Here is a 115,343-nt window from a genome sequence, read left to right on the forward strand (position 1 = left end):
AACGCGAACGTCACGCGGTTGGCGCGCGCTCACGGAATCGAATCGATCGACGAACTGCGGCGCCGGTCGACCGACGACGTGTCCTGGTACTGGGATGCGGCGGTAACCGATCTGAGTATCCCCTTCTCGACGCCCTACGAGTCGGTTCTCGACCTGTCCGGCGGGGCCGAGTTCCCGGACTGGTTCGTGGGCGGCACCTTCAACGCGGTCGATGCCTGCATCACGCGCTGGCTGAGCGACGACGGCGACCGGGCCGCGATCGTGCACGAGGCCGAGGACGGGTCGGTTCGCACGATCACCTACCGCGAACTCGCCGAACAGGTCGGCCGGGTGGCGACCGGTCTGACCGAACTCGGGGTGGGCGAGGGCGACGCGGTGGCCCTCTACCTTCCGATGGTTCCCGAGGCGGTTGTCGCCTGCTACGCCGCAGCCGGAATCGGCGCGATCCTGGTGCCGCTGTTCTCGGGCTTCGCGGCTCCCGCCATCGCGTCCCGGCTCAATGATGCCCAGGTCAAGGCGGTCATTGTCGCGGACGGGACTATTCGCCGGGGACGCAAGATCGCCATGGCCGGCGAACTTGCCGAGGCGCTGGCACACACACCGTCGGTGCGCTCGGTCGTCGTGGTCGAAAATATCGGCGAGGCAATCGATTTCGCTGATCGGGATGTCACGGTGACCACCTGGGACGCGCTCGTCGATGCCACCGTCCGGCCGTACGAGTTCCGCCCGTTCCCCGCGATGCAGACGCTGATGCTCGGCTACACGTCCGGCACGACCGGCAAGCCCAAGGGCGCCGTGCACACCCACGCCGGATTCACGATCAAGGTCGCCACCGAGGTCGCCTACTCCTTCGACGTCAACGCGGGGGACACCTTCTGCTGGATAACCGATATGGGCTGGGTCATGGGCCCGCTGGCCGCGTTCGGCGCCCATGCCAACGGCGCCACCCTGATGCTCTACGAGGGTTCTCCCGATGTCCCCGACACCTGCAGACTGTGGGACCTGGTACAGCGGCACGGCATCACGGTGCTCGGTGTCTCGCCGACACTCATCCGCGCGCTGAGGTCGACACCCCTCACCGATATCGCCGACCGGGACCTGAGCTCGGTGCGCGTCCTCGGATCCACCGGTGAGCCGTGGGATCCCGATTCCTACGACTGGCTCGCCGAGACGGTCTTCGACAGCAGGGTGCCGGTGATCAACTTCTCCGGCGGCACCGAAGTGGGCGGATCGTTCCTGGCGCCGTACCCGGTGGAGCCGATTCCCAGCTGTTCGCTCGGCGGCCCGTCGCTGGGCATGGACGTCGACGTACTCGACGACAACGGAAACTCGCTGCGCGGCAGCATCGGTGAACTCGTCTGCCGGCAGCCGTGGCCGGCCATGACCCGCGGAGTGTGGCATGACCGGGAGCGCTACCTGAAGTCCTATTGGTCGACCTTCCCCGGGATCTGGTGCCACGGTGACTACGCACGCGTCGACGACGGACAGTGGTACATCCTCGGCCGGTCCGACGACGTCATGAACGTCGCGGGTAAGCGGCTGGCACCCGCTGAGGTGGAGTCCGTCCTGACCACCCACCCGGCGGTTGCCGAGGCCGCCGCCGTGGGCATCCCGGATCCCAGGAAGGGCGAAAGCGTCTGGGTCTTCTGGGTTCCGCGGCCCGGAGCCGACACCGAAGGCGTCTCCGACGAGTTGCGCCGACTGGTCGCGGCCGGTGTCGGAAAACCGTTCGCCCCGGCGAAGGTGTGGACGGTCGAGGCACTGCCCAAGACTCGATCGGCCAAGATCCTGCGGCGCGCCGTGCGCGCCGCCGCCATCGACGCGGACCCCGGCGATCTGTCGGGCGCGGAGAATCCCGAGGCCGTGGCCGCCATCCGGGACCTCGTCCGTCGCACGAGTACAAGCTGAGGAGTAAGCGATGCATTGGGAGCTGTCCGAGGAGCAGGAGCTGTTCGCCGCATCCCTGCGTGAGTGGATTGCCGCGAAATTCCCGCCGGATGTCATTCGTGAACTGCAGGCATCCGGTGAGCACTCTCGATTCGCCGAGGCGCTGATCGGGGACGACTGGTGGGGCGTCGGTTATCCGGAAGACGCGTCCGGGCAGGGCGGAGGAATTCTCGAGCTGGCGCTTGCCGCGCGCGAATTCGGACGCTCCGCGGCACTCGACTCGCGGTGGTTCGCGGCGGCGTTGTCCGCGCCGCTGCTGACCGATCGGGAACTGGCACAACAGCTTTCGGGCGAACAGTTGTTCGTTGCCGCGATTCGTGCCGACCGGCTACCGGGCTGGGCACCGCTGCCGGCCGGCGACGGTCGGCTGACCGGAGTCGTGCGCCACGTGATCGGCGCGGGCGAAGCGGATGTTTTCGTCGTTCCCGTCACCGGGCCGGAGGGGCCCGGCCTGGCCCGCGTCTCGGCCTCCGATGTCGGTGTCGGGCGCGACGACCTGCTCGACCGCTCACGCAGTGCGGGCAACCTCGAATTCGCCGACGCGCCGATCATCGAGATCGTCGCCGCGGGGGAGACCGCGCTGTCGCGGACGACGACGCTGGCCGCGGTACTGACGGCCGCCGACGCTCTGGGCAGCGCGGAGCGGATGCTCGAGCTCGCTGTCGAATACAGCGGGCAGCGAAAGCAATTCGGGCAGCTCATCGGATCGTTCCAGGCGGTCAAGCACGCGGCCGCGCAGATGCTGGTAGCGGTCGAGGCATCCTATTCGACGGCGCTGTACGCGGCGGCCGCGGCCGATGCCGAGATCGACCGAGCGCCGACGATCGCCGCGGTCGCGAAGGCCCAGGTGACGGGGTTGGCGGCGGACGTCGCGGAGTCCGCGCTCACCGTGCACGGTGCGATCGGATACACGTGGGAACACGACCTGCAGCTGTTCTACAAGCGCGCCAAACTCGATCGCACCCTGTTCGGCCCGCCCGGCGTCTGGAACGAGCGGATCGCGGCGGACCTGCTCGACGAGCCGTCACCGGCAGGCTGAACCACTTGCGTCTTATGGTCAGTCCATTGTTATAGTTGACTTAGTTGATGGATGGAGTACGGACGTGGATTTCGAACTGACAGAGGATCAGGTCACGATTCGTGACGCGGTCGCGGAGCTGGCGGCCAAGTTCGACGATCAGTACTGGCAGGACAAGGACGAGAAGCACGAATTCCCGACGGAGTTCTACAACGCGTTCGCCACGGGTGGCTGGCTCGGTATCACCACGCCCGAGGAGTACGGCGGGCACGGCTACGGGATCACCGAGGCGTCGTTGATTCTCGAACAGGTCGCCGCGTCCGGCGCCGGTATGAACGGCGCCAGCTCGATGCATCTGTCGATCTTCGGCATGCACCCGGTCATCGTGCACGGCAGCGAGGAACTCAAGCAGCGGACACTGCCGCGCATCGTCAGCGGTGATCTGCACGTCTGCTTCGGCGTCACCGAGCCGGGTGCGGGCCTGGACACGACCAAGATCACAACCTTCGCCAAGCGTGAGGGTGACAAGTACATCGTCAACGGTCGCAAGGTCTGGATCTCCAAGGCGATGGAGTCGGAGAAGATCCTGCTGCTGACCCGAACCCAGAAGTTCGAGGACTCGCCCCGCAAAACCGACGGCTTGACCCTGTTCCTCACCGATCTCGATCGCGACAAGGTCGAGATCCGGCCCATCAAGAAGATGGGGCGAAACGCGGTGACATCCAACGAACTTTTCATCGACAATCTCGAGATCCCGGTCGAGGACCGCGTCGGCGAGGAGGGCAAGGGCTTCACCTACATCCTCGATGGCCTCAATCCCGAACGAATGCTCGTGGCCGCCGAAGCGCTCGGCATCGGCCGTGCCGCGTTGCGCGCCGGTGTCCGGTACGGCAACGATCGCGAGGTCTTCGGCCGTCAGATCGGGAAGAATCAGGGAATTCAGTTCCCGCTCGCGGATTCGCTGGCTCGCCTCGACGCCGCCGAGTTGATGCTGCGCAAGGCCACCTGGCTCTACGACCACGGCAAACCCTGTGGGCGCGAGGCGAATACGGCCAAATACCTGTGTGCCGACGCGGGCTTCGAGGCGGCCGACCGCGCACTGCAGACACACGGCGGGATGGGCTACTCGGAGGAATACAACGTCTCCCGATACTTCCGCGAAGCGCGCCTGACCCGCATCGCCCCCATCAGCCAGGAAATGATCCTGAACTATCTCGGTTCCCACGTACTCGGCCTCCCGAGGAGCTACTGATGAACGACCGGACAACGACAGCGGGCACTACTCCGCGGGGCATCCAGGCATTCGGTCTCGGCGGGCGCACCGCGCTGGTCACCGGAGCGGGCGGTGGTGTCGGCGCCGCGGTCGCCGAAGCATTCGCAGCGGCCGGAGCCGCGGTCCTGGTGACCGATATCGACAAGGACGCGGCCACTGCCGTGAGCGAGCGGATCGGCGCGGCCGGTGGTGTCGCCGAGCCGTTCACTCTCGATGTCTGCGATGCCGACAACGCGCGTGATGCGGTTGCTGCCGCCGCGCGGCTCGGAAACGGAACCCTCAACATCCTGGTGAACAACGCGGGTGTGATCGCTCCCGCGATGTTCCCCAAGATGGACGAGGCGAAATTCCGCAAGGTGCTCGATACCCATCTGATGGGCAGTTACCACTGCAGCCACGCGGCGCTCGAGTATCTCCCCGACGACGGCACCGGCCGCATCATCAACGTGACCTCGGCAGCGGGCCTGACTGGAACGATCGGCCAGGCGAATTACGGCGCCGCCAAGGCCGCGGTCATCGGACTGACCAAGTCGCTGGCCCGGGAGCTTGCCAAGCGGTCGGTCACCGTGAACGCGGTGGCCCCGCTGGCGGCCACCGCCATGACCGAGAACATCCGGAGCAACGACAAGCTCGCGGCCAAGACACTGGCGCGAATTCCATTGGGACGCTGGGCATATCCCGATGAGATCGCGCCGACCTTCGTCTTCTTGGCATCGGGCGCCGCTGGCTACATCACCGGCCAGATCTTGCCGGTCGACGGCGGGACGGTGATCTGACATGAGCGCACGAGTAACCGGCCCGTTCGCGAGTGCCGGCCGCGAGGTCGTCATCGCCGAGGCGTTGCGTACTCCGATCGGCAAGTCACATCCCGAGAAGGGATGGTTCCGCGACATCCATCCCAATGCGCTGCTGGCCGCCTGCTACCAGGATCTGGTCACGCGCACGGGAATCGATCCCGCCGTAGTGGAAGACCTGATCATCGGGTGTACGGCACCGTTCGGTGAGCAATCCCGCAATATCGGCCGCAACGCGTGGCTGCAGGCCGGATTTCCGGCGGAAGTCCCGGCGACAACCCTGGACCGCCGCTGCGGATCGGCGCAGACCGCGGTGAATTTCGCTGCGGCGCTCGTGTCTTCGGGTGTGCACGACATCGTCATCGCCGGGGGAGTCGAGCATATGGGGCATGTGCCGATGAACTCACCGGCCAAGATCAGTGAGCTGTACGGCGATCCCTGGCCCGCCGCTCTGCGAGAGCGTTACGACTTCGTCTCCCAGGGCGAGAGCGCGGAGCTCATCGCCGAGCGCTGGGACATCTCGCGAGCGGAGATGGACGAATTCGCGGTCCGGTCACATGCGCTCGCCACCGAAGCCGTCGCCGCCGGTCGGTTCGCCGCCGAGATGGTGAAGATGGAACTCGACGGTGAGATCCGTGCCGGGGACCAGACGGTGCGGCCGGGAACCTCGCTCGAAACACTCGGCAAGCTGAAGACGGTCTTCCGCCCGGAGAACGGCCGGATCACCGCGGGAACCTCGAGCCCCATCTGCGACAGTGCGGCGGCGGTTCTGTTGTGCACCCGAGAGGCGGCCGAGCGGTACGGTCTGCGCGTGCGTGCGCGGATCGCCGATCAGACGACCGTCGGCGTCGATCCGATCATCATGCTCACCGGGCCGATCCCGGCGACACACAAATTGCTCGGCCGAAACGATCTGACGGTCGCCGACATCGACCTCTTCGAGGTGAACGAGGCGTTCTCGTCGGTTGTCCTCGCCTGGCAGCGCGAGTTGAAACCGGATATGGATCGGGTCAACGTGAACGGCGGAGCGATCGCGCTCGGACATGCCGTCGGGGCCACCGGCGCCCGGCTGATTGCCACGATTCTCGCGGAGATGGAACGCCGCGACAGCCGCCTGGGTGTGGTGACCATGTGCTGCGGAGGCGGTCTCGGCACCGGGACGCTCATCGAACGGACCGACTGATGGCCGACTTCGGCGCGCTGCGCCCGGGGATGGGTGTCTGGTGGAGCCAGGCCGCGGCCGAGCCGCGGCCACTGGTCGATCAGCTGCTCGCGCAGGCTCCGGAGCTGGGACCGCTGCGCCTGTTCACCGGCTTGAGCTGGAACGACCAACTGGCGCAATCGATGTCGCCATCGGACACGATGGTGTCCTACGGCGGTCTGGGCGCGTTGCGAGAGCTGGGCGCGACCGACCGGCTCGATGTCGTACCGTGCCATTACTCGGCACTGCCACGCATGTTCGCCGAACGTCGGTTGCCGTGCGATGCCGGACTGTTGCAGGTGTCACCGCCCGATCGAGACGGCATGTGCTCGCTGGGAATCGGTGTCGACTACATGGCCGACGCGATCGAGCACACGCCGTTGCTGTTCGCGGAGATCAACAAGCAGATGCCGGTGGTACCGGGCTCGCCTCGTATTCCATTGGGCCGCTTCGCCGCCACCCTCGAGACCGATCGACCGCTACAGCAGGAAGACCGCCGCCCCGCCGGTGATCTCGATCGGGCGATAGCCACCCATATCGCCGGGCTGGTGGACGACGGCGACACGCTGCAGGTCGGAATCGGTTCGATGGGCGCGGCCGTATTCGACGCGCTGGCAGAGCATCGCGACCTCGGAGTCCACACCGGGATGATCACCGACGGCGTCCTCGGGCTGATCGACAAGGGTGTGATCACCGGCGGGCGCAAGCAACTCGACAGCGGTTTCTCCGTTGCGGGAACCGCGTTGGGGTCGGCCGATCTGTACGCCCGTATCGCTGACCTCCCCGTGCTGTTCCGGCCGACCAGCTACACCCATGCGCCACAGGTGCTTTCGCAGCTCTCCACTCTCGTCGCGGTGAATTTCGCCATCGAGGTGGATCTGACCGGACAGGTCGGTGCCGAGATGAGCCGAGGCACCTACCTCGGTGCGGTGGGCGGCCAGGTCGACTTCGCGCGTGCCGCCGCGCTCACCGGGAAGCGGTCGATCATCGCACTCCGGTCGACGGTGCGGGGTCGATCATCGATCAAGTTCGGCCTCGAAGAAGGGGTCGTCACCACCGCTCGCGCCGACGTGGATTGCGTCGTCACCGAGCACGGAGTCGCGCATCTGCGTGGTCAACCGCTGGCGGAGCGTCGCCGACGGCTGACAGCCGTCGCGGCGCCGCAGTTCCGCGACGAACTCGCGCACGCGGTGCGCCTCGCATCCTGACATATCCGGACAATTTCCATCGAAAGGAATTCACCACCATGAGCAATCGTGTCGCGCTCGTCACGGGCGGCGCCCAGGGGATCGGCGCCGGAATCTCGCGCAAACTCGGCGAGGCAGGCTTCCGGGTCGCGGTCGCCGACCTGAATCATGAAGTGGCGCAACAGACCGCGAAGGAGATCGTGGCCGCCGGCGGACAGGCGATCGCCGTCGCGATCGATGTCACCGATACCGGCTCGGTACAGGCTGCCGTCGCCGAGATCACCGAGAAGCTCGGCCCGGTCGAGATCGCCGTGAACAACGCTGGCTGGGACGACTTCATGAAGTTCCTCGATACCGACGAGGCGTTCTGGGACAAGATTCTCGACATCAACTTCAAAGGCGCGTTGCGCGTGAACCATACGGTCGTGCCGGGCATGATCGAGCGCGGCTTCGGCCGGGTGATCAATATCGGTTCCGACGCGGGCCGGGTCGGATCGTCGCTCGAAGCGGTCTACTCCGGCGCCAAGGGCGGCATCATCGCCTTCACGAAGACACTCGCTCGTGAGGTTGCCACCAAGGGCGTCACCGTCAACACCGTCTGCCCCGGCCCCACCGATACCCCCGCGCTGCGCAAGTTCGCCGACAGCTCCGGCCAGGACGCCGACAAGGTGCTGGGTGGTATGACCCGGTCGGTGCCGATGAAGCGACTGGCTCAGCCCTCCGACATCGCGGCGGCCGTGGCATTCTTCGCCTCCGACGACACCGGCTACATCACCGGTCAGACGCTGTCGGTCAGCGGCGGCCTGACGATGGCGTGAGGTATACGGTGCCCGACAACACGCAGGAGTGGTCGACGGTCCGCCGATACGAGGACGTCGACTACTCCCGTACCGAAGACGGAATCGCCAAGATCACCATCTGCCGGCCGGAAGTACACAACGCCTTTCGGCCGCAGACCCTGGTAGAGATCTCCGACGCGCTTACCCATGCCCGGGAGGACCCCTCGATCGGCGTCATCGTCCTGACCGGCGAAGGCGACCGTGCGTTCTGTTCCGGGGGCGACCAGCGAGTGCGCGGCGATACCGGATATCTCACCGATCCGGACCGCCCCGGTGCGGTGGGCCGCTTCCATGTGACCGATCTGCAGGTCCAGATACGCCGGTTGCCCAAGCCCGTGGTGGCGATGGTCGCCGGCTACGCGATCGGCGGCGGACATGTGTTGCAGATCGTCTGCGATCTCACCATCGCCGCCGACAATGCCAGGCTCGGACAGGTGGGCCCGCGGGTCGGTTCGTTCGACGGCGGGTTCGGCGCCGGGTTGCTGTCCGAGATGGTCGGTGTGCGCAAGGCCAAGGAGATCTGGTTCCTCTGCCGGCAGTACGATGCCGCCGAGGCGCTCGAGATGGGCTTGGTGAACACCGTCGTCCCGCTCGCCGACCTGGAGGCGGAGACCCTCGCGTGGTGCCGTCGGATGCTGGAATTGTCACCGATGGCCCTTCGACTGATGAAGGCCAGTTTTCACGCCGCCCAGGATGGCCTGGCGGGCATTCAGCAACTCGCACACGATACGAATCTGCTGTTCTACGCGACCGAAGAGGCACAAGAAGGACGTGAGGCATTCAAAGCCAAGCGTCAACCCGAGTTCGACCGGTTTCCGCGTCGGGCCTGATTCAGGAGGATCTCCGACCATGACGACATTCGGGGTCAACGCCTTCGGCGTCGGGAGCGGACCGGAGCGGTTCGCGACAATGACGGCGCTGGCTCGTGAGGCCGAGGAGATCGGGTGTGCGGCCGTGTGGACGAGCGAGCTGTACAGCCGCTCGGCCACCGTGCCGATGGCGGCGCTCGCCGCGGGCACCAGCACGATCAAGATCGGGTCCAACATCGCCTACGGGGTGGGCCGCAGCCCCTTGATGTGGGCAGCCGAAGCGCGTGACCTCGACGAGTTGTCCGGTGGGCGAATCATTCTCGGGCTCGGCAACGGCACATCCAAGATGATGGAGGCTTGGCACGGCGTGTCCGGCGAAGCGCCCGCCGCGCGGATGGCCGAACTACTCACGGTGCTCAAATCGCTGTGGCGCTTGCACGAAGGGCCCGTGCATCACGACGGTCGCTTCTACCACGTGCACATCTCGCCCACATCGGATGTGCCGCAACCTATCCGGCCCGAGATTCCGATCTGGATCGCCGGGGTGAACAAGCTGATGGTCCGTACGGCCGGCGAACTCGCCGACGGACTCGTCGGCCATCCGATGTACACCGCCGATTACGTCCGCGGCCCGGTCGCGGACGGAATCGCGGCGGGCGCTGCGATTTCCGGGCGCGATCCGGCCGACGTGACGGTGATGGGGATCCGTATGTGCGCGATCAACGACGACGTCGAACTGGCGCGTCGCCAGGTCGCGTACGCCATCGGTCAGTACGCCGCGTCACGTGTCTACGATCGGCTGTTCGAGCTCCACGGATGGAGCGGCGAGCAGCACAAGATTCGCCAGGCGGCCCGCGATCGCGACGACGAGGCGCTGATCGGCGCGGTGACCGACGATATGATCGATGAGATCGCTATCGCCTGTCGACCGGCCGATTTCCCGGCGGCGCTGGCCCGAATCCCGGAGGGTTTCGACCACCTCGACCTGATCGCTCCGCCCTGGGGACTCAGCGATCAGGAAACTCGTGTGATCAACTCCGAGATCCTGGCCGGGCTGCGGATCCACCTCGCGAACACGGTGTCCGCGTGAGGCCGGGATCCTCACGCCTCGCGTAGCTCGATCTCGGTACGCTCCTCGACCTGGACCACGGCCTCGGCGTAGCCGTGTACGTGCTTGGTCATGCGCCGGACGGCGGCTGCCGAATCGCTGGCGCGGATGGCATCGGTGATCGTCTTGTGCGCGCGATGGGTCGTCTTGCGCACTTCGTCGTCGACGAACGCCGTGTTCTCGGTGGAGCTGTAGATGGCATTCGACAGCGCGGTCATGAAGCCGGTCAGGAGTTCGTTGTGGCTGGCAATCGCCACCGCGAGATGCCAGTCGACGTTGGCCTGCAGGAATTGCTCGAGCGGAATATCGAGATCGCCGAGCAGCGCGTTGGCGGCGTCGAGGGTGGCGATGTCGGCGTCGGTGCGATACTTCGCCGCCAGCGCCGCACACGCCGGCTCGATGGCCTCACGGGTCTCCAGCAGATCCGTCAACCGCAGTTGCTGTCCGCGGATGAGCAGACTCACCGACGAGGCCACCGCGTCGCCGCCGGGCTGTTGGACGAACGCGCCGCCGGAACGGCCGGTCTTGATGACTACGAGCCCCTGCACCTCGAGGATGCGCAGTGCCTCGCGCACGGTTGTCCGGCTCATTTGCGTCTGGGAGACCAGTTCGCGCTCCGGTGGTAACGCGGTACCCGAAGGGAAATCGCCACGAAGAATGCGCTCGCGCAAGTCGTTTGCGAGGACATCGGATGCCTTGGGTACCTGCATCGGCTGCAGCTGAACCGGGTGTCGCGCAACTTTCCTGCTCGACGAGGGCGAGTCAGGCATTGTTACCTGCTTTCTGTGTATTTGGTCGTACCTAATGTATCAGCAAAGAGTCCTGCCATGCGAGTTTGCGATTCGAGCGCGCTGAGTATAATTTGGTCATACCAAAATAATGGTTGATTTGCTGCCGTGGTGTGGATAGCTTCCGAGAGAGGTAGTCGGCCGCGGCGGTGTCGACGAAGTGCTGGAATGCGAGGACGACGTGGCAGAGTTGGCGCGGGACGCGGTCATCTGGGAAACGGTCGAACCGGGGATTACGGCGGTGACCATGCAACGGGCACCCGCCAACGCGTTGGGTATCCCGCTGCTGGACGGCATCCACCGCGCTATCGACGCTGCCGAGAAGGCGGGCGATGTGAAGGTCATGGTGATCGGATCCGCCCTGCCGGGGTTCTTCGCCGCCGGCGCCGACATCAAACACCTGTCGACGATCGACGCCGAGACATTCACCGCGTACGGCGATCGGATGCGTGCGGTCAACGATCGACTCGCGGCGTCGCCGTGGATCTCGATCGCGGCTGTCGACGGGGTGGCATTGGGCGGTGGGCTCGAACTCGCGATGGCGTGCACGCTGCGGGTTGCGGGGGCTGCCGGCCGATTCGGGCTGCCGGAGGTCAAATTGGGATTGATTCCCGGCGCCGGTGGAACTCAGCGGCTACCGCGCCTGGTCGGCAGGGGGCGGGCACTCGACATCATGTTGACGGCGCGCCAGGTGGCGGCCGAGGAGGCCTATCGCATCGGTCTCGTCGATCGGCTCACCGACGGTGACGTCACCGCGGCCGCCCTGGACTTCGCTCGTGAGCTCCTGGGGCCCTCGTTACCGGCCCAGCTTTCGGTGGTCCGTACGGTGGACGCGGCCTTCGACCTGTCTCTCGCGGACGGAGCGCGATACGAGGTCGAGCAGATCCAGGAGCTGTTCGAGGGCGGAGAGGCGGCCGAGGGCATCAGCGCCTTCGTCGAGAAGCGCACACCTCGATTCCGCTAGACACGAGCCGCGAACGCCGCCCAGCCCCCTCTCAGGAAGTTCCCGGATGAAAACACTGGACGAACAATTCGAAACCCTCCAGGTCGAGGAGGTCGAACCCGGCATCGTCGTCATCACGCTGAATCGACCCGAACGCTACAACGCGATGACCAACACGATGTTCGTCGAACTCGAGCGACTCGCGTGGGGGCTCGAGACGGAAGACGGTTGCCGTGTCGTCATTCTGACCGGGGCCGGCAAAGCATTCTGCTCCGGGTACGACCTCGCCGACGCCGATGATCTTCCGAACCTCGGGGCGCTGGGCATGCTGGATCAGCAAGAGCGCGCCGCGAGGTCGTTGACCGCGATTCGGTCGCTGCGCGTTCCGGTGATCGCGGCCGTGAACGGACCCGCCGCAGGGGGAGGGCTGGCGTTGGCGCTCGCCGCCGACATCCGCCTGGCCGGGCCTGCCGCGAAATTCAACGCGGCATTCGTGCGAATCGGGCTGTCCGCCGGAGATCTGGGCACCTCCTGGCTGCTCACACGTCTGATCGGGCCGGCGAAGACCAGTGAGATCTGCTTCACCGGAAGGATCGTCGACGCGACGGAAGCCGCGGAATTGGGGCTAGTCAATGCGGTCGGTGCCGATGTGCTCGCCGACTCGCTCGCTCTCGCGGAACAGATCGTCGCGAACTCCCCGGGTGGTGTGCAACTGTCCAAGCGGGCCTTGCAGGCAAACCTCGAGGTCGGTTCCTACGCCGCTGCCATCGAACTCGAGAACCGTGGTCAGGCACTGCTGACCCGCAGTCCGGATATGGCCGAGGCGCTGAATGCCTTCAGGGACAAGCGCATGCCCGTATTCGAAGGCAAATAACCCACACTCGACGACACGAGGCGAGGCCCGGACATGACCATCGACTTTCCCGCATTGCAGACACTGACCTTCGAAGAAGCCGAACCCGGTGTCGGCATCCTGCGCATGAACCGCCCCGACCGGATGAACTCGCAGACCGTAGCGATGTTCCACGAATACTTGGCCGCCGGTAGGGCGCTGCGTGACAGCGGGTTACGTGCGCTCGTCGTCACCGGGGCGGGCGACCGGTCCTTCTGCGCCGGTTTCGATCTCGACGAGATCCACGTGATCACCGAAATGGGTGTCCGTGAGTTCCTGAAGTTCCAGGAGACGGCTTCCGGCGGAATCCAATCGCTACGTCATCTGCCATTTCCGGTGATCGCGGCCATTCACGGCGCTGCGACCGGAGGGGGTATGGCGCTGGCGCTTGCCGCCGACATCCGTTTGGCCGCACCGACTCTCAAGATGAGTGCGGCCTTCGTGAAGGTCGGGCTGTCGATCGGTGAGCTGGGCACATCCTTCAATCTGGCACGCCTGGTCGGCCCGGCCCGGGCGGCGGAAATCGGTTACACCGCGCGGATCGTCGGGGCCGAGGAAGCCGTGCGTATCGGCTTGGTCAACCACGTCGTGCCCTCGGAGCAACTGCTCGACGAGGCACTCACCATGGCACGTCGAATCGCGCAGAATTCGCCCGGCGGCGTCCGGATGTCGAAACGCGCCATTCAGCGCAATACCGAGATCGGTTCCTACGAGGCAGCTCTCGAACTGGAGAACCGCGGCCAGGCATTGCTCACGAGAACCGAGGACATGCCCGAAGCGCTCGCGGCCTTCAAAGAGAAGCGCATGCCGCAGTTCTCGGGCCGGTGATGTCGCGGTGACGTGGGAATGGAGCTCGGAAACGCGAAATGCGTTGCGGGAGTTTCTGGAAACCCGGGGAATTCTGACCGGGCCGATCACCACCGAGCCCATCGGGGACGGGCACTCCAACCTGACCTTCCTGGTCAGCGACGGCAGCCGCAGCGTGGTCGTGCGCCGTCCGCCGCCGCCGCCGATTCCGCCGGGTGCGCATGACATGCTGCGGGAGGCGAAGCTGCTGACGGGATTGCACCCGACCGGGGTGCCGGTGCCCGAGGTCCTCGCCGTCGCGGCTACCGGCGAGGTGCTCGATGTGCCCTTCTACGTGATGAGCTTCGCTGCGGGGCCGGTCGTCACCACTCGCACTCCCGCGCCGCTCGACTCGGTTCAGCAACGGCGCTCCATCGGCTACCACCTGATCGACACCCTCGCGGACTTGCACGAAGTGGACTGGCGCGCAGCGGGGCTCGACCGGATGGGCCGGCCGGAGGGGTTCAACGCCAGGCATCTGCAGCGGATGCGCCGCCTCGTCGCCGATGCCGACGGTAATCCGCCCGCGGAGTTCGCCGACATCGACTCCTGGCTCGAGGCGAACACACCTCCGGAATCAGGAGCGACGCTCATCCACTGCGATTTCCGCATCGGCAATGTCGTGCTGGCACCGGATGCACCGGGCCGCATCGCGGCGGTCCTCGACTGGGAACTCGCCACGATCGGCGATCCACTTCTCGACGTGGGCTATCTGATGGCGACGATCCCCGAACCCGGCCGGCCGATGAATCCGACCGCGGAGCTGGGCGCGGCGATGCTGGAAGACGGCTATCCGTCCAAGAACGAATTGGCACAGCGATACCGCGCGCGCACCGGTCGCGATCTCGGGAATCTCGCCTGGTACACGACATTGTCGTTGTGGAAGCTGGCCGTTCTGTACGAATACAGCCGCCGCCGGGTCCTGGATGGAATCGGCGACCCCTACTACTCCGACCCCGCGTTGGTTCGGAGTTTTCTGGACGAAGCCCGCCACGTCGCCGGGACGGCAGGCGTCGACTCGACTGCTCGGCGGTAGCCGTGAACGGCTCGCCGGGGCTGGACCCACAAGGAGTTTTGATGGCAATCACATCCGGCGCGACCTTCCACGATCCGCTGGTCGGACCTGAAGCCTCGGATCTGCCGGCCGGTTTCTTCGATCGGCTGATGTTCAATATGCATCCGGTCGACGCCACGACGCCATCGGTGATCATGGGTTTCGGAATCTATCCGCCGAAGGACACGGCCGACGGCTTCGTGGTCGTGAGCGACGAGAAAGAACAGCGAAACCTGCGGTTCTCGACCGCCCTGAGCGCGACGAACCGCGACGGCGCCGGTCCCTTCCGTTTCGAGGTGGTCGAGCCCAACGAGGTGTGGCGACTTCGGCTGGGTCCCAACGAGATCGACACCGAGTTCGATGTGACCTGGCGGGCGCGTACGCCCGCGTGGTTCGGCGAGGTCGCGGTCACCAACGCGTCCTCGGAACGGACCTCCTTCGATCACCTCTTCCAATCCGGACGTTACGAGGGCGTTGTGCGTCTCGACGGCCGCCAGTACGACGTGGACGGCTGGTACGGGCAGCGGGATCGTTCCCGAGGGGTGCGCACGATGTCCGGTGGCCAGGGTTTGCACCTCTGGTACCAGGCGCAGTTCCCGGAGTTCTCGATCGGTTTCCTGCTGGTCGAGACCCGTTCGCACGAGCGTCTTCTGCTCGAGGGCGCCGTGATGCACGAGAACGGACGCCTCGACCCGATCACGGGTGTGCGTCATGCCCTCGTTTTCGACCCCGATCTCGACCTGGTCGAGGGCGATGTCGAGATCGACACCGCGGGCGGAGAGCGCTATCGGGTGCATGCCGACGGCCGGGCCGGTGGGGGCCATATGGCGGGCGCTGGTTACGGCGGCCACCATGGCGCCTCGTCCGGAGCCGATCATGTCGAGTCGGATCGCTATGTCCTCGACGGTTCGGTGTCACCGCGCTCGCTCGACTCCGCGCTGACCGATCGCCTGTGCAGCTTCACCCTCGGCACCGTCCACGGGTCGGGCATCTTCGAATTCGCGTTGACCCGCAGCAGCACATACCGATACCGCCCGACGATCTGATCGGGCTCGAACCGATCCACCCGAGGAAGAACCGGGGCCGGCCGACAGATGTGGGCCGGCCCCGACTCGTCGGTCCGGCAAGGGAAGTGGCCGGTCAACAGAAGAGGGTGCGCATCTCGTGGATGCGCACCCTCTTCCGGGTGGTGAGCGCTGATGGACTCACACGGTTCGCTCGGCCTTACTCGACTCCGACGCGGCCTTGCTGCTGTCCCTGATCTGCGCCCAGTCGGCGTCGGTGAGATTCGACAAGCCGGCGAAGGTGCCGGGCCCGGCCAGCATCTGGCCACCGTCCATGGCGATGGTCTGTCCGGTCAGGTAGTCGCAGGCATCCGAGAGCAGGAACATCGTCAGATTGGCCAGCTCTTCGATCGTCCCGGTGCGGCCGGCCGGGATCTGGTCTGCCTGGGTGGCGCCGACCGACGACTTGTCGGTCGGATTGAGCATCTCCCAGGCGTAGTCGGTCGGAATGGGCCCGGGGGCGAGCGCGTTCACGCGAATGCCGTACTTCGCCCACTCCACGGCCAGCGACATCGTCATCGAATGCACCGCGGCCTTCGCCATCGCGGACGGGACCACATAGGCCGATCCCGTCCACACCCAGGTGGTCAGCGTCGACAGCACGGAACCGGGAAGGCCCTCGGCGATCCACCGCTTACCGACGGCATGGGTGGTGTGGAACGAGCCGTTCATCACGGTGCTCGTGATCGCTTGGAACGCACGAGGACTCAGGTCCTTCGTCTGAGCGATGAAGTTGGCGGCCGCGTTGTTCAGCACGCCGGTCAGCGGGCCGTGTTCGGACCAGATCCGGCCCACGGTCGCATCGACGTTCTCGTAGTCCCGGACATCGACAGTGTGGTGAAACACCGATCCGGGACGGGAGGCCGACGCCTCGGCAGCGGCTTCGGCCAGCACCGCCGCGCGGCGTCCCCACAGGTGAACCTCGGCGCCGTGCTCGACCAGATACCGCGCCACGCCGCGGCCGAGTCCGGTCCCACCTCCGGTGATCAGGATTCTCTTCCCGGACAACAGAGTCGGTGAGAAGGCTGTGTCGGTCATCGTGTCCCTCGTTGTTCGATGTTTGGTGCCGGTGGCCTGCTCACAAGCCGATGTGCTTGGCGATGATCTCGCGCTGGATTTCGTTGGTACCGCCGTAGATCGGCGGCGCCAGGGCCCGGCGTACTTGTCCCTCCATGCCGTATTCCCGGGCATAGCCGTAGCCGCCCATCATCTGCATGGCTTCCAGCGTCGCGTGTTTGGCTACCTCGGTGCACCGCATCTTCGCCATCGCACTCTCGCGAGCCAGATCGTCTTCCGATCCGGCATCGATCTTGGTCGCCACGTCGTAGACGAACGTGCGCGCCAGCTCGATGTCGGTGGCGAGGTCGGCGAGACGATGCCGAAGGGCTTGGAAGCTGGCCAGCGGCCGGCCGAATTGTTCGCGTTCTCTCGCATACGCGACCGCGTCGTCGAGGGCACGTCGGGCACCGCCGATGCTCATCGCAGCGATGATCAGGCGCTCGATCGACAAGCCGCGCATGAGCTGTTTCCACGCATTGCGAGGTTCACCCACCACGGCCGAGTCCGGGACCTCGACGTCGGTGAAGAACACGTCGTTGCAGGTGTGCGCCTCCATGGTCTCGATAGCACGAATGGTGAGCCCCGGTGCGTCGGTCGGCACCATCAGCAGTGTCATGCCCTGGTGTTTGGAGCCGGACGCATCCTCGCGGGTCAGGACCAGGATGTGCTCGGCGACATGTGCCGCGGAGATCCAGGTCTTCTGGCCGTTGATCAGGTACCGTTCGCCGTCGCGCCGGGCACTGACCCGCAGGCCGGCGAGATCGGAGCCCGCGCCGGGCTCACTGAGCGCGATGGCCTCGAGGCGGCCCGCGGTGAGGTTCGCGACGATCGTCTTCTTCTGTTCGTCGCTGCCCCATCGCAGATATGTCTGCGCTGCGGTGAGACCGGTGGAGTACCCGGTGATGGGTGCCAGGCCGCGGGCGGATTCCTCGAGGAAGATGCATTCGTCGACGAATCCGGCACCGCCGCCACCGAATTCGGCCGGTAGCGACACCCCCAGCCACCCGTTCCGGGCCATATCGGCCAACACCTGGGGGCTGTTGGACAAGGTACCGCCGTCGGTGACCGAGTCGCGTTGCGCGACTGTCGCGAGGTGGCGGCGGCAATACTCGGAGATTGCCGCCGCGAACTCTCGTTGTTCGGTCGAGAACTGCAACTCACTTACCCCGGTACGGCGTGAAGTCCGGCTTGCGCTTCTCGTTGAAGGCGTTGATCCCCTCCTGAGCCTCGGGGGTCTCACCGAACATGGCCAGCGTGGAGTAGGCCATGCTGCCGATGCTGACGAAGTGCTCGGTGTCGGTGTTCATCGACTGCTTGAGGACCTTCAGCGCGGTGGGCGAGAAGTCGAGCATCTGATCGGCCCAGGCACGCACCTCGGCCTTCAGATCGGCGGCGGGAACCACCTTGTTGACCAGGCCCCAGTCCAAGGCCTCTTCCGCGGACAGCCGGCGGAGCATGAACCAGATCTCGCGCGCCCGCTTCTCGCCCACGACCCGGGCCAGGTAGCCGGAACCGAGCCCGGCGTCGAAGGAGCCGACGCGGGGGCCGTTCTGCCCGAACTGGGCGGTGTCCGCGGCGATCGTCAGGTCACACAGCACATGCAGCACATGACCACCACCGATCGCGAGCCCGTTGACCGCGGCGATGACAGGCTTGGGGGTGTCGCGGATGACCCGGTGCAGGGCATCGACCTCGAACAGCCCGCTCGCCGACGGCCCGTAGTCGCCGGTCTCCATGCGCTGCTTCTGGTCGCCGCCCGCGCAGAACGCCTTGTCGCCGGCGCCGGTCAGGGCGATGACGCCGACCTCGCTGCTGGCCCATGCGCGCTTGAAGGCCATCACCAGTTCGTCGACTGTCTGCGCGCGGAAGGCGTTGTAGCGCTCGGGACGGTTGATGGTGATCCATGCCAGTCCGTTGTCGATCTCGAAGGTGATGTCGGTGAACTCGGCCATCGGTCTCCCGTGTCCTTTCGTGTGGTGAGCGGATGCTCAACGTTGCGGTCATTAGGACTGACCATTTGCATAACAGTATCTTTAATCGCGCTCGGCATGCAAGGGTGGGGTCGGCCGGCTGCGCCGGGGCCGGGGACGACGGGCCCGGCCCCGGCAGCTACCGGACCGCTGGTGTCGCGGGGATTGCCGCCCGGATTACGGTGAGGCGGGGTCCGCGGCGTGGAAGACGGTGGCCGGATCCGCGTACCGAGTGTCGGTAAGCGTGTAAATCGTGTCGGAATTGCAGCGAACGAGAGGTAAGGACGCGGTTATCCCGGGGAGCTCGTGCTCCGGTACCAGGTGGCCGCTCCGTCGCAGGGTCTCCTCGACGAAACCTACCGCGTCCGACGATGAGTATTGCTGTGGCGCAACGTCGTTCCACTGCCGATTGTTCACTCCCTCGCGCAGTTCCGGTGTCGCGAGATGCCATCGGGTGTGGCGTTGATACGCGTCGGCCGCCCGCAGGACCCCCGCCTCGTCGAAGGGCCGGCCGATCAACTGGGCCGCGAGCGGCAATCCGTCCGCATTGAAACCGATCGGCATCGAGAGAGCAGGGTTACCGAGCGCGTTCCAGTAGGCGGTGTGATATGAAAACCCCTCTCCGGCAAAGAGTGTGGCGGTGTAGTCCCCGCTCTCTTCGACAAGTGGCGCCGGTCGCGAGACCGTGGGTGTCATGATCAGATCGACGGTGTCGAACAGTTGTGCCACCGCCTGCTGCCCCACGCGCCGGACGCGCTGCGCCTGCACATAGTCGGGCCCGCTGGCGAAGGCCCCGAGCGCGAGGCCGAGCCGGGTGAATCCGAAGTATTCGTCCCACCGGGATTTGATATCGGGTGCGTGGTACGCGGCGGCTTCGGCGAGAATGGTGACGACCGCGGCGGCGGTCACTTCCCGGTAGTGCGGCAGCGTGACGTCCACTATCGTTGCGCCTGCCGTTTCGAGGGTGGCAACGGCGTCGGCGAACAACCGTGCCAACGCCGGATCCGTTGGGCCGGAGAATATCTGGAGCATATCCACGCCGATGGTCCGGCCGGTGAGATCGCCGTCGAGAGCATCCGGGTAGTTCGAGATGCCGCGTCGGTCGGTGGTCGGATCCGAGGTGTCCGCGCCCGCCATGACTGCGAGCAGCAGGGCGCAATCATGGGCGCTGCGAGCCATCGGCCCGACACAGTCGAGGCTGTAGCCCAGGGGTACACACCCCGACTTCGGCACCCGCCCGTAGGTCGGCTTGATGCCGGTGGTCCCGCTCAGCGCGGAGGGCATGCGAATGCTCGCGCCGGTGTCGGTGCCCACCGCCCCGAGGAACATTCCCGCGGCGCACCCCGAGGCCGAGCCCGAGCTGGAACCGCCGGGCCACCGGGTCGGGTCCCATGGATTGCGCGGGATGGGAAAGGGCTTGTCCGGGTCCGGGGAGCCGAAGGCATATTCCATCGTTGTGGTTTTTCCCACGATGATCGCCCCCGCATCGCGCAGGCGGGCGACGGCGGCCGCATCGCCGCGGCCCCACGTTCGGTCGAGCACGGCGCTCTGTGCGGTTGTGGGCCCGTCATCGGTGGTGAGTATGTCCTTGACCCCGATCGGAACGCCCAGCAGAGGACGGCGATCGCCGCGCCGGCGTGCGTCGTCGGCGTGCTCGGCGGCCCGCAACGCCGAGTCGGCGAAGCGGGTGACGAAGACGCCGAGTCCGTCGTCGTATCGATCGGCCCGGTCGAGGACCATTCTGGTCAATTCGACGCTGGTCAGTGCGCCGGAGTCCATAGGGGTGACGGCTTCGGAAATGGTGAGAGGTTGTTCCATCCGGAACTCCTGCTGGCTCTGGCCGAATTCGGGTACGGCAGTGGCACCGATCCGATCGACTCGGATCGATGTGGATGTTGTCGAGCCGAGTCGATTGTCGAGAGGGTCGACTCACGGTCCGGTAGTCACCGGCCGCGCCGCCGCCGAATCTCGGCGGGGGGTGAGGGCTCCCGAACCACTATAGGTAAGACCATTTGATGGTAGGTCCTATTTATGAAATTGGAGTCGCGCTGTCCTTCGCCGGGTCAGTCGATGCCGGCGATGCGCCGCCAGTGCGCGTGCGCGGCGTGTGTCGACTCCGCGCGCAGGTCACGGAGCCGTTTGGCGGCTCGCTGTCCGCGCCAGTCGGGGAGTAGAATCTCCGGGAGCCGTGGGTCCATGTAGGTCATGCGCCGCAGCGCGTCCGCGAGTTCCACATGGGCGAAAAGCAATTCGTCGTCCGATCCGTAATGGCGTGAATCGAAGCGTTCGAGCAGCTCGTCGTAGGCGTCCTCGGCGGCACCGAGATCCCAGGATCGCCGAACCAGTTCTTCTTCGGAAATGCCTGCGACAGCGGTCGTTCCGATGAACGACACGGTGTTCGCGGTCAGGCCGAGAGAATCGATCGCCTTCGCGGCCTCGCCCGCACGTCCGGTATGGGGGGTGACCCATACCCCCGGGGTCGGATTCCCGAACCCGGCCCAGCGCAGTGCCGCGTACAGCTTCTTGCGCGTCGAGCGATGCGATTCGGGGATGGGAACGTTGACCACGAGCCACCGGCCGTCCCATTGGGTGATGTCGACGTCGGTGGAGAACACGCGCACATCGCCCTCGCTGAACAGGCGATGTGCCTTGTCGGTCAGAGTCCAGAGGGTCTCGCGCCCGGCGCGTTGCGCGGCGATCAAACCCGCCGATCCCGTGCGTGCCACCGCTTGCCTGCCCGCATGTGCGCCGAAGCCGAGCCCGTTCAGGACATAGAGCAGCGCCGCCGTCCGTACCGGCTGCCCATAGGGTTCGACCAGCTCGCCGAGCACCGTGATGAGCGCGGATCGGGCGCTGGGGCTCGCCGGAGTGTCCTTCGTGGACGTCGGCGTCGGATCGGCGTCAGGCATACCCCCATCGTCGCGCACCGTGCCGAGGTGCTGCCACGGCGGCCCACTCGTTTCGGGCGGCCGCATCTGTGCCGTCGGCACTGTCGCTGCCTTCTCGTCAGGCGTCGGGCACACCCCATTCCCGGAATACGGTCTCGGTATCGCAACCGGGGACTCGTGGGGCGGCGTACGTCGCGCTCGGCACGCCCGCGAAACGTGGAGCGGCCGCGGGCTGTCGCTGTCCGAAAGCCTCGACCACGGTGCCCCGGGCCGCCATCTGTGGGTGATGCGGAACTTCGGCCAGTGCCAGGACCGGTGTCACGCACGCGTCGAGAGCGGCGAATGTCCGATCCCATTCGTCGCGATCGCGAGTACGGAAGATCCGCGCGAAATGCTCTCGGACGGTGGGCCATTCGCTGGTGTCATATTGGTCGGGCAGTTCGGATGAGGTGAGACCGAGGCCCTCCAGCAACCGGGCGTAGAAGACGGGTTCGACGGCGCCGACCGCGATGTAGCGTCCGTCCGCGCATTCGTAGGTGTCGTAGAACGGGGCTCCGCTGTCGATGACGTTCGTGCCGCGCTCGGGCGACCAGAGATCGTTCTCGGCCAAGGTCCAGAACATCGACATCAGCGAACTCACGCCGTCGACCATCGCGATATCGAGTACCTGCCCGGTTCCGGGCCGGGTGCGCGAGTGCAGGGCCGCGAGTATGCCCAGCACCGCCAGCATCGACCCGCCACCCAGGTCGGCAACCAGGTTGAGCGGTGCGAGTGGCCGTTCATCCTTGCGGCCGATGGCGTGGAGCGCGCCGGTGAGCGCCAGGTAATTGATGTCGTGCCCGGCATGCGACGCGAGTGGTCCGTCCTGTCCCCAGCCGGTGATCCGTGCGTAGATCAACCGCGCGTTGCGCTCGGTGCAGACTTCGGGGCCGATCCCGAGGCGCTCGGCCACGCCGGGCCGGTAGCTCTCGATCACCACATCCGCCCTGTCGATGAGCTGCAACACCCGGGCGAGGTCACCGGGTTCTTTGAGGTCGGCACTGACCGACCGCCGGTTCCGCAGTACCGCGTCCTTGTCCACCGGAAGCAATTGCGTTACGCCGCCGGGTCTTTCGACGCGGACCACCTCCGCGCCGAGATCGGCGAGCAGCATCGCGGCATGCGGCGACGGGCCTATTCCGGCCAGCTCGACCACCCGTAGCCCTGTGAGTACACGCTCCACCCGAATCCTCCTGAAGCTTCTTTCAACATTTGACACTTGTGGCTATGTTCTATCAAATAACGTATCATCTGAACCAGGTTGCGGCGGCACACAACGAGCCCGCAGCCGTCTACGAAGCCGAGGGGCTGGATATGAGCGAACTTGATCCGACGGTCATGTCGGCACTGCGAGCGGTCGCCGGCGATCCGGCGGCATATGCCCGGAAGTGGAAGGCCGAACACGGCCGACGTGCGATCGCGTCGTTCCCGATGAACTTCCCTGCCGAGATCGTGCACGCCGCAGGCGCGCTGCCGGTGATCGTCCAAGACGACCCCACTCCGATCACCGAGGGGCGCAGTCTGCTGGCCGAGTTCTACTGCGGCTACACCCGCAGTGTGGCCGACCAGGCGGCACTGGGCCGTCTCGATGTCTTCGACGCGTTCGTCGCCGCGGATCACTGTGTGCAGCTGCTCGGCGCGGTCGATGTGATCCGCTGGGTACGCCCGGACAAGCCGGTGCATTTCGCGCAATTCACCAGCGCGATGGACGACGCGTGGACCAAACCCCGGGTGGAAGGTCGAATCGAGGAACTGAAACAGGAGATCGAAACGGTTCTCGGTGTCACGGTGACATCCGACGAGCTGTCCGCGAGTATCCGGCTGTTCAACGAGAACCGCCGACTGCTTCGGTCGCTCTACGACCTGCGCAGGTCCGGCCGCGCCCGGATCACCGCTGCCGATCTGCAGGTGCTCGTGAAGTCCAGCATGGTGATGGACATCGAAGAGCACACCGCGCTGCTCAGCCGGGTGCTGGCGCAGTTCGATCCGGCCGCCGAACCCCGCGCCGATCTGGTCCGGCTGCATCTGTCGGGGCATTTCTGTCACGCGCCGCGCCCCGAGATCCTGGATCTGATCGAGGAATCGGGGGCGATCGTGGTCGACGACGATCTGTACACCGGATTCCGCTACATCTCGACCGATGTGCCCGAGTCGGGTGATCCGCTGCAAGCCCTGGCGGAGTGGTATCTCGACCGCAATCGAACCGCACCCTGTCCCACCCGGGTGACCACCGATGTGGACTGGGACACCTATCTGATCGACTCGCTCGGCAGGAGCCGCTGCGACGGCGTCGTCGTGCTGATGGCGAAATTCTGCGAGCCGCACATGCTCTATTACCCCGAATTACGCAAAGCGCTCGATGCCCGTGCGATCCCGTCACTACTTCTCGAGACCGAGCACGAGGGCAATCCCGTCGAGACGCTGCGTACGCGAATCGAGACATTCATCGAGCGCATTCGCCGACAGCCGGCAGCCGTCCGATCCTGAACCCCCATCTACGCACGAAGGAGTTCGCCGTGGCGATCCAGCAATCGAGTCCGGAAAAGGCCAATCGGCTGACCAGCACCCGGATGGGCGGCCGCATGGTGGCCGACTACTGGGACAACATCTTCACCGCCAAGGAGCGGGGTAAGCATGTCGTCTGGTACAACGGTGCCGCGATGAACCCGCTGTTCCAGGCGGCGGGATTGGAATGGTGTCACGGTGAGGCGTTCGCCGCCCGCTTGGCCGCTCAACACCTGGAAGGGCCCGCGCAGGCCGCGGGTGCCGAATACGGCTACATCGGTGAACTCTGCTCCTATGCGAGAACGCATCTCGGATGTGCCGTGCTGACACACCAGAACGTCAACGAGCAGTCGACCGGGGTGGTCGGAATGGTCGACCAGCAGGAGCTGGCCGCCAAACTGCCGGCACCCGACTTCTTCGTCAACGGCTACGCCGGTTGCAGCACCGGACAGCAGTGGGATGCGATGACCTACCGGGTCTTCGATCGCAAGCTTCCGTTGTTCAACGTCTCGATGCCGATGCTGTGGGGCAACAAGCCCGACGCCGGCTATATGCGGGGCGAGGAGTGGACCGAGGTGAGCCGGTATGTGGAGGGGCAGTTGCGTGAGCTGATCGAGTTCCTCGAACATCAGACCGGGCGGCCGTTCGACTGGGATGCGCTGAGCGAGAGCATGTTCTACATCAAGCGCGCCTCGGAACTGCGCCTCGAGGGCATGGCACTGTGCACGCAGGCGCCCACCCCCGCGACCTACTGGGACTGGGTCGCCAGTATCGCGCCGATCAACTTCCTGCCGGGCAATCAGGGTCTCGTCGACTACTTCGCCGGGGTGAAGGCCGAGATCGAGCAACGGCTCGCCGACGGCGTGAGTGCGGTGCAGAACGAGCGCTATCGGGTGTATTTCGACGGCATCATGAATTGGAACAAGCTCGGATTCCTCACCCGTAAGTTCGCCGAATACGACGTCGCGGTCGTCGCGGGTCGTTACACCCACGAATCCTTCTGGCAGGAACCGCAACTCATCGATACCGACAATCCGTTGCTCGGTATGGCACAGCATTATCTGCTGTGCCCACTCAATCACGGATTGAAGAATCTGCAGGAGTTGTTGCTGCGGCGCCTGGACGAATACGCGATCGACGGCATCGCATTCCATTCGACACGGACCTGCCGGGCGATGACCAATCCGCAGACGATGCTGGCCCGGACCGCGGAACAGGAACGCGGCGTGAAATCCTTCTTCTTCGAGGGCGATGTCGCCGACGCGTCCTTCTACAACGACGAGCTGTTCGACAGCCGGCTCGAGGCCATGTTGGAGGCCATCGACGTAGCGCGGATGAAATCAGTGGTGTAGGCGATGAATGTGGCGCGGAGAAACGCATCATGAACACCGGAGATTGGTTCGTCATGGGAGTCGACCTCGGCTCGACCACGGCCAAGGCGGCCGTCGTCGACTCCGGTGGCGCGCTGCGCGGGGCCGATGTCGTGCAGATGGGCGCGGTGAGCCCGGCGGCGGTCGCACACGCGATCGAGGGCGCGCTACGCGCCGCGGGGGTCGCCGGCAGTGACATCCGCCGGACGATAAGTACGGGCTACGGACGCAAACTGGTTCCGGGTGCCGACCGCAGCTTCACCGAGATCACCTGCCATGCCCGCGGCGCCGCGGCGTTGCATCCGGGAGTGCGGCTCGTGATCGATATCGGCGGTCAGGACAGCAAGGCCATCATTGTCGACGATGCGGGCCTGGTGGACAGGTTCGCCATGAACGACCGCTGCGCGAGCGGAACCGGGCGGTTCTTCGATGTGCTCGCCCGGGCTCTGGAAGTGGACGTCGAGGCGGTGGGGGAGTTGGCACTGTCCGGCTGCGACGACCTCGAGGTCAGCAGTATGTGCGCGACATTCGCTGAGACCGAGGTGATTTCGCTACTGGCCCAGGGGCGTGCCAAAGCGGATATCGCGGCGTCGGTACACAGGGCGGTCGCGGCTCGCACGCTCGGTTTGGTGGCACAGGTGGGCAAGGCCTCGCCGGCGGTGATGACCGGTGGGGTGGCGAAGAATCCGGCGGCCCTGCACTACGTATCGCGCGCTCTGGGCAGGCAGGTCGAGTTGCTCGAACAACCCCAGATCGCCGGCGCCTACGGTGCGGGCCTGCTCGCTCGCGATGAATACCTCGGCGCGGCCGGATCGACCGGTGGACGGGATGCCGCGGCCGAAAACCAAGTGATGGCAACAGCATCGGCCGTGACGCCGCATTGTGTCGACTGTGACGGCGAACTCGATCACGCACCGCACAAGGCCCCTGCGCCGATCGCGCTCGAATTACGAAGGAGTATTCGATGAATGACAGCACGTCCGAACCTCGCGTGCCGGTTCCGGCCCAGTCGACGGTGTATGTGGTGGGTGGCACGAGCGGAGTCGGACTCGAGGTCGCGCATCGATTCGTAGCGGCCGGGACGCAACGTATCGGTCTGGTGGGCCGTAACACCGAACGGGGGGAGAAGGCGGCAGAACAGATCCGTTCCCTGGCGCCCGGGGTGTGGTGCCTGTTCGTCGCCGCGGACGTGAACGATCCCACCCAGGCACGGCGGGCAGCCGAGGAGCTGAATTCCGGGCTCGGGGCGGCCGACATCCTGGTCAACAGCACGACGAGCGCGTTCACGCCGCGACTGTTCCATGACACGCCGCCGGAGGACGTCCCCGCTATTCTGATGCAGCAGGCGCTCGGGCCGATCAACATGTGCCGGGCAGTGCTGCCGGATATGCGCTCCCAACACGGCGGCGTGATCGTCAATGTCGCCTCCGACGCGGCCAAATGTCCGACACCGGGCGAGGCTGTCATCGGCGCGGCGATGGCGGCCATCGTCATGTTCACCAAGACCTTGGCGATGGAGGCCAAACGCGACGGTGTGCGGGTCAATGCCGTGACGCCGTCGCTGATCCGGGACACCGGTGCCTACGACCGCGTCATGGCCGAACCCTTCAGCGCCAAACTGTTCGACAAGGCCGCGCGTGCGGCATCGCTGGGTGTGGCCGAGCCGATCGATGTCGCCGAACTCATCGTCTTCCTGTGCAGCCCCCAGGCGCGGCGGATCACCGGCCAGGCAGTGAGTCCCAACGGCGGTATCTCCGCAGGATAGCGGGACTTTTCGCGGCCGAAGCCTCGGGCTGGTGAAGCGCTGCCGGTGGACCTCGGCGACATTTGGTCCGACCATAAAAATATTAGACAGTTTTGTTGATTCTGGCTCTGAATATGTACTACATTCAGTGTGACCGGCGCCATACTTCGATCGCGCCGGGTGGCCCCGCACCGGTGGCCCACGGATGCACAGCATCCTTCACACCGCACAGCCGAAGGCGGATCGCACGATGACCCTCACACAATCCTTCTGGCCGGCCTCGACGAGTTCGGGCGTCCGCGACATCACGCTCGGTGATCTGCTCCGGCAGGCCGCGGCCGCGGTGCCCGACCGGGTGGCGCTGGTCGAGGGTGACCCCGATCCGGCCAACCGGACCGAATGGACCTACCGCGAACTTCTCGCCGAGGTCGAGCAGGTGGCTCGGGCCCTGCGAACCCATTTCGCGCCTGGTGACCGGATCGCGATATGGGCTCCCAACAGCGCGCAGTGGGTGATTCTGCAGCAGGCGATCGCGATGGCCGGGATGGTGGTCGTCGGTATCAACCCGGCCTACCGCGCACACGAACTGGAGTACATCCTGCGCCAATCGCGCGCCGCGGGACTCTTCTTCCGTGAGAGCTATCGCGGAGTGGAGCTCGCGACCGTGCTCGGCGACATCGCCGGGGAGCTTCCCGACCTGCGAATGGTGGTGCCGACGAGCGAGTGGGAGGAGTTCCTCGCCACGACAGACCCCACGGTGCAATTGCCCGCGGTCCTGCCCACCGACCCGGTGCAGATCCAGTACACCTCCGGCACGACCGGCTTTCCCAAAGGTGCGATGCTGCACCACAAGGGAATTGTCAACGAGGCGACGTTCGTCTTCGAACGCGCCGGCCAGGCCGGGCCGGTGGTGTGTGTCAATGCGATGCCGATGTATCACATCGGTGGCGGGGGTGTCACCGAACTCGGCACCTTCGCCACCCACGGTACGTTTGTGGTGCTTGCCGGTTTCGACGCCGCGCTCATGCTCGAAATGCTCGAAACCTACCGGGGTACACACTCCTTGATGGTCCCGACCATGCTCATATCGCTGCTCGAGCATCCGGATTTCGCGACCCGCGACCTGTCGAGCGTGTACACGGTGATGTCCGGTGCGTCGGCGGTGCCGCAGGTACTGGTCGAGCGCGTTATCCAGCGGCTCGGCTGCCGATTCACGATCCTGTTCGGGCAGAGCGAGATGCACGGCGTGATCAGTCAGACCCGCATCACCGATGATCCGGTCGACCAGGCCAGCACGGTGGGGCAACCCCTCCCCGAACTCGAGGTCAAGATCGTCGATCCGGTGTCCGGCGCCGTGGTCCCCATCGGCGAGCAAGGCGAAATCTGTTGTCGCGGTTACCAGAACATGCTCGGATATTCGGACATGCCGGCGGAGACGGCCGCGACCGTCGATCGTGCGGGCTGGTTGCACATGGGGGATCTGGGAACCATGGACGACCGGGGCTTTCTGCGAATCACCGGCCGCCTCAAGGACATGATCATTCGCGGCGGCCTCAATATCTACCCGCGCGAAATCGAGGAACTGCTCTTCCGGCATCCCGCGGTGGCCGAGGTGATCGTCGTCGGTGTACCCGACGAGAAGTGGGGCGAACAGATCGGCGCGGTGCTGCGCGCCGAGGACCCCGGCAGCCCACCCGACGTGGCAGCGCTGAAGGCCTGGTGCCGTGAACGAATCGCCGCTCACAAGACACCGTCGCTGTGGTACTTCGCGGCGGAACTGCCGATGACGCCGTCGGGGAAGATTCAGAAATTCCGCGTTCAGGACGATATCGCCTCGGGGCGGCTGATTCCCGCGTACACACTCGAGGAGTCCTCGCGGTAGCGGCGGGGATGGCATGGAATCGAGCCACTGCGTGAGCAGGCGCGTGCTCTCGAATCCGCGGTCGAGCAGTCCGATCGGCCGGTAGGGCGAGCTGATCGATCCACCGGTCCCGGCCGGGTGGTCCGCACGGACCGCCCGGCCGAAAGCATTGCTGTGCAGACGATTACAGCGGATCGGGTCACTTCGCCGGAAGTGGCGAACCGATGGTGGTGAAGTACTGGACGCCGGCCATGATCGCGACGGGCGCGGTGATGAGGAGTTGTCCGGCCAGGGTGCCCAGCGCGCCGATGGCGACGATACCGCCGAGGCAGCCGACGGCGGCGGCCGGAATGAACGGGCCGAACATTCCGACGATGGTGGCGGCGGCGACAGTCGCGCCGGCGATGCCGCCCAGCAGGCAGCCGATCGCGCCACCACCGATACCGCCGATGAGGCTGCCGATCGAGGCTCCGGTGATGATGGTGCTGCTCATGCGGTTCCAGGCGGCCTGCTCCCGGTCGTACGGCGTCTTCCAGGGCGCGGTGTCGTCGAAAGGCAAGGCAACCGGCCGGTAGGACGCGTGCGCGAGGTCGAACTGCGGGGTGAGGGTTGCGGTGCGGCCCCGGATCTCGGCCGCGATCGGAAAGACGAAGTCGTCGACCCGGAACGACAATTCGGTGCCGGCCACGGCGGATCCGTCCGGGGCCGCGATCGTGAACACGCCGTTGTCCGCGGTCATCGAACCGACGTCGGTCGACACGATCATGGAGTCCCCACTGGTGCTGGATTTGAAGTTCACCACGTCGTCACCGGCGCCAGGAGCCGCACCGGCGGATGCGGCCGTCGCGCCCAGTGCGGCGGCCAGCAGTGCGGACGTAGCCGCGACCTTCATACTCTTCATGGTTTCCTCATCTCGTTTTATCCGCTACCCACAGCTTTTCTCGTGCGGGAGGGTCTGGAACAGCGCACGCCGAAGAGACCGACTGTGCGGAAGGTGCGCTGCGCAGGACTGTGTGTCCGCGAGTAATCCGGCGCAGAAATTACCGCTGCCGATCGGATCTCCTGTCCGAAAGAACAGGCTTTCGTTGAAAGTTGTTGAAAGAGTTACGTTTCCCGCACCGATCCTGGGGGGATCACGAATTGTCGCAGAGTTTCGGAATTCTACTTGTGCGCCGGACGGTGTGCCTGGCCCTGTGCGGTGGTCTTCGGGATTTCTCCGTTACGCAAGCGGTCCTGCAGAACGTACTTCTGAATCTTTCCCGTCGGGGTGAGCGGAAACTCGGTGACGAAGCTCCAGTAGGCCGGCGTTTTGTGTGCGGAGAGGTTCGCCCGGCAGAAGGAGCGAAGTTCTTCCGCCATCGGCTGCTCGATACCGGCCGGAATGCGGATCACCGCGGCCAGCTGTTCGCCCCATTTGTCGTCGGGGATTCCGACCACCGCGGCGTCGGCGACCGCGGGATGTGTTGTCAGCAGCTCTTCGATTTCGCGAGGATAGATATTGAGCCCGCCTCGGATGACCATATCCTTCAGCCGACCGGTCACCCTGATGAATCCGCGCTCGTCCATACTTCCGAGGTCGCCCATGTGCAGCCAGCCATCGGCATCGATGCATGCGCCGGTGGCGTCCGGCATATCGAAGTATTCGATCATGTTCTGGTAGCTCCGGCAGCATATTTCGCCGCGCTCGCCGAGCGGCAGCACGTCTCCGCTGCCGGGGTCCGCGATTTTGATCTCGAGGTGTGGTAGCGGCCGTCCGACGGTCTCCGATTGATCCTCAGGGGTGTCGTCGAGGTGTGTCTGGGAAATGTTGCCGTGCATCTCGGTCTGCCCGAAAAGGATACTGGTGTGGCAGCCGAGGGTCGTGATTGTGCGGCGGATCAAGGCGGCCGGCACATTTGCCGCTCCTGTCAAGATCGTCTGCAGACTGGACAGATCGGTGCTCACGCGATGTGGATGCTCGAGCAGGGCGATGATCATCGTGGGAACGAGCAGAGTGTGTGTTCCGCGATAGGTCTCGACGGCCTCGAGCATCAAGGCAGGATCGAAGGCCGGCAGGACGACGAAAGTTCCGTGCTTGGACAGTGCGCCGAACGGGCACACCACTCCACCGCCGATGTGGTACAGGGGCATGGCATTGATATTCACGCCGCCATCGCGCATCCCGGCTCGCTCCGCCACCAGTGCAGCCTGATTGACAAGGCCCTTGTGGTGCAGCAGAGCGCCTTTCGGGAACCCGGTGGTGCCGGAGGTGTATTGGATTTGGAATGGGTCGTCCGGATGTACGGTCGGCAGCTGTTGTCCGGGACTGCCGCTGTCGAGGAGTTGTTCCCAGTCGGAGAAGGAGATCACATGTTCGAGGTGAGGCAGGTCGGAGCGGACCTCATCGATGGTCACGCGTATATCGAGACCGCGGTATGTATCGACATGGACGATGCCCGCGGCCCGGGACTGCCGGAGAATGTACTCGATTTCGCGTGCCCGGTAGGCCGGGTTGAGCGTCACCACGATCATGCCCGCCAGGCTGATGCCGTGTTGCAGCACGATCCAGTCCGCGCTGTTGGGCGCCATGATCGCCACCCGGTCTCCGACCTCGAATCGGGCGAGTAGTGCGCGGGCCGCCCGTTCGGCGTCGGCGAGGAATTCGGCATAGGTCCAGCTGCGTCGCGCCGACCGGTCCGCGACGGCATCCACCACGGCGATCCGGTCGGGAACCGCAGCGGCTGCCTCGCGCAGGAGTCCGCCGAGCGTTATGTCTCTGATCTCGTAAGTCGTATCGGCCGGCCAGTACGACTGTGTCAACCCCGGGCGCTCGTTCTCGGGCGGATGGATGCGGTTGGTGGCGGTCGGCATGGGTCTACCTCGATTGCGAATGCGTCGAATCACTGTGTTGCGGGCGGCTGTTACGCCACCGAAATTCCACCGTTGACACTGAGAACCTGTCCGGTGATGTTGGCGGCCAGCGGCGATGTCAAGAACAAGATCGCGTTGGCGAGATCCTCCGGCTCGGTAAGCCCCAAATGTGCTTGTTTGGTGATTTTTTCGAAGATCTTCTTGGAGAATTCGATGTTCATCGCCCGGTCGTACGAGCCGGTGTTCGCAATCAGTGACGGCGTGATCGTATTCACCCTGACTCCATAACGTTTCGCCTCGACGGCCAGTGTGCGGGAGAAAGTCACGATAGCGGCCATCGCCGCGCCGATGACGCATTCTCCGGGGGTCGGCACCTTCGCGGCGTCGGAGGCGATGTTGACGATCGCGCCGTGCTGCTGCTCGCGCATGAGTGTCACGGCCGCGCGGCTGGTCAACATCGGTCCGAGCGCTTGCTGAGCGATCATCTCCGGTATGGCCGAGATATCCGTGTCGTGGAGGAGGGTCGGTTGGTAGACCGCGACTGTCGAGTTGACGAGAATATCCAGCCCACCCATTCGCCGCGACGCCTCGTGCACGACTTCCTCGGCTGCTGTCGGCTCGTTCACATCTGCGGATACGAACTCCGGTGAAGAATCCGGGCACATCGTCAGAATGTGGTCGACGGCGTTCTTGCCGCGCGTCTCGTTCCTGCCGACGAGTACCAGTTGCCGTCCACCGGCCTGTGCAAAGCTTGTTGCCGTTGCGAGACCGACGCCGGAAGTCCCGCCGATCACCATGATTTTCGACTCGCTGAAATCGAAACCGTCCGCGGGGCTCGGGCGACGATCGGTGTCCGCGCTGGTGTGGGAACTCATGACTTTCTCCGCTTCTCGTAAGGCACGAAATCCGTGCCGTATTTCTCACGCATGATGATTATTTTCTGTATCTGTGCGGTGCCGTCCGCTATTTCGACCGACATGACATCACGCAGCCGTTGCTCGAAGGGCAACTCCTGTGAGTATCCGTAGTTGCCGTGCAGCAGCAGGCATTCTTTGACAGCCGCGCTCGCGACGAGGGGGCCGTACCACTTGGCCATCGCGGCCTCCGCGGTATGGGGAAGGCCCAGGGTTCGTTTTTCGAGGGCGGAGTAGCAGATCAGCCGTGCGGCCTCGAGCTTGGTGAGGTGTTCGGCGATCGGAAACGAGACGCCTTCGAATTTGGCCAGTTCGGTGCCGAACGCGGTGCGGCGGCGAACGTACTGCGCTGTCTCGTCGAGTGCGGCCTGCGCAGTGCCGATCCCGGTCAGTGCGAGCAGCGGGCGGGTGAAGTCGAACCCGTTGAGTACGCGTGAGAATGCGCGGCCCTCGGCTCCGATCATGTCGGCAGCCGGAATTTCGACGTCGTCGAGATGCAGGACTCCGCGGCCGAGAATGCCCCAGCCGGTGTCCGGGACCACCGACTTCGCGATGCCGGGGCTGTCGAGCGGTACGAGAAATGCCGAAACGCCGAGGTCGGCGCCGTCTCGAATGGTCCTTGCGGCCACGATGATCGCTTCGGCGTTGCCGAGCATGGTCACCGACGTCTTCTCGCCGTTGAGGACATATCCGTCGGTTGTGGCGCGCGCGGTGGTCTTGATGTTCGCGGCATCGGATCCGGTGTCGGGTTCGGTCAAGCCGAATGCGACGAAGGTTTCGCCGGAGACCAAGCGCCCGAGCCACTGCTCGATGAGCGCGTCGGAGCCGTGCTGACGAATCAGGGAGCTCATCAGCAGCACCGGAATCGCGATGTTGGCGACATTGAAGTCCGCATACGCCAGTTCCTCGATCGCGATACCCGCGGCGACGAAATCCTCCCGCTCGAGCGGGTTGTACGGGTCTCCCGCCAGCAGGCCGTAGATACCCAGCGCCGCGATCTCCCGATGAAGTTTCCACGGAAACTCTGTCGACTTGGCGCGGTCGAGGTATCCGGGTGCCAGCTGTTTGGTGGCGAAGGCGCGCACGGCCGTTCGGATGCCGTCGTGGTCGTGGTCGGATCGGGGTGTCATCGCAGGCCTTTCATCCGAAGGTCGGTGCGGGCTCGAGACCGGCGCCGGTGGAGCCGGCCGGGCGATACTGCCGCACCAGGGTGTAGGCGCTGATCGCGCCCAGCACGCAGATCAGCAGGCACAGTGCGGGGATCGACATCGGTCCGGCGCTGGAGTCCTCCAGCGCGACGGCGGCCAGTGGGGCGAATCCGCCGAGGACTCCGGCCAGCTGAATGCCGAAAGACCCTGCGGTATAGCGCACTTCGGCGGGAAGGCTTTCGGTCACGAATGCCGGAAAGACGCCGTTGATCATCGCGTGGCCACATCCTGTGGTGGCCAGCATGAGCACGAAGATGAGCGTGATGTTGCCGGTGGGCAAGGCGGCGAAGTAGGCGAACAGCAGCACCCCTTCGAGGAGTAGTCCGCCCGCGACCAGTCCGGTGCGGCCGATCCGATCGGACACGGCTCCCCAGACCGGATTCATCACAACGACCAGCAGGGTGGCGACGGAAACCAGCCACAGCATCGTGGTCCGGGTGATGCCGGTGTGTTCGACCGCGTAGCTGAGGCTGTATACGGTCAGGAGATACCAGCAGGCGAAGACACCGCCCATCACCAGCATGATGCCGACGATCGTCAGCGGCTGCCCGGTCAGTGCCGCGCGAATCGGATTGCGCGCTCGCTTGCCGGACTGCTGTACCTTCTGGAAGTCGGGCGTTTCCTCGAGCCCGTAGCGAACCAGCACGCCGATCGCGACGATGGCGGCGCTGAGCAAGAACGGAATTCGCCAGCCCCAGGCGTTGAACGCATCGTCGGGCAGCAGTGTGACGAGTGCGAAAACCGCTGTGGCGATGACGGTTCCGCCTTGAGCGCCGGCGGTGGAAAAGCTCCCGTAGAACCCGCGTTTGTTCGCCGGTGCGTGCTCGACGGCGATCAGGACGGCTCCGCCCTGTTCTCCGCCGACTGCCAGCCCTTGGAGCAAGCGCAGGAGGACGAGCAGAATCGGCGCCAGTGCGCCGGCGGTCGCATAGGTCGGCAGCGCGCCGATCAGGACCGTGGCCGCGCCCATCATCACGATGGTCAGCATGAGTGCCCGGCGGCGGCCGAACCGGTCACCGATGTACCCGAAGATCAGTCCGCCGACCGGTCGCACCAGATAGCCGCTGGCAAAGGTTGTGAAGGACATGATCAAGGCCACGTGTGGGCTGACATCGTGGAAGAACACCCGGCCGAATACGAGGGCCGCGGCCGTGCCGTAGATGACCAGGTCGTAGAACTCGATCACGGTGCCGAGGAAGGCGGCGGTAGCCGCGCGCCGCGGATTCGTTCGTGACGGGTGCGATGACTCGCGGGGGAGCGGGGCGGCGGTCGGCGCTGTCATACCGTCTCCTTGGCAGGTCCGCGGGCATGGCGAGGTAAATGGCCATATGGAATGACCATAAATTCGGGCCTGGGTCTGGTCAAGATGCTGTCCTCTCGCTGAACGAGGTGTGCGGCGCGTGGGCCTGCTCGAACCGGCCGTCCGATCGAACGGCGTTCTCCCGGTATGAATTTCATCCGAATGCCACGGTCGCGAGCATTCGCGCGGCAGCATGCACGACCGCGCTGCGGCGGTCGGGAGTGTGATCTGCCCAACAACTCTATGATGGCTTGGGCTTATACAGAAATCAATACCAAATGACGAAAAATGTACAAGCCAGGAGATCGGGTCAGCTCGGGGCCGACTCCGCGAGGATCTCGGCCCAGCGCGCACGTGCCGGCTCGGCCCACCTGTGGCGCAGGGCGCGAATTCGCGCCGCGCCGGTTCGTCCGACCCACTCGGGAAGCAGGGCCTCGGGCAGGAAAGGATCGACTCGCATCAGATGTTGCTGCAGGCTGAGCAAATCGAGGTAGGCGAGCAACACCTCGTCACCGCTTCGAGGTTCGGGCCGATCGTCCAGATGAGCCAGCAACGCCTCGTAGTAGCGCGCGGGCTCGGTGAGGTCCCAAGCCCTTCGCACGACTTCGTGGGCGCCCATACCGGTTTCGTGCAGCGAACCGACTACTGCCAGCGCGGAGTGCTCCAGTTCCAGGCTGTGTACCAGATCGGTCAGTTCGTCGCCGCGTTCGACGTGCGGTGTCACCCACAGTCCCGGAGTCGGATTGCCCATGCCGAGCCACGACAGGCCGCCGTGGAGGCGTTTGCGCACTGCGGCGCGCTGGTTCGGCACGGTGACGAACAACATCAGCCAGCGGCCGTCCCAGGAGGGCGGGCCCGACAGGAAGGCATTCGAGCGCCGGATGCCGTCCGCGGCGAGGGTCAGGCCGCGCTGTGCGATTCGCCAGCGGACCGCACGTCCGTCGCGTTCGCGCGTAAGCCAGTCCGCGGCCGCCGCCCGCGCCAGCACCTGTCGCGCGGCGTGTTCCTCGACGCCGAGGCTGCTCAGTACGCGCAGAATCGCGGTCGTCCATGCGGGATCCGCCGGCGGGAACATGAACTCTCCGACGATGGTCAACAGCAGGGACCGGGCGCTCGGTGAGGGAAGGTCGATCGCGGCCACGGTTCGAATTGTGACAGGCCGAATGGCGCCGCCGAGTGTGTGGTCCGACGAAGCCTGGCGGTGTGTCGAGCTGGGGCGTGCTGGTCGCACCCTGTCACCCGATTTAGTTTGACAGTTTAGAACACCAAGGGTTGTTTTTTGTCTAACTCGGATCTATAAATGAGGAGTCGGCCTGTATCGGCCGATCGATCCCAGTTCGGACACGCCCGTGAACGGGCTCGAAGGAGGCTGCGCGGTGTCGGACACGATCACAACCACACTGACCATGCTCGGCGCGATCGCCGAGGATCCGGATTCCTATGTGGCTCAATGGAAGCGGCGAACCGGCGGGAAGGTCGTCGGGGCATTTCCGATGAACTTCCCGGCCGAGATCGCTCACGCTGCCGGAGCCTTGCCGGTGATCATCCAGGAGAACCGCGAACCGGACAGCATCGGCAGGAACCTGCTGGCGGAGTTCTACTGCGGCTACACCAGAAATATCGCGGACCAGGCCGCGAAGGGCCGGTTGGATGGCTACGACGGCTTCTTCCTTGCCGATCACTGCATCCAACTGCTCGGCGCGGTCGATGTCGTGCGATCCGAATCCGAAGACAGGCCACTGTATTTCGGCCAGCTCGAGTCCGCGATGGGCGCTACCTGGACGCCCGAGGTCGTGCGGGAGAAGATGCGCAGCTTCGTCGACGAAATGGCGGTCTTCGCCGGAACTTCCGTCACGGCCGCGGCCCTGTCGCGCAGTATCACCCTCTTCAACGAGAATCGCCGGTTGCTGCGCACGCTGTTCGCCGCGCGCCGGTCCGGCAACGCCCGATTGACCGCGACGCAGCTGCAGTCGCTCGTGAAGTCCGGCATGGTCATGGACAAGGCCGAGCACACCCGCGCGCTCCGCCACATCGTGGCGGGGCTGGACGAGGTCACCCGGGATCACCGTGTCCGGATCCATCTGTCCGGGCACTTCTGCCATGCGCCGAAACCCGAAATTCTGCAGACCATCGAGGAATGCGGAGCCATTGTGGTCGACGACGACCTCTACCACGGCGCGCGTTACATCTCGACCGACGTCGCGGAGGACGTCGATCCGCTGGCGGCGATCAGTGATTGGTACCTGCAACGCGACGCCAACATGCCGTGCCCGACGCGCGTCCGGCATGCCACCGACTGGGAGGACCGGTTGATCGAATCGATCGAATCCAGCGGCGCCGAAGGCGTCATCGTCTTGATGGCGAAATTCTGCGAACCGCACATGCTGTACTACCCACAACTTCGAAAACGACTGTCGGAATACGGCATTGCGCACCTGCTCATCGAAACCGAACACGACGGCGTACCGGTGGAGTCGATCCGGACCCGTGTCGAGGCGCTGCTCGAACGTATCCGCCGTACCGATCGCCCCGCCGCCGACGTTCCCGAATATCAGGATGTGGTCAAGTGAACGCCCCCGTCATGGACAATTCCAACCGACTCGAAGTCACCAAGACCGGCGGAAAGATGGTCGCCGACTATTGGGACAACGTGTTCACCGCGCGGGAGCGCGGTCAGAAAGTGGTGTGGTACAACGGTTCTTCGGTCAATCCCTTCTTTCAGGCCGCAGGGCTGGTGTGGTGTCACGGCGAGGCATTTTCGGCACGACTGGCAGCTCAGCACCTGGAGCGCCCCGCTCAGCTGGCCGCGGAGGAATACGGATACATCGGCGAGCTGTGTTCCTATTCGCGGACGCACCTGGGATGTGCGGTTCTGACTCAGGAAAGCGGGCACGCGAGCGGCACCGGAGTGGTGGGGTTGCCGGAGCAGGCCGAGCTGGCGAGCCGCCTGCCGGCGCCTGATTTCTTCGTCAACGCGTATGCGGGGTGCAGCACCGGACAGCAGTGGGACGACATCTCCTTCCGGGTCTTCGGCAAGGAAGTTCCCATCTTCAATGTCTCGCTGCCCTTTCTGTGGGGTAACAAGCCGGATGCGGGCTATCTCGTGGGTGAAGAATGGGAACAGGCATCGCGCTTCGTGGCCGGCCAGCTCGATGAGTTGGTGGAGTTCATCGAGAGTATGACCGGTCGACCGTTCGACTGGGATGCGCTGCGCCAGAACATGGCCTACCTCAAGCGCGCGTCGGAGCTGCGCCGCGAAGCGATGGCGCTGTGCCGGCAGGCGCCGACTCCCGCCACTTTCTGGGACTGGATCGCGAGTATCGCTCACATCAACTTCCTGCCCGCGAGTCAGCAATTGGTCGACTATTTCGCCGCGGTCAAAGCGGAGATTCAGCAGCGGATCGCCGACGGGGTTCCCGCCGTTCGCAACGAGCGTTACCGGGTGTATTTCGACGGATTCATGAACTGGAACAAGCTGGGGTTCCTGGCGCGCAAGTTCGCTGATCACGGTGTGGCCGTTGTCGCCGGCCGATACACCCATCAAGCGTTCTGGCAGGAGCCGCATCTCATCGATCCGGAGAATCCACTGCTCGGCATGGCTCAGCATTACCTGCTGTGCCCGACGAACCACGGTACGAAGACGATCAAGAACCTGGTCCTGCGCGACAGCGAGTACTACGACGTCGACGGCATCGTGTTTCACTCGACGCGCACCTGCCGGGCATTCACCAACCCACAACGGTTGGTCGCCAAAGCAGCCCAGCGGGAGCTGGGCATACCGTCGATGTTCTTCGAAGGCGACGTCGCCGATGCGTCCTTCTACAAAGACGAGATCCTGGAAAGCCGCCTGGCGGCGATGCTCGAGGGGATCGATGTGCGGCGCAGCCGCGGCGGTGTCGTGCCGGCGTGACGCGAGTAGCGGGAATGGGGTCGCAAGGGTGAAAAGCCATTACATGGGAGTCGATCTCGGCTCGACGACAGCCAAAACAGTCATCGTCGACGAGGCCGGGACGATCGTCTCGTCCGAGGTGGTGCAGATGGGCGCGGTCAGTCGAGCCGGTCTGGCGCAGTCCATGTCCGGGGCTCTGGCGGCCGCGTCCCTGTCCGCGGCCGATATCGCGCGGAGCGTCTCCACCGGCTACGGACGTCGCCTCGTTCCGGGTGCCGGCCGAAGTTTCACCGAGATCACGTGTCATGCCCGTGGTGTCGCCGCGATGTGCTCGGGCACCCGGCTGGTTGTCGACATCGGGGGCCAGGACAGCAAGGCCATCGTCATCGACGACGGCATCGTGGACAACTTCACGATGAATGATCGTTGTGCCAGCGGCACCGGACGGTTCTTCGAGGTCCTGGCCAGGGCGATCGAGTGCGGTATCGACGAACTCGCCGATCTCGCGCTGGCCGGAGACAAGAATCTCGAGGTCAGCAGCATGTGCGCCACCTTCGCCGAAACGGAGATCATCTCCTTGCTCGCGCAGGGGGAGCGTCGCGAAGATATCGCCGCATCGGTCCACCGCGCGGTATCGGCGCGCACGCTCGGGCTGGTTGCCTATGTGGGGAAACACCAGCCGATCGTGATGACCGGCGGTGTGGCCAGAAATGCCGCTGCGGTGCACTTCCTCGAAGAGGCATTGGACGCGCCGGTCATCGTTCCGGCAACGCCGCAGATCAGTGGTGCCTACGGTGCCGCGCTGCTGGCCCGCGATGGTGCAGGTGACCATCTCATACCGGCCGAGCCGACTGATGCCTTGCCGGGTTCGGTGAAAGTTGTCGGGACGTCGGCTTGTTCTTCGTGCGCCGGTAGTGCCGACGTCGCCGATGCGACCAGTCGCGCGACTCTCCCTATTCATCCTGTGTAGGAAGGGATTCGGATATACGTTGGATGTGACAACCGTTTGCGTCTCCGGCCGGGTCGTCACGTACTTGATCCGTAGTACTCACGGTCTCTCGTACGCCGTCCGTAGTATGCGCGATCTCCTGTTCACAGATGATGTCGACTACACCATCGGTCATCGACGATGGCTGCATGGCAAAGTTCCTCCATCGGGTAGGTCGATTCTGTTTCCGGAGGCGGCGCCTGGTCGTGCTGCTCTGGTTGGGTGTGTTGGCTGCCTGCGTGTTCGGGGCCGTCGCAGCGCCCGCGGCCCCACCGGATGCGTTGTCGATTCCCGGGACCGAGTCGCAGCAGACCTTCGATCTGCTCAGCGAACGTTTCCCCGGTGCCAAGTCGGACGGTGCGCAGGCGCGACTGGTGTTCGTGGCGCCCGGCGGGCAGCAGATCACCGCCGAACCCGCCGAGACCGCGGTCGAGAAGGTGCTCGCCGGGGTGGCCGGCGGCGCGCAGGTGAAGAACGTGCTCGATCCTTTCCGGACCGGCGCGGTCAGCAAGGACGGCAGCACCGCGTATGCCACGGTCAACTACGACGCGACCAGTGACGATCTCACCGCCGCCAGCAAGGCTGCGCTGACCGACGCGGCCGGGGCGGGGCGGGCCGCGGGGATCACCGTCGAGGTCGGCGGATCGGCTCTGCACTCGAAACCGGAAATGGGTGGCCTCACCGAGGTCATCGGCCTTGCCGCGGCAGCGGTGGTGCTGATGGTCACCTTCGGCGCCGTGGCGGCGGCCGGGCTTCCGCTGCTCACGGCATTGATCGGGCTGGGAGTCGGTGTCGCTGCCATCATCGCGATCGGCATGTCCACCACGACGACAACCCTGGCGTTGATGCTCGGGCTGGCGGTCGGAATCGACTACGCGTTGTTCATCGTCTCGCGGTACCGGTCCGAACGCATCGAGGGATACAGCGCCGAACAGGCGGCGGGCCGGGCGGTCGGCACGGCCGGATCCGCGGTCGTCTTCGCGGGACTCACCGTGATCATCGCCCTGGCCGGGCTGTCGGTGGTGGGCATCCCGGTCCTCACCGATATGGGCCTCGCTGCGGCGGGCACGGTCGCGGTCGCGGTCGCGATCGCGCTGACCCTGCTGCCCGCGCTGCTCGGGTTCGTTCAGACGAGGGTCATGCCGCGCTCCTTCCGCCGCGACCCGGCCGGGGCCGAGGCGCAGGTCCGAACCGCCGATAATGCCGAGTCGATCACTGCGACATCGGGCGGCAAACCCGGTGTCGGTACCCGCTGGGCCGCCTTCGTGGTCCGCCGCCCGGTCGCTGTTCTGTTGTCGGGTTTGATCGGCCTGGGTGTCCTGGCTTTGCCGGTGACCAGCCTCGAACTCGGTATTCCCGGCGACGAGTCGCAACCTTCCTCGACGACGCAGCGTCGTGCGTACGACGCACTCGCGGACAGTTTCGGTCCCGGCTTCAACGGCCCCCTCACGGTGGTGGTCGACGGGAAGGACGCCGGCGATCCGAAGACCGCGGCGGAGCAGGCCGGCCGGATCCTGACCGCCACCCGGGGCGTCGTCTCGGCGTCCCCACCGGTATTCAACAAGGCCGGTGACACCGCCATGATCACCGTCGTACCCGCCACCGGTCCGGCCACGTCCGAGACGAAGGATCTCGTGCACACCGTGCGCGGCGAGGCGCACGACCTGAAGGCCGCGACCGGCGCGACGATGCTGGTCACCGGCACGACCGCGGTGAACATCGATATGTCGCAGCGGATGACCGACGCCTTGCTGCCGTATCTCGCGGTGGTCGTCGGGCTGGCGATCCTCTTGCTGATGGTCGTGTTCCGCTCGATAGTGGTGCCGATCAAGGCAGCCCTCGGGTTCCTGCTCTCGGTCGGGGCGGCGTTCGGTGTGATCGTCGCGGTCTTCCAGTGGGGCTGGCTGGCGGGCCTGCTCGGTGTCCACCAGAGCGGGCCGGTGGTGAGCATGATGCCGATCTTCCTGATCGGCGTGGTGTTCGGCCTGGCGATGGACTACGAAGTCTTCCTCGTCACCCGCATGCGCGAGGCGTTCACCCACGGGCACAGTGCCGACGACGCCATCGCCGCCGGATTCCGGCACAGCGGCCGGGTCGTGGTGGCCGCGGCGGCCATCATGATGGCCGTGTTCGCCGGCTTCATCGGCGGTGGCGAACCGATGATCAAGATGGTGGGCCTCGGGCTCGCGTCCGCGGTGTTCTTCGACGCCTTCATCGTCCGGATGACCCTCGTCCCAGCGGTTCTGGCACTGTTCGGCGCCAAGGCATGGTGGTTGCCGACATGGCTGCAGAAGGTCCTGCCGGACGTCGGTATCGAGGGTGAGAGTCTGGATCGTCCCGAGCCTGGCAGGGAGCTCGAATCGGTACGTGTCTGACTCGGCGGGGGAACGGTGGGCTGTCCCTGTAGGGGCGGCCCACGCGGCTGCTGTGCTCCGGCCGAATCGTACGGATTAGGGTCACCACGATGCGGAGGAGCAACGCACATGATTGTCGATTGGTCGCGATGGCCTCGACGCCACACCGTGGTCGTCGACGTGGCGGTGGCCGTCCTGCTGTGCGGCTTGGCCACCTATAGCAGCACGTGGGCGGATTCCAGGGCCGGACCGGTGGTGGTCTCGTCGCCTTCGCCCGCCGTCTTCGTCGTGTCCGCGGTGGCGTCGGTCGCGCTGTTGCTGCGGCGGCAGCATCCGCGAACCGCGGTGACGGTGACGACCATCTGTGGTGTCGCCATCGGCGTCATGGGATTCCAGATTTCGTTGGCCAGCGTCGCTGCGGCGTTGGTCTCGGCCTATGCGTTGAGGTCACGTCCGGATCTGCGTGCCGCCGAGGTGATCCCGATGGCGGCGTCCGGCGCGCTGCTGGCCGCCTCGTTTCTGCACGGTTTCACCCCGGTGCTGACCGCGCCGCGGATCAGTCTCGTGGCCGGGATCATCGTGGCAGCGGCACTGGCGGAAGCGACGCGCAGCCGGCACGACTATCTGGCAGCGTTGCAGGCGCGCGTCGAATCGGCCGAACGAACCCGCGAGGAGGAAGCCCGCCGCCGGGTGTTCGAGGAGCGGCTGCGTATCGCCCGCGAACTCCACGACGTCGTCGCCCACCACATGGCGCTGGCGCATGCCCAAGCCTCCACCGCCGCATACCTGTTGCGCAGCAAACCCACTACGGCACAGGACATGCTGGATCAATTGGCCGACTCCACGTCCTCGGCATTGCGTGAGCTCAAGGCGACCGTGGGCCTGTTGCGCGAGGACGACTCCGATGCCCCGCTCGAACCGTCGCCCGGCCTCGCCCAACTGCCCGACCTGCTTTCGTCTTTCGAGCACACCGGCCTGGCTGTATCGCTGTCGGTGTGTGGAGTGCCGCGACCGCTGTCGCCGGGCACCGATCTCACCGCCTATCGGATCGTGCAGGAGGCGCTGACCAATGTCACCAAGCACGTGGGCGCCGCGGCAACAGCTGCCGTACGGCTCGTCTACTCCCGGATGATGCTGACCGTCAGCGTGACCGACGACGGTGGTCCGGCACCGCGACCGACCCCTGACAGCGAAGTCCCGGCAGGCCAGGGATATGGCTTGATCGGAATGAACGAGCGCGCCGTATCCGTCGGTGGGCATCTGCGCGCCGGGCACCGAGCCGGCGGCGGATTCGAAGTCACCATCGAACTTCCGGTGGAACCGCGCGATACCCCGCGGCCGGAAGACGAGGACATACCGCAATGACCATTCGCGTACTGCTCGCCGACGACCAGGCCCTGTTGACGGGAACCTTCCGGTTGCTGGTCGACTCGGCCGAGGACATGACGGTCGTCGGAATCGCTGCAGACGGCCGCCGTGCGGTCGAACTCGCCAAGGCGGCCCAGCCCGACGTCGTCGTGATGGACATTCGAATGCCCGAGATGGACGGCCTGGCTGCCACCCAGGAGATCTGTGGCGACGAAACCCTGCGTGGCACCCGCATCCTGATCCTCACCACGTTCGAATTCGATGAGTACGTCGCGAAAGCGCTCCGAGCCGGCGCGAGCGGATTCCTCGGCAAGGACATCGGACCCGAAGAACTCCTGCGCGGCATCCGGACCGTGGCCGCAGGCGACAATCTTCTCTCTCCCACCGCCACCAGAACGCTGATCGCCCATTACCTTGCGCGACCCGAAACCCCTATCGCCACACCCGAATCGCTCGAGGCCCTCACCGCCCGCGAACGCGAAGTCGTCGCCATGGTCGCCGAAGGCATGTCCAACGAAGACATCGCGCGCAAGATGTATGTCAGTCCGTTGACCGTACGCACTCACGTCCAGCGCGCCACCGCGAAATTGGGTGTGCAGAACCGCGCCCAGGTCGTGGTGGTCGCCTACCAATCCGGTTTGGTGCGGGTAGACCCGCCCCAGCCGGAACACGGCGGGACTGTAAGAACAACGGCTCTGGTGCACTTTCGGTGGTCGATGACTCTCGGTGACGGCACGATGGCTTGGTGTGTGTGTCGAATGGTGCTGTTGGACTTGCGTTCTCGGGTTTGTCGGCGCTGCTGATCGATGATGTTGTCGATGAGGGTCAGCGGGTCGTGGTGCGGGCCAAGACGGCGCCGGGCCCGGCGGTGTGCTTGCGCTGCGGCGCGGAGTCGGCGAGGGTTCACAGCTACCATCACCGGACGGTGGCCGATCTGCCGGTCGACGGCCGCCTGGTGGTCGTGCGGGTGCGGCGGTTGGTCTGTCCGACGCCGCAGTGCTGCAGAACTTTCCGCGAGCAGGTTCCCGGTCTGCTCGAACGCTACCAACGGCGAACAACCCGGCTGACCGGCCAGGTGCGGTCGATCGTGAGAGAACTGGCCGGTCGCGCCGGGGTCCTGTGCTTGCCGCGTTGCCGGTCCGGTTGTCCCGTCACACCGCAGTACGGGTACTGCTGGCGATCCCGCTTCCGAATCAGCCGATTCCCCGTGTGGTCAGTGTGGACGACTTTGCCCTGCGACGCCGAAACCGTTACGGCACAGCGGTGATCGACGCTGTCACCCACGCACGGATCGACGTTCTGGCCGACCGCAAATCCGAAACCCTTGAAACATGGTTGCGGAACAATCCTGGTGTCGAGGTCGTCGTCCGTGACGGATCGGCCACCTACGCCGAAGCGATCCGCCGGTCTCTGCCCGGGGCATTGCAGGTCAGCGACCGCTGGCACCTGTGGCACGGCCTGGCCCGATCGGTGAGAGAGGTCGTTGCCGCGCACGGGCGCTGCTGGGCCGCGGCCGGCCCGAAACGGCAAACCCTCACCCGCGAGACCACCACGCTGGAACGTTGGCATGCGGTGCACGGCCTGCTCGATCAGGGCGTCCGGCTGCTGGACTGCACCCGCCGCCTCGGCCTGGCGTTGAACACCGTGAAACGTTACGCCCGCGCGTCTGAGCCAGACCAGCTGCGCCACCCACCGTATTACCGGGCCTGCTTGGTCGACCCCTACCGCGACCACCTGCGCCGTCGCCGCGCCGAAGAGCCCGGCGTCCCGGTCCTGCACCTGTTCCACGAGATCACAGCGCTCGGCTACACCGGCAGTCTGAACCTGCTACACAAATACCTCAACCAAGGCCGCGCTGAAAGCGAGCGCATCAGCCCCTCACCCAGGCGGCTGACCTCCTGGATCATGAGCCGACCCGCAGATCTTCCCGCCGGGCGCCGAACGCATTTGGACGAACTTGTCGCGGCCTGCCCCGAGATGACAGACCTGGCCCGACTCGTCGGTGAGTTCGCCACGATCCTGGTCGAACGCCGCGGCAGCGACCTCGACGGATGGATGACGCAGGTCCGCGAAGCGAGACTAACCGAGCTCGATCCGTTCCTGCGCGGCCTCGATCAGGACCACGACGCCGCGGTCGCCGGTCTGACCGTGTCTTTCAGCAACGGCCCGATCGAAGGCGTCAACACGAAAACCAAGCTGATCAAGCGACAAATGTATGGCCGGGCCAGCTTCGAGCTACTCCGACACCGCATCCTACTGGGATAGCCTCGCCGCCACCGAAATTGAGCCAGAGCCGTTATCTTGACAGACCCCCATCGGGTAGTCACGACATCACAGACTTGAGTCTCGGAGATATTGTCAGGGACTGTAAGTATCTTGACAGACCCTATTGTCAAAACCTGTGGATGGGGTTGTTTCAAGCGACCTCGGCGGTGCCTGATGGGCCTTCTTTCGTCGAGGTGAGGTTGACCGGTCGTTCGAGGAGTTTGCCCTTGTGGAACAGGGTGCCGTTGCGGACGAGCGCAACGAGGTGGGATGTGTTGACTGCGCGCCAGCGGGTTTGGGCGGGCCTCGATCAGCTTTTGAGCCATGGCCAGTGCCCGCCCGGCTCGGGTGCCGACGCAGCCTATGTCGCCAGCAGCTTTTCCAATAAACTGTCGTCGCGCTCTCGGGCGTCGCTGCCGTACTGACAGTCGGGTCTGATTCTGTCGACGAGGTCGCGCCGCCGGAGACCGGTGGCGCGAGTCCGCCGGGGTTCGAGTACGGGTGTTTGTGCCCGCCGAACTCAGGCGGTCACCAGGTCGGCTGCTGCTGGCTGCCACCCCTCGGCAAGGTCGTCGAATTCGCCGTCGATGACACCGAGGGAGAAGGCTTCCCATTCGGCGGGGGTGTAGTCGAGCGCAATACCGTTGGCACCTGTCAGAGTCGCGGACCCATCTAGGTGCACGGTGACGCGCGGCTCTACGGTATCCGAGGATCGGCCAGCGACCACATCAAGGAACGTGTGCCACTGCGTTGTGGTGATGGCGATGATCGGCTGAAGTTCGGGGTTGTTGTTCGAGTCACGCAGGTACTTACTGTCCCGGATCAGGATTGCAGTCCCATCCGCTTTGACCTCGACACAGTTGCCGTTCTGTCCGCTGCGAGCCGCTTTCTTCCATACTGCGACCTCGACGCAGGCTCCGCCTTGACCGCTGCGGCGGGCCTTCCGCCAGGTGACGGTTCCGTAGGTGGTCATCGTGCGAATCCTTCCAGTGCTGAAATGATGAGTTCTTTGGATTTCGCGGCGCTGAGGGCCTTCTTGTCGACGTCGCGCCACACCAGTTCGTAGGCCGCGAACTCCGAGGGCTTATCGAGGTACATAGCGCCGGTGAGCGTATCCACATAGGCGAGTGAGGGCTCGATGGGTTCGCCGCTCGGATCCTCGGGAAAATCCAGCAGCATAAAAGAGTTCCCAGCTGCCATTCCTCCATGCATCCCGGCGGCGAAGGGCAAGATTCGGATAGAGACGTTCGAGTGCTTCCCGACTTCAAGCAAGCGCTCGAGCTGCCTGGTCATTAGGCCGTCGTCACCGATGGGGCGCCGGACTACTGCCTCGTTGAGCACGACAACGAACCGAGGCGCAGTTGGGCGGTCGAGCACGCTCTGTCGTTCCATACGTGCCTGGACGCGCTGCTTGGCCTGCTCCGGGGTGGTCGATCCCGAAGGCGTGCGGTACAGCAACTCCGCGTACTCCTGTGTTTGGAGTAGACCGGGTATGAGTTCGGATTCGTACTCGCGGATGCTGGTCGCAGAATCTTCCAGGACGACATATAGGCCGAACCATTCGGGCAGTTCGGTGTAGTCGTGCCACCAGCCCTTCTTCTTGCCGTTGCGAGTCTCGGCAGCGAGTGCGAGCACAACCGTCGCTTCCTCGGTGCTTGCCCCGTAAACCTCCAGCATCGCCTTGAGGTCGATATCGCGGAAGCGCACGTTGTCGGCACCGTCCTCCATGCGAATGATGGTGGATCGACCCTTTTCGAGCCGCTGAGCTGCCTGTTCTTGAGTCAGCCCCGACTTCTCGCGCAGCTTGGTGAGACGTCTGCCGACATGTCGGCGGATAAGCGCTGTACCGACTGTGTCCAGGGACATGCCTGCTCCTCGTTGTCTCGATGTGTCAACCAAATTAAACATCCGGAGAGTGCCTGGTGCAAGGACTGTGTGACGTGATCGGGGACGATCGAACACAAGGCTAGCGCAACCAAGTTTTTCTGACACGTTTCATAAAAACTATTGCCATGAAAACCAGGCTTGCGTAACACTGTCTATTCAGCCGGGGTCGTCCGAAGCCCCGCAGACAGGCAGGTGGAGCGATGGTCGTGGAAGTCGGTCCCAGCGGGAATGTCACTGATGAGGCGCCCTGCGAAGTGTGGGTATCCCGGCCTCTCGACAGAGCGATGCAACGATGTCTGCGCTACCGCTCGGTCCTGGGGCCGCCCGCGGTGGAGCCCCCGGACCTTGGCCGGATCGTTTTTTGCACCGGGGTTATCCGATGAGTGCGCCGGGTCATGTGGACAAGGCGATCGAGCTGTGTGGTTATTACAGGCACGTATGTGGGTTTGATGCGTTTGTGCGTGATGGCGTCGGCCCGATTTTCATGCGGGTCGGCGGGGCCGGTGCGGTGAGGATGCCCGCGCCGTTGGGTCAGCGTGTGCGTGATCGGCTGGTTGTGCAGGGCCCGGTCGTGGTCGAGATCGATGGCGCGTCGCGATCTTGGTGGACGATGCTCACTGGTGCTGTCGGGCATCACCTGTGGGATGTGGCTACCTTCGGGATGCTGGTGGCCGTCGAAGCGCAGTTGGTGCAGTACGGGTACGAGATTCGGTTGCCGACGCCACGCGACGGCAGGTTCCGGTGGCTGGTGATGCCCAAGGATTCGTATAGGCCACCGCCGGATCACGTGATCGATGCGGTCCGGCTATGCAGGAGCGCGCGGTGAACCCCCACGCCGACCCCGTTGCCTGCCGAACACTGCGAGCAGGGGGCAGGACCGAGCCGCCAATTCCGAGGCGAAGCCGCACGTCAAGCAGGTCGGTCGCGCTCGATGTCGCGCACCGCCTGGTGCGGCCCGCGATGTCGTCCACGGATATCGAGACGGCGGATCAATGCGGTTGGTATCGGCGGGTTCTGGAGCTTCCGGTGGAAGTTGTGCCGCGGACGAGGCGGATCGTCGTTCACAGGATTGATGGCCTCGTCGATGCGGTGGTGATGCCATCGCCACTGGGGGAGAGGGTCGCGACGTGGCTGGCGATGGACCGGCAGCTCGGTCCGGTGATTGAGCACCGGGACACGGCGCGCATGACGTTTGTGACCGGTCCGCCTGACGGTTACGAACACACGATCTTCGCGACTCTGCTGCGGCTGAACGTCAGTCTCGGTGGTACGCATATCGTGCTGCCCTCACCCAGCGATGGAGGTTCGGGTGTCTGGCGGTGGCTGTTTTTGCCGTGCAACGGATTTCGACCGGTGATGCGGATCGTGCTGGACGCGGTGGTGGCGGTGAGTGCGCGATGACGGCACAGGCGTTCGGATATCTGTGGGATTACGGCGGGCCTGATGAGTGGGTTCGATCCGATCTGCCAGGCGAGGGTCCGCTCGTTCATGTCCCGGCGTTGCGTGGGCGGGGTTGGGCGGATTCGAGTGTTGGGCGTCGGTCGTGACCGGGCGGGTGCGGGCCTACGGGATCTGGGATCGATCGGGGGAACAGGTCCCCACCGTAGTGGCGACGATCCGTGAGGTTGCTCGCTGTACCCGGCTGGATTTACGTGCTGTCTCGGTCATGCGTTCAGGCGCGGACCTGAGTGTGCTGTTGGCCAGCTTCGCGACGTCGGGAATCGGTGTGGTGGTCGTGTTGCGTGTGAGTGGATGGCTTGATGCGGTGCGCCGTGACTGCGATGTGTGGACAGTGTCTCCGTCCGGCTACTGGCCCCGCATCGACATCTGCGGCATGGTAGGCGATTTCATCGCCAGCTCGGGGCTGTGCCGATGAAATCCTCACGCCGTGTCCGGCATATCCACATCGAATCCGGGCCGCTCGCACTGGATTTCCAGGGCAGCGCCGAGCAGATCGGCAGCGTCGCCGCGCACCTGGCTACTGCCGCTGATGCCACCGAACTCACTTTCACCGTGGACAACGAAGTCGGCCCCGACCTTCCCGAACTCCCCTGCGGCGAACTCTGGAAATAGCTGGCCCCAGGTCGCGAAGCGACCAGTCCGCTTCTCCTCGCCGCCACGTCGTTCTACCCGCGGTACGCGCGGACCCGTGAATATCCATCAATATGAGAGGCAGATCCACATGGCCACAGCAACGGTTTCCACTGCCGACAGCACCGGCACCGAAGCCAGCGACACCGATCCAGGACTCGCGATCGATCAACGCTGCCGGGTGTATCGAGATGAGTTCGGGTTCAACACCTTCCGCGACCCGCGCACCGGCGCGATCACGATGGTCGCCGGACGCGTGTCGGCGGTGATCACAACAAATACGGTCGGCCCACACGTCAGAACCCTTCTCGGTGCCGGGTCGGTGCCGGTGTTCTCGGTCGGTCACCGCGTGTGGGTGTTCCTCACCGATCCACCGACACCGACCGACGATATCGCCCAGCTGAACGTCGAGTTGTTCACACACAGTGCGGTACCGCTGTTCTCGGGCGCGCTGATCGCTCTGCCGACCCCGGGCAACGCCAAACGGTGCTGGCTGCACCTGCCCGACGGGCACTCACGGCCTTCATTCGCTGCCGTGGTCGATGCGGTCGAAACCGCTGCGGCGCAGGCGGACTCGCAATGAACACCGCCGATCTGACGGCACCGCGCCGAGCAGAATCCGTTCCCGCCGCCGGGACCCCCATGCCACCTGTGGATCGCTGTTGTCGCGCTCGACCCCGCCAACGTGGACCGGTTCACCGCACCACCACCGTCTACGCCGCAAACACCCGCTTCGTCGAGTCCCGTCGGGGAGTGAATCGCTGATGTTGCGATCCCGACGTAAACCCGCCCCCGAGTCAGCGCCGGTCGTGCTCGGCTATATCGATACCGCCCGCATCCCGGCCGGGCAGACAGTGATCGAGGTCGGTGCGCCGATGCGTGCCCGCGCCGCCGAGTGCGGATACAGCTGGGGCGGAACCTATCTCGACCACCACACCCACGGCGAAACCGTCGCCGCGCTCACCCGCGCCGCCGTGGCCAACCCGGCAGTGGTCGCCGTGGTCGTCCCCGACCACACCCACCTCCCGCACGGCCTACACACGATCACCGCCAACACGCGCCACATCCGCGTCCTCACCACCGACACCATCGAGGACACCCTCGACGGTCGGGCCCACCCCGCCGAGGTCGGGCGCGATGGCTGAGGACACCGCTGGTCGAACACCTCCTCGCCACCGCCCACCCCGAGGACCGAAAGGATCACCAAACCTCATGTTCATCACCGACCACCCGGGATGGCTGAGCACCGACGACGGCATCGACTACCGGGCCGTCACCTCCGGCAACAACGGTGCGTTGATCACGGTCGGGCGCCGGTCGAGTGTTGTGGGGGATCGCTGGTGACCGGGCTGCCCGACAAGGCCGTGCTGCTGGCCGCGTGCCGCGGATTCCCGATCATCACCGATCACCCGATGCTCGACGCCGCCGGGGAACTCGCTGGTCTGCACGAGACCCGAGAAAACACCCCGTGGTCAGCTCTGGAAGAAACCGACGCGCACCGAATCAGGCTGATGCGCGAGATCGACCAATGGGTCCAACTCGCCACACCAGTGCCGTTCCCGGCCGCCAAACTGCACACCCACACGATGGGCCAAGTCGTCGACCAAATCGCGCAATTGACCGTCCAAAACTACATCGCGCTCACCGCCGCCCCCGACGAGTTGTTCGACGACGCCCGCACCCAACTCGACGACCTCGGCAACGCCTACGACGACCTCGCCGAAGACCTCGCCCGCGGCACCCGCCGCCTACCCCAACTCACCACCCAATGGTGACAACCACCCTGCGGGCACTGCACCCCAACGTCTTTCCCCGACCGAAACACGACAGGTCTTTCCCCGACCGAAACACGACAGGCGATGACATGAACGCTCTCATTCCACTCGAACCCGACCACCAAAACCAGGCAGACCCCGACCAGGCAACGACCTTCGCTGACTACCTCACCGACCCCGGGCCGCTCGACACCGACACCGCGATCCCGGCTATGAGCCGCCACCACGCTGTCCACCACAATGCCTGCCCCTGCACCGGGCGATGAAGATATCCGCTGTGGCGCCTGCAATCGCAAGATGCAAGCCGAACTTGTCGGGCTGAATGTCTACTACCGTTGCCGTGCAAGAACTCTCGCACCCGGCAACTCCGAGCTGGCCGATCATCCCCGCAGCTGCAAGGCCAGCCCGCTGTCGCTGATCGGTTTGCCTGGATGCCTGCCCGGAAACAACCACGTTCCCGGTGCGGCGAGCAGCGTGTTTCCTCGGCGTGTGTCGATCCACTCGACCATCAGCGAATCCAGTGGTGGCGGAAGGACAATGGGCACAGCGCCGAACCGGATGGATACCTGTTCCTCGGTGCGATCGACGTTGTCGACCTGTAGGCGGGCGATCGTGCTCACGTGCTGGGCGTAGAGCACCAGCAGCCCCTACAGCGCGCCGCCCACGCAGACCCGAACAGGCTTCTGCACATGCTTCTTTCGATCCCGCTTGGCGGATCTTCCCCATCCGGCAGAACTGACACGACCCGGCTTCGTCAGCGCTGCTCCCGCCCGCCCCGACGCCTACAGATCAGCCTGCCCCAGCTCCCAATCGTGCCGCTGCGAAGCCCATGTCAGCGGCAGCCATGAGATCCGCCCCGGCGGGAACAACCGGACGCCCGCAGGGCGGGATCAGACACGTCATTGACACGCCCGACAGGTTGGCCAATAAGGACTGTCGCTTCGCAGCCTCACATTCGCTCTGGTGCCGCGATGCCAAGAAGGCTGAGTCCGTGCTCGAGGGTGCGTGCGGTGAGCTGGCAGAGAGCGAGCCGGTTTCCGCGGATGGGTTCGTCGGCCGCAAGGACAGGGCAGTTGTCGTAGAAGGATGTGAAGTCGCGAGCGAGGTCGTAGAGGTACCCGCAAAGGCGATGTGGTTCGAGAGTTGCGCCGACCTCCGCAACCGTCGTGGCGTAGTCATCGAGTTCCATCGCCAACGCCCGCTCGGCAGGTTCAAGGGGGATGTTGGCGTCGACAATGGTGGTGTGGCCGCCTGCTTTGCGGAGGATGGATTTGATTCTGGCGTGGGCGTACTGGAGGTAGACGCCGGTGTTTCCATTGAATGCGACCATGCGGTCGAGGTCGAAGGTGTAGTCCTTCACCCGGGATGTTGAGAGGTCGGCGTACTTAACCGCTCCGATTCCGGATTGCTCGGCGATCTTGTCCAGGTCGGCTGGTGGCAGGTCCGGGTTCTTCTCTGCGACGATGGCTCGCGCGGTAGAGACAGCGTCGTTGAGCAAGTCCATCAGTCGAACAGTGCCGCCCGCGCGGGTTTTGAAGGGCCGTCCATCGGGTCCCAGGACGGTGCCGTAGGCGATGTGTTCGGCATCGATGGCATCGGTCAGCCATCCAGCGCGGCGCGCTGCTTCGAAGATCAGGCGGAAGTGCAGGGCTTGACGAGAGTCGGTGACATACAGCAGCCGGTCGGCGTCGAGGCTTGTGATGCGGTAGCGGATGGTGGCGAGGTCGGTGGTGTCGTAGCCATAGCCGCCGTCGCGTTTGCGAACCATCAGAGGGACCGGCTTGTCGTCGGGGCCGGTGACCTCTTCGGAGAAGATGACCAGAGCGCCGTCGCTGTCGACGGCGATGCCCTTGTCGACGAGTTCTTTGATGGTGTCGGCGAGCATCGGGTTGTAGAACGACTCACCCACGTAGTCGTCGCTGGTGAGCAGGACACCGAGGCGGTTGTAGATCTCCCCGAACGCCTTCTCGGATTCGGTGACGATCTCGCTCCATCGGGCCAGAGTGGCGGGGTCACCGGACTGCAGCGCGACCACCCGGGTGCGGGAGCGGTCAGCGAACTCGGCGTCGGCGTCGAACGCGGCGCGGGCGGCTTTGTAAAGTGTGTCCAATGCTGACACGGCCGAGGTGTCCACGGTGAGGTCGTCGTGGCGCCATCGTGCGTCAGGATGTTCGTCAATGTATTGGATGAGCATCCCGAACTGGGTTCCCCAGTCGCCCAAGTGATTCTGGCGGGTCACGTCCGCGCCGAGGAACCCGAGCACGCGGGCCAGGCTGTCGCCGATGATGGTCGTGCGCAGATGCCCGACATGCATTTCTTTGGCGATATTGGGTGCGGAGTAGTCGATCACCGTGCGCCGACCATCTTCCGAGGCCGGGACGCCGAGGCGGTCGTCAGCCAAACGCGCCGAGACCTGTTGCCAGACGGAGTGGTCGGGGACTGTGATGTTGAGAAACCCCGGCCCGGCCAGTTCCACCGATTCGAGCAGCCGGTCCGCATCTGAATCGAGCGCCTCAATCAACTCAGCGCCCAGTACGCGGGAGCTCATATTGAGGCGTTTGGCCAGCGCCAGAGCAGCGTTGGATTGGAAGTCGGCGTGCGTGGATCGTCGGACAACCGGGTCTACTCCCGCCATTTCTGGACGGGTTCGGTTGATCGCCTCGGCCACGGCAGCTGAGACTTGACCGAGCAGCGGCAGTACCCCGGAATCGGACACGCGCGTTTTCCTCCTAGTTGAAAGGGACGGGCGCCATTGTCCCAGGCGCGCTTGTCCAGGTTGCTGTCGACTGCTTGATGGCTGAGAGAGTGCGATCTGGGTCCTGCTGGAAGTGTGTGCTGTCGATCTCGCTGATGATTCCCTCGGTGACCAGCCCTGCGAGACCGTGACGCAAGGTCGAGTGCAACTGGGCGCTGGGGTGGTAGCCGAGGAAATCCTCGCCCACCGATCCGCTAGGCCCGACGGTAACGGCGGTGAGGGCATCGCCGATGCTGATCGGTGAACCGGCGTGGAGCCCTAAGGCGAGCAGTGCAAGCGCCCTTACAGCCCGGTGACGATGATCTTCGTACGAGAGCACATCACCGCCGAGAAACACATGCGGGCTGGTCAGTGCGTTGAGCAATAGGCGCAGCCGGAATTTATCAGAGTTGAGGAACCACGGCTCGGCAACAACCTCTGCAACGCGAAGCGGGGGCGACTCAATGTCGAAGCAGCGTAGGGATCCAGCTTCGCCGGCATCGTCGAAGGTCGCGAATAGCTTCACCTCGTAGTCGACTTCTGTGTCGAGCTCCAGGTCAAACTCGTTGTGCAGAGCGCGAACGGCGGATACCAGTGGAGCGATGGCTTCGCTGGTGAGGGGTGTCGGCCCGACCAGTACAAGATCCAGATCCGAGGTTGGTGTGGCATCCCCGCATGCATGCGAGCCGTAGGCGAGGCCATAGCCGCTCGAACCGACGTAGTCGTGACGGATTCGGCTCGCGAAGTCAAAGATGTGCAACGGGGGCGTCATCGTTGCGCCTGCATCGGTAGGTGACAGCTCGGATGAACAACGGTATGGAAGTCGATTACATGGACACCGCTGGGTATCGCGATCTGGCCGTCGGGCTGCTCATGGTGGGCGATGAACTCCGCTACCTCGGCACGCACTTGCCGATCGCGGACGAGTAGCGGGTGGTTCTTGAGATGCACTGCTTCGAACCATTTCTGCGCTGCATCACGGTCGCGGGCCAATGCTGTTCCGCCGTAGCGAATGTGGGTCAGTGTGCCGTGTCCGAGGTCCTCAGCTTCGCGCAAAGCGTCGAGCAGAAGGTCGCGCGTATAGCGTCGCCCGCCCTCTGGGAAGGGCGCGATGCGTTCCCACTGTCGTGTGACGAGGCGTTGCTCGGGCGTGTCCGCGTCGAAGAACAAGGCCAGCATGTGGCCGTCCGAGGCCAATAAGCCGAGCAGGTCGTGCACGAACTCGACCGCTGCGCTGCGAGATCCGTGCTGATCGGCCGTCGGCCGGATCCCAGTGGGAGTCATAGTCTCGAAGAACTCACCGAGCGGGTAGCTCAACGACCAGAACGCTCCCACCACATTGAAATGTCCAGCACGACCGTCAGCGTGCAGACGGGTGACGGCGTCTCTGGTGTCCGCGCAGATCGTTTCAGCCCGTGGGAATCGGGCGGTAGCCGCTTCGATCATGGTGTCGCTGTAGTCGGCGACGACGAGCTTTCGAGCGTGTGGGTCCAGTGATGAGGTGACTCTGCCTGTGCCGCAGCCGAACTCGACGATCTCAAGGTCTGCGGCTGGCTCGCCATGATGTTGCTGCATCAGATCGGAAATTAGGTCGATGTCTTCGCGACCGTGATAATAGTGCGGCAATAACAGCCGGTCATACACGCCGGACACTTCGTAAACTGATCGGAAGTCGTCAAGTTCGGTCATCACAGAGACCCTTCGGCTTCGAGCGCGAGCTGGTCGAGATAGACGAGGACATCGACCATGTGCGCTTCGCTGAGATTGGGATTGTTGGCCATGAATCGCAACGACTGCAGCAACGCTCCGCGCCTGATTCGTCCGAGATCGTCTGGCAGGCTGAACCGATGGAGATACCATCGGCCGTCTTCGAGCATGCGCTCATGCAGTCGCCGATTGAGGTTGTTTACCCGCCCGATGTCCTCGTTGCTGGCAGGCAGGGTGACCCCTGTGGGCAGGTAGACAAATGCCACCGCCGCCAGGTCTGGGTCGTGCAGGCGGATGAACCTGGGGTGCTTGTCCAACAGTCGCGAGAATCGTTGCACGTGCTCAATACGATGTTCCGCCAGTTCAGCGAGCCCGGTGCGCCCTGCGGTGAGCATCATCATCCATAGCTTCAGAGACAGCCAACCCTTCGTACCGATGAACGGTGTGACCTGACCGAACGCGAAGTCCTCCTGCATGATCAAGTCCGAGTAGCTCGAGATCGTGCGCAGAACCTCGGGGCACCGGACGAGTAGAGCACTTAGCCCGTAGGGGACAGCCATCACTTTGTGCGGGTCGACGGTGACGCTGTCGAACAGCTCGATACCATCGACGCGGTCGCGCAATCGAGGGCTGAACGTCGCGACCAGTCCCCAACACGCATCGGCGTGCAGCCAAATGCTCGGGTCCGCAGATCTCACCAGATCGTGCACTGCTCGCAGGTGCTCCACTGTCTGCGTTCTGCTGTCGCCTGCGTAAGCGACCACAGCCATAATCTGGCCAGCGTTGTCGTGCAGCGCCTGAGCGAGAGCGTCAGTGTCATAGCGGAATTCGTGGGTGTCAACCTCGATTACCCGAGCGCCGAGTCCGATCCAAGTCAATGCGCTCTTTATGCTGTAGTGCCCTATTCCGCGCGGCACAATCACTCCGAACTGCCCTGCGTCGACGACGCCGTTCTGCATCGTGCCCGGTGCCATGGCCTCGCGCGCGAGCATCATCGCGATCGTGTTGCTTGTGGTGCCGCCGTGGGTCACCATACCGCCCACATCCCACACGGTGGCGACGTCGGCTACTGGCGGATTGCTGTATCCGAGCAGGCTGCGCAACCACCTCAGAACAGCAATCTCAATGAACGTGGCACTGGGTGAGTCGAAACTCTGGTTGATCATGTTCTGTTGGGTGAGAATCGCCAGAATCGCCCCAGACAGAGCGCCGAGGTCGTCGCCGGTATCGCCGAAGCCAAGGAACTGAGGACTCGCTTCGTTCTTACACAGCGGCAACACCTCATTCTCGAACAGCTGCACCACCTCTGCTGCGGGGGTCGACGCAACCGGCAGGTCGGTAACGAGACGATCGCGGATCTGGCTCGGTGACAACCGCTTCGCGAAGATATCGGTTTGCTGCTTGAACGACAGGCCGATGTCGAGCACACGATGCAGCAAGGTTGTCGGAGCGTTCGGGGAGGTCTGTCGGGGTACGACGAGCTCAACGTGGCTCGTCACCTCGGCGGGGGATTGCTGTTCGTACCCCATAGAGCAAGCAACGTGGGTGTGGTGCTGTGGTGTGGTCAACGACCAGACCTCCCTCGCGGTTGGAGGCAGGTACCGATAGCACGGGAAGCACGGTCAGCTCTCCGCCGGGCTCATCGGCTTCATTGGAGACTTTCCGCTCGCGTCGTACCATCGGCCCTGCCTTTGCGTTGTCGGCATCTAAGACCTTGCCGAGGAGTGACGTCGCATCTCGATACCACCGACTTACCTTCTGCGACTTCTGATTCCAGTGCTGTCTCCTCTCGGTCTCGTCTGTGTTACCTTCGGTAGGTCGAAGCGCTAACGAAGGGTCGGGGAGTGGCGGCTGCGCTGATGCGCCTCAAAGTTGTGTTGCGTCAGCGGCACCTGCAGACGCATCGCGCGTTTTGCCGCGAGTACGACAAGGTTGCCCGAAGGATCGACGGTGATCTTGTGGGCACCTACCCCAGCCGCGCGCAGTTCCACCGCTGGTTGTCGGGTGAATTGAAGGGGCTGCCCTACCCTGATCATTGCCGGGTCTTGGAGGAGATGCTCCCCGGTTACACAGCGGCTGAGCTATTCGAGCCATATGCCGACGAGGAGCAAACCGCAGTCGGCGCTGAGGAGCCCCTCGATGAGAGGGAATTTCTCGGGGTCATCGAAAACCGTATCAACCGAACAAATTTCGGTGTGGTCGAGTGGGGTCCGGAGCCTTGTGGGGAGGGAGGGCGCGCAGACCGGTCGGTCAGCAGCGCCTTGGGTGTCGGCGAGGAGACCCAGCATGAGCATCGACTGCGAGAGCTCAGGAAAGACCAACGCTTCAGCGACCATGAAATCAGCCAGTTCGCTTCCTTGGTCGGGAACATCATCGATGTCGACGCCCGCGTCGACATCGAAATAGGCGGCGACGGATCCGCTCACCTGACCTATCGCTACGAAATATTGAATATGACCGACCGGCCCTTGACTCGCGTGTCGCGCGAACTTTGGTTCGAATACACCGACGGCAAGCTCGATATCAGGCCCTGGCGCGAGAGCACACGTCGTGTCGCCATCCAACGGGTCCACGACACCCCAAACCTGTCGAAATTCTCATGTCAATTTTCACCAGCAATTCAACCGAACGAGTCCGCCATAGTTGGATATACATGCGACGGCGGAAAATTCCTCGACGCGCTCTACTGGCGGCAAACGATCTACAACCACACTCGCGGCTTCGCAATCAACTTGCGGCACAACGACGCTGGAGATTTGATCAGTTGCTCCGCGATTGAAGAGCAGCAGAATGGTGCAGAGAACTCCGCAACCGAAGACCTTGTCTGGGACTGCGAAAATAGCGATGTCATTATCACGCTGACCCGGAAATACCTCCGCCCGAGCCAATCAGTCACACTCCGCTGGAAGGTTACCCGTGAGCATTCGTGACGCTGTCGAGCACGCCATCCGCGCCTGGAACCAGCACGAGATCGACCGGGGCGCACCCGCCGTGGTCGACTTCGATTTCTTCCCTCCTACAGGCGAGGCGCCGAAACCCGTCGACAGGCTCGGGACACTGCGGCGATTGAGCGGGCTGATCCAGGAGATCGAAGAGCCCTCGGTCTCACAGCGGATCAAAGCGGATCTCGCCTATTTGCGGGCGCTCATGGGGGAGCGCCCTGCCCTCGATGACTACGTCCGTGCGACCCAAGGCTGTCCCGCGGCCGGGTGGCCAGCCGACTACGTCATCGCCAAGGGTGAGATCGCTCGCCAATGTGTCGAAGGCCGTGGTGTCAGATGGGGCGAGTCCACTGCCGTTGATCTCGCCGAGGCCGAAGGCCCGATCGATGCCGCCGCCGCGCCGGATGCGATCCGCGAGGCCGCGACCGACTACGAGTCAGCTGTCCGCCGCGCGACAGGGACTGACGCCGCATACGAACTGACGATTGAGAAAGTCGACGTCGACGCGTATTGGGGGTACTGGCTCGACGGTGCCGGGCAGCGGGTCCGACTGCGGCTGAACATGCGCAATGCGAGTTATACAAAGACCCAGGCGCGGCAGTTCGCATTGCACGAGGTCTTGAGCCATGGCTTGCAAAGCGCCAGTATCGCCGCGCACTGCGTGAGCGAAGGTGTCCCCTGGGTACGCCTGTCGTCTGTTCATGGCCCGCAGCAGGTTCTGTTGGAGGGCTTGGCCCAGACGATGCCGCTGTTCGTCGCGCGCGATGACGAGGCTTTGGTTACACGGGTGCGGATCGATCACTACCTCCACCTCGTCCGCGCCGAACTGCACATCGCCCTGAACGCTGGCACATCGGTCGAGGAATGCGCGCGACATGCGCGCTCTCGTGTGCCGTGGTGGAAAGACAGCCAGATCGCCGGGCTTCTGGCTGACCGCAGCACAGATCCGCAGCTCAGAACCTACATGTGGGCGTACGCAGCTGGCATCGACTGGTTTACCAACCTCGCAGATAGCGAGGCCTCGCCGATTCGACAGGTGCTTCAAGCCGGGTACCGTGCGCCACTCACTCCAACCGACCTTGAAGAGCTATGGCCGGAGGGGCCGGCCGTCGGGGGCCCGGGAGGCTCTCCTACCCTCTCGGCCGCTGCTCCCTAATGATATTTCCACGGTGAAACCACCAACGATGGCCAGCCGTCCGGCCATGGGCCGCGTTCCGTGACGTCGTGCGGATCAGCCTCGAGTGCGATCTACATGCCGACGTGGACTCGATCATCAACAACGGAACCGAACCATCCTCAGCAACCGTGTCAGCACTTATCGTCGCACTGTCACCCGAGTCATCCGCGACATCGCGAACACGAGGAGGCGAGGAGGCGAGGAGGCGAGGAGGCGAGGACGGTCATCGAGCACGCCGACTGGCTCGCCAAACGCCGTAACTCGTTCGCCCACCGATTGATCGATGGATGTTGAAACAGCAGTTCTATTGTGGTGCCGTGCGCCTGTGGCTTGGCGGCCCAACGAACCTCGTCGGAGCCGAACAACTGGCCGCTGAGGCTGTCCAACTTTACGAAGAGGCGCCACCGTGGATCGCGGCGTCGAGGTCGGTGGCATACCATTGTGTGTCAGGAGGCCTTTCGAAGGCGTTGTGGAGGCGAATGTAGTTGCGGGTGAATGCCTCTCGTCTCTGAACAGCGTCCTCGACAGGGAGGTCGTTCGGGAGGACAACCGGGAGGACAACCAAGAGGTCAATGTCGCTGTCGGATGTGTCGGTACCGGCGCGCTGATCGCCGCCCGGGTGCAACGCCTCGTCATCGGCTCTTGGGACCCCTACCACGGGGCCGTCTGCTCACAATGGGACCTGGTCCGCGACCAGCGCCTCAACCACAGGCTCGAAGTCGTCTATGAAGTACTCACCACCAAAACCGATGACCTCATCGGCGACTACCTGAAAATCGAACAACACTTGGCCGAACAGCGTCGCATCGACATAAGACTGGGCCTTTGAACCGTAAAGATTCGACGTGAATCGTGGAACGGCCCGCGCGGGAAGAGTGACGGATCGATGCATCAGGCTCGCATCGCAAATGCGAGGACCAAAAGCCGGCAGTAGCAAGCCGGATCGGGTCCGCCGCCAGTCTGAACCCGGTGACCAGTCGTCAAAGGGCGCTGATCTCAAGCCAGTGACGCGAGCGTTTTGCTGGCCCCGGCACGCAGAACGCAGGATCTGAGATGCCTGCCAGATCTGGTGCACGCTCTTCCCTGGTAATCAGGTGTATCCCGCAAACCGTGCACGCGTTCAACTAATCGGATGCAGGGTCGCCGTGGTTTTCTCCTGCCTCGGCTGATTCCAGGTAGCGGTGACGGGTTTCTGGGTTGCTCAAGGCGAGTGCGCCGGAGAGCCAGGCGCGGTCGCCGCGGGTCGGGTTGTCTGGGTCCAGGGGCCGTGCCAGGGGGCGGACTGCGGTTCCGGCGGGGTCGCTGTCGTAGGGGTATCTGCCCCAGGCGTTGGCTTCTGGCGTTGTCGGGTGACGCCAGAAGGTGTTCATGAGTTGGTGGATCAGTGGCCGTAGGTTGTCGGTCGGGATCTCGGTCAACTCGTCGGCGACGGCGTAGATGGTGGATCGGTAGGTGCGCAATCCCCAGGCTTCGGCTGCGGGATTGTTGGCTGATTGCAGGATGGATTCGACGCCGCCGGAGGGGTTTCGCTGGTAGCCGGTGACGATGCCGTGTTCGCCCATACAGAAGGTTTCGACCACGAACGGTGCGTCGGGCACTCGCACGTCCAAACCTTGTTGAGTGGCGGTGTTGTACATGTAGGCGGTGACACGGTCGGGGTCGGTCCAGCCGCTCGAGCGGGGCTCATGTCCCCAGAGCAGCACGTGCGGTCGGCGCGATTCGGTGGTTTCGCAGGCGGTGAGCAGTGAGCCGATCATGCGGCCGGTCCATCCGGCGTCGACGAGCCCGGTGCGGGGGTCGGTCAGGTTGTGTTCGGCGGCGTAGTCGATGAGCAGGTCGCGAGTGTTTGCGATGCGTGCGGTGGCGGCCTCGGTGACCTCGGGCAGGGTGAGGAAGCGGCGCATCGCGTCGGCTTGGTCGGCTTGGTCGGCGCGTGCGTCGGCGGCGAGGGAGACGCCAACCGACTGCAGCAGTGGGGCGTAGGTTTCGGTGGGCAGACCCAGGCGTGCGCACAGGTCGGCAGCGTTGGACTTCATGAAGCTGTTGAACAGCCATGCTGTCCGGTCGAGGCTCTGAGGGTCGGTGGCGGCCAGGCTCCAGGTCATGCGACTGCTGTAGACGTATTCCATACCGAGGTCGACGTCGGCGAGCGGGGCGAGTCGGCGGGCCAGCTCGTAGAAGATCTGGCCGTCGCGGGACAGGAATCGCAGTCGTTCGAGCCCGCGACGGCGGGCTTCACACAACATCCAGCAGGTGGCGCCGATGAGGGCGGGCGCGGCGACTCCGGCTGCGACGTCGCGGATCACCTGGTCGTGTTCGGTGTCGGCCGGTATCGCGATCCGGGCGGTGCGGGCGGCGGTGTGCAGCAGCGCTGCGGCGTCGTCGGGGCGGTGGGAGTGGTCGTGGATGATTTTCTCGTAGCGGGTGTGAGTCGGCTCGGGCATCGCTCACCATTCTTTCAACACGAGCGTAAGCCTGTGTCCGGTGATTCCGATCCGCTGGCAGGTGGTACGCGTCGCGACCAGATCTGGGGTTGGATCGGAGCCGCGTGTCTCGGCAAGGGGCGCGCGACCGGCCTGCACGCGGGCGATCCACACATCGTCGTGAAGACCGGCGAAGACCTCGTCGGCAGCGGACAGAGCGGCGGTGGCGGCATCGAGGTCTCCGGTGTCGCGGTGGATTAGGCCGAGTTGACGCAGTGTGCGGCCTTCGCCGGGGCGGTCGCCGATCGCTGTGAACGTGTCGAGGGCGGTCTTGACCCGGTGGATGGCGTCGTCCCACCGCTGGTTTCGGCGGTCGAGGTCGGCGAGGCTGAGATGAGTCCGGGCGACCCATCGCTGGTCTCCCAGAGATCGGAAGATGTCGTGTGCTGCTGCGAGGTCGGTGGCGGCTTCGGCGTGCTTCTCAGCGAGACGGTGTGCGTCTCCGCGGTTACGCAGTGTCACGGCGACACCGCGCCGGTCGGATAGCTGGTCGAATCGGGTGAGGCATTCGGCGAACAGCGTCAGGGCATGCGGGATATCGCCCTCGTTGCGGTGAACAACGGCGATATGGCGCAGGGTGCGTGCCTGCCAACGCTGGTCGTCGAACTCGCGGAAAACGGGCAGGGCATACTCGAATTCCCGTAGCGCTCGGTCGTTGTCCCAGCGGTCGCGATGGATGAGTCCGTAGCGGACGCGAGTGCGGGTTCCTTCGAGTCGGTCATCGAGACTGCGGTACATCGTCAGGCTCGTATCGAAATGCCGCCGTGCATCGCCCCAGCGGGACAGTCCGCGGCTGGCGTCGGCGATTCCGTTGTGGATCCCGGCGGCGATTCTTATGTCACTACCGGACTCGGCGACATCGAGTGCGGTGGAAAAATTGGCGATGGCCTCGCGCAGCCGACCCTGGTACCGGAAAGTATCGCCGAGAAGACGCAGGGTGACGGCCCACTCCGACGGTGCCTCAAGGCGCTGGAATATCTCGGCGGCTCGACCGAGCATGCCGCAGGCGTCGTCGTAGCGGCCGAGTTCTCGACACAAGGCGCCGAGACTACGGCGGGTAACGGCCTCAGCGCGGTCGTTACCCGCTTCCTGCGCGGCGTGCAACGCCAGCCCATGGGTGCGGTCCCATGCCTGCCAGTCGGCACGCCAGTCGAACATTGGTGGCAGCGTCTCTGTCAGTTGCCAGGTGGAATCCCACAGCTCGAGCGCATGGGCCAGCTCGACGGCGGCCAGGAGATTTGCGCGCTCAGCAGTGAACCAGCCTCGTGGATCCATCTGGGCGAGATGAGCGGGCGTATCCGCCGAAACGTCATCACCCCCTGACTCGTACGCGCCGGGATGCAGCGCGGCCGATGCGATGCGCATGCACTGCAGGTAGCGATCAACCAGGCGCTCTGCGGCTGCGCGACGTTCACCTGGCGTGTCTTGTGCGTTGGCCCGCTCCCGGGCGAAGTCGCGCATCAGATCGTGCAACCGATACCGAACGGTGCCGTTCACATCGGTGCCGGCGAGTTCGACGAGTTGCGCATCGACAAGCTCGTCCAAGCGCGCTTCGGCCTCCGCGATACCGATATCGAGCAAGGTGGCGACATTCCAGGCCGGAAATGTGGCGGCAGTCAAAGACAACAGCCCGAACGTCCGTTGCTCGTCCGTGCTGCGGCCGTGGTAGCTGAGATCGAATGAAGCACGAACCTCGAGATCGCCGGCCTTGAGCACATCCAGGCGCCGACTCTCATCGGCCAGGCGGTCAGCGAACCAGGCCACCATCCACCCGGGCCGTGACACCAGCCGCGCGCCCGCGATACGAAGTGCCAGCGGAAGACAGCCACACAGCCGGGCGATATCGGCGACCGCACCCGGCTCGGCCTCGGCGCGCTCCGGTCCGATCAGGCGAGCAAGGAGGGCGATCGCCTGACTGTTGGGGAGCACACCCAGATTCAACGTCTGCGAGCCGGACAGGGCCGCCAGCGGGGAGCGGCTCGTCACAAGGACCGCGCAGGTGGACGAACCCGGAAGCAAAAGGCGCAGCTGGCTCTCAGCGGCGGCATTGTCCAACACGACAAGCACCCGGCGGTCAGCGAGCAACGCACGAAACAAGCGCGCCCGTTCGTCCAGATCCTCCGGTACCTGTGCCCCGTCGATCCCGAGAGCACGCAGGAATCCCGACAGAACCTCGCCCGGGGCGAGCGGATTCGACTCGACACCATGGAGATTCACATAGAGCTGACCATCGGGAAACACGTCGGCCAGCGTGTGCGCGACATGCGTGGCCAGAGCAGTCTTGCCGACTCCCGCCGACCCAACAACGGTAGCGATCGGAACAGCTAGGCCCGGACCTCCGGCCAGCTGCGACACCAATAGCGAGATCTGCTCATCACGACCTGTGAAGTCGTGAGTGTCAGGAGGCAGCTGCATCAACCGCGGAAGATGACCGGCGCCGGATGCCGGAGGCGCGGGACTGCCGGAACGCAGCGAGGGAGCCGTCTCCGAAGCCGTGGCGTGCTTCGTGGGTGTGCTCGACTGACCTGGACCCACGACCGATGCCGCGGTGACCGGATGTTTGGCAGGCGCGTCGCACTGCTGGTCGGTGGTGTCGGGTGCGAAGAGCTCGGTGGCGGTGTGGCCTGGCAGCATCTTTTCCAGGACCCGGCAGTGATGCGGGTAGGGCAGTCCTTTTACCTCGCCGGACAGCCAGCGGTGGAACTGGGCTCGTTTGGGGGCTGAGCCGACGAGGTCGGGGTCGATCGTCGCGGCAACTCTGTCGTATTCGCGGCCGAACGCGCTGTGTGTCTGTAAATGCCGTTCGCGCAGCACGGTTTTGAGGCGAGACACCATCGCCGCCACCCCCTTTTACCCCTTCAGACCTTCCGGTTCCCTGCGTCTGCCGGTCGCCCACATCGTAGAGGAGATGTAGAGGAGACAGTACGGGGACAAGAAGTTTCAGAAGAGAACTTCGTGGGTGTCGAGATGCGACAGGGTGTCGCGGCAAGGTCAGGGCAGCCGACAAACGGTCGGCAGCGGCGACGGTGAGCTGATCCGGGCGATCCGGCGAAGGCGTTGTAGCGGGATAGCGCCGAGCTGCTGGTTCATGGCGTGTGCCGACGCTGTCACGCGTATCCGATCGACAACTCTTGGAGTGCTGTGACCATGTCATTTGTCCGTCCATCGGAGACTCCGGCGCAGGACCCGGTGGTTGTCCAGGGGTCACCGGTCGCGCCGGACAGCCACGCGTTGCCGCTCTATGACGGTGAGTACCTGGCAGATCCCCACGGCTTCTACCAGCGGGCGCGTCAGGAGTTCGGGTCGCTGGTGCCGGTGGACTTGGCCCCCGGTGCTCCAGGCACGCTGGTGACCGCTCACGCCGAAGCATTGAAGATCCTGCACGACCGAGAGAATTTCCCCGCCGACCCTCGAGCTTGGCAGCAACAGGTGCCGGCGCAGTGCCCGGTGCGGTCAGCGACGGAATGGCGGCCCGTCCCGCAGCGAAGCGCGCGAGCCGACCATGAGCGGTATCGCGGCGCCGTAAGCGCGGCCCTCGCGCAGGTGTCTCAGCATGCTCTGCAGGCGACGGTCGTGCGGACCGCGGTGTCGCTGATCAATACGTTCTGCGGTCGCGGGCGGGCCGATCTGCGCGCCGAATACGCGGTCCCGCTGACGTTCGCGGCGTTCAACCAGCTCGTCGGGACGTCCGGCGAGGCGGGCCGACAGGTTTATCAGGGCCTGGCGGCGTCCGTGGCCGCGACGGATCCCGCGGCGGCGCAACAGGGATATGGCCTAGTCACAGCGGCGCTGGCCGAGGTAGTGAAGCACAAGCAGTCCGCACCGGCCCAGGACGTGGCGACGTGGTTGATTCAGCAGCCGACCGGTCTGACCGAGGACGAGGTGGTGCACCAGCTCGCCGCGCTCTATACCGCTGGGGCGGAGCCCACCGCGTCGTTGATCCTGAACACGCTGGGGATGCTGCTCACCGATCAGCGTTTCACCGGCGATGTGCTCGGCGGCGGGATGGGGGTCCGCGAGCAGGTCGAGGAGGCATTGTTCCTCGATCCGCCGGTGGCCAATGGGTGTATGCGGTATCCGACCGCGCCGAGGCTCGTGGGCAAGCGGTGGGTAGGGGCGCATCAGCCGGTGGTGATCAGCATCGCGGCGTGCAACCGCGACCCTGCGGTCCATCAGGCCGCTGACCGGCTCGGTAACCGCTGCCATCTCGCGTGGGGCGCTGGCGTGCACTCGTGCCCGGCCAGCGATATCGCACTGCTCATCGCTACCGCGGCACTCGAACAGCTGCTCGATGCCCTGCCGGTGATGCAGCTGGCGATATCCGCCGATCAGCTGTCCTGGTTTCCGGGACCGTTCCACCGCGCCCTGAGGGCACTACCGGTGTCTTTCGCACCGGCACCACCGCTCAACCAGTAGTGAATCCTGCGCCGTCACCGGCACACCCGACATACCTGTTGTGAGGTTGCACCTTATGTATTCCCTGCCGCGGTCCGAAAGCGGCACCGCCGCTTCGTATCCCTCGATCGAAGACCTTGGTCCCCGAATCAAGCTCTACACCCCGGCATTTGCTATCGCCCCCTACGCCGCGTATGGGCGGATGCGTCAGGACGGGAGGACTCTGGCTCCGGTGGAGCTCGCTCCTGGTATCCCCGCGACGTTGGTGCTCAGCTACCACACCGCGGTGCGGATCCTCAACGATCCCGAACGTTTCCCGGCCGATCCACGGATCTGGCAGAAGACCATCCCGGCGGGTCATCCGCTGCTGCCGATGCTGGGATGGCGGCCCAATCCGTTGCGCTGCGCCGGTAGGGAGCACGCCGTTTACCGCGATGCTCTGAAGAAGGCGTTGATGGTGGTCGATCTGCTTGCCGTGCGGGAGCGAACCATCGGGGTCGCGGCTCCGTTGATCAACAGCTTCTGCCAGACCGGTAGCGCCGAGCTTATCGAGCACTACATCACCCCGCTCGTTTTCACGGTGCTCAACGAGACCGTGGGCTGCCCACCGAATATCGGTGAACGGCTCCAGCGGGCGATCGCGGCGATGTTCGAGGGCATCGACACCGAGACCGTGAACATCGAGGTGGCGTCGGCGTTGTTCGAGCTGATCGACCTGAAACGCATCTCGCCGGGCGCCGATATCGCCTCGCGCCTGGTTCACCACTGCCCGGGACTGAGCGACGAGGAGCGGATGCACCAGCTGGTCACGATCTACTCGGCCGGGATCGAGCCGGTGCGCAACCTCGTCGCCAACACACTGCGGCGGATGCTGACCGATCCCCGCTACCGCCACGACAACGACCACTTCACACCACCGGTACGTGACGCAGTCGAAGAAACCCTGGCCCACGACCCGCCGCTGGCCAACCTCTGCAACAGCTACCCCCGCACCCGCACCCTCGTCGACAAGGTGTGGCTGCCCGCGAACCAGCCCGTCTTGGTCAGCATGGCAGCCTGCACCACCGACCCCGCCATCGTCGGTGACAAGGGCTGGACCGACAACCGCTCACACCTCGCCTACGGCAGCGGCCCGCACACCTGCCCGGACATGGCCCGCGAGATGTCCAAACAGATCGCTGTCGAGGCCATCGCGCAATTCTTCGACGCCTTCCCTGAAGCCGAGCTGGCGGTACCGGCCCGCGAGGTGGGGTGGCGGCCGGGCCCATTCCACCGCGCACCAGCGGCTGTGCCCGTCACCTTCCCGCACACGCCGCCTCTGATCATCCCCTCAGCAATCACCCACCGGTGAAACACAGGCGCGTACTACCTCCCGCCGACGCGTCCTACCTATTCAGCCTATTCAGCACTACGGAAATGAGTTGCGCACCATGACAACAACGACCGCCCTCATTACCCCTATCGGATATCAGGGTGACGATGCGACCGTTACGGCCTTGCGTGAGTCGATCTACGGCCCGCACCTGGCCACACACCGCAAGGCCCGCGAGATCATTCTCCGCCTCGGGGACGTTCCGCAGGACGATCTGACCGACGCGCAAGAGGCGGGTATCGGCCCGAGTCTGCTGCGCGCGGTCATCGGCGAGGTCGGTATCCCAGCACGCGAGATCGCCGCCGACACCCATCTTCGCGGCGCGTTGGGGGACTGGGCCGCGGTCGCCGCACCCCACCTGTTGACCGTGTGGACCGGGCATCACGACCTGGCAATCGGGGCGCTGCTCGCCCACGGCACCGGCGCACCGTATCAGCGGCAGTGCCTGGCCGAGCTGGACAGCGGCGCGGCTGTCGGTGTCCTCGCGCTGACCGAGCTCGGCGGCACCAACGGAGCCGATCAACAGTGCCTGGCGGTCTGGGACCCCGCCGCGGACGGGTACTGGCTGTCCAACCCGACACTCGGGTCGGTGAAGTTCCCGCCGAACATCGCCGACTCCACAGTGCCGAAGATCGTCGTATTCTCCGCGCGTCTGATCTTCGAGGGCCGCGACCAGGGTGTGTTCTTGTTCCTGACCCGCCTGCGCACCACCGAGGGGTTGGCCGACGGCGTCGCGGTGGGAAAGGTGTCCAGCAAGCTCGGCGCCGCGATGGACCACGGCTGGGCGGTCACCGACCCGTTGTTCGTTCCCCGTGATGGCCTGCTGGCGGGGGAGTGGGCCACGGTCACCGACGATGGCGAGTTCGTATGTGAGGTGCTGCCGCAGCGGCAGCGGTTCCACCGCTCCATCACGCCACTGAACGGTGGCCGCCTGGACCTGGCCACCGCGAATATCGCCGCCGCCCGTGGGGGAGCGGCCGGTCTGGAAAACTACTGTCGGCAGCGGCCCCACGGTGACAGCGACGCCTTGCAGCGTGACCTCGTCACCGCCGCCGCGCACATCTACGCGGGCAGCGTGTTGGGCCGCATGGTCCGTGAATTGAGCACCGATCCTGAACAGCAATCCCGTCTGCCACTGTGGTTGATGGTGGTCAAACCCCTGCTCACCACCATCGCAGAGGACGCACTGCGTACTTGCAGCGCGCGTACCGGCGCGCAAGGGCATCTGCGCTGCAACTATTACCCCGACTGGATCGCCAACGCCGCCAACTCCAAAACCGCCGAGGGCGATACCCAGGTGCTCGAGAAGGCCGCAGGCCGGACACACAAAGCCCTCGCCACACTGATACTGCCCGGCACCCCGGACACGCTGCCCTGGTGGCTCGATATGATCATCACCCGGTGTGACACCCTCGCCACCGACCTCTACCCCGCCACCGGCATCGAGCCCTCCGACGCGGAGTACGAACCCGAAGGCACCGCATTGGGTATCGACTCCACCCGGGTCGACCTGGCCCGCGCCACCGGCGCCCGCCTGACCGCCACCGCCGCACTCATCGCCGCGGAATCTTGCACCGACCCCGACGCCGCTATCCTCGCCCGGGCCGCAGCCGCCGTCGTAGCGCTGACCTACCTCGATACCCACGGCAACTGGTACACCGCCCACAACCTCCAGTCCGCCCGACGTGCCGGGGAGATACACACCGAACTGCGGTGCCACCGCCTCATCCTGGCCGAGAACCTGACCACTTTCACTGCGGCCTTCGACATTCCGCAGCTGCCGGGGGCACCGATTTTCGCCCCGGACTATCTGCAGGCGTGGAGCGAGCGGTCCGGATGGGACGCAGACCGCTTCGCCGGCCAACGATGAACCTCTCCTCACCGCCCCGCCGAGTTGATCGCGATCGGGATCTGTGGAGTTCATGGCACGCCGACTGCGCGACCGAACCTTCCTTCGGCTCCTTCGACGAGGCTGATTTCATCCGCAGACAGCACGGCGGACACGGATCGGGTTGCGTGCGCTTCGTCGCCGCGGTCGCCTACCTCGATGCCCACGACGACGACTACCAATAACCCGGAGATGATTGTGAGATCGCTTGCCATACACCAACTCCTGACCCTCTACACGACCTCGACCCACCGGGTCGGGTACGAAGCCGACACCACCGGACTCGGCCCAGCGGTCGAGGACCAGTCGGAACCAGGACCCTCCGGTGACCGTGCCGTCGAACCGGGGGCCGACTCCCGCGACAACCCCTACCGACCGACCCGCCCACTCTCGGGGGAAGGGACACGAATGCCGTGACGAGCCGACTTGCGCTGCACCACGGTCTCGAGGAAACAGGCCTGGATCCCGGCGGCTCCGATGACACCGCGCATCGGTTCACCCGCAAGGGGCTCGAGCTGCGGGTTCGTGTCATGGAAGTCGCCGGCGGCGCCGAATACGGACACGTCCTGATCTTCGGTGAACTCACCGACGACGCTCTGGTCCGAATCCATTCACGATGCCTCTACGGCGACGCCCTCGGCTCCCAGGACTGCGACTGCGGACCCGAACTCGACAAAGCCATGGACATGATCCAAACCGCCGGATCCGGAGTCCTGGTGTACCTCGAACAAGAAAGCCGCGGCGCCGGACTCGTCGCCAAAGCACGCGGCTACCGCGAAAGCGAACAATCCGGCACCGACACCTTCACCAGCTACCAAACACTCGGCTACCCCATAGACGCACGCACCTACACCCACGCCGCCCAAAGCCTCCTCCAACTCGGACTCCGATCGGTACAACTACTCACCAACAACCCCGCCAAAGCCGACGACATCCGCACCGCCGGCCTCACCGTCACCGTCCTCCCACTGAGCACCCGCCCACTGAGCACCCGCGCCGCCGCCTACCTCGAAGCCAAACGCCACCACAGACACCACTGGATCCCCACCGACACCGCACCATGGGCCCCCACAGACTGGGCATCAGACACACCAGACACCCCCACGACCGCGAAACGACCACGCGACAGTCTGCGCGGGTGGATCACCCGCCACACCCCACGCCTCCCCCACAGCTGGCGACAGCGTTCGCGGCACTGAAACCGCTACTCGACCACCGTCCATTGCGTTCGATTCGGGAGTTTTCTTTGCCCACAGCACAACACCCACCCGGCGCCGCCGCCATCGACGCCATCCTCACCACCATGATGGCCAAGCGCAGCACCGACCCGACCCCTGGCATCATCCACTTCTGGGGATTCGTCGCCCCCGGCCATCCCGAGACACCGGACATGACCTGGGCCGCGATCCCCCTCGACCCCGCCACCAAACAGTTCCCCATCCTCGATGCGGCCGACGTGCTCCTGCGCAGATTTCCCCGCCACCACCTCTGGGGGTACGGGCTGGCGTACCTCGGCGACATCTACGCCGCAACCAGCGGCGTCCCCCACGAGGTCGTCCGCGCCGCGCGAACCGCCCGTCTCTACGAACGCCTCGACACCGAAACTCTATGCACAGCAACCATTTTCGATGCCCGCGCGCACACCTACACTGCGGTCACCCACCCCCACCTGTCCGAATACGAACTCCCCACCTTGGTCACCAACACCCGGGAAACCACAGACACCACGGACGCCTGGATCGAACTGTTCGACCAAAACACCGCAGCCCAGGCTTGGGCAGCAGCGCTAGCGCTCGACCCCGACGGCAACCACGCTGACATCGCCCGACTGACCTCTATTTCTCGACAGGAAGCGGACGCCGGGCCCTGATCAATGAATGGTCTTGCGCCATTCGCTCGGGTGCATTTCGTTCTGGTGCCGGAAATTGTCGCGAAAGGTTCCGACCGCGCCGAATCCGGAGTCGAAGGCGATTTTACTGACGGTGTCGGTGCTGATCCGGAGTCGGTGCTTCGCTCGGTCCAGCCGGGTGTCGAGCAGCATCCTCGCGGGAGTGGTCCGGGCGGTTCTCAGGGCCTTGTGCAGCTGACTCAACGAGCAGCAGAAGTGTGCCGCAATCGAATCAGGAGTCACCGTCGGATCATCAGAGTGAAGTTGGATGTAGGTCAACACCTCCTGTGCCAGCCGCTCTAGCGTTGATAGGGCAGATGCCTGTCGGTCATCGAGAGATCCCGCCAGGATTTGGCGCAGGTGCGCATTGATCTGCGTGAAGTCTCGCGCCGTCATCGTCTCGCGGTGGTCGATGAGCGATTTGACCATCCCGACGGCCGTTCCGAGCATAGGTTGCTGCGGATCCAGCCTGAGTGGGGGTGTTCGATCGGTGAGCATTGAGGCGATGGGCGTGCTTTCAGGAATGCTGAGAAGCAGTGCACGGGCGGCGTTTTCGTGGGCAATGCCCAGTTCACGACCCATCGAGAACAGACCTACCTCGCCGGGGTTCAGCACGGCGGTGTCGTCGTTTTGTGTCAGAGTCATGCGGCCCTCGCGGACGATCAGGAGCCGACCGCTGCAGTCGTCGTCGGAGCGGATGTGCTGTCTGGTCCGTCGGTAGCTGATCATGGTGGACGCGAACTCGATGAGCACGTCGTGGCCGGACTGTTGAACCCGCGTCTCCCCATTGAAGTCGCAGGGATCTCCGAAGTCGAAGCCCAAGCCGACGGAGCCTTGGTTTTCCTGGACGCGCGCGGCCCAATAGTCGGTCCGGTCGCCTCTTGGGATCTCAAGGGTTGACTCCTGCCGCAGTTCGTAGCGGTCGCCGGTCACCGTGTAGCGGTCGCCGGTCACTGTGCCCCCTGTTTCTGTAGCGGCCCCACGCGATTCAAAGTAGGTCGATTCGGCCTCCGATATTTGAACCGACCCTCCAGTTTGCATGCCCCGCGACGGTGCGTCCACCGGGCGATCGTCGCGTACAAGAATCGGCACGAACTGTGCAAGAATCCGTCGCTCCCCCAGCGTGCCACCTCGATGATGCAGGTCCACGGCCCTCCGCAGCCGTGCGAATATCCGGCACTTCTGTGCAAAATTCCGGTCGATCCGGTCTTCGATATCTGAATAGTCTTGTGCGGCAAGCCAATACCGCAAGCCTGTTTGAGGAGACCTGATGGACGCACATTTCAGCTCGATCGTGCTCGACCCCAACGGGACCGATATCCAGGGCGAAGCCGCCCGTATCCGGGACCGCGGACCCGCCACCCTGATCGAGTTACCCGGCAGGATCCGGGCATGGGCGATAACCGACCCCGAACTACTCAAGGAGCTACTGGTCGACCCACGAGTATCCAAGGATCCTCGCCAGCACTGGCCCGCGTTCATCAACGGCGCGATCGACCCGACGTGGCCGCTGTACATGTGGGTGGCGCCGAACAACATGTTCACCGCCTACGGATCCGCTCACCGGCGACTACGCAAATTCATCTCCCCCGCGTTCTCCGCCCGGCGTACCAACGCCATGCGCGAGTGGATCGCGGCCATTACCGACGAGTTGCTCACAAACCTCAGCAACACGTCGCCTGGCGAAACAGTCGATCTGCGTGAGGGTTTCGCCTATCCGCTGCCGATCCGGGTGATCTCGGAGTTGATGGGAGTACCCCACCATCTCCACACCCCGCTGCGCAGGTGCGTCGACGAACTATTCGACACCTCACCACAGACCCCAGAACAATCCGCAGCCAAAGGCACGCGGATACATAGCGTTTTCGCCGATCTGGTCGCCTACCGTCGCGCCCACCCCGGTGACGATATGACCAGCCTGCTGATCAACCAGTGCGACGGGGAGAACTCACAGCGCAGCCAGGAAGAACTCATTGAGGACATGAAGGCCGAGCAGCTCACCGAGCAGGAACTCATCGACACCCTGCTACTGGTGCTCAGCGCCGGGCACGAAACCACCGTCAACCTGTTCGACCACGCCATCTTCGCACTACTGACCCACCTCGACCAGTACACGGCCCTGCGAACCGGCCATGCCGACTGGGCCGATGTGGTCGAGGAAACACTGCGTTTCGAGGCACCCATCGCGCACCTGCCCCTGCGCTATGCCGTCGACGACATCGATCTCAACGGAATCATCATCGCCAGAGGTGACCCGATCCTGGCTTCCTACGCCGCCGCCAACCGAGACCCGAAAACCCACGGCCCGGACGCCGACCTCTTCGATATCACCCGAACCGACAAGACTCACTTGTCTTTCGGGCACGGCGCACACCATTGCCTCGGTGCATCCCTGGCTCGACTGGAAGCCACCATCGCACTGCCCGCACTGTTCGACCGCTTCCCGAATTTGCGCCTGGCCACCGACAATCCGACACACCGGGGCACCGTCAAAAGTTTCATCTCCAACGGACACGCCGGCCTACCGGTCCACCTCACATGAACCTCGCCGCTGCGAATCGCCGCGCGGGTCCGGCGGCCAGGACCTCTGTATACCGTTCACGAACCAACGTGCCACCGCCTCCGCGCATCCCGATGTTGGGCACCACCTTGCGATTGATCCGTGAGGACCTAGGGCTGACGCGCCTAGCCGCTCGCGACCGTCACGGCGTCAGCAGCTCGTACCTATACGACATCGAAGCCGACAAGTGCCTGCCGAAGCTCGAAACGTTGGAAGCGCTCATCGCTGGATACAAAGTCGACCCGTCTCTAGCACGTCACCTACGCGAACTACGTTCTCCACCAGTTGATCTCGTGCCGACAGAAAGGCTCCGCGAAGGCGTGACCTCGGACCTCGATTGGATGAGTCATATCGATGATCTCGCGCACCGAGGCGTGCTCGCCGCATACATCGACCCGAGTTGGCAGGTCTTGGCCTGTAACGACCTCTTTCTATCGATCATGCCCGGCCTCGAAAAGACCTACTCGATCGCGACATGGATATTCAGCCCCATCGCGAAAGAAGTCTGGGTGGACTGGGAGAAGGAGGCCGCATGGAATGTCGCCTACGACAAAGCAATCCTCGGGCTCTACCGAAACTCTCAACAAGCCCGCGACCTTGTAGGGCATCTCGGACCGAATAGGGAATTTCGTCGCCTCTGGGCCTCGAGTCTCGACGTGAACTACGGCCGCGACAGCGATGCCCTGCTCCACGTCCGCGACCCCACGAACGGCGAACTAGTCTCCTACCGGCTCAGCATCGCCCCGATGGTCGAGGACATGACGGTCCTGCTCGTTACCGCCATTCCCAAGCCTTACTCCGGCCCCCGAAACCTCACCGCAGAAGCATAGACCACACGGTGCGCCAGCCTTTTCGACGCGGTCAACGATGAGGTAGGGGAGGGCGTTGCACGTGCTACACGGCACCGCCCCTCGGTGGTGGTGGAGTTTCCACTAGCTAGTGCGTCTTGGTGAACGCAAGCGCGGGCGAAATCGGACGAACCACTGGTCATCAACCGGAGAGCTGATACCGGAAGTCATGGTTGGGATATGCCTAACCATGACCGCACCTCCGCGAACGGCCGTCCACGTCTCGCCGGCGTTTACAACGATCACAAGATTCGCACCCGGCTTCGGAGCACATGCGCGCTAAGGCTCCCTCTGCCTGGCTGGCGATTCTCAACCAAGCGGCGCGGCGGTCTTTGAACTGGACGACGACTTCGACGGAAGTACGCAGCCCCATAGACAGTCCGCTGCTTAAGTGAGGATGGGCGCTTGGAGAATGCGTTCAGCCTCATGCCAGAGCAACGAGCCGAGCTCAGGATCTTGGCTCGTGGAAACGGGTGTGGCGATCGAGGCCGGGCCGGAAGCAACCCGTTGCGGACCTATGTATGCCTCGCTGGGTAGGTCGCTCGCGGCGATCGCCGCTACTGCTGGTTCAGCGGCCGAGTCTTTGCCTTGGGCCAACGAGGAAACGACGGGGGTGAGCATCCGTGCCGCTAGGCGGAGTACACCTGGCCGAGTGTGAATTCCTGACCGATCTGGGGTAAGTGCATCGATCGCTCCGCCCGGATGGGCGACGATGGACTCAACTGACGAACCCTTGGCCCGTAGTTGCCGGGAAAGTTCGAACCCCAGAATCTCCGTCGCGTGTTTCGACATAGCGTACGCAACTCGTGGGCGGTAGTACTGCTGAGCCAACCAGTTCGACTGGTCGAACGGGATGCGGCGCGTCAGCATGCTCCCTATACTCACCACTCTGGCGTGTGGGGCTCGCTCTAGCGATGGAAGCGCGAGACGCAGTAGTTCGACATGTGAGAGGACGTTTGTACCCACGGTGACCTCGACGCCGAAGGGGCCTTGCGTGTATGACTTCGGTGCGGCGATCAAGCCTGCATTCATTACGAGACCGTCTAGGTGGCGCGTATCCCGTAGTTCTCCGCCCGCACGACGGACGGAGTCGACGTCGGTCAGATCCATCGCCAGGAAGCGATGTCGTTCAGGGTGGGGCAAATGATCAATGGCAATACGACCCCGCTCTTCGGAGCGCCCCACAACAATCACCTCTGCACCCAGGCCTGCAAGCCCTTCGGCAACGAAGTATCCGATCCCCGATGTCGCCCCTGTGACAGCGACGATTCGCCCTTCAAGGCGCTCTAGTTCTATCATCCGAATCTCCTTCAAGTGTTGAAGCAAAATATACTTCAACACTTGAAGGAATGCTACTCTTGAGTTGTGGACATCCTCGACGCGACGCTGCGAATCCAAGAACTCGCACTACAGATCAGCGAAGAATTCGAACCGTTCGTTGCAGAAGAGGGTCTGACGCTCGTTACAGCACACACCCTCTGGAACATTCAGCCACGCCGCACCGACCTAACGATGTCCGAGCTTGCAGCCGCACTGCGGTGCAACGCCTCCAACGCCACGTTCCTCGTGACTCAACTCGAACACCGTGGCTACGCCGAACGGAAAGCAGACCCGGCAGACGGCAGGCGGAAAGTCGTCGTGTTGACCGATGCAGGAGCTCGCGTACGCAACCGACTCGGCGACGCTCTCACGTCCGTCAGCCCACTGAAGAACCTGACCGAGCACGAACGCGCAACACTCGCCCACATAATCGCTGCTATAAGCGCGTGAAGGTCGGTCTGCCCCGGCTTTGGTTGACTCCTGACCGGTGAGGATTGATCCTCACCTGGAAGGATCATCGAGCATGCCCAAGCCCTACCCCGCGGAATTCCGCCGTGACGTCGTGGCGGTCGCCCGCAAGGGCGATGCACCGTTGTCCCGGATCGCCAAGGGCTTCGGAATCTGAAGAGGCCACACTGCACAACTGGCTGGGGAAGGCCGACATCGAGGACGGTGTCCGTCCCGGCGTGACTGATCAGGAGTCCGCCGAGCTGCGGGAACTGCGCAAGCGCAACCGCCTGCTCGAGCAGGAGAACGAGATCCTGCGGCGGGCCGCGGCGTTCTTCGCCCGCGAGTTGCCCCCAAACGGGGTAGCTCACCGACGAGCCATCCATGGTCGTGCCCCGCCACGAATCAGTGTGCCGTGCAGGAGATCCAGCAAAAAATTTCATTGACGTTCCCAGCGGCAATTCCTCAGCAAAAGCGCTGGACATGCCGGGAATAGCGGTTTAACGATCTGAGCATTACCGGAAAATAGGTGAGCGTAAACCCTGGTATTCCATGAGGTTTCACGGTTTGGATGGAGCAGTAATCCTGAACCGATTGAAAGGAAACAATGTGGATCCCCTCCAAATCCTGAACGATGGCCTGATCGTGGCATCCAACGCCTTGAACGTGGTGTGGCAGGCGCTGTCGATAGTCTTCATATTCGTGTGACGTGAACACCTGAGAAGTGGCCTCCCAGAGGCGCTTTCGCCTCTGGGAGGGTCGGGAGGGCACGCACCCGCTCCCGCGTATTCACCATTCTTTCTCATTTATCGCCCTGACCGATGAAGGGTTTATTCGGCATGTCCAAATCACGGAAATCTCCCCGTTCACGTCTGGTCCAGTGCCGTGGAATCGGCGATGTGCGCCGAAACCGTGTGCACACCACTCTGTCTCACGGCGCCACGACGGTTGTCGCCGGTGTGGTGCCTATCGTGATGTTGTTGTCGGTGGCCACCGCGAGCGCGACCGGTGCGCCAGCGGCGATCACTGATCAGCCCGGTGTCACCAGCCCCGCGCAGCCAGGCACCTCCACCCCACCTCCGCCGCCGGAACCCGAACCCGCACCGCCCCCGGTGTACTACGAGCAGGCCCCCGAGATCCGCAACGGATCCGGGCCACGCCCGGCACCATTGGTGGAGGAACCTGTGGAGCCGATCGCGATCGAGGATCTGCATCTGCCCGAACCGGTGGAACCGGTAGCGCCGATCGAGCCGCCGGAGAACACAATTCGGGTCGGGCAGTGGGAAGCACCGCGCCCGGACTGGCTACCCCCAGAGTGCGCCGACGCCATCAACGACACCGCGGCAGGCGCTGAGGCGCAAGTCGCGACCGCACTCGATTCGGTCGGCATCCCCGCCGGACGGTCCGATCGGGTCAGCGGCGCCACCTTGGGCGGGGCCGCCCTCGGTGGTGCCGGTGGCGCGGTCGTTGCCGGAGCACCGGTCGCGGCCCTCGGCGCGGTCGTCGGGGGTCTGGTCGGCGGCACCGTCGGCGGTATCGCCGGTGCTCTGGTCGGCACGGTGATACCGGTACCGGTCCTCGGGACGGTGACTTCCGGGGTGGCGGGGACCGCTGTCGGTGCGGCGGCGGGCGCTGCCGCCGGAGCGGCTCTGCTGGGCGGTGCCGCTGCGGTGGTCGGTGCGGTCGCTGGTGGCACGGTGGGTGCGGGGTTCGGTGCGGGTGTGGGGGTTGGGCAGCCATGATCCGCACAACGAACAGCAACCATGCGCGTGTCCTCGCGGCAGTTGTGATGGCGGCGGCGCTTGGCACTGGTGGCGTGATGAGTGCGTCGGCACCGAGCGCGGCCGAAGTGCCGATGAACGGGTGCCCGGCTTTGCATCTACTCGGAGTGCAAGGCACAGGAGAGTCCTCCCTGGGCGCCTCGCCGACCGCCGACACCGGGATGCTCGGATATCTGCTCGGCCCGGTGGTCGCTGCTGTGCCGGACCTGGTGGCGCGCACCTACATTCCGTATCCGGCCGGGTTCGGAGGTGCGGTAGGCACAGGTGGCGGCGGCGACTCCTACGCGGACTCGATGGGGCAGGGGGTGGCCGCGCTCACCGCCACCGCTGACCGGATCGCCACTGACTGCCCGGCCACCGCCTTGGCGGTGGCCGGGTATTCCCAAGGCGCGCAAGTGGTCTCGGAATTCGCCCGCGCCGTCGGCGCGGGCGAAGGACCCGTCCCGCCCGAGCGGGTGGCGGGGATCGCCCTGTACTCCGATCCCGACCGGGCCCCGGACTCGCCCGTGATTCCCGGCCGCCCCGGCCAACTCACTCCCGACCCCGCCCCGGGAACCTCTGGGGCAGCCGTCTCAGGCGTGGCGATCACCACCGCGCCCGTGTCCGGGAGCGGCATCGCCCGCGGTGAGGGCGGTGACTACGGTGCGCTGACCGGTCGCGTGTCCTCGATTTGTGTCGAGGGCGACTTGAGTTGCGCGGCACCCGAACGCGTCGCCCTGTTGCGGATGGCCGCCGAGATCGCCGCCCAAGCGGATCTGCGTGACCCGCTGGCCGCCCTGAGTTCGATCCAGGCGCTGCTCTCAGGCGTGCTGGGTGATGCCTGGACCACGGTGGTGAACAGTGACTTCCGCCTCGCTCCCGGGCTCGTCGATTACGTGCCCGCGGCGAGTCTGGCTGATCGGCTCACCGATGCCGCCGATCCCCGTACTCCGCCTGTCAGCCCGCAGGAGAGCGCTGCTGCGTCGGCCCGGTGGGGGCAGATCACCGGGGTCGTGGCCGCTGATCCGTTCGGGCAGTTGCCGAAACTGGCGGGGCAGCTCTCGGCTGCGTGGGGACAGTTCGTCTGTGACAACGCCGACCTGACGAATCCGGGCGTGTGGCTTCGCTACGCCGACATCCATGGTCGCCACACCGGCTACGCCGTCGCAGGCGAACTTGCCAGCGGGGTCGCGTGGATGACCGCGTTGGCCCACGACCTCGCCGGGAATCAATCATGACCATCAGCGACTTCTACTCCGCACCCATCCCGCTCGAAGACGTGCGCGCCGGAGACGTCGTACGCACGCGGCCGGTGTTCGCCCCGCAGTTGACGGGCGCGGCCGGAGCGTGGCAGATCGTCTACGTGTCTACCGATTCGCGTTCGCAGCCGATCGCGGCCTCGGCGATCGTGCTGATCCCCGACGAGGTTCCCGATCCCGGAACCGGGGCAATCCTGCTGTACTGCCCGCCTTTTCACGGGCTCGGTGGACAGTGCGCGCCCTCGCAGCTGCTCGCTACCGGAGCCGAGTACGACATCGTCGGCATCGAGGCCGCTCTCGCGCGGGGCTGGGTCGTTGCCATTCCCGACGGGCAGGGCCTCGGCGCGGGTACCGGTCCGCACACCTTCCTGGCCGCTCGCGCGGCCGGTGCCAAGCCGATGCTCGATCTCGCTCGTGCGCTCTACCGAGGCTCGCACCTCGATGTGCCGATCGCGCCCGTGGTGGCCTGGGGATACGCCGACGGCGGCCGGATCGCGGCAGTAGCGGGCGAGCTGCAACCCTGGTATGCCGCCGAGGTCGACCTGCGCGGTGTCGCTGCTGGAGCGGTTGCCTCCGACCTGGCGGTGCTGGCTGCCCTGCTCGGCCGGGGCAACGGTGCTGGCCTGGCGTTCGCCGGGCTGGTCGGGCTCGCCCGTGCCTACGACCATCTCCCGTTGCGTCAGGTGCTGAACGAGGACGGGCTCGTCGCTGCCGCCGAGGCCGGACACCTCACGGTTGCCGAGTTGCTGCAACGGTTCCCTGAACCGTTGGCGCACTGGTGCCGTGAGCCCGACCCGTGGAACAACCAGTGGTGGCGTCGGGTGCTCGCGCTCGAGACCCTCGCGCACGTGAAAACGGTTGTGCCGCTGCACCTGTACCACGGTGCGCTCGATCCGATCGTGCCGGTGCGCGCGGGTCGACGTGCCCTGATCGCCTACCGGCAGCGCGGCACCCGTGTCGATTGGCGTGAGTACGACGGTGATCACCACAGCACCGCGCACTGGGCCATCCCCGATGTGCTGGCCCGGCTCACCCACGACATCGCCAGCGATCCGGCGTCGTCCGGACCCGAGGACGCCGACCGCACGAGCCACCCCTGACCCCTCCGGGGGAACCCTTGCCCGCACCCCGCGATCCCACTTCCCCACCTCGGGGTGCGGGCAGGTCCGGAGACACTCCGATCCGAGGCGAGGCGAGATGAATGGCGAGGTATCCCCGCAGTCCATCCGATGACGACGACGCCGAAGCGTGGGTCGATCTGCCCCCGTCCCCTGCGGACCCGGGCGTCGTTGCCGACGCCAGCTTCGGCGTCGACGAGCCCGACGAGCCACCCGCGCGCGAGGAGTTCTGGCTCGTTCCGCTACGCGACACTCCCGACACGGCCGACATCGGCTGGTTTTCCGGATGGTGGGTCGGCATCGGGGACCGCCTGCCACGGGGAGCCTGGGCCGCCCTGGCGGCCATCATCGCCCTGCTGGCCGGTATCGCCGCAGGAGCAGTTACCGACACCGCCACGACGGGCGAGCAGGTGCACGCCACGGCAGTACCGCCGAGTCCGAGCACCACGCCGCAGGGCCCGTGCGCGGCGCTCACCGGCACGGTGGTCACCGACCGTGCGGGTGACCCCGCCACCCTGGCCGGGCTGATCGCCTCGTTCGAGGCCGCCTACTACCTCGACCGCGACGCCGGGAAGGCGACGGGGCTACTCGCGCCCGAGACCGGGATCACCGCCGACGCCCTCGCCGCGGGCATCGCGACCATCCCGCCGGGCACCCGGCACTGCGTGGCGATCACCCCGATCACCCCGAGTACAGCGAACGTCCACATCGCCGAAATGCACCCGGACCGCACACGCATCGACTACCTCCAACTGATCAACACCCGCCCCGCCGACACCGGCACCGCGCTGCTGATCTCCAACTTCCAGAACCAGGGATAGGGCATGAGTACAGGTCAAAGGCCGTTACTGATCGCCGTCGCCGGACTGAGCCCTCGCGCCGGAACCACCACGACCACCGTCGCCCTCGCCCACGCCTGGCGCGGCCCGGAAACCGCTCTGATCGTGGAAGCCGACCCCGCAGGCGGTCAGCTCGCCGAAATGGTCGGCGCGGACCCGCATCTCGGGCTGGCGAGCCTCGCCCGCAGGACCACCCCCGGCGAGCCAGTCACCCCGGATCTGCTGGCACAGCATGTACAGTTCCTGCCCGGCGGGGAAGCTCTGCTGGCCGCGCCACCGGACCACGACCCCGCTCGAGCCGTCCTGGCCGCCGAACTGCTCACCGAGCCACACGCCAGCTGGCGGACGCTCGGTGCGACCGTGTTCGCCGATTGCGGTGTGCCCGAGCCTGATTCGCCCCCGCATCCGGTCATCGCCGCCGCCGATGCGTGCCTGGTCGTGGTGCGCGCCGAGCACAGTGACCCCGAGCTGGCCGCGCGGCGAATCCTTGCGCTCACCCGCCGCAGACGCCCTCGCGGCATCGTGCTGATCGGTGCCAGCCGCGATTACGCCGCCGCGATCGGGCTCCCGGTACTGGGCACCCTGCCCGCCACCCCCGCCGGTGCCCAGGCGCTACTGGCGGGCCGCCGCGCACGGCGGCACCTGATCCCGCCCGCCCGGCTCATCACCACCGCCGTCGAACTCCAGCTCCGTGCCGAGGGCCGCCGCGAATGCCTCGCCCAGCTGCACACATCCCACGCTGCCCGCCAGCAACGCCCGAGTCGCCGCGACGACAGTGGGCCGAGGATCTACCGCGTCGACTCCGCGCCTGTGCCCGCACCACGCCCTCGCGTGCCGGAGCCAGTGGTCGTGGAACCCGCCGAAATTGGCACGCCTGCACCGGTTCCCGAGTCTGTGCTCGTCGTCGAGGCCGAGGACGCCGGCCAACCGGGAACGGTCGACCTCGCCGCGGCGCCCGAGCCCGGCCCTCACCCCGAGACCGAGATCGCGGACTCCGCACCGGTCCCGACGCCGGACCAGGCCGGGCCTGCGCTGACGTTACGAGTGTTCGGACCGACCCGGATCTTCTGGCGTGCACCCGGAACCGCGGACAGCGTGGAGATCACCTCGCAGTTGCAGCCGCGTATCCGCGAGCTGCTGACCGTGCTCGCCCTGCATCCCGAGGGGTTGTCGCGAGAGCAATTGATCGAGCTGTTGTGGAGCCAGCGGCCCAGGGATCGGGGCGGTAGTGCTCTCGCCAACACGTTGAGCCGTTTACGCGCCGCGATCACTACCGCCACCGGTGGTCAGATCACCAGCGTGCTGTCCGACGACCGGCTCCAGTTCCGCCTGGCGGGCCCGCTGCTCGGAGTCGACTATTGGGACTTCACCAGCGCCGTCGCCGCGCATCGCCGCGCGAGCAGCGACGCCGAGCAGGCCGCTGCCGCCCGCCGTATCGCGGATCTGGCCACCAGCGAACTGGCCAGCGACCTCACCGACACCTGGGTCGAAGCGCTCCGCGAATCAGCCCGCCGCACCTCCCTCAATGCCTTGAGCTGGCTGGCCACCCGCAACACCGAAAACGACCCCCGCGCCACCCTGGGACTGCTCGAGACAACCGTCGAGAACGACCCCTACAACGAATCGGTCTGGCAAGACATTCTCCGTCTCCACGCACGCCTCGGCGAAAACGCCGCACTCATCCGCACCTACACACTCCTGACCCGCACACTCGCCGAAATCGGTCAAACTCCGAGTCGCGAAACCCGGCAGCTCCTCGAACGTCTCGGCCACACCACGAAATAGATAAAACGTAGCCCGGATGTTTCCGATTCGCGGTTTATCGATTAACGTGTCGACCATATTTCCCGTTATTACGAAATGGTGGCAAGCGGGGACCATGGAGATTTTGCAATTCCTTCAGAATTGCTGAAATGGTCGGATTTTTCACTGCGGAGAGTTCTCCCGCAAGTCGAATCGCGTTGAAATCTCCGGAAATTTGCTCCCGAAATCTCTCTGCGAGTTCATGCGGACGATACGTGGGGAAATACATGGGGAAATACGTGCGGAACTACGTGGGGCGGTCAAATATCCCCACCGGTAGCCGGTATATTCGCAGGTAGACGGGCATGTATCCGCGCGGATGTCATCCAGGATTGTCTATATACAAAGCTATATAGACATGCGTAGCCGGTCCGCCCGTGCTCGTCTCCGGTGTCCAGCCCGTGTCCGCCTCCTGCTGTTCTCTTTCGTCTTGTTCCCCTTCCTTCCTCGTTCTTCTTTAATTTCTTGATTGCTTTTCCATTCATTTGGCCGGTCGTCCGTCGTCGTGTGTGAGTATTGCCGTGCGCGTTTCATTTTCGTATTGCACTGCGCGACTCGCCGTTGTCCGGAACAATTCCGGGAAATTCGCGCACTTTTGGGGTTGTGAGCTCGTTCGAGGTCGAGCTAGCGTCGAACCGTTCCCGGAATTCGCCGGGAAATTCGCAGAAATCCGAATGGCGGCCCCGCCGCACCTGTGCCGGAAACGGCGCATGAATTCGGAACTGAATTTTCAGGAGTTGCAATGCCCACCACACCCGCCACCGCCACCCCGGCCGCCGGTCGCTTGCCGAACGGGGAATTGCGGCGCATGGTCGCCGAGACGCTGGCCGCCGACCCGGCCCGCGAACAGTCCCCCCGCGAAATCGCCAACGGGCTCAACCGGTCCTCCGGCGCGGTCGGCAACGCCCTCGGGGCGTTGGTCGCCGCCGGGCACGCCGAATGCACCTCGGCCACCCCCCGCCGCTACCGCGCCACCGCCACCACCGCCACCGCCGCCGCCCCGGCCGCCGCCGCGCCTGCCACCCCGGCCGCCAGCAAGCCGAAACCGGCCCGCCGCCCCCGGACCAAAAAGAACGCCACCCCGGCCACGCCTGCCGCCCCGGCGCGTACGGGCAACACGGTGGCCCGGCCGAACGGGCAGGACTACCACCTGCGCCAGCTCGCCGGGCGCGCCGATGTTGACGTGTTGCAAACAATGCGCACCGCCGAGGTTCCGGTGCTGCTGTACGGGCCGCCCGGAACCGGCAAGACCTCGCTCATCGAGGCCGCCTACGGGGACCTGTTGACCGTGCAGGGCGACGGGGACACCACGGTCGCCGATTTCGTGGGCGAGTACACCCAAAACCCGGACGGCACTTTCGTTTTCGTGCACGGGCCATTGGTCCGGGCGATGCGCGAGGGCCGGGTGCTGTTCATCGACGACGCGACTCTCATCCCGCCGACCGTGCTGTCGGTGGTGTACCCGGCGATGGACGGCCGCCGCGAGATCGTCATCAAAGCCCACGGCGGCGAGGTCGTGAAAGCTGAGCCGGGGTTCTTCGTGGTGGCCGGGCACAACCCCGGGGTGCACGGTGCCATCCTGTCGGACGCGTTGTCGTCCCGGTTCGCGTTCCAGGTGCAGGTGGGCAGCGACTACGACCTCGCCAAACAGCTCGGGGTCGACCCGAAAGCGGTGCAGGTGGCGCGCAATCTGGCCACCCGACGGGAAAGGGCGAGGTTGCGTGGGCTCCCCAGCTGCGCGAGTTGCTGGCGTTTTCCAAGATCGCCGCCGCTACCGACACCCCCACCGCCGCCGCCAATCTGATCGGGGCCGCGCCCGAGGACGACCGACCTGTGGTGGCCGATGTCGTGCGGGCCGTGTTCGGCAGCAAGTACGCCCCGCTGGCCCTGGGCCCCCGTATCTGAGCCCCGCGACCGGCTCAATCCGCTACCGCAGCTACCGATTTCGAGAAGGGACTCCGACATGACCGAACGCACACTCACCGAGGCCATCGCGATCCACGACTACATCGCCGCCGTCCGCGATCTGCGCGACGAGCTCGCCGTGCTGGCCCGGCGGACAGAACAGACACGGCACAACCTCGCCGCCGGACTCCAGCTGCTGGACCCGCCCCACGGTGAACGGGTCGCGATAGCCATCGCCCGGGTCACCGCCCTCGCGCCGCTCGCCCGGCGCGCGATCGGTGACGAGGCCGAATTCTCTGCCCTGCACGCGAACCCCGACACGTACTGACCGGCCGCCCCTCGGCCCCGGCATCTGACCACCGCCCGCCACGAAAGGCACCCGCGCCATGACCGGACACCTGATCACCGACCCCGCCACCGCCACCGCCACCGCCACCGCCACCGCCACCGCTGATGGCTGGGACACCCTTTCCGCCGCGCTGACTGCGCAGGCCCCGCCGATCGCAGACCGTGACGACCTGGTCGTCACGATCGCGCCCGGCGCGGCTCACGGCCACCCGGCCGTATTCATGCCCCACCGTGCCGCCATCGAGATAGACGGTGCCCGCCTGCCGATCCACCCGGGGGCCGCGCGGCCGGACCGCAACCGCGACCGCTCCCGCTACGCGGCAGTGTGGGGGGCGTTCGTGCACGAGTGCGCCCACGCCAAGCACTCGGCATGGGAACCACCGCCGGTGGCAAACCCCGACGTTGTCGAGGCCGCCATATTGCTCGAGGAGTCCCGGATCGAGGCCGCCCAGGTCCGCCGCCGCCCCGACGACCGGCATTGGTTGCGCGCCAGCGCGACCGAGATCATGATCGGCGACAACGGAGGCGCAACGGCCGCCGGGCAGATCCCGCCCACTCCGTTCGCCGCCGCCCACAACGCCGCCCTCATCCTGGGGCGAGTCGACGGCGGTGTCCTCGAGGCAACCGAATGCGCGCCCGCCGCAAAAGAGATCGAGTCCATCCTCGGCACCGGCACCCTCGCCAAGCTGCGCGCGATCTGGCAAGAGGCACACACGGTCTCCGATGACAACGCCGCCGCCATGCTCGAGCTCGGGCAGCGTTGGCTCGACATCGTCGGCAGAGACCCTCACGCCGAGCCCGTGCCGAACTCGTCGCTGTCGGGCGCGATCGCTGACACAATCGCCAACATCACCCGCTCGGTACTGGCAGCCCCGGTCGACCCCGACCCGGCCGAGGACGCCACCCGAGCCCGCATCGCCGCCGATCGTTCCGACAAGCGAGCCGCCGATCAGGCGCGCAAGGTGTTCGGCGACGGCACCAGCTCCGGCTCGGGGCCGGGCACGACGAGAAGCATCCGCACACCTCGCGCGCCACGCCAGGACGAACAGTCCGCCGCCCGCGTGCTGGCCCGGGCCCTCAACACCGCCGCCGCCCGCGAACGGGCCGCCGTGCGAACGACGTCGGCGCTGCCGCCGGGCCGGGTGCGGATGCGCGGCGTGCTGGCCCGCCACGCTCAGCTGGCCGCCGGGGCCATCCCCACGGCCGAACCGTTCACCCGCACCACCCGCAAAATCACCCCACAACCGCCGCTGCGAGTCGGTATCGCGTGTGACGTGTCCGGCTCGATGGGCAAGTTCGCCGCCCCGGTGGCCTCGGCTGCGTGGATCATCGCCCGCGCCGCCGAGCTGGCCACGATGCCCGCCACCACCGCGACCGTGACATTCGGCAACTCGGTCGCCCCGATCACCTACCCCGACATCGCCCCGGGCCGGGTGACCGACTTCGACTGCCCGGACGGTGATCACGCCATCGACACCGCCATCGAGGCCCTCGACGGTGCCCTCGGCCTCGCCCGCCCCGGCGCGACCCGGCTGCTGGTGATCATCTCCGACGGCCGATACAGCGGCGGCAACCGCAACCGCGCCCAGAAACGCCTCGACGCGCTCCGCGCCACCGGGTGCGCGGTGCTGTGGCTTGCCCCGGCGGACGGCCGATCACGCCCGATGGAGAACTCGAACCCGCACCTGCTCACCGACCCGGCCGCCACTGTCTCCGATATCGCCCGCGCCGTGACCGCCGCCGTACGCGCCGCCTAGCCCGGTGCCCCGGGCGCGCATACCGCGCCCGGGGCACCGAACCGGGGCCACACCGGCTACGGCCCGGCCCCACCGTTTCGCCCCAACAACCCCGCACCGCGCGGGCAACAACGAAAGAGGATCTGATGACACTGCGACGACCTGACACCACCGGGCCCGCCAGCAAGGCCGCCCCGATCCCCACCACGGTCGCCCTCGACTCGATCTACGTCATCGCCAACGCCATCACCGGCGACCAGTTCGCCATCTACGCGCCCGGCCCCCACGACGAACGCGGCATGTACACCGTGGCGCACGTGACCGGCGGCACGGGCGGCTACGCCGCCCCACGAATTCACCTCGTGCACCCCGACGACATCGCCGCCTACGCCACCGGTGCCGCCGACCGGATGCGCCAGGGCGGGCACGGGCACGCGGTGAGCGTGTGGCTCGACCGCACCACCGGCCCCCTGCACGAGCACCTGTCCCAATGAACCCGCCAGCGACACAACCGAACCCGATCTCGAACCGCGAACAGGAGACATTCATGCCCCAGATGAAGAACACCAAGAGCCACGACGAGGACGGCATGATCAAACCCGAGGCCAAACTCAGCGGCAACGCCTACGTGGTGGTGAGGCTGCGCCGCGCCGACGACCCTCCCGGCCGGATCCTGTTGGTGGGCAACCCTCACCGCTGTAACCACGGCTGCACCATCTGCGTCGAGTGCGCCGAGAGCTGGGAACTCGACTATGTCGTGCACTACGAGCTGACCGGCGGCGGACGACGGTTGCGCGAGGCCCTCGACGCACAGTCGGCCGCCGCCGCCGACACCCAGCCCGCCGAGGCCGACTCGTAGTGGGCACGACCCCCGACCGGCCTCGTGCTCGGTCCGCCTACCGGCCCGCGGTGAGGCCGCCGGCGCGAGTCGACCTCGCACTGGCGCAAGAATTTTCCCCGAGTCGAATTCCTCTCGTGTCGTTGGCATTCCGGAATGGAAGAGAGGAATTCGGGGCCGGAATTTGTTTTCACGTTCCGCTTGACATCGCACACCGTATCGAGCGTCCATGGAACCGGTAACGGCACCGACCACCCGGGGAATTCGCCCCGATCGGTGTGGTTTCCGTCCCGACCGGGACGTCACCCGAATTCATCCGAACCTATTCATGGAGGGACCTGTCATGTCCAAAAAGAAGAACACCACCAGCGCGCCCCCGGTACCGGCCGCGCCCACCGCAGAAACCGCCACGCCTGCCCCCGAAACCGGTTCGCCGACGGCAGTGGTGCCCGTGCTGGGCGGGGGCGGTGCGCGGGCGTTGTGGGCCGCGCTGGGCAACCACCCCGGCAGCACCACCGCCGCGCTGGCCGACGCTGCGGGCATCGGGGTATCCACCGCCCGGCGGTTGCTGACGAACTGGGAAACCGCCGGGGCCGCACGGTCGGCCACCGACCCCGCATCACCGCGCGCCCCGAAAACCTGGACCGCCGGAACGGCCGCGCCCGCACCCACCGCCGGGGAACCGACCACACCCGCCGAACCGGAATCGGCTGCCCCGGAACCGGCCACCCCGGAACCCGCTCCGGCCGAACCGGAATCCGCTCCGGCCGAACCCGCCGCACCGGAACCTGTTTCGCCGGAACTTGTTTCGCCCGCATCCGCCGCCCCGGAACCGGCGGGCTCCGCCGATGACGCGGCACCGGCTGACCCCGCACCCGACAGCGCGCCGGAGACGGCGGCAGCTGTCCCCACGGGCGACGAACCCGCCGAACCGGCCCCGGCCGACAACGCGGCAGCGGCCAACGCGGAGTCGACAGTGGATCGGTTGCCCGCCGGTGCGCTGCGCGGGCAGGTCGAGGACTACCTGCACGACAACCCGGGAAAGGAGTTCACCCCACACCAGATCGGCAAGGCCCTCGACCGGTCTAGCGGCGCGGTCCACAACGCCCTGGTCAAGCTGACCAAGGATGGGACCGCTGTCCAAACCGGCACGGCCCCTAAGAAATTCGCCCTCGCGTCCTGACAAACGGGGCGATGCCGGAATCCCCGGAGCGACTATCTCCGGGGAGTCCGACACCGCGCCTCTCAATGTATCCCTTGAGAAAGGTGCTCGACCATGTACAGCACTCCCACCCCGGCCATCCTGGCCTCTGCCCTGCACAAGGTGTTCGCCACCTCCACACAAGCCCCCGACAGCCTTGCACTGTGGCTCGACATCGCGGCCGAGGCCGTGCGTGAGCTCAGCATGCCGGTGAAGCCTGCTCTGGTGCCGTGGGTGCCGGTGGTTCTGCGCTACCGGCTCCACCGGACCGAGGGCGAGTTCTTCCCGTTCACCGGTTCGATGCGGATCATGACGGGGCCGCTTCTCGGCAACACCTTCGCCGATGCCGACACCGCCGCACGGGCGGTTGTCGATAAGACCCCGGCCCCGGTGGCCGACGCGATGCGGAACGTGTTGCCGTTGTGGCGGTTCCGTTCGACCGGGGCCCCGGGCGCGTTCACACCGCCCGCAGTGCCGCCCCTGATCTCCTGACTCGCCTACCGACTGAAACGGCCGGTGGTGCCGAGCAATTCGCTCGGCACCACCGGCCGTTTCGCTGCGCGCTGTGTGGCGGTGGCTATTTCGTGCGGTCGATAGCCGCGACGATCCAGTCGGTCAGCACCGGCGCGGCGGTGTTGTAGCCGGTGGCGTCGAACACGGCCGTGTCGCCGTTCTGGGGGCCGGTACCGCCGGTGCCGGTTGCGGTGCCCGCCCCGCTGGTGGTGGCGGTGTTGTAGGTCTGGGTGAGTGCGGGGAACTGGGTGCCGGTGAACGCGCTGGCGGTGGCCGAGAGAAGATCGGCCGCGATCGGCGCTAGCCCGGTCAGTGCCAGGAAGGCGGCGACCGGGTCGCCTTTGACGAGGTTTTCGGCGGCGGTCCAGGCGATCTCTTGGGCTTGGCCGATGTCGGTGGCGATGCGGGAGATGTCGAGTCCTGCCAGGACACCGACGATCTCGGCGGCGATCGTGGCGACCCCGGTGGTGTCCAGCGGCGCTGCCAACGTCAACGCACGAGCCACCAGACGCAGATCGAGTCCGTCGGCCAACGCGACCAGTGGGTTGAACTGGTTGTTCAGATCGCCCGAGACACGGTGCAGGCCACGCACGTCCCCGGCGGCGAGCAGGCCCGGCAGCTGAGCGAGGTCGGCGACGATCGCGGGCACGTTCGCGGTGAAGCTCGCGAGCCCGTTGAGGACGGTGACCACCTGGGCGAGAACCTGTGACGCGCTGAGCTGCCCGGTCGAGGCCGTGCCGGTAGTCGTGGTCGGCGCACTCGTGGTGGTGGTGAGCTTCGCTGTGGTCGTGGGGGATTCGGCGGCGGTTGGGGCCGGGGTGGAGGTGGTCGAGGTGGCGGTGGCGAGTGCGCGGCTCAGCGCGGCGAGGACCGGCGAGGACTCGGCGGTGGTCGAGCAGTAGCTGTCGCCTTCGAGGCAGAGCGTGCGGACCCGCTCGGTCAGCTCGCCGAAGCCCTGTGTACGCGGGCCGGTGACGCCTTGTCCGGAGACCTGGGTGCCGAGCTGGGTGGTCGCGGGGTCGCGGCGCGGGTCGGAGACGAGTGCGACAGCCACGACTCGGGCGGCCGGGATCGGGCCCATGCTGTTGCCGATGCTGGTGGCGAGGTCGCCGGTGACCTCGGCGCCCTGGCCGTAGCCGGCCACAACGACTCGCGTGTCCGAGCACAGCCCCGAGACCGCCGCGGTGAGTTCTGCTCCGCTCACGGAACCGGCACCGCTCGTGGCCGTGGCGAGCGTGTGGACCTCGATATCGCTGCCGTAGCGGGCAGTCAGTGAATGCCCGAGCTGGGTGAGGATCTCGGGCATGGGCTGCCCGGTGGCGGTGGGGGTTGTCTCGTAGCTGCCCGGAACCAGCAGCGCGGTCCAGCGCGGGCACTGCGCCCCGGTGCGGCCCGGTGTGGGTTCTGCGGCGGCGACACCGGCCGCCACGGTGGTCGCGGCGACGGCCGCGCACAGTGCCAGGTGTGCGGCGCGGCGGGGGTGGTTGAGGTTGTGGTGCATGGGTTTCTCCGTCCGTGCAGGGTGATCAGGAGGTTGCGCGGGAGTCGTCGTGGTGGGTGGGTGCGGGTCGGGTGGCGGTGTAGTAGTCGTCGCCGGACCAGCGGTAGGGCGAGACCTGGACCGGCTCGTTGAAGGTGGGTGCGTGCACCATCTGGCCGCCGCCGAGATAGATGCCGACGTGATGGACGTCCCCCGAGGTGCTGTAGAACAGCAGGTCTCCGGGGGAGAGCTTGTCCTCGGACACTGGTGTGCCGGTGTGGACCTGGTCGTAGGTGGCGCGCGGGATCGAGATCCCGGCGGCGCGGTAGGCGGCCTGGGTGAGCCCGGAACAGTCCCAACCGCCATTCACGTCGGGCCCGTTGCCGCCCCACACATATGGCAGGCCGAGCTGGGCGCAGGCGAAGGAGATCACCTGCGCGGCAGTCGGGTTCGGTGGAGAGGTGGTCTGGCAGTCCCCGCCGGAGGTGTCGGTGGCGCGGTAGCGGGCGGCCTGGTCGAGGACCTGGTCGACGTACCAGGCGGCGTGGTTGTAGGCGAAGATCGCGCTGTACAGGTTGTCGGGCGCGCCGGAGTCGCACAGGTAGAACGCGGCAGCGTGGATCGCGTCGGAGGGGTTGTAGCGCGAGGGCGGGCTCGCACCCCCAGCGGGCAACGGATGCCGGGCGATCACGGAGTCGAAGGTCGAGGCGAGGAACTGCATCGGACCGCCCGCCCCGGAGGTGTTCGCGCCCGAGGACACTCCCGGCAGCGTGGAGCGGCCGTGGTCGGTCTCGATCTTGCCGATCGCGGCGAGCACGCTCCAGTCCAGGCCAGGGCAGTCCCCGGCAGCGGCCTGATAGAGGACGAGCATCTCGGTCGGGATGTCTTGTTGCGCCTCGGTACTCGGCGACGAGCCGGTGCCGGTCGAGGTCCCTGGGGTGGGCGCAGTGAACGCATGGTCGAAGACGACGACGGCGCTGACCACGGTCGCGATGACGACCGTGAGGAACACGAACGCCCCGAATCCCGCTCCGAGTGCCTTGACCAGCATCGCTACCTCACCAGAACTCGGAGGCCGGGGGGCTCGGTGGCGGTGGGGCCAGAGCGACGGTTCCGCTCAGCGGTGCCCAGGTCGCCTCCGGGTCGATGCCGTCTTCTGGTGCGGTTCGTCGTGGCCAGACCGTGCCGAGTTCGTGCAGGTGCCTACGGCCGGAGTCGGTGTGCAGCGGCAGCCACACCTGATCGGCCGGACTGGTCCCGGGGATCGAGCCGAGGAACTCGGCGGCGGCGGTGGCGACCGGCACTGCCTCGGGGTCGGGCAACCGCTCCCAGGTCCGCCGCAGAGCTATACGGGCGTTGGCCTCTCGCATGGTGGTCGGCACCCAGAACAGGACCGGGACGATGGCTCCGGTGGTTCGGGCAAGCTCGGCGAATCCGTGCAGCTTGGCTGCGACTCGGGGCAGGGAGGTGGTGCCGAGGTCGTATTCGAGGAAGAAGTCGAACGGGTCCTCGCCGCGGGTATAGCGGCCGTGGGCGTCGGGGCGGGCGAGGTCGCCCCAGAGCCGTTGGCAGCGGGTCTGGGACCACCACCGCGAGACCTGTCCGCCGTGGGGGCCGGTGACCAGGGCGGTGAACCATTCGGCGACGCCGAGGGTGTGGGTCAGGTGCAGGCTGTGGGCGACCGAGAGCGTGGTTTGGTGGTTGTAGCCGAGTTCGCGCACGCTCACGCCTGCTTCGGCTGCGAGGATCGCTGCTCCGGCCGGGGCGAGGGTCCAGTGGTAGGGGGCGGTGCCACGAGTTCGCATGGGCCGGAACCGGTCCAGGACCCGGTAGGTGTGCAGGATCGCCAGGCGACGGCGGGCGATCTTGGCGGTCGGGAACGCCAGCTCGGCGAGCTGGTCGGTGGTCAGGACCCGGTGCTCGTAGACCATGCGCAGAATCCAGCGGTCGCGCCCGGTCAACGCACGCACCACCGAACTGTTCTCCGGGCTGGTGGTAGGTGACCAGGCCGGTCGCGGGGCACGGGTCTCGGCTTGCCTGTCTGGACGGGAAATCATCGGTACGGGAGCCTTTCTCGGGCGTAGCGGGGGTTAGGGCCGTGGGGAGTTGGGGGGTTGCGCGGTGAGGCGGGCCTGGGCGGCGGAGGCGATCTCGCGGGCACGGCCGGGGATCGGCGGGTCCAGGGGCCGGGTGGTGAGGGTGAAGGGGCGTGCGTTGCGGCCGTCGACCAGCAGCCGGGCGGCGGCGTGGAAGGCGTCGAGGTGGGACAGGTCGTGCTCGGACAACCACGGGTCGGTGTGGCGGGCCAGGTCGCGGGCGTCATCGGGGCTGACGGCGAAGACGATCTTGTTGCGGGCATTCGCGGAGATGCCGTCACGCAACTCGCGTGAGAGCTGGCCGAGGTTCTGGTGCGCCAGCAGCAGCGACAGTCGTAGTCCTCGGGCTTCGGCGAGCATGTCCTCGATCGGGGTGGACAGGTTGAGGAAGTTCTGGGCTTCGTCGAGCACCAGAGCCGCGTCGGGCCGGTCGGCGGCAGGCACCCGGGCCCGCGCGGTCACCGCCTGCCACGTGCGCGCTACCAGCAGTGACCCGACCAGCCGTGAGGTTTCCTCTCCGAGAGAGCCTTTCGGCAGCCGGGCCAGGCAGATGCCGCCGTTGTCGAGGATGTCGGCGAACTCGACCGTGGAAGGTCCGCCCGCGATCGCCGCTCGCACGAACGGCCTCAACAGGAAGGCGCGCAGCTTGTTCAGCAAAGGGCCGGTGAGTTGGGCTCGGCCGGTGTCGGACAGCGTCTCGTAGCTGTCCCAGAATCCGCGCAGGACCGGGTCTTTGGTGGTGCGGGTGACGCGGGCGCGGAAGGCGGGCTCGGTGAGTAGGCGGGGTAGGTCGGCCAAAGTGGCGGTGCCGGGTTGTGCGCAGAGGGTGAGCAGGCTGGCGCGCATGATGTCGTCGGTGCGTGGGCCCCACCACTGGTGAAAGATCCGGTGGAACACCGTCACGAGGTTGTCGACGGCCAGATCCATTCCCGCGCGACCGATCCGACCGATATCCAAGGGATTCACACACGGCGGCGGCGCGCCCGAGTCGGCATCGAAGAGGACGACCCGATCGCCCATGCGCGAGGGCAGCCGGGCCAGGACGTCGGTGACGAGGTCGCCTTTGGGGTCGATGACGATCACCCCGCGCTCGGCCTCGGCGTCATCGAGGATCGTGCGGGCCAGCAGGGTGGACTTCCCGACACCGGTGGGGCCGAGGATGTGCAGGTGATGGCGGGCGTCGGAGATCTTGACCGCGACAGGGCGACGAGTCCCGGTGTCGGCCATCCCCAACGGCTTCGTGTGTTCTCCGCCGACAGGGATCTCCGGGGCGGGAGACAGTGCGCGGGCCCCGGCGCGTTGCAGGCCGGGTAGTCCGTCCTCGGTGGGTAGATGCGCGATCGTGGCCAGCTCGGGCACCGACAACACATCCCCCCGTCCGAGGTGGCGCTGTCGGATCAACCGCTCGAGGCGGAAGAGGCGGCGACGTCGCCGGTAGTAGTTGTGATCGGTGCACGCCCCGAACACCGTGGCGAGTGCGTCGGCGCGACCGCGTGCCACCGCTTGCGCTTGCGCTTTCGGGTCGGTGTCGTCGGGATCGGTGGAGACCGGGATCGAGGCGGCGCAGCGCACCACCGTCTCCCAATGCGCCCCTCGGGCTTTCGCCGCTGCCGCGCGGGCGGCGGCACTGTATTCGAGAGAGGTCTGGCGGTCGGTGCTCTTGCCGCCTCCCACACCACCGGCGGGGCGGGAGGCGGCAGGGCTGGCTGTGCCGGGGGTGAGCAGAGTCAGCGCCTCGCGCAGGAGCCCGGTCACCACGCCCGCCGGGGTACCGGTGCTCGCCGCGGCGCGGGTGGCTCGCGCGACGCGGCGGCCGGTGACCGGGCGGGCGAGGATCTGCACGCAGGTGGCCTGTCCGGGGGCGAGGTCGTCGGCGGCGGTGATCAGGTTGCGCACAAGATCACCGGAGTGGTCGGTGCTCAACGGCAACCCCTCGCGGCGGCCCAGGCGCAACTCGCCCCCGGCCACGACCCTGCCCACGCCCTTCACCGGGGCGGGGAGTGGGGGCCGGGCGGGTTCGACGGTGTTGGTGTGCGCCCCGGGCCAGGCCGAGGCGATGGCGCGTTCGATGAGACCGGGTGGGATCGTGCCGGGCACCCACAGCCGGATCGCGGCTCCCTCCTCGGGGGTGACGGCGTACTCGAACCCGAGATGCGGCTGCCCCAACACCACGCGCGCCCAGGCGGGCCGCAACTGTCCGATGAGGTGCGCCCAGAAGCTGAGTGCGCCTTTGGCATCGACCTCGGGGGGAGTGAGCACGGTGATCTGGCGAGCACGTGCACTCAGCCGGCGCCGACGCCACCGGGCCACAACCCGCACTGCGGCGAGCACGCCGAGCACGGCGGCGACCCCGACGAGCCCGTCCGCCGAGACGAGTAGGTGTTCGATCACGTGGACCAGACCGGTCAAGGCCCGGCCGGGCGCGAGAAGCGCCCGGCCCAGCCACCCCTGTTCGGGATTCACGCGGCCACCGATCCCAGGCCGCTGGCACCGGTGCTCGGCAGCGTCGCCGAGGTGCCGAAGGGGAATCGCCCTGCCGCACGGCGGCGTTCGGTCGCCTCGGCGGCCTCGGGCTTGCGCAGAATCACGACGTCCTCGTGCGCAATGAGGTGCACCGGCAGCCCGGAAGCTCGCTGTTTGACCACGAAGTCGCGCTGGAAGAAGCTCGACCGGGCCACCAGTTCGCCCTCGGTGAGGCGACCCAGCAGGGCTACGCACCGCTCCACCGGCATGAGCCCGGCCAGCTCGCCGCAGGTGTAGAGGTGGGTGGGCAACGGCACCAGCTCGGCGTGCTGACGCCACGGACGTGCGGTGATCACGACATGTCCACCGGGGGCGAGGTATTCGGCGGCCCCGGCGAGGATCTTGGTGAATCCCGAGAGCAGGCGGCCCAGGCCGACGTTGGCGAGGTTGCCCCGGTCCAGGACCTGGCCGTAGCGGTGATTCGACTTCTGAACCGGTTGCGTGCGGTTTGCGCGGACATGCCCGTGCAGGGAGTCGCCGTAGGGCGGGGAGGTGATGACCAGGCTCGCCTGGCCGCGTAGCTCGGCCGGGATCAGGTCTCCCAGCTTGCGGGCGTCGCCGTGGAAGACGGAGGCGTCGAGATCGATCCCGGCGTCGCGGGCGAGCTCGATGTTGGTGCGCGCCAGCTCGGCCCACCGCGACTCGTACTCGACGCCGACCGCGCGGCGACCGAGATGCAGGGACTCGACGAGGGTGGTGCCGATCCCGCACATCGGGTCCAGCACGAGGTCTCCGGGGCGGGTGTAGGTAGCGACCGCGTGCGCGACGATGGCGGGGAACATCTTCGCGGGGTGGGCGGTGCTGTCGGGGTGGTAGCGGCCCCGCCGCTGCGCGGTCGGTGCGTTCTGGGCTGTCGCCCACACCGATACCGGCGCGGCGGCCGTGCTGGTCTGTGCGGGGATCGCGGAGTCGACGTCGGTGGCGTTGGCGGCGGCAGAGTCGAGAGTCATGCGGGCGTCCTTCGAGTCGGAGTTCGGGCAGGGTGAGGACTGGGTTCGCTCAGCCATGGGCGGGCTGGAGGAAGACGAAGACGTCGGTGTGCGCGACGGCGTGGCGGGCGGTACCGGAGGGGGCCGGGTCGGCGGGCGCGATGATCTGGTGCCCGGAAATCGGGGCGGCGATGATGTGCTGGAGGTAGAGCAGATCGGCGGCTTGGGCGGCGGCCACGACCGATCCGGCCGGGTCGAGCAGGGTCCCGGAGTTGCTGTGGCGGCAGCGTGAGAGAACGACCAGCAAACCATCCAGGGCCATCGCTTCGGTCGCGAGCGAGGTGACGTGCTCGGCGGCGGCGATCGGGTCGAGGTGATCGGCGAGCAGGCTCGCGATGACCAGATCCACCGGCTCCTCGGAGTGGTTCCGGTCGGTGGGGGCGTCGAGGCCGTGACGGTCCAGATCCCCGATCGCGGCGAGTGCTTCGGCGGTGTCGGGCTCGATGATCCGCAGCACGCCCCGAACGGTGGGGGCGGGCCAGCCGAGCAGCATTACCCGTGATCCCGGTGCGGAGAACTCGGCGATCGTGTGGGCCAAGATCGGGTCGGGCCAGCGGTCGTCGGGATCGAGCGGTTCGGGCCCGAGCGCCCACAAGGTCGAGGGGACCCGCACGGCGGCGGAGCTGGAACGGGGACGGCGGGAACTGGCGGTCATAACATGGCCTCCTGAGCGAGAGAGCGGTGTGTACTCGCTTACTTCCGCCAAAAAGCCGTTTTTTGGACACGATGGTCGAAACTATTTTCTGAGAATTTCCTGAGCCGAAATTGTGGGACCGGAACGCTGCTCGGTGCGAGGTCGCGGTAAATATTTTTCGAGAAAGTTTTCGCCCGGTTGCTATTGCGGAGTGCGGTCTATCCGCGCCCTATCTGAAACATATCCAAGTCATATCCTGGATCTATCCTCGCATTCATATTCGCTGGTAGCGGCGGTAAAACTCTTGAGGTCGACTTGGGGAATGGAGAGAATTGGCGCGGTAGCGCGATATTCGCCAGCTCGTCCAGGGGGTGACTTGGATATATTTCAGATAGGTTTTGGGTGTGGTTTGGATAGGGTTCGGATACGTTTCGGATAGAGGCGTTCGGTGTCCTTGTGAGGTCGGAAATTTCGATCGATCAAGGAGATCTCTGGTGACGAATACACGCGGCGCGAAATATGCGGGACCACTCGAAAAGCCAGGCTCCCCGCTGGCCGTGGTGCGGTCCGGTTTCGAGAAGATCGCCGCCCAGGCGCTGCCCACCGATCCACGCCCGCTGCCGACATTCGAGACCGGCCTCGCCGGTCCGGTGCGGACATGGGGGCAACTGCGCGAGCGGCTGTGGGACCCGGCGACGCCGATGGCCGAGGTCGACGCGATCTGGGTCTGGCTGCTGCAACGAGTCCGCGCCAAGGACGAGGGCGCGATGCTGGTGTGCGCCGGACTGGCCGCGCCGATGCTGTCACGGACCGCCAGCGAGTACGTGACCTCGAGCCACACCGCCCGCCACGACACCGAGTCCGAAATCCTGACCGCGTTCCTGGGCCACCTCTCGCGCGTCGGCCTGGAAGAGCCCGGGGTGTGGCATCGGCTGAGGTGGGGTGCCTACCGCGCCGTCCTCAAATCGGCAACTCAACAGCGAACCGGTGTGACAGTGGTCGCTGACCTCGACCGCGACCTGGCTCCGCTGGGAGAGCGGGTACAGATGATCGGGGCCGGGTCGGGGCACCCCGAGATGGTCCTGGCGCAGGCGGTAGTGGCCGAAGTGATCTCCGCCGACGCGGCCGAGTTGATCGCCGCGTCCAGGTGGGAGGGTCGCTCGTTGACTTCGCTGGCCACGGAAAGTGGTGTTTCGTCGTGGAAGCTGTTCAAGCAGCGCCACCGTGCCGAACACGCCCTGCTTGCCTGGCTGTCCGACCGCGCCCGAGACCTCGACCCCGAGCGCACCAGCACGGTCGAAGCCGAGGCAGTCACCGCCCTCACGCCACCGGACCGGTCACCGCGGCGAGGTCGCCGGCCGAACCGGCACTCGGCAGCCCCGGCACCGTCGAGCACCGAGCACGGGCAGGTGGCGGCATGAACACCAGCCAGGGAAATCTCAGCGAGGCGCCACAGCCATCGGCTCGGCGCGCGCGGCATCGGCTCAGGGGCCTCGCGGCACTGGGCACGACCGTGGCGCTACTGGTCCTGCTCGCCGCATCGGCCTCGGCGACACCGCCGCACACCGAAGAGCTGGCGATCGCCTCGTCGCTGGGGGAGGTGATCGACAACGCCCGCAACTGGATCGTGGGGATCCTGGCCGGGCTGGCGACCTTGTTCCTGACTATCGCCGGTGCTCGCTATTTGCTCGGCGGCGGCGATCCTGCCGAGATCGAGAAGGCCAAGACCTCATTCCGTGCCGCCTGCCTCGGGTACGCGCTGGCGATGCTGGCACCGGTCATCGTCTCGGTGCTCAAGTCGATCATCGGAGCCTGACCGTGAATACCTCGGCACAGGCCCCGCCCGCACGTGTCCCCCTCGGGTCCTCGCGGATCGTGTGCACCGCTGCGGCAGTCGCAGCGGCGGTGCTCGCCGCGGTGCTGATCGGTCTTACCGGCGTTGGCGGTGCCGCCGCTCAACCCGCATCACCGACTCCGACCGTTCCGGTGACGCCGACCCCGGGCACACCCGCTCCCACGACACCACCACCGACTACCACAACCCCGCCGCGCCGGTGGGTGACCCCGCCCTCGACCACCGCCCCGACACCAGCCTCGCCCACAACGACGACACCCGGCACGACAACGGCACCGACGCCCGGATCCGGTTCGGAGTCGGGGTCGGGGTCGGCCGAGTGCGGGGTCACCAACATCAACGGGTGCGTGGAGAACGCGATCGACGGGTTCTTCCGCCGGATCGTCGAGTCCGCGCTCAACCCGCTGCTGGACCTGCTCTCGCAAACCCTGCTCACCACCCCCGAACCCGGCTCGATCCCGCAGATCGGGGTGCTGTGGAACCAGTCCTGGCAGCTCGTCACCGCCCTCTACGTCCTGGTCGTGATGGCCGCCGGGGTACTGCTGATGACGCGCGAGACCCTGCAAAACCAGTGGTCGATCCGCGAACTCGCCCCCCGGCTGGTGGTCGGGTTCGTGGCCGGGGGACTGAGCATGATGATCGCCACGGCAGCGATCGGCTTCGCCAACACCCTCGCCCACGCCGTCGCCGGAGATGGCGTCGATTCCGGGTCGGCCGCCGCTGCGTTGGCCGAGCTCGCGGCGACCGGTCCCACGAGCCAGAGTTTTCTGCTGCTGTCGTATCTGGCGTTGGTGGTGATGCTGTGGGTGCTGATCATCAGCTACGTCGTGCGAGTCATCATCACGATCCTGCTGATCGTTGCCGCACCGTTGGCGTTGATGTGTCACGCGCTGCCCGGCATCGACGGAATCGCGCGGTGGTGGTGGCGATCGTTCGCCGCGTGCCTGGGGATTCAAGTCGTGCAATCGCTGACGCTGGTGACCGTGCTGCGGGTGCTGCTCACCCCGGGCGGCTGGAATGTGTTCGGGCCGGACGCGAACGAGATCGTGAACATGATCGTCGCGCTCGCGCTGATGTTCGTGTTGATCAAGACCCCGTTCTGGCTTCTGTCGGTCCTCAAGATCGGGCAAGGTCGTTCGTTCGTCGGGTCGATCGTGCGGGGCTTCATCGCCTACAAAACCCTCGGCCTACTCACGGGATCCACCGCGAGCGGCGCACGGCCGCGAGCACCCCGCACCGCTTCCAGTTCCGGGCCTGCGGATCCGTATGCGCGGGTACGCGCCACTCGAGACGGACAGCTCATGCTGCCCCTGGAAGGAGTGCGCCGTGTCGCGCGCCAACCCAGACCGGCACCGGCCGACTCAACCGGCACCCCGCCTCCCCGCCCGACCCGGACACCGAGAGGACGGCAACTCGCGTTCGACTTCACCCCACCGGACCCGTACAAGGGCATCCGCGCCGGGGCCGGGGGCCAGTACCCGCTCCCGATCCCGGTGCGCCGTATCCGGGCGTCACCCCCGGCACCGGTCCCGCCACCGGAACGCCCCAGCACCAGGCGGCGGCCCGAACAGCTCGCCTTCGACTTCACCGAACCCGCCCCCGCCGACCCCTACGCCCGTCTTCGGCCGAACCGCAGCGGCCAGTACCCGCTGCCGTTCCCGGTGACCCGGGTCAAACCCGTTCCACCGCCACAGAACCCACCACAACCGCCCGCACCGACGCGTCCAGCGGGGCGGCAACTGCATCTGCCCATGCCCGACCTACCCGTGCGCCGCCGCGCGCCACGCGCCCCGAGAGGAGGCACGCTCCAATGAGCACCATCGTGCGCATCCCCGCCGACGTCGACCGCTCCGACCGCATCCTGGGCCCGTTCACCGCCCGCCAACTCGCCGTCCTCGCCACCACCGCCCTGCTGCTGTACTCGGCGTGGACCCTCACCAGAACGATGGTCGACCCGGCGGTGTTCATTGCCGTCGCAGCCCCGGTCCTGGTCGTGGTCGCCGTCGTGGTCCTGACCCGCCGCGACGGCCTGTCAGCCGACTTGCTGCTCGTAGCCGCGATCCGCCATCGCTTCCGCCCACGGCACCTCGTCCGACCACGCGGGAGCACCCTGGCTGAAGCGCCGCGCTGGATCACCACCCGCGCCAATCGATCCCGGCACCGCCCACCCGTGCCGACCGAGCTGTCCGCGAATCAGGTTCGTCTGCCCGAGTCGGTGTCGAGCAGCGGCAGCGGCGCTGTCGGCGTGATCGACCTCGGCGCCGACGGCCTCGCCGTCATCGCCGTCGCCGGAACCCTCAACCTGTCGCTGCGCACCCCGGCCGAACAGGACAGCCTCGTCGGTCAGCTCGCGGGCTGGCTACACACCCTGCGCCAACCCGTACAGATCCTGGTGCGCTCGGCACGGCTGGACCTGACCGACCACATCACCGGTCTCCACGCTGCCGCCGAACAGATGTCACCCGACCTCGCCGCGGCCGCACTAGACCACGCCGACCACCTCGCCGAGCTGATCGCCCGCGAGGACCCGGTCCACCGCCAAGTGCTGCTGATCTGGCGCGAACCGACCCAGACTCTGGCCACGAGCGGGTTACGTGCCCGGCTGTCCGGACGGGGCCGGGCACAACGAGCGTTGTCGGGCGGTGCGCGCCGGGCAGCCGAGTCCCGGCTTCTGCGCCGCATGAACGAGGCCGCCGATGTCCTTTCCCCACTGGGTATCTCGGTCACCGCCCTCGACAACGAAGCGGCTACCGCAGTCCTGGCCAGCTGCACCAACCCCGAGGGCCTGGTCTCGGGCGCCGTCGACATCGCCGTCGACACGGTCGTCACTGCCGACCCCGCCGCTCGGGCACCGGACCCGTTCGCCGGGGACGGCCTCGACCGGTTCACACCCGAGTCGCTCACTATCGGCACCCGGCATCTCGAGATCGGCTCGGACCAGACCGCGACCCTCGCGGTCACCGGCTACCCGCGCGAGGTGACAGCCGGGTGGCTCGCGCCCCTGCTCTCACACCCCGGCCGGGTCGAGGTCGCGGTGCACATCGAGCCGGTCGATCCGGCTACCGCCGCCACCCGCCTACGCCGCCAGCAGGCACGCCTGGAGTCCTCCCGAATGCATGACCTCGGCCGAGGTCGCCTGACCGACCCGCAGATCGACGTCGCCGTCGAAGACGCCGCCGACCTTTCGGCCCGCGTCGCCCGCGCCGAAGCACGACTGTTCCGGGTCGGGGTGTATCTCACCGTCCACGCCGAGTCGGAAACCGAACTGGCCGACGAAATCGCCGCCATCCGCGCGCTGGCGGCGAGCCTGCTCGTGGACACCTGCACCCTGTCCTACCGAGCGGCTCAAGCGTGGGTCACCACGTTGCCGCTCGGACTGGACCTGATCGGAGTGCAGCGGACTTTCGACACCACCGCCCTCGCCGCGGCGTTCCCCTTCGACTCACCACAACTGCCCGCCGCCGACCCAGCCCAGGCCGAGCGTCCCCAGGGCGTTCTCTACGGCCGTGACGCCGCCGCCGGGTTGCTGTTCGTGGACCGGTTCGCCCCCGAAGCCCACAACCACAATCTGGTAGTCCTCGGACGCAGCGGTGCGGGCAAGTCCTACCTGGTCAAGACCGAGATCCTGCGCTCGCTCTATCGCGGCATCGAACAAGTCGTCATCGATCCCGAAGACGAATACCGGCGCCTCGCCGAGGCGGTCGGTGGCACCAACATCCGCCTCGGTGCCCCCGACGTGCGACTCAACCCGTTCGACCTGGAAATCCACACCCGCGCTGACGGTCGTCGCAGCGCCCCACCTAACGGGCTCACCCGTCGCAAACTGTTTCTCCACACCCTGATTCAGGTCCTGCTCGGCGACCAGAGCGCTGCACAGAGAACAGCGTTGGATACCGCGCTGGCCGCCACCTACGCCGCTGCCGGGATCACCGAGGACCCCGCGACCTGGACGCGGCCCGCACCCACCTTGAGCGGGTTGCGGGAGCAACTGGACCGGCTCGACGCGCCCGCTGCCGCAGAGCTGGCCGCCGGACTGCACCCGTTCGTGGGCGAGGGAGCCTACGCCGGACTGCTGGACGGGCCGACGACCACCGACCCCGAAGGTGGCCTGATCGTGTTCTCGCTGCGGGAACTTCCCGAGGAGTTGAAAACGATCGGCACCCTGCTCGTCTTGGACTCGACGTGGCGGCGGGTCTCGCACCCGGGTGAGCGGCGGCCTCGGATGATCACCGTGGACGAAGGGTGGCTGCTCATGAGCCAACCTGCCGGTGCGCAATTCCTGTTCAAGGCCGCGAAGAGTTTCCGCAAACACTGGGCTGGGCTGACCGTGGCCACCCAGGACTGTGCCGACGTCTGCTCAACCGAGTTGGGGCGGGCGATCGTGTCCAACGCCGCGACCCAGATCCTGCTACGCCAAGCACCCCAAGCCATCGATGAGGTCGCTACCGCATTCCACCTCTCCGACGGCGAGCAGCAGTTCCTGCTCTCGGCCGCGCGCGGTGCCGGTCTCCTCTCGGTCGGGAGTGATCGGGCGGTGTTCGGCTCGCTCGCCTCAGCCACCGAGAATGCCATCATCACCACCGACCCCAGCGAACTCGCCACCACAGACGATGACGGCGACACCGGCATCGATCTCGACGCCCCGCCATCGTTGGCTCCGCTCACCGAACCTGACCTCGGCGACGCCGGTGATGTCGCCACGACTTTCGCAGACCTCGGCGACGACGACAGCGACAAAGGGGGCGACGGGGTGGTCCTCGACCGGCGGGCGGCCGAGGACTGATGTTCACATCACTACCACCGATCCGTCGAGGTGAGGGTGCGCGGGGCCGGGGCATCCGGTGTCCGACCCGGACCCGACACCGATCACCTACCGCGCCGCCCCGAACGCGCGCCTGCCGCCACATCGTGGCGCGACCGGATCCCGCGGTGCCCGAACCCGAATCGGTGGCGCTACGGCCCGACACGAGTCACACCCGACATTCCCCAGCAACACCCGCGCGGTGGCCCTGGAAATCGGGGGTTCGCTTGACGACGGCCGGTGTAGGGAGCGTTCATGGACCCGCATTCATCCACGGCGGACACGACATCCACACACGGCAAAGGAGATGAAATGACCTACATGCCACAGGAATCCGGCTCATCGAAGCGTTCACGAAGTCGCTGCCGTCGCACCCGAATGTGACCGCACCCCGAGCCTGGGAGGCCGGAATTCCGGAGGCGGCCATCGAGATTCGGATCGCCGAGGGCGCAGACGGTGAGAGGCTCGCCGATCAGCAAGCTCGGATTCTATGGGAGGTAACCAAATGGCAGCTGGGCCAGAACAATTCAGACAATGGGCAGGAGAACGCGGCGGTTTGAAGCCCGCGTCTTACCGGGGGGGCGCCGATGACGTGCTGTATCGGATCGCGTTCGCGGGCCGTACCTCGACCGCCGACTTGCAGGACCCGACGTTGTCGATCCCGCGTCAGTTCTCCAACTGCGGACTCGTGATTCCCGAGGGTGGGGTGATCATCGCGCATTTCTGGGACGCGGAATCCGGGCGCAAAGAACTCGTTGAACGCGCTCACGCCATCACCCACGAGCAGTTCGAGATCACCGTGCCCCGCGACGGTGGCATCGCGGACCTGCTGGCCGAAGCCGCGCGACCGGACCGTCGTTTCGACTACGTGCTGTGCGAGTCGATCGAACGCATCGCCCGGCGCACCCACACCGGTACCGATATCGAGCAGCGCCTCGAACGCGTCGGGGTCCGGCTCCTGGCCGCCGACGAACCGTTTCGTCTCACACACCTGCCTGGGAGACCGGTGCAACCCGATCGGACTGTAGTGCGCGCGTTGCCGCGCTCCGCCGGGCAGCGCTGGAATGTGGTGTCCATCGACCTCGAGCCGATCACGGTCGAACAGTACGACCAAGCGGTCGACGCTTTGTCCGACTTGATGTTTCGGTGGCGTGAATCGGGTGGCGGGGGGATGCAGGTGGCAGCGTAACTGGTTGTGGGTCGTCTGGTTGTTCTTTCGATGAGAGTGAGGGGAGTGGTTGTGCTGCAGTTCGATAGGTACCGAGTTGGCGCATCGCGATTCGATGAGGTGGAGTTGAGATGACAAGGGAGCTGTCGAAGCGGCGGGGTTTCAAAAACCCTGTTGCAATGCTCGGGGACGATGTTCGAGTCGGCATTTATGTGCGTCGGTCCACCGACGATGAGCATCAGCCGTACTCGATTGACGCTCAAGACAGCCGCCTGGACGCCTACATCCACTCGCAGCCGGGGTGGCGTCTCGTGGCCCGGTTCCACGACGATGCTTCTGGTGCCACGACGAAACGTCAAGGATTGATCAAGGCGATCGAGGCTGCCAATTCCGGGCAGATCGATGTGTTGCTCGTCTACCGCGTAGACCGGTTCTCTCGCAACCTGCGGGACATGGTGACGCTCCTCGATGAACTCGATTCCGCAGATGTGGTGTTCCGTTCGGCCACCGAACCGTTCGACACAGCCACGCCTATGGGGCGAATGCTGGTGCAAATGCTGGGAATGTTCGCGCAATTCGAACGTGACACCATCATTGACCGCACGATCGCCGGAATGGAACGCAAAGCCGCGAAAGGAAAGTGGAAAGGGGGACGACGTCCTTTCGGCTATCGCCCGGATCCGTCGACCCAGGTACTTGTCGTCGAGGAGTCCGAAGCCGCGATCGTGCGGGCGGTATTCGCGCTATACACCGCCGACAAGCTCGGCACCCGTGCGGTCGCCGAGGTGCTCAATGATCGCGGCCATCGCACAACCAACGGCGGGAAGTGGTCCGGCTACCAGATCACTCGCATGCTGACCAACCGTATTTATCTGGGTGAGCTAACCTTCCGAGGCGTTACGGTCACATCCGCTCACCAGCCGATTATCGCGACCGATATCTGGAAAAGAGCCGAGAGGATTCTCACCGCCCGTGGCGATAATCCCGGCTACAGTGCGTCCACCGGATTCGACTACCTGCTTGCCGGGCGACTGCGCTGCCCGCGCTGCAACCGATCGATGGTCGGTACTAGGGCCAACGGACGTACGCGAAGCTATCGCTACTACACGTGCTGGACACGGTCACGGTACACAACCGCTAAATGCGATCAGCCGCGCATGGATGCCGACGCTGTCGATCGGGCTGTCCTCGACGCGCTGGTCAGCTTTTACAGTACGCAGCGAGGTTTGATCCAGGACGCCGTTGGCCTCGCCCGCGGGCGGCACCAGGCGAAGCATGGTGACCGACGCGCGGAGCTCGCCGCTGTCGACGCCGAGTTGAGCAAGTGTGCGCAGTCCATCGATCGATACCTGGCCGCGTTCGAGCGTGGCAGCCTGGACGGCGAGTTGTTGAGCGAACGGCTTGCCGAGCTACGAGCTAGTGCCGGGCGGCTGCGGGACCGGCGGGATGGCCTTGCTCAGGCCCTTGACGACGTTCCGGAAGCGCCCGCGTCTGAAGCGCTCGACGACGTGGTCACCGACATCGGAGACGTCATCCGGACCGGCAACAACAACCAGGTCAAGGCGCTGATCGAGGCGCTGGTCGCCGGAGTAACCATCGCTGGCCCCAACCGGCTCATCCCCACATTCAGAGTCCCGAAACCGCCCAGCGATGATGAAACCGCTGGTCAAAACGCGAAAACCGCCCCCGAAGGGGCGGTTCGTACGCTGACGCGTTTGGGGTGGCTGACGGGACTCGAACCCGCGACACCCAGGATCACAACCTGGTGCTCTACCAGCTGAACTACAGCCACCATTGCCGGTTGTAACCGGCGCGGTCGATACTAGCGTGTCACCCCCGCTAGTCCCTAATCGGTTTCCAGCGCGCCGTTGGAGCTGGGCTTTTGGCGAGTCGCGGCCTGGGACCCCCAGCGCCGCGCTATTGCGCGCCGTTTGGCTGGGCCGACTCGGGGGACGCGCCCTGGTCGCTCAACTCGGCCGCGACGGCAGCGATTTCCGTCGTCGACGGGCCGGGCGAGGGGACGAAAGCGGTGCGCCGGTAGTACTTCAGCTCGCGGATGGACTCTTTGATGTCGGCCAGGGCCCGGTGAGCCAATCCCTTTTCCGGCTGACCGAAGTAGATGCGCGGATACCAGCGGCGGCACAGCTCCTTTATGGAGCTCACATCGATCATGCGGTAGTGCAGGTGCGAGTCCAGCGCGGGCATATCGCGGGCGATGAAGCCGCGGTCGGTGGCTATGGAGTTGCCTGCCAGTGGCACTGTGCCCGCGAGCGGGACGTATTCGCGGATGTAGTCGAGCACCTGCTGCTCGGCATCGGCGAGCGTGACGGTGGAGCGGCGCACCTCGTCGGTGAGCCCGGAACGCGCGTGCATCTCCGTCACCACCGGGGGCATGGCGGCCAGCGCCTCGTCATCGGCGTGGATGACGACATCCACGCCCTCGCCCAGAATATTGAGGTCACTATCGGTCACGAGCGCGGCCACCTCGATCAGCTTGTCGCTGTCGAGACGCAGGCCGGTCATCTCGCAATCCATCCACACCAAGAAGTTCATGCTTTGTGTACTCCAATCATGCCAGGTCAGAGAGTGCTAGGGCGGATTCGCCTCTCCCGCCTCTCCCGCCTCACCGACGAGTCAACCAGTATCCAACGCCAGAAGGATGTCATCGGGTCTTGGGCCAAGGCCAACTGGCCGTCTGCTCTATGGCTTCATCCCCACCAAGGCGCTTCTCGGCTACGCGACCCGCGATAAAGAGACTCCGCGAGACGCAGAGGGGATGCCCAATCCTGTACGGCGACGCGCTGATGTCCAGGGAGACGTTCGACCGAGTCCAGCTCGAGCAGACCGAGCGGACCCGCACGGACTCTGGCGTATGGACCTTTGATCTGAGACATCCCAGCTTTTAGATTGTCAAGCCGCTGTCGCAGCGGCTTGACAATGGGCCGCCCAGGCGGTGGTCTCGTTGTAGAGCGTCCGGGTTTTCAAGCAGCCGTGGAGGATGCCGACGAGCCGGTTGGCGACATGCCGCAGTGCGGCACTGTGGTTGAGGCCCCGGGCTCGCTGCTTGTCGTAGTAGGCGCGGGCGCCCGGCGACGCCTTCAGGGCGCAGAACGCCTGCGTGAGCAGCGCATCGACGAGGCGGTCCTGGTGCACGAACCGGGCAACCACGACCTTCGACTTCCCCGACGCACGGGTGATCGGGGACGTCGCGGCGTAGTTCTTCCGCGATTTCGCGGTCGCGTAGCGGGCGTGGTCGTCTCCGAACTCGGCGAGCACCCGGGCCCCGAGAATCATGCCCAGTCCCGGCTGGGACCCGATGATCTCAGCGTCCGGGTGCCGCCCAAAATGGGCCTCGACCTCGCTGTGCAGGGCTTTCACCTGCGCGTCGAGGGTCATCAGCACCGCTATCGTGGCTCTGGTTCCCGCCGCGTAAGCGGCGGTGATCACCGGGGCCCGGCCCAACTGCTCACTACGCAGGACCGCCCGGATCGCTGCGGCTCTCGCGTCGAGGTCACCGCGGCGGCCGGCGCGTTTCAACGCCGCTTTGACCTGGTTGATCGACAGGCGGGCAGCAGTCTGCGGGTCGGGGGCCTTGCCGAGCAGTTCCAGGGAGTCGGGGGCATCAAGGTCGTCGAACGCCTCGATCGCAGCCGGGAAGTACTCCCGCAGAGCGTGTTTGAGTCGCTGAGTATGACGGGTGCGTTCCCAGATCATCGTCTTGTGCATCCGGGCAACTACCTTCACCGCCTGCGCGTCGACGCTGTCACCGGCGACGACCCGCAGTTGGTGGGCGTCGGTGCGAACCATGTCGGCCAGCGAGTGCGCGTCGGCGGCATCGGACTTCGCACCGGACACGCTGCGGCGTTCCCGAAACCTCGCGGCTTGCAGCGGGTTCACCGCGTACACGGTGTAGCCGGCCGCGATCAACGCCGCGACCCAGGGGCCGCGATCGGTTTCGATACCGATCCGTACTTCGGTGTCCTCGTCGTCGCCGAGGTACTCACCGATCATCGCGTGCAACCGGGTGATCCCGGTGATCCCTTCGGGCAGACGGGCTTTGGCGAGCCGTTTCCCGGTCTCGTCCATCAGTTCGACATCGTGATGATCCGATGCCCAGTCGTCACCGACCAGCAGCACCACAGCTCCCCGTTCGTCGTTGTCGGACAACCAGTTCCGGCAGCGCGCGGGAGAATGTCGGCGACCTAATGAATCAGTGCTCACACCGGCCGGCGGTGGGCACGACATCCCATCAGCGATCTCCTTCTCCCGGCGAACCGGCGGGGGCACCATCTCAGATCAGGACTCGAAGTCCAGGCTCCACATGTGCTCACCCGCCGGTCGCTACCACTAGCGAGTCTGCCTGATCCGTCGATCACGCGGACCCACTAATACTCATTAGGATCCCAGCGGACACGGTCGCGCGAATGTCCCAGTAAACGACGGCGACGCCCGTCGCCTATTCGCGGCCCGTTTGTGTGTCGGGACGCCGCCGGATTGCGGCCTCCGCGGATGCGCGCGGCGATACAGTTTCGGGAGATCGAAGCAGTCGAAGTCAGACCAGACGGAGGATGCGCGATGACCACCCCCCAGGAGAAGGCCGCTGCGGCACGAAAGGCCGCGCAGGATGCGGCCCGGGCTGCCGCGGAGGCCGCGGCGGCGGCCGAGGCCGCCGCGACGGCGGATACCACCACCACCACCACCACCACCACCGCCGCCACCGCGGCGGCTACGAAGGTGGCGGCTACCGAAAACGCGTAGCCCGCCGGGCAGACGCCCGCACGGCAGATCGCCGCCGGGTATGCGTTCGAGGGCGCGGCGCTGGAACTGGGCACGGTGGTGATCGACGGGACGGCGGATCCGGCTGCGCTGGTGCGGATTCCGATGCGCACGGTGAATCGGCACGGGCTGGTCGCGGGTGCTACCGGCACCGGTAAGACGAAGACGCTCCAGGGAATCGCCGAACAACTGTCGCGAGCCGGGGTGCCGGTGGTACTCGCCGATATCAAGGGCGACCTGTCGGGCCTGTCGCGGCCAGGGCAACCGAACGACAAATTGGGCGCACGGGCGCTGGAAACCGGTGCGGGACAATGGCAGCCGACCAGGTTCCCGACCGAGTTCGTCTCGCTCGGCACCGACGGAATCGGGGTGCCGATCCGTGCGACGATCACCGCGTTCGGGCCGGTATTGCTCAGTAAAGTGCTCGGACTGAATGAGACTCAGGAATCAACGCTCGGTCTGATCTTTCACTGGGCGGACAAAGCGGGGCTCGGGCTGCTGGACCTGAAGGATCTGCGTTCGGTCATCACGCATCTGACCAGCCCCGAGGGCAAGGAAGACCTCCAGGGCATCGGTGGGGTGTCGGCGGCGACGGCGGGGGTAATTCTGCGCGCCCTGGTCAACCTGGAGGCCGACGGCGGCGACACGTTCTTCGGTGAGCCGGAACTGGATCCGGCGGATCTGCTGCGAGTCGTGGGCGGTCAGGGCGTGATCACCCTGTTCGAACTCGGTTCGCGGGCCGCGCGCCCGGTGCTGTTCTCGACCTTCCTGATGTGGGTGCTCGCGGATCTTTTCCAGACCCTGCCCGAGGTCGGTGATGTCGAAAAGCCCAAGCTGGTCTTTATTTTCGACGAAGCTCATTTGCTTTTTTCGGACGCCTCGAAGGCTTTCCTGGAGCAGGTGGAACAGACGGTCAAGCTGATCCGCTCCAAGGGCGTCGGGGTGTTCTTCTGCACCCAGCTGCCAACCGACATCCCGAATCCGGTGCTCTCCCAGTTGGGCGCGCGCGTCCAGCACGCATTGCGCGCGTTCACCCCCGATGACCAGAAGGCGTTGTCCAAGACGGTCCGCACCTACCCCGCGACCGGGACCTACGATCTGGAAAAAGCGCTGACCTCGCTGGGAACCGGCGAGGCGATCGTGACGGTGCTCTCGGAGCAGGGCGCGCCGACCCCAGTGGCATGGACCAGAATTCAGCCGCCGCGTTCGCTCATGGATACCATCGGCAACGACGCGATCAAGTCCGAGGCGTTGTCCAGTTCGCTCTACGGTAAGTACGGCCACACCGTCGACCGGGAATCGGCGTATGAGATGCTCGCGGCCAAAGTAGCCGCAGCACAACAGGAGCCCGAATCGGCACCCGTGCCAGGCCGCTCACCCGAGTCCGTCGAGCACGACTCGGCTGCTGAGCGCATCATGAAGAATCCCGCGGTGAAGAGCTTCCTGCGTTCTGCGGCAACTGCGGCAGGCCGCGAGATCAGCCGCGGCATCTTCGGTACCCGCCGCCGGTGACAGGTGGTTCGATATCTGGCGCGACCACCACCCACCGCGCATAGCACCAGCGTCAGCGGCCGATATCGCGGGCGAGCAGGTCGTCGGTGGTTTCGCGGCGCACCAGTTCCCTGGCCCTGCCATTGCGGACGGCGATGATGGGTGGACGGCCGACGCTGTTGTAGGACGAGGCGAGGCTGTGGTGGTAGGCGCCAGTGCAAGGCATCGCGAGTATCTCGCCGGGGCGGATGTCGGCGGGTAGCTGGATATCGGTGGCGAGAATGTCACCCGCCTCGCAGTACCGGCCCGCCACCGTCGCCCGCAGTTGCGGGCCGCACGGGTGTCGGTTGGCGACGACCGCGCCATATCGGGCGCCGTACAACGCGACCCGAGGGTTGTCGCTCATGCCGCCGTCGACCGTGACATAGGTGTGTCCGCCGTCGATGTGTTTGACCGATAGCACCCGATACAGCGTTACCCCGGCCCGCGCCACGATCGCGCGGCCCGGCTCCAGCGCGATGTTGGGGCGCGGGAAGCGGTTTCGGGCACATGCGGCGTCGAGGGCGTCCTCGACGATGTCGGCCAAGTCGGACAGATTCATTTCGGCGTCGCCGCTGCGATAGGCGACCGCATGCCCGCCGCCGAGATCCAGCTCGGTGAGAATGTGGCCGTAGTCTTCTCGGACCCGGGCCATTTCGCCGATCATTCGGCGGATCGCCTCGCCGTAGTGGTCCGGATTGTGAATCTGTGAGCCGAGGTGGCAGTGCATGCCGACGAGTTCCAGGTTCGGTTGGCGCATTATGCGTCTGATCGCCTCGTCGGCCATATCGCTACCGAGCGGAAAGCCGAACTTCTGGTCCAGCACACCGGTTTTCACGGCCGGATGCCCGTGCACATCGATGCCGGGGGACAGCCGAAGCAGTACCCGTTGTGGCCGGGTGCCCAGCGCTGATAGCAGGGTGATTTCGGTGAGTGAATCGACCACGATCCGCCCAACGCCGCAGTGCAGTGCGGCGTTGAGTTCGTCATAGGATTTTCCATTGCCGTGCAAGATAATTCGTGCCGGGTCCACACCGGCGGCCAGCGCGATGGTGAGCTCACCCGCCGAACACACATCCACCGAAAGCCCCTCCTGGGTGACCCATTCCGCCACCGCTCGGACCAGCAGTGCCTTACCGGCGTAGATGATCTCGGCCTCGGGGAACGCCTTACGATAGGCGCGGCAGCGCGCGCGGACCTCATTCTCGTCGAGGACGTAGGTGGCGGTGCCGTATTGGTCGGCGATGTCGGCGAGGGCGACCCCGCCGAGGGTGATCCGGCCGTCGCCGTCATAGTGCGTGTCCCGTGGCCAGACCGCGGAATCCAGGCGCGAAGGGATTCCCGACCGCAGCGACGGGAAAATTTCGAGCAGCGTCACGGTTGTTCTCCTGGGTATGCCCCCGCTTTCTCTTCAATGCGGGGCCGATTCCAGGACTACGCCGCTGATCAGCGGTTATGGGCAATTCTGACGGAACCTTGACGCGCAGGTACCCGTTCCTGACGGACCGCTGACAAACAGGCCGGCGAATCGGGACTCGGGTCAGCCACCGAGTTTCTTGTAGAACGCGCCTGCGATAGGCGCGGTGAACGAGCGCGGACCGTACTGGCCCGCGACGCTCATACCTTTGCTGATCAGGCCGGGGACGACGCGCATTTTATTGCGGGCCAGGGCGTCGATGGAGATCTTCGCGGTGTATTCCGATGAGACCCAGAAGAAGTCGGGCACCACGCGGTCCACGATCGACGCGTTGGCCGGGTCCGGGGTTTCGGTGCGGACGGGGCCGGGCGCCAGCAGGGTGACGTGCACGCCGGAGTCCTTGAGTTCACCGCGCAGCGATTCGGAGAATGTGTTGGCGAATGCCTTGCTCGCCGCATAGGTGGCGTTGTTCGGGATCGGCATGTTCCCGGCAGCGGACCCGCTGATCAAGATGCCGCCGCCGCCCCTGGCGATCATGCCCGGCAGCACGGCGAGGGTGAGGTCGTGCACCGCGACGGCGTTGAGTTCCATCTGGGCACGCTCATATTCCAGGTCGAGCTCGGCGACCGCGCCGAAGGTGGCGATCCCCGCGTTGTTGCACAGGATCGCGATATCGCGTGCGGCCAGCTCCTCGACCAGCCCTGCGCGCTGGGTGCGGTCGGCCAGATCGACGGCGCGCACCTCGGCGGCGACACCGTGTGTGAGCGTAAGCCGCTGCGCGAGCTCGGTGAGCAGCTCACCGCGCCGGGCGACCAGGATCAGCGAATAGCCACGGGCAGCGAGGTCAGCGGCCAGCGCGGTGCCGATGCCGGAAGATGCGCCGGTCACAACCGCGCGATTCTCAG

General features: G+C 65.8%; 102 protein-coding genes, 1 tRNA gene and 4 pseudogenes (2 of these 107 running past the window's edge). 68 read left to right on the forward strand and 39 right to left on the reverse strand.

Going from position 1 to position 115,343, the window contains the following annotated elements:
• The 9 genes from LKE06_RS13820 to LKE06_RS13860 form a co-directional block, all read left to right on the forward strand.
• A protein-coding gene (locus LKE06_RS13820; RefSeq protein WP_227999035.1) for an AMP-binding protein crosses the window boundary here: on the forward strand, positions 1-1,908 show its 3' portion. Its footprint begins 42 nt before the window's first position; the window shows 1,908 of its 1,950 coding nt (coding positions 43-1,950); its start codon lies beyond the left edge, outside the window; the stop codon is at positions 1,906-1,908.
• Positions 1,909-1,918: 10 nt separating this feature from the next.
• Positions 1,919-2,986, forward strand: a complete 1,068-nt coding sequence (locus LKE06_RS13825) for an acyl-CoA dehydrogenase family protein (RefSeq protein ID WP_227999036.1) — start codon at positions 1,919-1,921, stop codon at positions 2,984-2,986.
• 64 nt (positions 2,987-3,050) lie between these two features.
• Positions 3,051-4,217, forward strand: coding sequence for an acyl-CoA dehydrogenase family protein (locus tag LKE06_RS13830; protein WP_227999037.1), 1,167 nt, complete (start codon positions 3,051-3,053; stop codon positions 4,215-4,217).
• The gene (locus LKE06_RS13835; RefSeq protein ID WP_227999038.1) at positions 4,217-5,014 is read left to right on the forward strand and encodes an SDR family NAD(P)-dependent oxidoreductase; all 798 of its coding nucleotides are present in this window, start codon (positions 4,217-4,219) and stop codon (positions 5,012-5,014) included. Before LKE06_RS13830 ends, LKE06_RS13835 begins: the two co-directional genes overlap by 1 nt.
• Before the next feature lies 1 nt (position 5,015).
• Positions 5,016-6,215 (forward strand): thiolase family protein, encoded by a 1,200-nt coding sequence (locus LKE06_RS13840; RefSeq protein WP_227999039.1) that lies wholly within the window; start codon positions 5,016-5,018, stop codon positions 6,213-6,215.
• Complete coding sequence (locus LKE06_RS13845) at positions 6,215-7,441, forward strand: acetyl-CoA hydrolase/transferase family protein (protein WP_227999040.1); 1,227 nt, start codon at positions 6,215-6,217, stop codon at positions 7,439-7,441. Before LKE06_RS13840 ends, LKE06_RS13845 begins: the two co-directional genes overlap by 1 nt.
• Before the next feature lie 38 nt (positions 7,442-7,479).
• The gene (locus tag LKE06_RS13850) at positions 7,480-8,238 is read left to right on the forward strand and encodes an SDR family NAD(P)-dependent oxidoreductase (protein ID WP_227999041.1); all 759 of its coding nucleotides are present in this window, start codon (positions 7,480-7,482) and stop codon (positions 8,236-8,238) included.
• Positions 8,239-8,246: 8 nt separating this feature from the next.
• Positions 8,247-9,089, forward strand: coding sequence for a 1,4-dihydroxy-2-naphthoyl-CoA synthase (gene menB, locus LKE06_RS13855; RefSeq protein ID WP_227999042.1), 843 nt, complete (start codon positions 8,247-8,249; stop codon positions 9,087-9,089).
• Positions 9,090-9,108: 19 nt separating this feature from the next.
• On the forward strand, positions 9,109-10,158 hold the full coding sequence (locus LKE06_RS13860; protein ID WP_227999043.1) for an LLM class flavin-dependent oxidoreductase: 1,050 nt from the start codon (positions 9,109-9,111) through the stop codon (positions 10,156-10,158).
• A gap of 11 nt (positions 10,159-10,169) precedes the next feature.
• Here LKE06_RS13860 and LKE06_RS13865 read toward each other — a convergent pair whose 3' ends face one another.
• Positions 10,170-10,886, reverse strand: coding sequence for a FadR/GntR family transcriptional regulator (locus tag LKE06_RS13865; RefSeq protein WP_372477334.1), 717 nt, complete (start codon positions 10,884-10,886; stop codon positions 10,170-10,172).
• 259 nt (positions 10,887-11,145) lie between these two features.
• Here LKE06_RS13865 and LKE06_RS13870 point away from each other — a divergent pair, with 259 nt between their 5' ends.
• From LKE06_RS13870 to LKE06_RS13890, 5 genes are read left to right on the forward strand one after another with little or no spacing between them, the layout of a single operon-like run.
• Positions 11,146-11,928 (forward strand): enoyl-CoA hydratase/isomerase family protein, encoded by a 783-nt coding sequence (locus LKE06_RS13870; protein WP_227999437.1) that lies wholly within the window; start codon positions 11,146-11,148, stop codon positions 11,926-11,928.
• A 46-nt stretch (positions 11,929-11,974) separates the two neighbouring features.
• The gene (locus LKE06_RS13875; protein WP_227999045.1) at positions 11,975-12,781 is read left to right on the forward strand and encodes an enoyl-CoA hydratase/isomerase family protein; all 807 of its coding nucleotides are present in this window, start codon (positions 11,975-11,977) and stop codon (positions 12,779-12,781) included.
• 33 nt (positions 12,782-12,814) lie between these two features.
• Positions 12,815-13,627 carry an enoyl-CoA hydratase/isomerase family protein gene (locus LKE06_RS13880; RefSeq protein WP_227999046.1) on the forward strand — a complete coding sequence of 271 codons (813 nt, stop codon included), beginning with the start codon at positions 12,815-12,817 and terminating at the stop codon, positions 13,625-13,627.
• A 7-nt stretch (positions 13,628-13,634) separates the two neighbouring features.
• Complete coding sequence (locus LKE06_RS13885; protein ID WP_227999047.1) at positions 13,635-14,681, forward strand: phosphotransferase family protein; 1,047 nt, start codon at positions 13,635-13,637, stop codon at positions 14,679-14,681.
• A 41-nt stretch (positions 14,682-14,722) separates the two neighbouring features.
• On the forward strand, positions 14,723-15,745 hold the full coding sequence (locus LKE06_RS13890) for an Rv3169 family protein (protein ID WP_227999048.1): 1,023 nt from the start codon (positions 14,723-14,725) through the stop codon (positions 15,743-15,745).
• 159 nt (positions 15,746-15,904) lie between these two features.
• On the opposite strand, the gene LKE06_RS13895 is transcribed toward LKE06_RS13890, so the two are convergent.
• The 6 genes from LKE06_RS13895 to LKE06_RS13920 all read right to left on the reverse strand — a co-directional run bounded on the left by LKE06_RS13895 (position 15,905) and on the right by LKE06_RS13920 (position 22,902).
• Positions 15,905-16,801 (reverse strand): SDR family oxidoreductase, encoded by an 897-nt coding sequence (locus LKE06_RS13895; protein WP_227999049.1) that lies wholly within the window; start codon positions 16,799-16,801, stop codon positions 15,905-15,907.
• A gap of 40 nt (positions 16,802-16,841) precedes the next feature.
• Positions 16,842-17,978: an acyl-CoA dehydrogenase family protein gene (locus LKE06_RS13900; RefSeq protein WP_227999050.1), complete on the reverse strand. Its 1,137-nt coding sequence runs from the start codon at positions 17,976-17,978 to the stop codon at positions 16,842-16,844.
• Between the two features lies 1 nt (position 17,979).
• Positions 17,980-18,774, reverse strand: coding sequence for an enoyl-CoA hydratase-related protein (locus LKE06_RS13905; RefSeq protein WP_227999051.1), 795 nt, complete (start codon positions 18,772-18,774; stop codon positions 17,980-17,982).
• Positions 18,775-18,969: 195 nt separating this feature from the next.
• Positions 18,970-20,610, reverse strand: coding sequence for an amidase (locus tag LKE06_RS13910; protein ID WP_227999052.1), 1,641 nt, complete (start codon positions 20,608-20,610; stop codon positions 18,970-18,972).
• 245 nt (positions 20,611-20,855) lie between these two features.
• On the reverse strand, positions 20,856-21,701 hold the full coding sequence (locus tag LKE06_RS13915) for a PaaX family transcriptional regulator (protein WP_227999053.1): 846 nt from the start codon (positions 21,699-21,701) through the stop codon (positions 20,856-20,858).
• Positions 21,702-21,798: 97 nt separating this feature from the next.
• On the reverse strand, positions 21,799-22,902 hold the full coding sequence (locus LKE06_RS13920) for a CaiB/BaiF CoA transferase family protein (protein WP_227999054.1): 1,104 nt from the start codon (positions 22,900-22,902) through the stop codon (positions 21,799-21,801).
• A 131-nt stretch (positions 22,903-23,033) separates the two neighbouring features.
• Between LKE06_RS13920 and LKE06_RS13925 the strand changes: the two genes are divergently transcribed.
• The 5 genes from LKE06_RS13925 to LKE06_RS13945 all read left to right on the forward strand — a co-directional run bounded on the left by LKE06_RS13925 (position 23,034) and on the right by LKE06_RS13945 (position 29,220).
• Positions 23,034-24,206 carry a 2-hydroxyacyl-CoA dehydratase subunit D gene (locus tag LKE06_RS13925; RefSeq protein ID WP_227999438.1) on the forward strand — a complete coding sequence of 391 codons (1,173 nt, stop codon included), beginning with the start codon at positions 23,034-23,036 and terminating at the stop codon, positions 24,204-24,206.
• Positions 24,207-24,289: 83 nt separating this feature from the next.
• A complete protein-coding gene (locus LKE06_RS13930; protein ID WP_227999439.1) occupies positions 24,290-25,576 on the forward strand; it encodes a 2-hydroxyacyl-CoA dehydratase subunit D in 1,287 nt (428 codons plus the stop codon).
• A gap of 29 nt (positions 25,577-25,605) precedes the next feature.
• On the forward strand, positions 25,606-26,562 hold the full coding sequence (locus tag LKE06_RS13935; protein WP_227999055.1) for an acyl-CoA dehydratase activase: 957 nt from the start codon (positions 25,606-25,608) through the stop codon (positions 26,560-26,562).
• The gene (locus tag LKE06_RS13940; RefSeq protein WP_227999056.1) at positions 26,559-27,359 is read left to right on the forward strand and encodes an SDR family NAD(P)-dependent oxidoreductase; all 801 of its coding nucleotides are present in this window, start codon (positions 26,559-26,561) and stop codon (positions 27,357-27,359) included. The genes LKE06_RS13935 and LKE06_RS13940 overlap by 4 nt, the downstream gene beginning before the upstream one ends.
• Positions 27,360-27,588: 229 nt before the next feature.
• Entirely contained in the window at positions 27,589-29,220 is a 1,632-nt protein-coding gene (locus LKE06_RS13945) for an AMP-binding protein (RefSeq protein ID WP_227999057.1), read from the forward strand.
• A gap of 178 nt (positions 29,221-29,398) precedes the next feature.
• Here the strand turns inward: LKE06_RS13945 and LKE06_RS13950 are convergent, their stop codons facing one another.
• The 6 genes from LKE06_RS13950 to LKE06_RS13975 form a co-directional block, all read right to left on the reverse strand.
• The gene (locus tag LKE06_RS13950) at positions 29,399-30,100 is read right to left on the reverse strand and encodes a DUF8020 domain-containing protein (RefSeq protein WP_227999058.1); all 702 of its coding nucleotides are present in this window, start codon (positions 30,098-30,100) and stop codon (positions 29,399-29,401) included.
• 260 nt (positions 30,101-30,360) lie between these two features.
• Positions 30,361-32,049: an AMP-binding protein gene (locus LKE06_RS13955; protein WP_227999059.1), complete on the reverse strand. Its 1,689-nt coding sequence runs from the start codon at positions 32,047-32,049 to the stop codon at positions 30,361-30,363.
• 50 nt (positions 32,050-32,099) lie between these two features.
• Positions 32,100-32,924, reverse strand: a complete 825-nt coding sequence (locus LKE06_RS13960; protein WP_227999060.1) for an SDR family NAD(P)-dependent oxidoreductase — start codon at positions 32,922-32,924, stop codon at positions 32,100-32,102.
• The gene (locus tag LKE06_RS13965; protein ID WP_227999061.1) at positions 32,921-34,093 is read right to left on the reverse strand and encodes an acyl-CoA dehydrogenase family protein; all 1,173 of its coding nucleotides are present in this window, start codon (positions 34,091-34,093) and stop codon (positions 32,921-32,923) included. The genes LKE06_RS13960 and LKE06_RS13965 overlap by 4 nt, the downstream gene beginning before the upstream one ends.
• 10 nt (positions 34,094-34,103) lie before the next feature.
• Positions 34,104-35,453 carry an MFS transporter gene (locus LKE06_RS13970; protein WP_227999062.1) on the reverse strand — a complete coding sequence of 450 codons (1,350 nt, stop codon included), beginning with the start codon at positions 35,451-35,453 and terminating at the stop codon, positions 34,104-34,106.
• 328 nt (positions 35,454-35,781) lie between these two features.
• Positions 35,782-36,612, reverse strand: a complete 831-nt coding sequence (locus LKE06_RS13975; RefSeq protein ID WP_227999063.1) for a PaaX family transcriptional regulator C-terminal domain-containing protein — start codon at positions 36,610-36,612, stop codon at positions 35,782-35,784.
• Between the two features lie 235 nt (positions 36,613-36,847).
• On the opposite strand from LKE06_RS13975, the gene LKE06_RS13980 reads away from it, so the two are divergent.
• From LKE06_RS13980 to LKE06_RS14010, 7 genes and pseudogenes are all read left to right on the forward strand, one after another.
• The gene (locus LKE06_RS13980) at positions 36,848-38,041 is read left to right on the forward strand and encodes a 2-hydroxyacyl-CoA dehydratase subunit D (RefSeq protein WP_227999064.1); all 1,194 of its coding nucleotides are present in this window, start codon (positions 36,848-36,850) and stop codon (positions 38,039-38,041) included.
• Between the two features lie 11 nt (positions 38,042-38,052).
• Positions 38,053-39,381, forward strand: coding sequence for a 2-hydroxyacyl-CoA dehydratase subunit D (locus LKE06_RS13985; protein WP_255649164.1), 1,329 nt, complete (start codon positions 38,053-38,055; stop codon positions 39,379-39,381).
• 28 nt (positions 39,382-39,409) lie between these two features.
• Positions 39,410-40,330: an acyl-CoA dehydratase activase gene (locus LKE06_RS13990; protein ID WP_227999066.1), complete on the forward strand. Its 921-nt coding sequence runs from the start codon at positions 39,410-39,412 to the stop codon at positions 40,328-40,330.
• Between the two features lie 167 nt (positions 40,331-40,497).
• The gene (locus LKE06_RS13995) at positions 40,498-42,723 is read left to right on the forward strand and encodes an MMPL family transporter (RefSeq protein WP_227999067.1); all 2,226 of its coding nucleotides are present in this window, start codon (positions 40,498-40,500) and stop codon (positions 42,721-42,723) included.
• A gap of 108 nt (positions 42,724-42,831) precedes the next feature.
• Positions 42,832-44,067 carry a sensor histidine kinase gene (locus LKE06_RS14000; protein ID WP_227999068.1) on the forward strand — a complete coding sequence of 412 codons (1,236 nt, stop codon included), beginning with the start codon at positions 42,832-42,834 and terminating at the stop codon, positions 44,065-44,067.
• Positions 44,064-44,873, forward strand: a complete 810-nt coding sequence (locus LKE06_RS14005) for a response regulator (RefSeq protein ID WP_308188356.1) — start codon at positions 44,064-44,066, stop codon at positions 44,871-44,873. The genes LKE06_RS14000 and LKE06_RS14005 overlap by 4 nt, the downstream gene beginning before the upstream one ends.
• Positions 44,816-46,335 (forward strand): annotated as a pseudogene (locus LKE06_RS14010) (ISL3 family transposase). Before LKE06_RS14005 ends, LKE06_RS14010 begins: the two are co-directional and overlap by 58 nt.
• Positions 46,336-46,486: 151 nt before the next feature.
• Here LKE06_RS14010 and LKE06_RS14015 read toward each other — a convergent pair.
• From LKE06_RS14015 to LKE06_RS14025, 3 genes and pseudogenes are all read right to left on the reverse strand, one after another.
• Positions 46,487-46,688, reverse strand: a pseudogene (locus tag LKE06_RS14015) (IS256 family transposase); the annotation flags it as partial.
• A 167-nt stretch (positions 46,689-46,855) separates the two neighbouring features.
• A complete protein-coding gene (locus tag LKE06_RS14020; RefSeq protein WP_227999069.1) occupies positions 46,856-47,308 on the reverse strand; it encodes a DUF397 domain-containing protein in 453 nt (150 codons plus the stop codon).
• Entirely contained in the window at positions 47,305-48,201 is an 897-nt protein-coding gene (locus LKE06_RS14025; RefSeq protein WP_227999070.1) for a helix-turn-helix domain-containing protein, read from the reverse strand. Before LKE06_RS14025 ends, LKE06_RS14020 begins: the two co-directional genes overlap by 4 nt.
• A 400-nt stretch (positions 48,202-48,601) precedes the next feature.
• On the opposite strand from LKE06_RS14025, the gene LKE06_RS14030 reads away from it, so the two are divergent.
• The 9 genes from LKE06_RS14030 to LKE06_RS14065 all read left to right on the forward strand — a co-directional run bounded on the left by LKE06_RS14030 (position 48,602) and on the right by LKE06_RS14065 (position 52,354).
• Positions 48,602-49,048 (forward strand): hypothetical protein, encoded by a 447-nt coding sequence (locus LKE06_RS14030; RefSeq protein ID WP_227999071.1) that lies wholly within the window; start codon positions 48,602-48,604, stop codon positions 49,046-49,048.
• 134 nt (positions 49,049-49,182) lie between these two features.
• On the forward strand, positions 49,183-49,623 hold the full coding sequence (locus LKE06_RS14035; protein ID WP_227999072.1) for a DNA-directed RNA polymerase subunit beta: 441 nt from the start codon (positions 49,183-49,185) through the stop codon (positions 49,621-49,623).
• A gap of 142 nt (positions 49,624-49,765) precedes the next feature.
• A complete protein-coding gene (locus LKE06_RS14040) occupies positions 49,766-50,098 on the forward strand; it encodes a hypothetical protein (RefSeq protein WP_227999073.1) in 333 nt (110 codons plus the stop codon).
• Positions 50,095-50,295: a hypothetical protein gene (locus LKE06_RS14045; protein WP_227999074.1), complete on the forward strand. Its 201-nt coding sequence runs from the start codon at positions 50,095-50,097 to the stop codon at positions 50,293-50,295. Before LKE06_RS14040 ends, LKE06_RS14045 begins: the two co-directional genes overlap by 4 nt.
• Positions 50,296-50,404: 109 nt before the next feature.
• Positions 50,405-50,896 carry a hypothetical protein gene (locus LKE06_RS14050; protein WP_227999075.1) on the forward strand — a complete coding sequence of 164 codons (492 nt, stop codon included), beginning with the start codon at positions 50,405-50,407 and terminating at the stop codon, positions 50,894-50,896.
• A 181-nt stretch (positions 50,897-51,077) separates the two neighbouring features.
• The gene (locus LKE06_RS14055; protein WP_227999076.1) at positions 51,078-51,458 is read left to right on the forward strand and encodes a hypothetical protein; all 381 of its coding nucleotides are present in this window, start codon (positions 51,078-51,080) and stop codon (positions 51,456-51,458) included.
• 67 nt (positions 51,459-51,525) lie between these two features.
• A complete protein-coding gene (locus tag LKE06_RS32535; RefSeq protein WP_255648582.1) occupies positions 51,526-51,657 on the forward strand; it encodes a hypothetical protein in 132 nt (43 codons plus the stop codon).
• Positions 51,654-52,088, forward strand: a complete 435-nt coding sequence (locus tag LKE06_RS14060; RefSeq protein ID WP_227999077.1) for a DUF4254 domain-containing protein — start codon at positions 51,654-51,656, stop codon at positions 52,086-52,088. Before LKE06_RS32535 ends, LKE06_RS14060 begins: the two co-directional genes overlap by 4 nt.
• An 89-nt stretch (positions 52,089-52,177) precedes the next feature.
• Entirely contained in the window at positions 52,178-52,354 is a 177-nt protein-coding gene (locus LKE06_RS14065; RefSeq protein WP_227999078.1) for a hypothetical protein, read from the forward strand.
• Between the two features lie 114 nt (positions 52,355-52,468).
• Here LKE06_RS14065 and LKE06_RS14070 read toward each other — a convergent pair whose 3' ends face one another.
• The 5 genes from LKE06_RS14070 to LKE06_RS14090 all read right to left on the reverse strand — a co-directional run bounded on the left by LKE06_RS14070 (position 52,469) and on the right by LKE06_RS14090 (position 58,097).
• Positions 52,469-52,708, reverse strand: a complete 240-nt coding sequence (locus LKE06_RS14070) for an NUDIX hydrolase (RefSeq protein WP_227999079.1) — start codon at positions 52,706-52,708, stop codon at positions 52,469-52,471.
• Positions 52,709-53,037: 329 nt separating this feature from the next.
• Positions 53,038-54,804, reverse strand: coding sequence for an arginine--tRNA ligase (gene argS, locus LKE06_RS14075; protein ID WP_227999080.1), 1,767 nt, complete (start codon positions 54,802-54,804; stop codon positions 53,038-53,040).
• Between the two features lie 13 nt (positions 54,805-54,817).
• On the reverse strand, positions 54,818-55,594 hold the full coding sequence (locus LKE06_RS14080; protein WP_227999081.1) for a nucleotidyltransferase domain-containing protein: 777 nt from the start codon (positions 55,592-55,594) through the stop codon (positions 54,818-54,820).
• Positions 55,591-56,511, reverse strand: coding sequence for a class I SAM-dependent methyltransferase (locus tag LKE06_RS14085; RefSeq protein ID WP_227999082.1), 921 nt, complete (start codon positions 56,509-56,511; stop codon positions 55,591-55,593). The genes LKE06_RS14080 and LKE06_RS14085 overlap by 4 nt, the downstream gene beginning before the upstream one ends.
• A complete protein-coding gene (locus LKE06_RS14090) occupies positions 56,511-58,097 on the reverse strand; it encodes a pyridoxal phosphate-dependent decarboxylase family protein (protein ID WP_227999083.1) in 1,587 nt (528 codons plus the stop codon). The genes LKE06_RS14085 and LKE06_RS14090 overlap by 1 nt, the downstream gene beginning before the upstream one ends.
• 276 nt (positions 58,098-58,373) lie before the next feature.
• On the opposite strand from LKE06_RS14090, the gene LKE06_RS14095 reads away from it, so the two are divergent.
• From LKE06_RS14095 to LKE06_RS14105, 3 genes are all read left to right on the forward strand, one after another.
• Positions 58,374-59,459, forward strand: a complete 1,086-nt coding sequence (locus LKE06_RS14095) for a hypothetical protein (protein ID WP_227999084.1) — start codon at positions 58,374-58,376, stop codon at positions 59,457-59,459.
• On the forward strand, positions 59,446-60,627 hold the full coding sequence (locus LKE06_RS14100) for a hypothetical protein (protein WP_227999085.1): 1,182 nt from the start codon (positions 59,446-59,448) through the stop codon (positions 60,625-60,627). Before LKE06_RS14095 ends, LKE06_RS14100 begins: the two co-directional genes overlap by 14 nt.
• 427 nt (positions 60,628-61,054) lie before the next feature.
• Entirely contained in the window at positions 61,055-61,477 is a 423-nt protein-coding gene (locus tag LKE06_RS14105; RefSeq protein WP_227999086.1) for a tRNA-specific adenosine deaminase, read from the forward strand.
• 295 nt (positions 61,478-61,772) lie between these two features.
• Here the strand turns inward: LKE06_RS14105 and LKE06_RS14110 are convergent, their stop codons facing one another.
• Together LKE06_RS14110 and LKE06_RS14115 are read right to left on the reverse strand one after the other, a co-directional pair.
• Positions 61,773-63,092, reverse strand: a complete 1,320-nt coding sequence (locus tag LKE06_RS14110) for a hypothetical protein (protein ID WP_227999087.1) — start codon at positions 63,090-63,092, stop codon at positions 61,773-61,775.
• Between the two features lie 3 nt (positions 63,093-63,095).
• Positions 63,096-65,966, reverse strand: coding sequence for an ATP-binding protein (locus tag LKE06_RS14115; RefSeq protein WP_227999088.1), 2,871 nt, complete (start codon positions 65,964-65,966; stop codon positions 63,096-63,098).
• A 312-nt stretch (positions 65,967-66,278) separates the two neighbouring features.
• On the opposite strand from LKE06_RS14115, the gene LKE06_RS14120 reads away from it, so the two are divergent.
• From LKE06_RS14120 to LKE06_RS14130, 3 genes are all read left to right on the forward strand, one after another.
• Positions 66,279-67,547, forward strand: a complete 1,269-nt coding sequence (locus tag LKE06_RS14120; protein ID WP_227999089.1) for a cytochrome P450 family protein — start codon at positions 66,279-66,281, stop codon at positions 67,545-67,547.
• A 55-nt stretch (positions 67,548-67,602) separates the two neighbouring features.
• Positions 67,603-68,877 (forward strand): cytochrome P450 family protein, encoded by a 1,275-nt coding sequence (locus tag LKE06_RS14125; RefSeq protein ID WP_227999090.1) that lies wholly within the window; start codon positions 67,603-67,605, stop codon positions 68,875-68,877.
• Positions 68,878-68,956: 79 nt separating this feature from the next.
• A complete protein-coding gene (locus LKE06_RS14130; RefSeq protein WP_227999091.1) occupies positions 68,957-70,768 on the forward strand; it encodes an acyl-CoA dehydrogenase family protein in 1,812 nt (603 codons plus the stop codon).
• Positions 70,769-70,818: 50 nt separating this feature from the next.
• Here the strand turns inward: LKE06_RS14130 and LKE06_RS14135 are convergent, their stop codons facing one another.
• The gene (locus tag LKE06_RS14135) at positions 70,819-71,001 is read right to left on the reverse strand and encodes a hypothetical protein (protein ID WP_227999092.1); all 183 of its coding nucleotides are present in this window, start codon (positions 70,999-71,001) and stop codon (positions 70,819-70,821) included.
• 198 nt (positions 71,002-71,199) lie between these two features.
• Between LKE06_RS14135 and LKE06_RS14140 the strand changes: the two genes are divergently transcribed.
• The gene (locus tag LKE06_RS14140) at positions 71,200-71,985 is read left to right on the forward strand and encodes a GTP cyclohydrolase II (protein WP_227999093.1); all 786 of its coding nucleotides are present in this window, start codon (positions 71,200-71,202) and stop codon (positions 71,983-71,985) included.
• Positions 71,986-72,032: 47 nt separating this feature from the next.
• Entirely contained in the window at positions 72,033-72,656 is a 624-nt protein-coding gene (locus LKE06_RS14145) for a hypothetical protein (protein WP_227999094.1), read from the forward strand.
• Here LKE06_RS14145 and LKE06_RS14150 read toward each other — a convergent pair whose 3' ends face one another.
• Positions 72,657-73,823: an AraC family transcriptional regulator gene (locus LKE06_RS14150; RefSeq protein ID WP_227999095.1), complete on the reverse strand. Its 1,167-nt coding sequence runs from the start codon at positions 73,821-73,823 to the stop codon at positions 72,657-72,659.
• Between the two features lie 121 nt (positions 73,824-73,944).
• Between LKE06_RS14150 and LKE06_RS14155 the strand changes: the two genes are divergently transcribed.
• Positions 73,945-75,216, forward strand: coding sequence for a cytochrome P450 family protein (locus LKE06_RS14155; RefSeq protein WP_227999096.1), 1,272 nt, complete (start codon positions 73,945-73,947; stop codon positions 75,214-75,216).
• A 95-nt stretch (positions 75,217-75,311) separates the two neighbouring features.
• The gene (locus LKE06_RS14160; protein ID WP_227999097.1) at positions 75,312-76,064 is read left to right on the forward strand and encodes a helix-turn-helix domain-containing protein; all 753 of its coding nucleotides are present in this window, start codon (positions 75,312-75,314) and stop codon (positions 76,062-76,064) included.
• A gap of 405 nt (positions 76,065-76,469) precedes the next feature.
• Here LKE06_RS14160 and LKE06_RS14165 read toward each other — a convergent pair whose 3' ends face one another.
• Positions 76,470-77,381 carry an SDR family NAD(P)-dependent oxidoreductase gene (locus LKE06_RS14165; RefSeq protein ID WP_227999098.1) on the reverse strand — a complete coding sequence of 304 codons (912 nt, stop codon included), beginning with the start codon at positions 77,379-77,381 and terminating at the stop codon, positions 76,470-76,472.
• Between the two features lie 66 nt (positions 77,382-77,447).
• Between LKE06_RS14165 and LKE06_RS14170 the strand changes: the two genes are divergently transcribed.
• From LKE06_RS14170 to LKE06_RS14235, 14 genes and pseudogenes are all read left to right on the forward strand, one after another.
• Positions 77,448-77,852 (forward strand): MarR family winged helix-turn-helix transcriptional regulator, encoded by a 405-nt coding sequence (locus LKE06_RS14170; protein WP_227999099.1) that lies wholly within the window; start codon positions 77,448-77,450, stop codon positions 77,850-77,852.
• Positions 77,853-77,925: 73 nt separating this feature from the next.
• Positions 77,926-78,205, forward strand: a pseudogene (locus tag LKE06_RS14175) (transposase); the annotation flags it as partial.
• Between the two features lie 543 nt (positions 78,206-78,748).
• Positions 78,749-79,591 carry a hypothetical protein gene (locus LKE06_RS14180; protein WP_227999100.1) on the forward strand — a complete coding sequence of 281 codons (843 nt, stop codon included), beginning with the start codon at positions 78,749-78,751 and terminating at the stop codon, positions 79,589-79,591.
• A gap of 77 nt (positions 79,592-79,668) precedes the next feature.
• Complete coding sequence (locus LKE06_RS14185) at positions 79,669-80,847, forward strand: cutinase family protein (protein ID WP_227999101.1); 1,179 nt, start codon at positions 79,669-79,671, stop codon at positions 80,845-80,847.
• Positions 80,844-81,968 (forward strand): lipase family protein, encoded by a 1,125-nt coding sequence (locus LKE06_RS14190; protein ID WP_227999102.1) that lies wholly within the window; start codon positions 80,844-80,846, stop codon positions 81,966-81,968. Before LKE06_RS14185 ends, LKE06_RS14190 begins: the two co-directional genes overlap by 4 nt.
• Before the next feature lie 101 nt (positions 81,969-82,069).
• On the forward strand, positions 82,070-82,807 hold the full coding sequence (locus tag LKE06_RS14195) for a DUF8176 domain-containing protein (protein WP_227999103.1): 738 nt from the start codon (positions 82,070-82,072) through the stop codon (positions 82,805-82,807).
• A 3-nt stretch (positions 82,808-82,810) separates the two neighbouring features.
• Positions 82,811-84,610 (forward strand): BTAD domain-containing putative transcriptional regulator, encoded by a 1,800-nt coding sequence (locus LKE06_RS14200; RefSeq protein ID WP_227999104.1) that lies wholly within the window; start codon positions 82,811-82,813, stop codon positions 84,608-84,610.
• 760 nt (positions 84,611-85,370) lie between these two features.
• Positions 85,371-86,432 (forward strand): AAA family ATPase, encoded by a 1,062-nt coding sequence (locus LKE06_RS14205; RefSeq protein WP_227999105.1) that lies wholly within the window; start codon positions 85,371-85,373, stop codon positions 86,430-86,432.
• 159 nt (positions 86,433-86,591) lie between these two features.
• Positions 86,592-86,861 (forward strand): hypothetical protein, encoded by a 270-nt coding sequence (locus tag LKE06_RS14210; RefSeq protein WP_227999106.1) that lies wholly within the window; start codon positions 86,592-86,594, stop codon positions 86,859-86,861.
• Positions 86,862-86,919: 58 nt separating this feature from the next.
• Complete coding sequence (locus tag LKE06_RS14215; protein WP_227999107.1) at positions 86,920-88,638, forward strand: VWA domain-containing protein; 1,719 nt, start codon at positions 86,920-86,922, stop codon at positions 88,636-88,638.
• A gap of 125 nt (positions 88,639-88,763) precedes the next feature.
• A complete protein-coding gene (locus LKE06_RS14220) occupies positions 88,764-89,111 on the forward strand; it encodes a hypothetical protein (protein WP_227999108.1) in 348 nt (115 codons plus the stop codon).
• 53 nt (positions 89,112-89,164) lie between these two features.
• Entirely contained in the window at positions 89,165-89,476 is a 312-nt protein-coding gene (locus LKE06_RS14225) for a hypothetical protein (protein ID WP_227999109.1), read from the forward strand.
• 322 nt (positions 89,477-89,798) lie between these two features.
• Positions 89,799-90,638 carry a hypothetical protein gene (locus LKE06_RS14230; protein ID WP_227999453.1) on the forward strand — a complete coding sequence of 280 codons (840 nt, stop codon included), beginning with the start codon at positions 89,799-89,801 and terminating at the stop codon, positions 90,636-90,638.
• Between the two features lie 93 nt (positions 90,639-90,731).
• Positions 90,732-91,148 (forward strand): hypothetical protein, encoded by a 417-nt coding sequence (locus tag LKE06_RS14235; RefSeq protein ID WP_227999110.1) that lies wholly within the window; start codon positions 90,732-90,734, stop codon positions 91,146-91,148.
• A gap of 85 nt (positions 91,149-91,233) precedes the next feature.
• On the opposite strand, the gene LKE06_RS14240 is transcribed toward LKE06_RS14235, so the two are convergent.
• Genes LKE06_RS14240 through LKE06_RS14265 form a run of 6 tightly spaced genes read right to left on the reverse strand, consistent with a single transcriptional unit; the run spans position 91,234 to position 98,912 of the window.
• Positions 91,234-92,670 (reverse strand): cutinase family protein, encoded by a 1,437-nt coding sequence (locus tag LKE06_RS14240; RefSeq protein ID WP_227999111.1) that lies wholly within the window; start codon positions 92,668-92,670, stop codon positions 91,234-91,236.
• Positions 92,671-92,695: 25 nt separating this feature from the next.
• Entirely contained in the window at positions 92,696-93,700 is a 1,005-nt protein-coding gene (locus LKE06_RS14245; protein WP_227999112.1) for a C40 family peptidase, read from the reverse strand.
• Positions 93,701-93,707: 7 nt separating this feature from the next.
• Positions 93,708-94,706, reverse strand: a complete 999-nt coding sequence (locus LKE06_RS14250) for a replication-relaxation family protein (protein ID WP_227999113.1) — start codon at positions 94,704-94,706, stop codon at positions 93,708-93,710.
• A 33-nt stretch (positions 94,707-94,739) separates the two neighbouring features.
• Positions 94,740-97,208 carry a type IV secretory system conjugative DNA transfer family protein gene (locus tag LKE06_RS14255; protein ID WP_227999114.1) on the reverse strand — a complete coding sequence of 823 codons (2,469 nt, stop codon included), beginning with the start codon at positions 97,206-97,208 and terminating at the stop codon, positions 94,740-94,742.
• Positions 97,205-98,218 (reverse strand): TRM11 family SAM-dependent methyltransferase, encoded by a 1,014-nt coding sequence (locus LKE06_RS14260; RefSeq protein ID WP_227999115.1) that lies wholly within the window; start codon positions 98,216-98,218, stop codon positions 97,205-97,207. The genes LKE06_RS14255 and LKE06_RS14260 overlap by 4 nt, the downstream gene beginning before the upstream one ends.
• Before the next feature lie 49 nt (positions 98,219-98,267).
• Positions 98,268-98,912 carry a hypothetical protein gene (locus tag LKE06_RS14265; protein WP_227999116.1) on the reverse strand — a complete coding sequence of 215 codons (645 nt, stop codon included), beginning with the start codon at positions 98,910-98,912 and terminating at the stop codon, positions 98,268-98,270.
• A 473-nt stretch (positions 98,913-99,385) separates the two neighbouring features.
• Here LKE06_RS14265 and LKE06_RS14270 point away from each other — a divergent pair, with 473 nt between their 5' ends.
• Both LKE06_RS14270 and LKE06_RS14275 read left to right on the forward strand, forming a co-directional pair.
• Positions 99,386-100,312: a hypothetical protein gene (locus tag LKE06_RS14270; protein WP_227999117.1), complete on the forward strand. Its 927-nt coding sequence runs from the start codon at positions 99,386-99,388 to the stop codon at positions 100,310-100,312.
• Positions 100,309-100,707, forward strand: coding sequence for a pilin (locus LKE06_RS14275; RefSeq protein ID WP_227999118.1), 399 nt, complete (start codon positions 100,309-100,311; stop codon positions 100,705-100,707). Before LKE06_RS14270 ends, LKE06_RS14275 begins: the two co-directional genes overlap by 4 nt.
• A gap of 139 nt (positions 100,708-100,846) precedes the next feature.
• Here the strand turns inward: LKE06_RS14275 and LKE06_RS14280 are convergent, their stop codons facing one another.
• Positions 100,847-101,077, reverse strand: a complete 231-nt coding sequence (locus LKE06_RS14280) for a hypothetical protein (protein ID WP_227999119.1) — start codon at positions 101,075-101,077, stop codon at positions 100,847-100,849.
• A gap of 16 nt (positions 101,078-101,093) precedes the next feature.
• Here LKE06_RS14280 and LKE06_RS14285 point away from each other — a divergent pair, with 16 nt between their 5' ends.
• From LKE06_RS14285 to LKE06_RS33165, 5 genes and pseudogenes are all read left to right on the forward strand, one after another.
• Positions 101,094-102,560, forward strand: coding sequence for a TrbL/VirB6 family protein (locus tag LKE06_RS14285; RefSeq protein ID WP_227999120.1), 1,467 nt, complete (start codon positions 101,094-101,096; stop codon positions 102,558-102,560).
• Positions 102,557-105,529, forward strand: a complete 2,973-nt coding sequence (locus LKE06_RS14290) for a PrgI family protein (RefSeq protein WP_227999121.1) — start codon at positions 102,557-102,559, stop codon at positions 105,527-105,529. Before LKE06_RS14285 ends, LKE06_RS14290 begins: the two co-directional genes overlap by 4 nt.
• Before the next feature lie 398 nt (positions 105,530-105,927).
• Positions 105,928-106,107, forward strand: coding sequence for a hypothetical protein (locus LKE06_RS14295; protein WP_227999122.1), 180 nt, complete (start codon positions 105,928-105,930; stop codon positions 106,105-106,107).
• Positions 106,104-106,736, forward strand: a complete 633-nt coding sequence (locus LKE06_RS14300) for a hypothetical protein (RefSeq protein WP_227999123.1) — start codon at positions 106,104-106,106, stop codon at positions 106,734-106,736. Before LKE06_RS14295 ends, LKE06_RS14300 begins: the two co-directional genes overlap by 4 nt.
• 158 nt (positions 106,737-106,894) lie before the next feature.
• A pseudogene (locus LKE06_RS33165) lies at positions 106,895-107,854 on the forward strand (recombinase family protein); the annotation flags it as partial.
• Here LKE06_RS33165 and LKE06_RS32540 read toward each other — a convergent pair.
• The 4 genes from LKE06_RS32540 to LKE06_RS14320 all read right to left on the reverse strand — a co-directional run bounded on the left by LKE06_RS32540 (position 107,837) and on the right by LKE06_RS14320 (position 110,852).
• Entirely contained in the window at positions 107,837-107,980 is a 144-nt protein-coding gene (locus tag LKE06_RS32540; RefSeq protein WP_255648603.1) for a hypothetical protein, read from the reverse strand. The pseudogene LKE06_RS33165 and the gene LKE06_RS32540 sit on opposite strands and share 18 nt — an antisense overlap.
• A gap of 451 nt (positions 107,981-108,431) precedes the next feature.
• Positions 108,432-108,507 (reverse strand) — tRNA-His (locus tag LKE06_RS14310).
• 125 nt (positions 108,508-108,632) lie between these two features.
• On the reverse strand, positions 108,633-109,268 hold the full coding sequence (orn, locus tag LKE06_RS14315) for an oligoribonuclease (RefSeq protein ID WP_227999124.1): 636 nt from the start codon (positions 109,266-109,268) through the stop codon (positions 108,633-108,635).
• A 357-nt stretch (positions 109,269-109,625) separates the two neighbouring features.
• Positions 109,626-110,852: an IS110 family RNA-guided transposase gene (locus tag LKE06_RS14320; protein ID WP_227999440.1), complete on the reverse strand. Its 1,227-nt coding sequence runs from the start codon at positions 110,850-110,852 to the stop codon at positions 109,626-109,628.
• A gap of 438 nt (positions 110,853-111,290) precedes the next feature.
• On the opposite strand from LKE06_RS14320, the gene LKE06_RS33170 reads away from it, so the two are divergent.
• Positions 111,291-111,473 carry a hypothetical protein gene (locus LKE06_RS33170; protein WP_372477335.1) on the forward strand — a complete coding sequence of 61 codons (183 nt, stop codon included), beginning with the start codon at positions 111,291-111,293 and terminating at the stop codon, positions 111,471-111,473.
• Positions 111,474-111,548: 75 nt separating this feature from the next.
• Positions 111,549-113,003 (forward strand): helicase HerA-like domain-containing protein, encoded by a 1,455-nt coding sequence (locus LKE06_RS14325; protein WP_372477336.1) that lies wholly within the window; start codon positions 111,549-111,551, stop codon positions 113,001-113,003.
• A gap of 52 nt (positions 113,004-113,055) precedes the next feature.
• Here the strand turns inward: LKE06_RS14325 and lysA are convergent, their stop codons facing one another.
• Positions 113,056-114,399 (reverse strand): diaminopimelate decarboxylase, encoded by a 1,344-nt coding sequence (gene lysA, locus LKE06_RS14330; RefSeq protein WP_227999125.1) that lies wholly within the window; start codon positions 114,397-114,399, stop codon positions 113,056-113,058.
• 162 nt (positions 114,400-114,561) lie between these two features.
• On the reverse strand, positions 114,562-115,343 hold the 3' portion of the coding sequence (cmrA, locus tag LKE06_RS14335; protein WP_227999126.1) for a mycolate reductase. The gene runs 22 nt beyond the window's last position; only the last 782 of its 804 coding nucleotides appear in the window; its start codon lies off the right edge, out of view; it ends in the stop codon at positions 114,562-114,564.

This window comes from Nocardia australiensis (assembly GCF_020733705.1).
In the GTDB taxonomy this organism is placed as follows: domain Bacteria; phylum Actinomycetota; class Actinomycetes; order Mycobacteriales; family Mycobacteriaceae; genus Nocardia; species Nocardia australiensis.

Excerpts from the sequence above, each read along its gene's own strand:
- LKE06_RS14265 (WP_227999116.1), bottom strand. The coding sequence starts at position 98,912 with ATGACCGCCAGTTCCCGCCGTCCCCGTTCCAGCTCCGCCGCCGTGCGG.
- LKE06_RS13940 (WP_227999056.1), top strand. The coding sequence starts at position 26,559 with ATGAATGACAGCACGTCCGAACCTCGCGTGCCGGTTCCGGCCCAGTCG.
- LKE06_RS13850 (WP_227999041.1), top strand. The coding sequence starts at position 7,480 with ATGAGCAATCGTGTCGCGCTCGTCACGGGCGGCGCCCAGGGGATCGGC.
- LKE06_RS13985 (WP_255649164.1), top strand. The coding sequence starts at position 38,053 with ATGGACAATTCCAACCGACTCGAAGTCACCAAGACCGGCGGAAAGATG.
- LKE06_RS14025 (WP_227999070.1), bottom strand. The coding sequence starts at position 48,201 with ATGTCCCTGGACACAGTCGGTACAGCGCTTATCCGCCGACATGTCGGC.
- LKE06_RS13960 (WP_227999060.1), bottom strand. The coding sequence starts at position 32,924 with ATGAGTTCCCACACCAGCGCGGACACCGATCGTCGCCCGAGCCCCGCG.
- LKE06_RS13955 (WP_227999059.1), bottom strand. The coding sequence starts at position 32,049 with ATGCCGACCGCCACCAACCGCATCCATCCGCCCGAGAACGAGCGCCCG.
- LKE06_RS14080 (WP_227999081.1), bottom strand. The coding sequence starts at position 55,594 with ATGACGCCCCCGTTGCACATCTTTGACTTCGCGAGCCGAATCCGTCAC.
- LKE06_RS13925 (WP_227999438.1), top strand. The coding sequence starts at position 23,034 with ATGAGCGAACTTGATCCGACGGTCATGTCGGCACTGCGAGCGGTCGCC.
- LKE06_RS13915 (WP_227999053.1), bottom strand. The coding sequence starts at position 21,701 with ATGCCTGACGCCGATCCGACGCCGACGTCCACGAAGGACACTCCGGCG.
- LKE06_RS14155 (WP_227999096.1), top strand. The coding sequence starts at position 73,945 with ATGGACGCACATTTCAGCTCGATCGTGCTCGACCCCAACGGGACCGAT.
- LKE06_RS14210 (WP_227999106.1), top strand. The coding sequence starts at position 86,592 with ATGACCGAACGCACACTCACCGAGGCCATCGCGATCCACGACTACATC.
- LKE06_RS14190 (WP_227999102.1), top strand. The coding sequence starts at position 80,844 with ATGACCATCAGCGACTTCTACTCCGCACCCATCCCGCTCGAAGACGTG.
- LKE06_RS13880 (WP_227999046.1), top strand. The coding sequence starts at position 12,815 with ATGACCATCGACTTTCCCGCATTGCAGACACTGACCTTCGAAGAAGCC.
- LKE06_RS13950 (WP_227999058.1), bottom strand. The coding sequence starts at position 30,100 with ATGAAGAGTATGAAGGTCGCGGCTACGTCCGCACTGCTGGCCGCCGCA.
- LKE06_RS14240 (WP_227999111.1), bottom strand. The coding sequence starts at position 92,670 with ATGCACCACAACCTCAACCACCCCCGCCGCGCCGCACACCTGGCACTG.
- LKE06_RS13890 (WP_227999048.1), top strand. The coding sequence starts at position 14,723 with ATGGCAATCACATCCGGCGCGACCTTCCACGATCCGCTGGTCGGACCT.
- LKE06_RS14165 (WP_227999098.1), bottom strand. The coding sequence starts at position 77,381 with ATGATAGAACTAGAGCGCCTTGAAGGGCGAATCGTCGCTGTCACAGGG.
- LKE06_RS14185 (WP_227999101.1), top strand. The coding sequence starts at position 79,669 with ATGAGTGCGTCGGCACCGAGCGCGGCCGAAGTGCCGATGAACGGGTGC.
- LKE06_RS14245 (WP_227999112.1), bottom strand. The coding sequence starts at position 93,700 with ATGCTGGTCAAGGCACTCGGAGCGGGATTCGGGGCGTTCGTGTTCCTC.
- LKE06_RS14120 (WP_227999089.1), top strand. The coding sequence starts at position 66,279 with ATGTCATTTGTCCGTCCATCGGAGACTCCGGCGCAGGACCCGGTGGTT.
- LKE06_RS14110 (WP_227999087.1), bottom strand. The coding sequence starts at position 63,092 with ATGCCCGAGCCGACTCACACCCGCTACGAGAAAATCATCCACGACCAC.
- LKE06_RS14200 (WP_227999104.1), top strand. The coding sequence starts at position 82,811 with ATGAGTACAGGTCAAAGGCCGTTACTGATCGCCGTCGCCGGACTGAGC.
- LKE06_RS13875 (WP_227999045.1), top strand. The coding sequence starts at position 11,975 with ATGAAAACACTGGACGAACAATTCGAAACCCTCCAGGTCGAGGAGGTC.
- LKE06_RS14115 (WP_227999088.1), bottom strand. The coding sequence starts at position 65,966 with ATGGTGTCTCGCCTCAAAACCGTGCTGCGCGAACGGCATTTACAGACA.
- LKE06_RS14135 (WP_227999092.1), bottom strand. The coding sequence starts at position 71,001 with ATGGCAAGCGATCTCACAATCATCTCCGGGTTATTGGTAGTCGTCGTC.
- LKE06_RS14065 (WP_227999078.1), top strand. The coding sequence starts at position 52,178 with ATGAACGCTCTCATTCCACTCGAACCCGACCACCAAAACCAGGCAGAC.
- LKE06_RS14205 (WP_227999105.1), top strand. The coding sequence starts at position 85,371 with ATGCCCACCACACCCGCCACCGCCACCCCGGCCGCCGGTCGCTTGCCG.
- LKE06_RS13865 (WP_372477334.1), bottom strand. The coding sequence starts at position 10,886 with ATGCAGGTACCCAAGGCATCCGATGTCCTCGCAAACGACTTGCGCGAG.
- LKE06_RS14230 (WP_227999453.1), top strand. The coding sequence starts at position 89,799 with ATGTCCAAAAAGAAGAACACCACCAGCGCGCCCCCGGTACCGGCCGCG.
- LKE06_RS14195 (WP_227999103.1), top strand. The coding sequence starts at position 82,070 with ATGGCGAGGTATCCCCGCAGTCCATCCGATGACGACGACGCCGAAGCG.
- LKE06_RS14235 (WP_227999110.1), top strand. The coding sequence starts at position 90,732 with ATGTACAGCACTCCCACCCCGGCCATCCTGGCCTCTGCCCTGCACAAG.
- LKE06_RS14005 (WP_308188356.1), top strand. The coding sequence starts at position 44,064 with ATGACCATTCGCGTACTGCTCGCCGACGACCAGGCCCTGTTGACGGGA.
- LKE06_RS14275 (WP_227999118.1), top strand. The coding sequence starts at position 100,309 with ATGAACACCAGCCAGGGAAATCTCAGCGAGGCGCCACAGCCATCGGCT.
- LKE06_RS14085 (WP_227999082.1), bottom strand. The coding sequence starts at position 56,511 with ATGACCGAACTTGACGACTTCCGATCAGTTTACGAAGTGTCCGGCGTG.
- LKE06_RS14220 (WP_227999108.1), top strand. The coding sequence starts at position 88,764 with ATGACACTGCGACGACCTGACACCACCGGGCCCGCCAGCAAGGCCGCC.
- LKE06_RS14055 (WP_227999076.1), top strand. The coding sequence starts at position 51,078 with ATGTTGCGATCCCGACGTAAACCCGCCCCCGAGTCAGCGCCGGTCGTG.
- LKE06_RS14215 (WP_227999107.1), top strand. The coding sequence starts at position 86,920 with ATGACCGGACACCTGATCACCGACCCCGCCACCGCCACCGCCACCGCC.
- LKE06_RS13845 (WP_227999040.1), top strand. The coding sequence starts at position 6,215 with ATGGCCGACTTCGGCGCGCTGCGCCCGGGGATGGGTGTCTGGTGGAGC.
- LKE06_RS14125 (WP_227999090.1), top strand. The coding sequence starts at position 67,603 with ATGTATTCCCTGCCGCGGTCCGAAAGCGGCACCGCCGCTTCGTATCCC.
- LKE06_RS32535 (WP_255648582.1), top strand. The coding sequence starts at position 51,526 with ATGTTCATCACCGACCACCCGGGATGGCTGAGCACCGACGACGGCATC.
- LKE06_RS14250 (WP_227999113.1), bottom strand. The coding sequence starts at position 94,706 with ATGATTTCCCGTCCAGACAGGCAAGCCGAGACCCGTGCCCCGCGACCG.
- LKE06_RS14035 (WP_227999072.1), top strand. The coding sequence starts at position 49,183 with ATGTCGTCCACGGATATCGAGACGGCGGATCAATGCGGTTGGTATCGG.
- LKE06_RS13935 (WP_227999055.1), top strand. The coding sequence starts at position 25,606 with ATGAACACCGGAGATTGGTTCGTCATGGGAGTCGACCTCGGCTCGACC.
- LKE06_RS14045 (WP_227999074.1), top strand. The coding sequence starts at position 50,095 with ATGAAATCCTCACGCCGTGTCCGGCATATCCACATCGAATCCGGGCCG.
- LKE06_RS13995 (WP_227999067.1), top strand. The coding sequence starts at position 40,498 with ATGGCAAAGTTCCTCCATCGGGTAGGTCGATTCTGTTTCCGGAGGCGG.
- LKE06_RS13930 (WP_227999439.1), top strand. The coding sequence starts at position 24,290 with ATGGGCGGCCGCATGGTGGCCGACTACTGGGACAACATCTTCACCGCC.
- LKE06_RS13860 (WP_227999043.1), top strand. The coding sequence starts at position 9,109 with ATGACGACATTCGGGGTCAACGCCTTCGGCGTCGGGAGCGGACCGGAG.
- LKE06_RS33170 (WP_372477335.1), top strand. The coding sequence starts at position 111,291 with ATGACCACCCCCCAGGAGAAGGCCGCTGCGGCACGAAAGGCCGCGCAG.
- LKE06_RS14050 (WP_227999075.1), top strand. The coding sequence starts at position 50,405 with ATGGCCACAGCAACGGTTTCCACTGCCGACAGCACCGGCACCGAAGCC.
- LKE06_RS14020 (WP_227999069.1), bottom strand. The coding sequence starts at position 47,308 with ATGACCACCTACGGAACCGTCACCTGGCGGAAGGCCCGCCGCAGCGGT.
- LKE06_RS13910 (WP_227999052.1), bottom strand. The coding sequence starts at position 20,610 with ATGGAACAACCTCTCACCATTTCCGAAGCCGTCACCCCTATGGACTCC.
- LKE06_RS13945 (WP_227999057.1), top strand. The coding sequence starts at position 27,589 with ATGACCCTCACACAATCCTTCTGGCCGGCCTCGACGAGTTCGGGCGTC.
- LKE06_RS14130 (WP_227999091.1), top strand. The coding sequence starts at position 68,957 with ATGACAACAACGACCGCCCTCATTACCCCTATCGGATATCAGGGTGAC.
- LKE06_RS13895 (WP_227999049.1), bottom strand. The coding sequence starts at position 16,801 with ATGACCGACACAGCCTTCTCACCGACTCTGTTGTCCGGGAAGAGAATC.
- LKE06_RS13905 (WP_227999051.1), bottom strand. The coding sequence starts at position 18,774 with ATGGCCGAGTTCACCGACATCACCTTCGAGATCGACAACGGACTGGCA.
- LKE06_RS13840 (WP_227999039.1), top strand. The coding sequence starts at position 5,016 with ATGAGCGCACGAGTAACCGGCCCGTTCGCGAGTGCCGGCCGCGAGGTC.
- LKE06_RS14260 (WP_227999115.1), bottom strand. The coding sequence starts at position 98,218 with ATGACTCTCGACTCTGCCGCCGCCAACGCCACCGACGTCGACTCCGCG.
- orn (WP_227999124.1), bottom strand. The coding sequence starts at position 109,268 with ATGAACTTCTTGGTGTGGATGGATTGCGAGATGACCGGCCTGCGTCTC.
- LKE06_RS14000 (WP_227999068.1), top strand. The coding sequence starts at position 42,832 with ATGATTGTCGATTGGTCGCGATGGCCTCGACGCCACACCGTGGTCGTC.
- LKE06_RS13965 (WP_227999061.1), bottom strand. The coding sequence starts at position 34,093 with ATGACACCCCGATCCGACCACGACCACGACGGCATCCGAACGGCCGTG.
- LKE06_RS13970 (WP_227999062.1), bottom strand. The coding sequence starts at position 35,453 with ATGACAGCGCCGACCGCCGCCCCGCTCCCCCGCGAGTCATCGCACCCG.
- LKE06_RS14030 (WP_227999071.1), top strand. The coding sequence starts at position 48,602 with ATGAGTGCGCCGGGTCATGTGGACAAGGCGATCGAGCTGTGTGGTTAT.
- LKE06_RS14225 (WP_227999109.1), top strand. The coding sequence starts at position 89,165 with ATGCCCCAGATGAAGAACACCAAGAGCCACGACGAGGACGGCATGATC.
- LKE06_RS13835 (WP_227999038.1), top strand. The coding sequence starts at position 4,217 with ATGAACGACCGGACAACGACAGCGGGCACTACTCCGCGGGGCATCCAG.
- LKE06_RS13825 (WP_227999036.1), top strand. The coding sequence starts at position 1,919 with ATGCATTGGGAGCTGTCCGAGGAGCAGGAGCTGTTCGCCGCATCCCTG.
- LKE06_RS14290 (WP_227999121.1), top strand. The coding sequence starts at position 102,557 with ATGAGCACCATCGTGCGCATCCCCGCCGACGTCGACCGCTCCGACCGC.